Origin of the sequence: Rheinheimera soli (assembly GCF_031457405.1) — a bacterium.
GTDB classification, from domain to species: domain Bacteria; phylum Pseudomonadota; class Gammaproteobacteria; order Enterobacterales; family Alteromonadaceae; genus Pararheinheimera; species Pararheinheimera soli_A.
Map to the genome: position 1 here is coordinate 57,672 of NZ_JAVDWR010000005.1, position 114,174 is coordinate 171,845.

Sequence of the window (114,174 nt, forward strand, 5' to 3'; positions counted from 1 at the left end):
AAGCCGACACCGACCTGCGTATTTTTGGCAAACCCGAAGTGCAAGGCGAACGCCGTATGGGCGTGGCTTTGGCTTTAGGCGACAACATAGATCACGCCAAACAAAAAGCACTGGATGTAATAGCAAAAATCAAGGTGGATGTGCTTTAGGTTTTTACCCTTTCAAATGTTCACTGATCAAAAAATGGGCCTGCAGGCCCATTTTTTATTACTATGAGGAATTAAGCTCTTGAGTACGTTTTTCTACTCTGGTATTTGGCAGAGTGATGTAACTATTTTCCCCGCACTGCAACAAAGGCTCAGAGTTTTAATCTTTTTTAAACTCTTCCAGCTTCGGATATTGCCTTAATACATCACAAGCTCTGGTCATGGCGTCGCCAAATAAGGCCGGATGAAAATCACCGTTTTGGCAATAGTCGCGGCGAAACTGCAGTAAATTATCTATAGTGCGCGCTGCTTTGGCTAAGGCTTCCTGCTGGCCTGTGCCGTAATCCTGACCTATAGCGTAAAAGGCTTTCTGAATTTTACGGGTGATCATTGAATCGGATTGAGCGCCGGGCAACGAGATGTGTTCAGCTAACCAGTCCAGCACAGGTTCAGAGTAAGGCAGCATGCGTGGATGGTCATAAAAGGTCAGGGTGCTGACAATAAGCAAACACAACAGCAAAAAATTGCGCATAACCTGTTACTCCATTTGTATCTTGATTGGTTATAACACAGTGACAGCGGCTTGCCACTGTAAACCTGACAGCCAAAACTGCCTTCACTGTCAACAAAGTTGACACCTCAATACTGGGCTGAAGATAAAAACCTAATATGGATCATGGTGTTATATAATTGCGGTCTTTGGTTCGATTATTGCATTCTCTATTACAGAGAATCACTCTGGTGGCAACATAAAGCAGTACAGGTCAGGCTTTAGCACGCTTGCTCACAATGCCGGAATGCAGACAGGCACTGTGAGCAATGGTTCGTAAGAACAAGGCTGGGCTTGTCCTGCATCAACAAGCTGCACTAAACAGCCTGCTACACTGAATACAGGGTAGCAGCACGAGGTATGGGCGTGGATAACAAGATAGATATCAAAAATATCCCGGTGGAGGTGCATAAACCCGATCCGGCTAAAAAAGCCAACTACAACCCAAGAGACCGCATTTACATTCGGGCTGTGAAGGGTTTGCATCAAAGTTTAAGGCGTAATATCGGTTTTGTGTTTATGGGCCTGTTTATGCTGCTGCCATGGCTGGAATTTAACGGCCAGCAGGCTATTTTGCTCGATATTGTTGAGCAAAAATTTTATATCTTCGGTATGACCTTGTGGCCGCAGGATTTCACTATTCTGGCCTGGATTTTTGTCATCAGCGCTTTTGCGCTGTTTTTTGTTACCACCTTTTATGGCCGGGTCTGGTGTGGTTATCTTTGCCCACAAACCGTCTGGACCTTTATTTTTATGTGGTTTGAAGAAAAAATTCAGGGCACCCGTAATCAGCGCATGAAACTGGATCAGGATCCCTGGAGCTTCAGTAAAGTATTCAAAAAAGCCTTAACTCACTTTAGCTGGCTGGCGTTTTCTGTGTTAACAGCCCTGATTTTTGTTGGCTACTTTACGCCTGTCGACCAATTGTTTATCCAGTTTTTTACCTTTGAAGCCAGCTTTTGGGCTGCGGTTTCGGTCTGGTTTTTTGCCTTTTGTACTTACGGCAATGCAGGCTGGATGCGCGAAATTATGTGTACTCACATTTGCCCTTACGCCCGTTTCCAGTCGGCCATGTTTGATAAAGACACTTTTACTGTGACTTACGATGCGAAACGGGGAGAAAACCGTGGCCCACGAGCCCGTAAAGACACAGACTACAAAGCCAAAGGCTTAGGCGATTGTATCGACTGTAATTTATGTGTGCATGTATGCCCTACCGGCATAGATATTCGTAATGGCCTGCAGTACGAGTGCATTAACTGTGGCGCCTGTATCGATGCTTGTGACGACACTATGGATAAAATGGGTTATGCCAAAGGTTTAATCAGCTACACCACAGAACATAGTCTGGAAGGCAAAACCACCAAAGTAGTGCGTGGCAAGTTAGTGGGTTATTTTATGGTGCTGGTGGCTGTTTGTGCGGCTTTTGCCTGGACCTTAGTAGTGCGTAAACCTGTGGTGATGGACATAGTGCGTGACCGTGGCGCCTTGTACCGTGAAACCGACGAAGGTTTAATTGAAAATACCTACACCTTAAAAGTCATTAATAAATCTCAGCTGGAACAAACCTACCACTTATCGGTTGAAGGTTTGGATCAAGCGCAGTGGTTAGGCAGCAAAGAGCTGACTATTAAAGGTGGTGAAACGGCGAACCTGCCGATCAGCTTATCGTTAGACCCTGTGGATGCGAAAAAGCCTGTGCTGGATATTGAGTTTGTATTGCAGGACAGCGACGAGCCTGACATTCGCTTAACTCAGGGCAGTAAGTTCTTTTCCGCCCGTTAAATCAGTAAAAGCGTTAGACTAGGGAGCTTCGGCTCCCTATTTTTTTTGGGAGTAGTATTTTTGGTACTGTACCGACCAAATGGAATTCCATGAGCACTTTTGATTTTTCTACTTTAAGTCCGGATTTAATGCTGGATGCCTTATTTCATTATGGCTTTGATGTCAGTTCGGGTTTATTGCAACTCAACAGTTTTGAAAACAGGGTCTGCCAATTCAGAGATGACGATCGCAAAAGCTGGGTAGTGAAATTTTACCGGCCAGAACGCTGGAGCTTGGATCAGCTGAATGAAGAACATCAGTTTGTTGCAGAACTGGCAGAAATTGAAGTGCCGGTTGCCGAAGCTGTAGCGCGGGATGGTCAGCAGGTCTTGTCTTATGGCGGCTTTTATTTATCTGTGTTTCCCAGCCGTGGTGGCCGTACTTTAGAACCGGATAACGACAACCAAATGCTGCAACTGGGCCGTTTTTTAGGCATGGTGCATCAGGTTGGTGCGGCGCGGCCTTTTGTACACAGACCAACCATTAACCATCAGACTTTTTTGCTCGATAGCCAGCAAAGCCTGCTGCAGTCGGGCTTGATTCCGCCTTCGCTGCAAAAAGATTATCAGGCCATGATGCAACAGTTATGCGATAAGGTCGGTCCTTTATATAAGCCGGAAAAAATCCGCCGGGTACATGGCGACTGCCATATTGGTAATTTGTTGTGGCACGACGACAGACCCCTATTGCTGGATTTTGACGACAGCCGTAACGGCCCTGCGGTACAGGATTTGTGGTTATTGCTGAACGGTGACAGAGCAGAGCAAACTTATCAGTTGTCGTTGTTGCTGGAAGAGTATGAGCAATATTGCGATTTTGACCATAAAGAGCTGCGTTTAATTGAGCCTTTACGCGCCATGCGCATCTTGTCTTATATGGCCTGGATCGCAAAAAGATGGAGCGATCCGGCGTTTCCGAAGAACTTTCCATGGTTCAGTACAGACCAATACTGGCAGCAACAATTAAGGGCGCTGGATGAACAGCTTAAATTCTGTGACCAGAGCCCACTTTCTTTGATGCCTCAGTGGTAAGTTTTTGTTAGAGTAGTGGCAGTTTTATTCCAAGGAACATTCGAATAATGAAAAAGTTAACAGCGTTGTTAGTAGGTGCTTTGTTATTACCAGTTGCAGTTTTTGCTGCTCAGTTTGAAGCAGGTAAACACTACGAAGTCATTTCTGAACAGGCCACAGCCAAACCTGAAGTGAAAGAGTACTTCTCCTACTATTGTCCTGCTTGTTTTAGTTTTGAGCCAAAAGTACAAGCCTTAGCCAAACAGTTGCCAGCAGGCGCTGAACTGAAAAAGGTGCACGTCGATTTTTTACAACAAGCTAAACCTGAAATTCAGGCCACTTTAGCCAAAGCTTATCTGGTAGGTAAAAACCTGGGTAAAGGCGACGAGATCTCCGGCGCATTTTTTAAACATATTCATGTGGATCGTAAAACTTTTGCCAGCGACGACGACATTAAAGCTGTTGTGGTTGCCAACGGTGTGGACGCTGAAACCTACGATAAAGCCATCAAAAGCTTTACTGTAGCCGGTGCTGCCAAACAAATGAAAAAAGAGCAGGATGCTTTGTCTGCCCGCCGGGTGTTAACAAGTGTGCCAACCTTTATCGTCAACGGTAAATACAAAGTTCTGACTCAGGGCCTGAGCCGCGATAATCAGGATGAAGAGTTTAAGCAACTGGTTAATTTTTTACTGACTCAATCTTAATAGAAGGCATTCTTTATGTTGAAAAAATTATTGGCCGCTTTGTTGTTTGCCCCTGTAGTGGCTTTTGCTTCTGCAGCTTCCCCAGTGCAATATCAGCAAGGTGTGCATTACGAAGTGGTTGCAGAAAAAGCGACTGAAACGCCAGAAGTACTGGAGTTTTTTTCGTTTTATTGTGGGCATTGCAAGGCTTTCGAACCTTTTGCTCAGGCTCTGAATAAAAACCTGCCAACAGGTATCAGCCTGACCAAACATCATGTCGATTTTTTACGGGTTGCTCCGCCGGAATTACAGCAGTCTTTAGCTAAGGCTTATGTGGTGGCAAAAAATTCCGGTCAGGGTGACCGTATTTCGAACGCTATTTTTGATTACTTACACAATCAGCGCGGCAGTTTTACGACTGAACAGGATATTCGTAGCTTATTGGTCGCAAACGATATTCCTGCCATGTTAGTAGACTCAGGTATGGTGAATACGGCAGTTATGGACGAAGTGGCTGCAATGAAACAGAGTCAGGATCACTACTCTGCAGCAAAAATACTGCAAGGTGTGCCTACATTGCTGGTCAATGGCAAATATCAGGTGAAGTTTTCTGGTTTAAGTCAGGAAAATTTTCAGCAGGATTTAAATGCTCTGGTCGCTTATTTGCTGGCGAAAAAAGACTGATCAAGTCCATTGAATACGACATAAAAAAACCGGCTCAAGACAGCCGGTTTTTTACTTTTTCAGCTCTGGATCAAAAGCTACATTTATTCACGCCAGCATTGGCTATCACATGGGCTTTTACTTCGTTAGTGGGTAACAAAGCGAAGCTGTATGGCAGGTTTAATACCGCATTCGGCTGTACATTGGGTCCTGCAATCACACCTTCGGATGGCATGGCTTGCCAGCTGGTATTGCTGAACTGATTGCCTCTGGTATCCCAGTAACCCAAAGCGCTGGAATAAAACGACACTATAGGGTTAGTTGTGTTTTCAAACACATTGTTTTCAATGCGGATCACCGCGCCCATTCTGCTGTTAATGCCGGTGTCCTGCACTTCTGTATAGTAGTTGTTGTAAATATGACCCTGACCAAAACGGAATAGTGGCAGGCGTGAATTGACTCTTTGCCAGTAGTTGTGGTGAAAGGTAATACGACGGTTGAAGTTGTCAGAATCGCTGTTGCCCCATAAAGAAGTTTTCCAGCTGTCGTGCAGATAGTTGTATGAAATAGTCACTTTATCAACGTCTTTTTTGCCGCTGACTAACTCGTCGTAATAGTCTTTCCCTACATCCAGGCTGTTGTAAATTTCGTTGTGATCGATCCAGATATTGCTGGCAGGGCCTTCCAGCGTAATAGCGTCTTTATCACCCGTATTGACATAACGCAGCCTTAAATTACGCAGAATGACGTTATTGGCGCGGAAGACTTTAATGCCTATGCCATCAAATAAGGCGTTGTTGCCCACCCCAATAATACTGACGTTATTCATATCTTTAATATCAAACTTACTGACACCCCCTGAGTTGGCTGTGGTAATAGTGCCATTGACTCTGATGGTTAAAGGGCGGTTTAAATCTCTGTTGGCTAAAGCGGCCTGAATCTCTGCACCAGTGGTTGCTGTGACTGTCACCGCATTGGCTCCTGCGCCTCCTGTGGTGCCTCCATCCAGCGAAGCAAAGCCTTGTGGGTTGGTACTGCAGGCCGTGACTTCACCTGTTGGCGGCGGGTCAGTCGGGTCAACTGGATCTGTTGGGGCCGGATCTGTGCCGCCTTCTGTATTCAGATAGACTTCAAATTCGGCTATACGGGGTGCAGAGCTGGCGCTGATAATTTCCAGGTTCAGTTTTTTGCTGCTGATGGTGCTTAAATTCAGCACTTTATTGCTGCCAATACTGCTGCCGCTGGCCAGCTCAGCACCATTGTCGTTATTGACCAGACGCCAGCTGGTGACTGCGGAACCAGATTCTTTCAGCACTACCTGATTTAATTGAATGGCCGAGCTCCATTTCACTGAAACCCGTTGATTTGAGTTACTGGATGGTTGCCAGTAGCTTTGTAAGTTGTTGTCTCTGACATCTGAATAACTGATACCGCTGGCTTTGCTGGATCCATCAGCTCCGGCTCCAGGGCCAGTGATCGCAAGATTATTGGCATGCACCGCAGCACTGACAGCGCAGCTTAAAGCCAGAAGTGGGAATAGCAGATTTTTATGTTGCATCTATTTGTCCTCAAATTGCTGTTAGTTTTTTTATAAGTAGCCCGGCCCTGATTCAGGTCCTGACCGGCACGGCAGAGTGTGGACTAACATTTCAGGGACAGCTATTTCACATCTGGAATTACAGTCTGATTCTGGATTTGACAAATTTCATCGGCATTGTTGCGAACCATTCGCAATTGAAATAGTCTAGATGACATCAATTCTCAATTGGAGCATCGGCATGGATAATTGGCAACAGATCATTGCTCAGGGCAATCAGGCGTTTACCGAAAGGCATTTAGCGGTGGCGGCCAGTTTTTATCGCCAGGCTATTTCTGATGTCTGGCCTGTCTGGTATCACTGTGCTTTTGTTTGCTGTCCGCCGGAGCTGAGCCGGGAAGAGGCTTCATTACCCACTTTCTGTTTGTCGATTTCCATTCAGAATCTGGCAGAAACTTATGCACAGCAGCAAAGATGGCGGCGTTGTCAGACGACGCTGAGGCACGGTTTAAACTGGTTTGAACAAATGCTGCAGCGTTTAGATGGCGACCATCCGGCCAGTGTTGCGGTGTTACAGGAATCCGCCAAACTAAGAGCCGAATACAAGGCGGTTTGTCAAAGGTACAAAATCTGGCAGTTATCGCGTTTACCAGCCAGCCGCCAGTATTTGCACTAAAACGAAAGGGGGCTACAGCAGTTGCCATGTGCCTTGTTGCAGTTCCAGGCTCTGAAGTTTTTGTTCTTCCTCGCCATTGTGATGATGCAGCCGGATAAATTCAGCTTTCTCCGGACTCACCCAGCGCACGTCCAATGGGTTCCAGGGTTGTATTCTGTTGTCGTCACCGCTGAGCACCAGTTCGGCATACAGCTTGTGATTACGGATCCGGTAAATCACCACCAGATTGGCGTTTTCTTTATCTGACAGGCCTTCGGAATACACCAATAAACGTTTGTTGTCCGGAGATAACAAAGGAAAGCCATTCACCTGAGTTTGTAAACCGGTTCTGGTATTGACCAGATACACACTGCGGCCACAGTATTCAAAAACCCAAATCACAGCCAGCTGCACTGCGTCTAAGTAAGACACCAGATAAGGTTGGGTGTCTTCGTCGGTTCTTTCTTTAAACACAGGAAAAGACAAAGCTCCGGCCTGAGTTTGCAGATGCAAAAAATTGCTGTTGCGCTGCACCTGAAATGGTACTTTGGGCAACAAGTCTTCCTCCAGCTCTTCTGCGCAAGAGCGTTTAAGTTTCACTTCAAACTCACATGCCATTGCAGTCGTCGCAATAGCACTGCAAAACAACCAAAACAGGAACGACAGTGTTGCTTTTTGCAGTAAGCTGATGTTGGGCATCAGAGGTTTTCCTCGCCTGAGTGGGGTCTTCGGGATGTCATCCGGCTTAGTGTAGGTAAATTTGCACTGCGCCTGGTAGTATTTCATCTGAAAATGCGAATAAAGCAGGGTAAATAAAGTTATCAGGGAGCGGAATATGACTCAGCAACAAAAAACAGTGCTGATCACAGGGGCAAACCGGGGTATAGGTTTTGCTATTGCTAAAAGCCTGATCCAGCAAGGTGGTTTTCAACTGCTGTTAGCTGCCCGCCAGCTCAAAGATGCAGAAGGAGCAGTCTCTTTGTTAGGGGCTGGCATAGCGCTACGTTTGGATTTAACAGACCCTTTATTACTGGAACAAAAAGCGCTGCAAATTGAGCATCAATATGGCCCTGTGGATGTGCTGATCAATAACGCCGCCATGCTGCATTCGACAGATGTACCCCAGACTCAGGCTGAAGATTTACTTCATAGTTTGTCCGTCAATACTGTGGCGCCTTTTGTGCTTTGCAAAGTCTTTGGCCAATTGATGAAACAAAGGGGTTATGGCCGTATTGTGAATCTATCCTCCGGTTGGGGCAGTTTTTCTGAAGGTTTGGAAGGGCCTGCTTGTTATGCCATCAGTAAAGCCGCGCTGAATGCCGTTACAGTCAGTTGTGCCCGTGAATTCATGCCGGAAGTGAAGGTGAATGCCGTTTGTCCTGGTTGGGTTCGTACCCGTATGGGTGGAGAAGCCGCCGATTTAAGTCCGGAGCAAGGGGCAGAAACACCAGTCTGGCTGGCCACTTTAGCGGACGATGGCCCGACCGGTGCATTTTTCCGCAATAAAACTCAGATTGACTGGTAGCTGGTGGTGCAGCTTTAGAAGTCCTGCACAGTAGGGCGCAGCACTATTTCGTTAATATCTACATCCTTTGGTTGTTCTATCGCGTAGGCCACAGCCCGTGCTACTGAATCTGCAGGAATAGCGATTTGATAGAAGTTACCAACAAATTCTGCGCTTTGCTGGTGGCTACTGCCGTGCTTCAGTTCTGAATCTACTGCACCTGGCAATATAGTAGTGGTACGTATTGCACCTCCTACCTCATGGCGCAGACCTTCACTGATGGCTCGTACCGCAAACTTAGTACCGCTGTACACTGTGCCGCCCGGGCTGAATACTTTAAAACCAGCCACAGACGAGATATTAATAAAATGACCGGATTGTTGTTGTTCAAACACCGGTAGCGCTGCTGCTATGCCGTACAACACACCTTTGATATTAATATCGATCATCCGATCCCATTCATCAGTTTTTAATTCACTGATAGGGGCAATAGACATCAGGCCTGCGTTATTAATAATCACATCCAACTTGCCAAAACGACTGACAGCCAGATCGACCAGGGCTTTTACCTCATTGGCTTTAGTCACGTCTGTCACCAGATATGCTGCTTGCCCGCCTTTAGCTTCGATAGTCGCAGCTATCTGTTGCAGCTTGTCCTCACGGCGCGCACCTAATACTACATTGGCGCCTAAGCTGGCCAGATGGTAAGCCGTGGCTTCACCTAAACCGCTGCTGGCACCTGTAATGACTACCGTTTTTCCTGCAATATTCTGACTCATAGCTATATTCCCGCTCAGGTTGAACAAAGTTAATTTCGACCTGTTCAGTATGAAGTGATAGACAAATCCAAAAAATGGAAATATTTTGATTTTTTAATTCCAGGAATTGGAATAGTTAATGCTCAACAAAGTTGAATTATTGCGAATTTTTTGTACTGCGGCAGAAAGTGACAGTTTTAAAGCTGCTGCGGTAAGGTTGGGCATTTCACCTCAGGCTGTGACTCGCGCTGTGCAGCAATTGGAGCAAAGCACGGGTGAGGTATTGTTCCATCGCAGTACCCGTCATATCCGGCTAACCCGTTTCGCTGAAGGTTTTGCGATTCAGGCGAAACATAGTCTGCAGCAATTGGATGCTTTATTTCAGCAGCATCAGGCTGTTTCAAATAACACTATTGCCGGATTAGTGCGGTTGGCCGCTCCGAGAGTGATTCGGCCTATACTGATGCCTGTGCTGAGTGCTCTGGCACAGCAACATCCGGCTTTGCAGCTCGATTTACGTTTGTCGGATCAGATTGCGGATGTAGTGGATGAACAAATTGATGTAGGAGTGCGGATTGGACTGATCCGGGACAACGGTTTTATTGCTCGTAAAGTATCTTCTGTGGGTCTGTTTCTGGCAGCCAGCCCGTTGTTGCTGTCAAAATACGGGGTCCCGCTGGACTTAGAGCAACTGGCCGAGCTGCCGACAACAGCCTTGATGGACAAAGCCACTGGCCGGGCCTGGCACTGGTATTTTCAAGAAGGCCAGCTGTGGTCTCCGAAAAAAATCAGTTTTGTCGCAGATGATTCCGAAACGGAAGCCGATGCAACTTTGGCAGGCCTTGGCGTATCGCAACTGGCATCTTGTATGGCGATTCCTCATCTGCGTTCTGGTGCCTTAGTTCGTTTGCTGTCTGAACTTGATCCCAAACCCTGGCCTTTGTCTGTTTACAGACCCCAACGTGGCCCTGTACCTGATCGGGTCAGGTTGGTATTTGATACGCTGATTACAGCATTAAGTGACAAAGAGATATTTCCTGAATCGCCTTAATGTTAAAGCAAGATGCCTTGAGTTTACTCGGGCACATGAATTCGTGCCTTCACGTACTTCAGCTGCGCCACTATAGTGAAGGTCATAATCACCAGCAAAGACCAGGAACTCCATTTGCCGACATGCACCACAGACCAGGCGCCCAGCTGATTTGGGTAACTCCATAAACCCATAAAAGTGCTGATGTTTTCTGCCAGCCAGATAAAAAATCCAACCAACACAAAACCAAGTAGCAAGGGCATTTGCCGTTCCTTATCCAGTGGATGGTAGAACACCATAGTTCTGGCATACAAACCTAAGGTAATAGCAGCCAGATACCAGCGGTAATCACCAATATAATGATGACTGAAAAAGTTAAGATAAATCAGAGACGCAATCAAAGCGGCCATCCAATAAGGCGGATGATGCCTGACCCTTAATTCCATCAGCCGCCAGATTTGAATAATGTAACTGCCGACAGCCGCATACATAAAACCAGCAAAAAGTGGTACGCCGAACACTTTGCTGAACGCCGGATCCGGGTAGCTCCAGGACTGAATAGCGCCAGAGGTTTTAAAGACCTCCAGCGCAAAACCAACAATATGAAACAAGCTGATGGCTTTGGCTTCATCCCAGGTTTCCAGTTTGGCCCAGACCATCCAGATTTGGATCAGCAAAGCCAGCAGCAACAGCAGATCATAACGACTGATACCCGCTATGCCTTCACGCGGCACTAACAACACAGACAGAAAAAACAAGCCAACAAATAAGCAGGCGCGGGCCTGTTTAATGCCAAAAAATAAAAACTCCCAGCAAAAACGCTGTAAAGCTGAGCTGTCTGCAGGCGCTTTAACAGACATAAGCCATTGATCGAATAAATTAAGTTGCAGAGCCATCGGATAAACAGTCCTTTGATGAGGGCATATATGAAAAATGAGATTCGGGGCTCACTTGTAACATTGCTTTTGTTTTAGCTCAATTCTGTGACTGATAAATTTTAAGTTCCGACAGCAAGTTAACCTGAGTTGGTCGCTTAAAATGTTCAATTTAACCGGATTTAGCTTGTTGTTCGTCTCTGCTTTGGTCACTCTCTGCTGCACTACAATTAAAAAGGAAACTCCCCTATGAAAACAGTGATGACCAGTCTTGCCATCTTGCTCTTGTCGTACTCTGCTGTAGCTGCAGTTCCGGCTATTGAGATGAACCAGAAAGCTGAACTGGATGCCGACACACTGGTGCTGCTGGTTAGCCCGGAGCAACTGGCTCAATCTTCTTCTGCGGTGTTGCAACACAAAGCCATACAACACGCTATTAAAACCGCAGAATTTAAAGCCAAAAAAGCCGCTCAGCTGGATGTTCTGGCTGAAGTGGCGGGTTACAACAGAGTGGTTCTGCTAGGTACAGGCGAGCCTAAAGATCTGACGGCCGCCACAAGTAATAACCTGGGGGCAGACATTGCTGCCTGGATAAAAAAAAACAAAGCTAACTCTTTTACGGTAGATGCAACAGCAGTGCAGGCCGGTTTAAGCAATGCTGATTTTGCCGCTCAGCTGGCGCATGGTATCGAATTACGTTCTTACAGCTTTGACCGTTATTTCACAAAAAACAAAGCAGAAAAAGCCAAAAAGCTGGAAATACTGGTGACAGATGAAAAAGCAGCACAACGCCAGTTCAGCAAGCTGCAAGCTGTGACTCAGGGCGTATTTTTAGCCAGGGATTTGGTGAATGAACCTGCTGCAGCGTTAACACCTGAAACCTTCGCTGCCGAAGCCAAAAAGCTAGAGAAAATAGGTGTGAAAGTTCGGATACTGGATGTGCCAGCCATGGAAAAACTCGGTATGGGCGCGATCTTAGCTGTAGGAAAAGGCAGTCAAAGACCACCCCGTTTAGTGGTTGCCCACTGGCAGGGTAGTGAGCAAAAGCCGCTGGCTATTGTCGGTAAAGGTATTACTTTTGATACTGGCGGTTACAACATCAAAACAGATTCAGACTCTATATTGCGTATGACCAGCGATATGGCAGGTGCAGCAGCGGCTTTAGGCACTATCAAAGCGCTGGCGCTGCAAAAAGCCCCTGTCAATGTGGTGGCTGTGATGGCAATGGCTGAAAATATGGTATCGGACAAAGCCATGTTGCCGGGTGACATACTGAAATCTGCTGCGGGTTTAACTATTCAGGTCACCAATACAGATGCGGAAGGCCGTTTAGTGCTGGCTGATGCCTTGTGGTATGCCAATAAAGAATTCCAGCCGCGCGCTATGGTGGATATTGCTACCTTAACAGGCGCCAAAGTGGGGGCTGTAGGTACTTATTATGCGGGTTTGTTTTCAGAGCAACAGTCGCTGGTGGATCAACTGACCTTAGCGGGTGAAAAAGTAGATGAGCCAGTCTGGCGTTTGCCTTTAGGTTCACAGTTTGCCGATGAAATCGAAAGTGATATTGCTGATATGAAAAACACCGGCAGCAGCACTGGTGCTTCCACCGCAGCCTGGTTCTTAAAACAATTTACCGGTGAAACACCCTGGGCTCATCTGGATATAGCAGGCAATGCGTTAAGCAGAAAAGATAACGAAGTGAATACCAAAGGTGCTTCGGGTTTTGGTGTGCGTTTACTGACAGAGTGGGCTTTACAGCAGCCATAAGGGTTTTGTGATCAGCAATTCAGTATTGTTTGTCATAAACGCAGGAACATGGTCCTGTCTGTTTGCTGGCTGAGGCAGAACCCCAGCCAGCTGCGTTTGACGGCTGATCCCTGCTGTGGGAATGCCGTACACTAAAAACATCTTGGTATGCAGGTTTAGAAATTAACTGATGACTTTGTTTTTAAGACTCTTTTTCTCTGCTGTATTACTGCTGCTGGCGACAGGCTTTGTTCAGGCTCAAACCAGTGGTTGGGTCAGGGCCAGTCATCTGAAAGCAGAGCTGGTCAGCGATCATCAGGACCTCAAGCCTGGGCAGAGATTTAAGCTGGCACTGCATTTTATTCCGGATGAGCATTGGCATACCTACTGGCAAAACCCTGGCGATTCAGGCCTGGCCACCAGTATTGACTGGATTTTGCCTGATGGCGTGACTGCAGGCGCTATCCAGTGGCCGGCTCCTATGGCTATAGCTGTACCTCCGCTGGTCAATTATGGTTTTGAAGGCCCTACTATTTTAGTGTCGGAGTTAACAGTCCCGGCCACTTATAAAAACTCCCAACTGGTGATCAAAGCCAAAGTGGACTGGCTGGTGTGCAAAGAGGTTTGTATTCCGGCAGAGGCCAGTTTTGAGCTGAATTTGCCTGTCACACAAACTGCTATTGAAGCGCGTGACTACAAAAAACTCTTCGAGCAAGCCAGCCAGAAGCAAGCCAGGCCTGTGTCGCTGCAAGGCCGCTATGATGTGCAAAACCAGAAGTTCTCGGCTGTAGTGCAGATGCCGGAAGACTTAAAAGTATCAGCTTTTTTTGTCGCTGCTGCAGAGCTGGTGGATCATGCCGCACCGCAGGAAATTGAATGGGTTGACGGCGAATTGTTATTACGTCAGCAGAAAAACACCTATTTCAGTCAGGCACCGGCCCGGTTTGAGTTGGTGCTGAATACGCTTGCAGGCCCTGTATTGCTGCAACTGCAGCATGAGGGGGTGCCACTGGCGCCTGAACTTAGTCTGGCTGATTTTAGTCTGCTGGATTGGTTAGGCATGTTGGTATTGGCTGCAGTTGGCGGACTGATCCTCAATCTGATGCCCTGTGTTTTTCCGGTCTTGTCATTAAAAGCCTTAAGTCTGGTCAATAGCAAAAATTCAGCTCAAAACACCAAAGCTGAAGCTTTATGGTACAGCGCTGGTGTCATCATTAGTTTTGTCTTGTTAGCTGCGGTATTACTGATATTCAGAGCAGTGGGTCAGGCTGCTGGCTGGGGGTTTCAGTTACAGAATCCATTGATCGTAGGCCTGTTGGCTTATCTGTTGTTTGTATTAGGTTTAAGTTTATCCGGTGTGATGCAACTGGGCATTGGCTGGATGAGTTCAGGTCAGCAATTCACACAGCAGCAAGGTCATAAAGGTTCGTTTTTTACTGGTGTCTTGGCCGTGGTTGTCGCCAGCCCTTGCACTGCGCCTTTTATGGGCACGGCTTTAGGGTACGCTGCCACTCAGCCTGCTTTGGCGGCTTTGGCTATTTTTGCTGCTTTAGGTTTTGGGATGGCGTTGCCTTTCCTGCTGTTGGCCTGGTGGCCGGGTTTTGCTGCTATGCTGCCTAAACCCGGGCTCTGGATGGAAAAACTGAAGCAATGGCTGGCTTATCCGCTGTATTTAAGTGCGGTCTGGCTGCTGTGGGTTTATGGTCGCCAACAAGGCTTAGATGCGATGGCTTTGGCTTTAGTTGGGCTGGTATTGCTGGGTGTTGCTTGTTGGTTATGGGGGCAGCAACAGCTACAGCAAGCAGGTCAAGTCAGTCGCCTGATAGCCCTGTTGTTTGTGGCCGGCTCAGTGGCTTTACTCTGGTATCCACAGTCTGCAGCTCAGAACCTGACACAAACTGATCATGCTGAAGTCTGGTCAGAGCAACGTTTAAAGCAACTGGTACAGGATGGCCAGCCAGTACTGGTCAATATGACAGCCGACTGGTGTATTACCTGTTTAGTCAATGAACGTGTGGCACTCAACACCGACAGCAGTAAAGCAGCTATGGCTTTATATAAGCTGAAATACCTCAAAGGCGACTGGACCAACAAAGACCCTGCCATCAGTTCCTATTTACGCCAGTTTCAGCGTGATGGTGTGCCTTTGTATGTGTTGTATTGGCCAGGACAGCCGCCGGAAATTTTACCCCAAATTTTAACGCCGGATTCATTGCGTCAGGCGTTAGAGCAATTGAGCAGTAAACAACCTTTAATTACCAGTCAATAGCCACAGGAGTTAAACCATGAAACTCAAGTTTGCTTTAAGTTTATCGGCGTTATTTTTTGCCGGCACTTTGTTTGCCGCCCCGCAAGTAGGCCAAAAGGCGCCAGCCTTCAACCTGACAGACAGCAAAGGCCAAAGTCATTCGTTAGCCGACTTTGCTGGTAAAACAGTGGTGCTGGAATGGACCAATCACGATTGTCCTTTTGTGGTAAAACACTACAGCGGCAATATGCAGGGCTTACAAAAACAATTTGGTACTGATGATGTGGTCTGGTTGACTGTGATTTCATCAGCTCCTGGCAAACAAGGCCATGTGACTTCTGCGAAAGCAGATGAGCTGACCAGCAGTCGTAATGCGATGCCAGACGCTATATTGTTTGATGAAACAGGTGTCACAGGCAAAGCCTATGATGCCAAAACCACACCTCATATGTATGTGATTGATCAAAAAGGTGTCTTGCAATATATGGGTGGTATCGACAGCATTCCGTCGGCCAAAGTGGACGACATAGCCAAAGCCACGCCCTATTTTTCCAACGCCTTAACAGCAGTACTGGCGGGGAATCCGGCTGATCCGGCAGTAACTAAGCCTTATGGTTGCAGCATTAAGTACTGATTGAACTTTCCCTCTGAAAAGCCGCCTTAACCAGCGGCTCTTTCTTTGCCTTGATAAAAAATCGGATTTACTCTTTTACCCCTGCCTTAAACAAGGTATAAGTGCGCAATGAAAACTCCAAAACGCATTCAACCCCTGATCGACGAAGGTCTGGTGGATGAAGTACTCAGGCCACTGATGAGTGGCAAAGAAGCCTCCGTATACGTGGTACGTTGCGGTGACGATATTCGCTGCGCCAAAGTTTATAAAGATGCCAGTCAGCGCAGCTTTAAAAAAGCTGTGCAGTATCAGGAAGGCCGCAAAGTACGCAGCTCCAGGCGAGCCCGAGCTATGGAAAAAGGTTCTGGCTTTGGTCGTGAGCAAGCTGAAGAAAGCTGGCAAAACGCTGAAGTAGATGCTTTGTACAAACTGGCCGATGCCGGTGTGCGGGTGCCTGTACCTTATGGCTGTTTTGACGGCATTTTGCTGATGGAACTGATTTTAGACGCAGAAGGTGATGTTGCCCCACGTTTAAATGATATTGAGCTGACTGCAGAGCAAGCCCGTCGCGACCACAAAACTATGATGCAGGACGTACTACGTATGTTGTCTGTGGGTTTAGTACATGGCGACTTATCCGAATTTAACGTATTGCAGGACCCACAAGGGCCGGTGATCATCGATTTACCTCAGGCTGTTGACGCCGCGGCCAATAATAACGCCCGTTGGATGCTGGAAAGAGACGTAAATAACATGACCCGTTATTACGCCCAGTTTGCACCTGAGCTGGCGGCCACCAAATACGCCAAAGAGATCTGGGCTTTATTTGAAGCTGGGAATTTAAATCCAAATACAGAACTGACAGGCGAATTCGCTGAGTCAGAAGTTGCGGCTGATGTGAACGCTGTGCTGGACGAAATCAACGCCGCTTTTGCTGAAATGCAGGAGCATAAAGAACGGCAACAGGCCGCCAATGAACCGGATTAACGGAGAGTACATCATGTTAGTCAAGCAGATGGATAGCCTGGTATTGCTGATTGATATGCAGGAAAAACTGGCTCCTGTGATCGATCAAGGCAAAGAAGTAGAACAAGCAGCGGCCTGGGTTTTACAAATTGCCGTGCAACTTGGTGTGCCTATTCTTGCCACAGAACAATATCCACAAGGTTTAGGTGTCACTTTACCTGCTTTGGCCGAGTTAGTGCCTGAAGACCATGTGATGGAAAAAATCCATTTTAGTGCCTTGCGTGAACCTCTGATCGCTGAACGTGTAAAGCTAAGTGGCAAAACCCAACTGGTGATCATAGGTACCGAAACCCATGTTTGTGTGCTGCAAAGCGCCATGGATGCATTAGCTGCCGGTTATCAGGTATTTATTGTGGAAGAAGCTGTCGGTTCCCGTACCGAACAAAACCGTCAACTGGCGTTATTACGTTTGCAGCAGGCTGGCGCCCAAATCATCAGTAAAGAAATGCTGGCCTTTGAGTGGCTGGATAAAGCAGGTACAGATAACTTCCGTACTATCAGCAAAGGCTGGATCCGATAAATAGGAAAAAAAAAGCGGTAAAGTTGTGATGTTAAAGCTGCTGACAGTTTCCTGCTGGCGTTTTCTCGCTGGTATCAGTTTGTTATTGGGCTTAATAGGCGTAGTTTTGCCTGGTTTGCCCACAGTGCCTTTTTTGCTGCTTTCTGCCTGGTCTGCTGGTAAAGGCTGGCCCCGTTTAGAAATTTGGTTATTAGCACATCCCAGCTTTGGTCCGCCCCTTAAACGCTGGCGTGAGCATGGCGCTGTGCCCCGTAAAGCCAAATATATGGCGGCAGGTATGATGTCGTTGTCTGTTGTTATGTTACTGCTATCCCCTGCTCCTTTTTTGCTCAAACTGCTGTTGCCGCCTTTTCTCTGTTGTGTTGCCATTTGGTTGTGGCGTCGACCGGAACTATAAGTTGTTCCTTTTAAATCAACACTTTAAATTTGACACTTGCCATTTTGCACTCTAATTTGTTTACATAATTTTAAACAAGGAAAGCTGAATGGAACTTACGTTAAGCCAGCTTAGACAAGATTTTGAACAACGCAGTAACAAGTCGATGTCTATGCCGCTGGCAGGCACAGTGTTTTGGTCTGTGGTACTAGTGCTTAGTCTACTGCTGCCTTTTAAAACTGTATTGCTGGTGATGTTGTTTGGTTCAGGTGCTATTTTTCCGCTGGCGCTGCTTTTTGCCAAATGGCGTGGCGAAGATCTTTTTATGAAAGCTAATGTCTTGGGTAAGCTGATGGGGGTGGGCGTGATTATGGCCAACTCGCTGTGGGCTTTGCATATCCCTTTGTTATTCGCTAAACCTGAACTGGTGCCTTTTAGTCTGGCTTTAGCTTTAGCAATTCACTGGCCTTTATACGGCTGGATCATTCAACATAAACTTGGTTTACAGCACTTATTAATGCGAGCCTTTGGTCTCTTTGCTGCTTTTTTATGGTTGCCGATCAATTCCATTACTGCAGCAGCTTTGGTCACTGTGATTTGTTACCTGGTTACCCTGCTGCAAATGCACCGCCGTGTGGCGGATGCTGGAAACACTGCCTAGTCATGGCTGCGGGCGACCCGTAAAGGAAAATTTTGATGGAAAAAACCTAGGGGCGGGCCTTGTGCCCGCCCATCTATCCGATAATGCTTTAAAACTCAGGCTGAAAATGAAAGGCCACTGCGATACGGTTCCAGCTGTTGATGGTGATAATTAACGCCGTCAGGTTCAAAATTTCCTGCCCTGAATATTCAGCTGCAACAGTAGCATAGTCCTGATCAGGCACACCTCTGGCTGCCACTAAAGTTAAAGCTTCAGTCCAGATCAAAGCTGCCTGCTCACGGGCTGTAAAAGCTGATTTCACTTCCTGCCATGACGGCAATATATCCAAACGATGTTGTTGTTCACCATCCTTTCTCGCTTCATTGGCATGCATATGTTGGCAAAAAGCACAGCCGTTTAACTGAGAAGCACGAATTTTTATTAAGTGGATCAGGCTTTTATCCAAACCAGAATCTTCGGCCGCTTTGGCAAGCCCCACCAGATGCTGCACCATAGCAGGCTGACCTTTATACACCGCAGTACGACTGATACGTTCTGACATAAACACCTCCGTTAGTTGAGGTGTTCAGTGTACGGGCCAGCTATCAGGCAGAATTGGACAATTGCGACATCTTACGTTTTTTATACTGGCCCGGGGTTTGGCCTGTGATGCGGACAAAATGCTGATGCATATGAGCCTGATCATAAAAACCAGCTTGTTGTGCCACACTGACTAACTCAATGATTGGGTTGTTACTGATTAAAAATCTCGCCAGTTTTACTTTAAACAGCAGTTGTAATTGCGCAGGTGATAAACCTGTTTCCAGCTTAAATAAGCGTTCAAATTGTCTGCGGCTTTTTGGTAACTGGCTGTACAAGTGCTGCAAATCGGTGGCTGGTTGTTTTAATAGCGTCAGGCTTTTTTGCACCAAAGTTGTATTTGATACCCTCTGTTCGGCTAAATGTAATAACCAACATTCAATAGCCGTAAGCCGGGCTGGCAGAGTGGGGCTGTTCGTCAGTTGATCCAATAACCAGTCCAGTCCCACCAGATTGCATAGCCGAATATCCAATGCTGCTTTTGTCAGTTCTGCAGGACTAATACCCAATAACTGAAAAGTTCCTGTGGCAAGGAAACGCACACTCAGCAGATGCTGGCCTGGCAAAAATGAACTTTGGTTTAATTGTTGGCTGTAGTGGATATAGGCCGAGGGTAGCTGGTTTGGCAGGAATTCAAAGGTCAGATTACTGCCACCATCCGGATATTGTGGATAAGGTTGTGTGGTATCCGCTTGCTCTGGAACCTGTATGGTCCAGTACTGCTGCACCCAGGGTTTTAGCTGCTCAGATGGCTGATGCTGGCTAAAACCCAAAGCAGTCAAGCTGCTGTTGGGCTGAAAATACAACTCTTGAGTGCTCATCTTTGTTCCGGGCGACCATAAAGGTCGTCCCTACAATTGTTAATCTGCAATCTCAACAGCTACAGGCACCAGTTGATACAAAGTGATGGCTTCAGTGACGCTTTGCGGATCAAAGGTTTCGCCTTGTTCTTCGGCTTTATGCGCCAGATATTCACGGCTGGATTCTAAATCCATTTCGATAGGGTCCAGCTTGCCACTGGCATAAGCAGTTTTGCCTTTGGCGCTAACCGGAAACACCATATCGCCGTCTTTTACTTTAATGCGAAAAGTCGGCTGATTTTTCCCTGCTGACAACTGCATCCAGCAGCCTTTTTTTTGGCAGACCGCTTCCACAGTACCTTTCACCGTCACCTGTTGCTGCAGGTAACTTTGTGGTTTCGCCAGAATATCAGCGACCTCCACCAGCCTGGTTTTATCGACAGCAGCACCAAAAGTGGTGGCTGAGGTGCTAAAGGCAGCGAAAGTCAGTGCTGTAGTCAGCAACATTTGTTTAACCAATTTCATAGTGCTCTCCTGTGCTCTTTATTCAAGGTTCAAAGCATTATGCGCTGACTGCACAAGCCTGTCATCAGCCCGGTGTGTATGGCCCATTACCCGGTAATAACTTTACCAAAGCGCGACTTATCATCGAAGGAAACACTGATAAATGGTCTTCGTCGGCAATAATCTGGCTTTGGATCTGTAAGCCTGGGTACTTGCGGCTTTTCAGGTTTTTTTCAAACAACAGCGTATCGTCCACTATGCTCACTCTTCTTGCATAACGTGGCCCTGGTTTTATCTGTTCAAATTTAGCGGCATACAGCAGAACTTTAGCTTTTAAATCTTTGTGTTTGGTCGCGTACTGCTGTTCCAGCTTGAACATGGTTTTATCGTCAAACCATAAAGATGGGCTGCTTAAAATATAGGTATCAAAAGTATCGGGCTGGGTCAGCAAGATTTGTGCGCCTAATAAGCCACCATACGAATGACCAACAAACAGCTTACGTTTTGGGTCTATCTGATAGTTGTTCAGCACAAAAGGGATCACTTGTTGTCGCAGATACTCTGCATATAAAGCCGCGCCGCCATAAGCTTTAGCTGTTAAATGTTTGCTCCGTTTTTTACCATTCGCCAGCACATTGGTTGGGGTGTAATCCAGGCTACGACTGTCAGTTGGATTATCTTCTTTGGCGTAAGACAAACCTACAATGATAAAGTCTTCAATATTCTGGCCACCAGCACCTAAGCGGTTACGAATACTGCGGATCAGTGGAAAGGCATAATTGGCATCAGAGACAAAAAGTACCGGAAGCTTCTTCTCTGTTTTGCCATAAGACGGAGGCAGCTCAACCCATACTTCATAATGGCGGCCATTGCTTAAAGCTGGTAACTGATGCACTTGTGTATTGGGTAATTCCCAGGCCGGAAATTGTTCTTCTGCCGATAAGTTCAGGCTGAACAATGCACACAGAACTATAAACAATCTCATATCGAATCCTTCTGGATGGTTAAGAGTTAAGTACTTAACACCTGTTGCCAGAACCATTTAGCTAAATGGCCGGTAATGTCAGCTTCGGCATTGGTCAGCAGCACTAAACCTATGTCTTGATCTGGTGAATAAGCGATATAAGGCCGGAAACCATCTACCACACCGCCGTGATAAAACAGTTTGTTTTCATCGTATTGGATCACACGCCAGCCACGGCCATACCAGTTGGATACTTGCTTAAACTGCTGCCAGACGGGCCAGCGAGGGTTGCTGCGTAATTTCACCATAGGTTGTTGCAACTGCGCTAAAGCTTCATCGCTGAAGACGCCGGGTTTATGCCCTAACATGGCAATCAGGTATTTGGCCATATCATTGACGCTGGCATTGACACCAGCGGCCGGATTGACCCAATAAAAGTTCGGATCTACTTTGACTGGCCGCCAGCTGTCGCCCCCTCTTTTATGAGGCATGGCTTTGTTTTCAGTGGCTAAAAATGGTGCGTAACCCACAGAAGCCGTACTCATCTGCAGTGGTTTAAAAATACGTTCTGGCAGCAGTTCTTCGTACGTTTTTCCTGTACCACGGCTTAGTACCTGATCTAACAAGGAAAACACAATGTTCTGGTAGCTGTAACAGGTGCCCGGTTTGCAGCCAGGATCAAGTTGTTGAAATTTAGGCAGAATTTGAGCAGGAGTTTGTTTATCTTCCAGCAGGTTTTCATAAGCATGAGGCATTAACCCCGTGCTTTGGCTTAATACCTGATCCACTTTGATCTGACGGGTTGCCGCAGCTGTTTTTAATTTAAATTCAGGTACGTAGTTAATCAGCGGTAAATCTAAATTGACTTTGCCCTGCTGCGACGCCAATACACTGATGCCACCGGTAAAGGTTTTCGACACGGAAGCCAGCCGGAAGACGGTGTCGGCATCAATTTTTTCCGGTTTACCCATCACCCGAACCCCATAACTGCCGGTGGCAATAATTTGGTTGCCACGCACTACGGCATAAGCGCCACCCGGCACTTTGGCTTGGTTCAACTGCACACGGAATTGCAAATCCAGCCCTTGCAGCAGTTCGGTTTGTTGCCACTGTGCTGAGCTTGAAAATGTGCAGAACAAGAGGCTACATAAGGTGGTTTTTATAAATAATTTCATCAGGTTGCCTTTCTACAACTTTAAGTAAGGAGTTGGGTCTTGCTGCTTGCCGTCGACCAATAATTCAAAATGTAAATGTGGCCCGGTCACCCGGCCTGTGGCCCCAACTTTGCCTATAGGCTGACCGGGTTCCACAGTCTGTCCTGCTTTAATATAAAAATCATCCAGATGAGCGTACAAGGTTTGATAACCATGACCATGGTCGATCAACACAGTTTTGCCATATCTGTCATGTAAGCTTTTGTCGTCGGCAATCAGTACTTTGCCTTTTTGCGCTGCTTTTACTGTAGCACCACGTTTGGCACCAAAATCCAGCCCCTGATGAGGACGATTCTGGCGGAAGGGGTGTTTTACACCATAAAAAGAGGTGATAGGCACTTTGCCAACAGGCAGTAGCCATTCTTGTGGCGGCGGGCTGAAGCTCAGCTGAGCGCAACCCACATTCAGCAGTAAAGCCGTGCTGCATAAAACTGCGGTAGTGCGCGATCTTTGCCTGTATGACAATTCAGGTGCTGGCTGAAATAACTGCTGCAAACGTTGCTGATAAAAACTTTGGCTTGCATTGCTTTGAATAAAGCCCGGCATCAGCGCTGGCATCTGCTCTGCCTGACTTTGCTTTAAGCTGTAAAGCAAGGTTTGACCATACAACAGCGCTTGCTCTGGCTGCTTTTGCAATACAGCTTTATCCACCGCCAATTCCATACTGCGGATAAAGGCTTGTTCAATCAGCCGCAGCACAGGGTTAAACCAACATAAAGCCACCAGAATTCGCAGCAGTAAAAGCTGTTGTGGGTCGCGTCGTTGCAAATGAACCAGTTCGTGTTCTATCAATAACTGGCGCTGTTGTTCAGACATTGTCTCTACATAAGCAGGCAACACCAACACCATATGCTTCCAGCCGCTAATAAAAGGTGAGACAGCAACCTGGGTTTGGCGGATTTCAAAGCTGGGAGGTAAGAGTGCAAGCTGTGCCTGGCTTAACAATAACTTTGTATCTACCTGTTCTGCCTGAGCGATCAGTTGCTGTACCTGCTGCCATTGTTTCACTAAGCGCCATAATAGTAACAGGCTGACAATAGATACAAAACTCAAGGTTATATACCAATAAAACCCGGTATTCACCGCTGGTTTCACTAAAGCAGGGTGTTGCGGTTGAGCAGCTAAGGCTTGCACTGAAGTCACAGTATCTTGTAGCAGTACAGACGGAATACTCCAGTGTTGATAAAGCTCCGGCATAGGCAGCAGAGGTAAAAAACTTAACATCAGTAAGCACCAATACAAAGTTGGCCACTGCTGTAAAGCGCTGAATTTTTTCAGTAAAGGCTGAGTCGCAAACCAAAGCAATCCAGACCAAAGGCTACAGAGCAGCAATGAAAACAACAATTGTTCTGCCATCTTAAGCCCCGCCGCTTTTGTTTGATGCATTGTGCTGCTGGGCTAAATCGGCCAGCAGTTTTTCTAAGTCAGCTATTTCATCCGCATTCACCAGTTTGCTATTGGCAAACATAGCCACAGGCAAAGGACCATTGAGTTCAAATACCCTGCGGCCAAAATCTTGTGCAAAAGCCGCCAGCGTCGGCATTTTATCCAGTAGCGCTTTGTAGCTGTTTTTATTGCCCAAAGTTTCACAAGCAACAAAACCTTTTTCGCCCATCCGCTCCAGAGTTTTACGGGTAGAGGAATAACCCCAGCCCAACACAGACTCCAGCTCGTCATGCAATTCACGGGCGGTAAGAGGTTGTTTTAACCAAAGTAACTTCAGAATTTCCAGCTCAGGAGCAGTAGGTTGGTGCATAAAAATAAGTGCGTTAATCAACAATGCCCCTAGAGTGCGACAGATGTCACACTAAGGTCAAGTAAAATCTGCGACATTTGTCGCGGTGGTGGGATATTTGTTTCGGGTTGGGATGTAGGGCGCGACCTTTATGGTCGCCCGTGCTTGCCAATTAATACCTAAAGATTGTACTTTTTAAATCGCTGTATAAATAGTTGAGCGGCAGACTTCTGATTATGTAGTGAGATTAAAGCGAGTGTTCAAATTTAAGGAAGGTATATGGATCAACGTTTGTTATTTTTCTGGCTCGTTTTTTCTCTGATGTTGATCGCTGGGATAGCAGGATCTTACTGTAGTTATCAATGGAGGCCAGATAGCGGCATGATGAGAGTGATTCGGGTAATTGCTATAGTGACTGGCTTATTTTCATCTACTTTAGCTCTTTATATTTTCTTCCAATACCCACAAACCATAGTGGACTAACAAATAATTTGTTGGTCAGTAATAAAACTAGAAATTAAAAAAATGAATTAGGACGTTGTATTTGGTATCTGCAGTACGACCTTGACAATGTAACCTCATAGGTTACAATTTTGACATGATTAAGAACTTTAAACATAAAGGTCTTGAGCGCTTCTACAAAACAGGCAGTACAGCTGGCATACAAGCCAAACATCAGAATCGCCTGAGACTTATCCTGTCAAACCTTGATCAGGCACAAGCCATAGATGATATGGATCTGCCAGGCCTTCGGCTGCATGAGCTTTCTGGTGATCGAAAAGGTATTTGGTCCGTTACTGTGAATGGAAATTGGCGTGTCACATTTAAATTTATTGGCCGGGATGCTGAAGTTGTTAACTACGAGGACTATCACTAATGAGTATGCATAACCCGGCTCACCCTGGTGAGATTCTAAAGGAGCTGATTATTGAGCCTTTGGCGTTAACTGTGACTGATGTTTCGGCACATTTAAACATCAGCCGTAAAACCTTATCCAAAGTACTGAATGCCAGAGGTGCTATTACGCCGGAAATGGCGCTTCGTTTGGAACTGGCTTTTAGTAAACCTTCAGCTGAGCATTGGCTTCGGTTACAGAATGCCTATGATCTGTGGCTGGTGCGTGAGCAACAATCTGAGTTAAAGGTTTTGCCTTATCAGTTGGAATTTGCCTGACACCAGACATAGCAGCGGGTGACCATAAAGGACACCCCTACAATTAATCTTCAAACCCTGTTTTCTCCCAAGTTCAAATAGGTCGATACCATCGACATATCAAGAAGTCATGTTTAAAAAACCGTATTTTTTCGACACGTTCTTGCGTCATGTTTATGTCATCGACATCAGTGGGCTGTATTAAACCTATTTTGGCGTTATGCTGGTGGTGCTGAGCGGGTTATATCTGTAACTAGCCCAAAGATTTTTAGCATTGAGCAAGGACAACTCCATGTTACCTAACGAGCTTTTTATTCATCCTTTGCGCCAGTTAGCCTTGTTGCTGCAGAAAATTCAGCAGCATGATATCGATTTGCTGGATGCGGTTTTAACTGATGAGCAGTTTCCGCTGTGGCAGCAAGCGCAGACTGCTATTGGTTTTTCATTGCGCGCTTGTTGTGCTTTATGTGAAAAAGAAGTGCCAACTTTTACTAAACCTATGCCAGTTTGGCTGGATCTACAGCAACAAATTCAGTTGAGTCTGGATTATTTAACTTTGCTTACTGCAAAAGATTTTGATGGTTGGCAGCAAAAACCTATAGCAACCACAGCGGGTTTTGCTGAGCTGGAGCTGGCGGGTGAGCAGTTTGTGTATTTGTATGCCTTACCGAATTTTTACTTTCATTACAGCATGGTATACGCCATAGCCCGCGCTCAGCAGGTGCCTTTAAGCAAGGCTGATTTTGATGGCTGGCATCAGTATCCGGCAGGGTTTTCTTTTCTGAGATAGAACTCGGTTTTTTCTGCCGCTTTTCAATGACAGCGGGCCATACAAGCCCGCCCGTCTGAGATATTAAACCGCGGCTTCAGCTGCTTTGATCATCATAAATAAATCATCTTTTAAATGCAGGCGCTGTACTTTTTGCTGCTCCAGATAATCGTCGCTGCATACCTCTGACCCTTGCTCAATGCGATGTATTTCGTGGTCAATTTCATGGTAACGGCTAAACAACAGGGCAAAGTGGTTATTGTGTTGTTTTAACTGATGAATTTGTTCTTTGTATTCCGGAAACTCAGAATGTAAATCGTGTTTATCTGGCATAGTTTTTCCCCGTTGGTTTATGGTGCGCTGGGCTGGCAAAACATGTTCCAGTTCAGCATTACAGCTTTATGATGCGTTGTTACAGTTGTGCTGTCTGTGCTATATCCATCATGCTACGCTTTTGTTCTGACAGTTTTTTGATCCAGCACAAGTATAGTGAATATAACAAGTAGTTTACATTTTTGATGTGTTTTGGGTTGTTTACAGGTACTTTTATTTCAGTGGGCAAGGACCGGGCACTGCAATAATGCAGTACCCGGTCGGAGTTATTTCAGCAGGCTATGTTGTAGTGTCTTTGTTGCTCCTTGTTTTATTTCTAAAACAGTAACCTGCAGAGGGTCAAGCCGGCAGCTGTGGCAAAGTAACAGCGCAAGCGCTGCTATACGCCAACTGATGCGGTCTTTGTTTAATGCGTCTTTGCTCACAACCCAGCGTGACAATGCTGTGCTCATCTCCTTGCTGATCTGCTGAAGCTGTTCATAACTTAAGCCTGCTGGCGTCTGAAAACTTTGCCGTACTATTTTCAGTTGCTGCAGATAGTTTTGCCAGCCGTCAGCACCACGGGCCACTTGCCAGATCAGCCTTTCATAGTCCCGCACTGTTATGCCTCCTGAGTCAGGCCCTATAAAGTTGGGAGCAGTGTTGGACTTCGCAAGCTGGCGCAAAGCTGCAAGGTTTTGTGTCCAGTCGGAGTATTTTTCGTAGTACTTTCCATTTTTCCACCATGGCACTATCAGTTCTGCCACTTCAAACTGAATAGCGCAGGCGGTTGCAAATACTTGATCCGGGTTTTGCTCCGTCAGACTAAAAAGTTGAGCTGTGGACAGCTGCAACGCCAAATTTAACGACACATTACGCCAGCTGTTTTGTTGTCGTGCTGAACCTGAGTCTAACAAAGCCAAGGCTCTTGAATTTAACCCCTGGCTGGCTAAACCCGCTGCTACCAGGCTGTTGAAAAACTCTGTTGCATCATCCGCTTTAAGTTTTTCTTCGCTATAGCTGTAACTTAAGGTCAGGCTACCTTGAAGTCGGGGCGCTGATTGGGCATCTATCAGCTCTTCTATGCTGGTTAAACTGGCCTCTCGTTGCTCGCCCAGAAACTTAAAGCGGGCACTGATATCAGCAGTGCTTTTGGCTGCTACTACATGCCCATGCATGTCGACCGCAAATACAGCACCGTAACTGACTACTTTTTGCCAGCTTAATTCAAAGCCAAACAGATCAAAGGTTAAGCCTGTGGTAGAGGTCTGATTGAATTGTTGTTTAAACAGGTATTCAACCTGACTGATGCTGCCCTCAGCAATTGCCCCCTTAAGTAATTCCGGTAAGGATTTAAGCTGCCCTGTCAGGCAGGACTTAAACAAAGCCCGGCTTATGGCGGAACTTTGACTGACAACAAAACTACATAAGGTCTGGCTCTGGTTATTTTGTTGTACTGAGGCCATAAAACTTAACCCCAGCTGGCGCTCGGACGCTTGGGTGATAGCCTCTGCCAAAGCCTGACGTTTTTGGCCATACGAAGTTAACCAGTTTTGGCTGCGCTTTAAAACGGCTTGCAAAGGTGCGGGTAAAGTCACCAGATCTTGCAATTTCAGGCCAGCTGCATCCAGTTTTTTTAATAATTGCGATTGTTCAATAACCTGCTGTGCCCATTGCTCCAACTGTTGTTGTAGGGTTTGCCGAACCTCAGTGGTCAGTTTATTCAGTTCAGGGGTCAGTAAGGTGCTGAGTTTTTGTTGCAGTTCAGGCTGAGCCGTCAAGGATGCCACCAGCTTGTTGATCAGTTGAGGTGAATCAGCCTGCCATGGATCAAAATGTTTGCTCAGCAGATCAGTGATTTGTAACTGCAGGTAATTTTGCAGCTCTGCATTCACATCTTCTGGTTCAGTTAAATTAAACAGCAAAGCGCTCAGTTGAACCAGCAGCGGGTTCTCTGCTGTACTCAGGCTGGTTTTAACTTTTTCCTGCAACAGCGCATAAGGGTTTGCCAGTTGTTTTAGCTGCTCTAGCAATGGCTCCGGATCTGTGGTTTCGGTCAGTAATTTTTCGGCCAGCTGTTCAGCACCTGTTACTTGAAGGCTTCCACCTAAAGTTAAACCCGCTTGTTTTTCGTGTGCCTTGGTTCTGGTTAATTTTACTTCTAATTCTGTCGCATTGAGTCTGGTCAGGATCAGTTCAAAAGCCCCGGACAATAACAAACTACTGCTCAGTGTGGCCGCTACGTTGAGCTGAACACCGGGAGCATTTGCATCAGCACCTGCTTTAGCAAAATTGCGGATCAACTGCTGGCCTACACTGAGTTCAGTTTTAGCTTCTACGCTGCCAGCCAGCGTCAGGCTAATCCTCTGCGGTGCATAAGGCTCGTTTAACTGCTGCAGCGCCGAATCCAGATCTGCCCATGTGGGCAATGCACTGATAGCTTTGGGCAGAACCTGAATTAAATCCTCCTGCTCAGGTGCGGCAAAAAACAGATCATAACTGGCCTTTTTCTCACTTTTTGCGCTGAGGCCCCAACTACCATTGGCAAGAGGTACCGTGCCTGTACCAAAGTTTGTGCTGAGCACTCCATCCAGCCCCAATCGGACCAATGCCTGACTAAGGCGGATCTCTAACTGATGATCAGTGGCCGCATCCGCTTTGTTGTACACATCAAGTTCGGCCTGCACTGTGGCCTGGCCACTAAAGCTTAAAGGTACTGCTGCGTCTGTTTCCAGTGCTGTATCTTTTGTCAGCAGTTCCGTTTGATATTCCCATTCTGGCGTGAAATCTTTCAGAGGTTTCGAGAAATCCAGCAGCAAGTTCAGTAGTTTGTTTTCGTCTTGTGCTGTTAATTGTTTGCTGAGTAGCTGGTAACTGTTGTCGTATTCGGTCAGGTAAGCAGGCCAGTTGTCTGTGGCTGCGTAACTGATCAGGTGCCTTAATGCGGTCAAAGTGGAGTGATCAGGATGCTGCTGTTTTTCAGCTTTGATCACCTCGTCCAGTGTCAGGGCAAAAAACAGCCATTCTTTGGTTTGATCCATAGTGGACAGGGTTTGCGGCATGATTGCTCTCCTTTTGTCATGTGATAACCCCAAATTTTGAGTACAGCAGAGGGCAGCATAAAGCTGGGTTTAGTGTGTGTCTTTTTTGGGGATTGTCAAGTTGGGTACAATAAAGCCGGACAACTTTTGCTTAGTTTAAAAATCCTGCTTTACTGATTGTTGTCAAAATAAAGACAAGGACCAACGTCATGCCAGATCCGCTTGATATTCCCACTATTCAGACCACAGAAACTGAAGCTGTTTTCCATCTCGGACTCACCATGGCTGGCGCCATTTCTGCCGGCGCTTATACGGCAGGCGTATTTGATTGTCTGATCGCTGCTCTGGAGTTGTGGCGGCAAAAAGGTGGGCAAGCCAATGTGCCCAAACACAAAGTGGTGATCTCAGTGATGTCGGGGGCTTCGGCTGGCAGCATAGTAGGTGCAGTAGGGGTAGCTGCAGCTGCAGACAGTAAAACCGGGTTACAGCATGCACAAGTGCCGCAGGTTGGGCAGGTCAGTTACACCTTACCCATGCTGTATCAGGCCTGGGTTAGTTTGCCCGCATTTTTATCAGAAACGCAGCAGGCATTATTGGGCCTTGACGATTTAATGGCTAAGGCTCCTTTGGTATCAGTACTGAATTCAGCTGCACTGGCTGGTATTGTTGAGCAGTGTTTTGCCAATTATCAAAAAACGGCTGAGCTTAAAACGTATTTCAGTCAGTCGCTGCATTTGTTTTTTACCCACTCTAACTTGCGTGGTGTGGGTTATTCAGTGCCATTTACAACAGGTGGTCAACTCAAAACGGGTTATGCCATGACAAATCATGCCGACCGCACACACTTTGTTGTTACCGACCTGGGGTCTGCTGATGTGACTAGTGCATGGGCTGATCCTGACCCTGCCATTTTAATGCAATTGCAGTGGTTACAAACTGAAAAAATAACGGCCAAAGCTATCCTTGATCCCCGTCAGGATTATAAAGCCGGACCCTGGACCAAATTCGCCGGTGCGGCTTTGGCATCCGGGTCTTTTCCTGCGGTGCTGGCAGCCCGTTATGTCAGCGTCAATACCTTAGGCCATTATGTGGCCCGGCAGTGGCCTTTGCAGTTTCCCGATCCGTACAGGGCGAAGTATAACTTCCGTTTAATGCCACAGCTGTCATCGCAGGTGATCAGTCCGGCAAAACTGACAGAGCTTTTTACTGAAAAAAATACCGCCATTCTGATGGCCGATCCGGCCGCTGCTGTCACTTTGCCTTACATAGCGGTAGACGGTGGTATGTTTAATAACGAACCTTTTGAATTAACCCGCTTTAGTTTGATGAAAAACCCGCCAAAGCCAAACCCAAGGGATGAAGAATCAGCGGCTTTAGTCGACAGGGCTGTCGTGATGATTGACCCTTTCCCACCACAACATGCACAAGACGCGAAAGAGGCGATTGATGGGGCACCCAACGAGCCTTTTGCAGATACTTTGCTGCTGAAGGTCATCATGGCATTAGTGCCAGCCTTTCTGAATCAATCCAGATGTAAATTTGATGAACTGGTGGCCGCTTATGACGAACAGGTGTACAGCCGTTATCTGATTGCTCCTGTGCGTAAAAATGCCGCTGAACAAGATGAGAAGTATGCTTTGGCTTCAGGTTTAGTGGGCGGTTTTGGTGGTTTTTTAGCAGAGGCCTTTCGCGCTCATGATTATCAGTTGGGGCGGCTGAATTGTTATCGCTTTTTAAAGCATCACTTTAGTTTGCCTGCAGATTATCAGGTGGTTCGTAAAGGGTACGCTCAATGCGGCGGAGAGGGGTTTTACACTGATCTAACCGAAAAAGAACTGCAGATTATCCCCATCTTTAGTGACTTTCCTGAACCTAGGCAGCCGGACTGGCCTTTAGCTGGGCCAACTGAACTCAATGTGCTGGTTGATGCTGCGGCAAAAAGAGCTGACTTACTGATACCCGCTTTGACGAAAGAGTTGGATTTGAACTGGCGTCAGAAACTAGCCGCTACTTTGGCCTGGAAATTCTGGGGTAAGAAAAAATTAAAAACAGCTCTGTATAAGCTGTTAGAAACCGATCTGAAAAAGAGAAAGCAGTGGAGATCGTCTTCATCAGGTTGACTGGCAAAAGCTTTGACGCCCTTTTCACTTTTGTTTTGTCAGGCTATTCAAAATTGCATGACAACGGAGTAACAAAAGATGAAATCAACACCATGTAGAAACAGGCTCTGGCTGCTGGCCGTTATATCGCTATTTGGTGCAGTTCAGGCTGAAGAGCTTGTACAGAAACCTAAAGTGTTATTAGTGGCCAGCAGTTATGGCGTGGCTGATGACCCGAAAAAGCCAGGGTTGGAGTTTGATGAATATGCCATGGCTTACCAACTGCTAAGCCCACAAGTTCAGCTTGAACTTGCCAGCCCCAAAGGCGGCAAAGTGGAAGTAGGTAAATACAACAAATCTAAAGTTTACAACACCGCAGTACAGGCTGATCCAACAGCTATGCAGTGGTTGGCTGGCAGTAAAAAAATAACGGAAGTGAAAGCTGAAGACTATCAGGCTGTGCTGGTGCTGGGGGGCAAAGGCGCCATGTTTGATTTAGCCGATCATCTGCCTCTACAGCAATTACTGGCGGATATGGCGGTGCAGCAGAAGGTGATAGCTGCAGTGTGTCATGGCCCTGCGGCTTTAATTCATGTGAAGAACAAAGATGGTTCGCTGTTGCTGCAAGGCAAAAAAGTAGCGGGTTTCAGCAACCAGGAAGAAAGCATGTTTGCCAAAGAAATGCTGCCGCTTTATCCGTTTTTATTGCAGGATGGTTTAACCAAAGCCGGAGCTTTATATCAACAAGCTGGCCCTATGCTGCCGTTAACTGTGCAGGATGGCAAACTGATCACAGGCCAGAACCCCTACTCAACTCCGGCTCTGATTGATGCGATATTAACTCAGTTAGCACTGAAAACGGCACAGCGTCAGTCTTATCCGGATGAACGGGCTGTTAGTTTAATTCAGCAGTTTTTAGCAGGTCAGCCTGTACCACAACCACTGGATGAAAAGCGGGTAGATATTCCGTTGATGGCGGCTTGGGGTTATTACGCTCTGCAATTTGCCACAGCCGAACCAGAGCGTCAGCAAGCAGTGCAAGTGATGGAAATGGTGAGCGGCCGCTTTACTGATCCGCAGTTTTTAATGGCATTGGCACAAGGTCAGCTACAATTGGGCAATACAACCCGAGCTGTTGAACTGGCAAAAGCTGTGCTAAAACAGCAGCCAGACTCCAAAGCAGCAGAAGAGTTGCTGATCAAAACGAAGGGATAAGTTGAAAAACCATAGCCAACCAGGCCTGCGTATTCTGCTGGTGGAAGATCAGCAGGCGTTGGCCTGCAATATCATCGATTATCTGACTTCGGCCGGGCACCATCTGGATTATGCCGCTACTGGCGCTTTGGCCTTGCAGCTGGCGAAACAGCATAGCTACGATTTAGTGCTGTTGGATCTGATGTTGCCGGATGTGGATGGCAGGCAGCTGTGTGTGCAGTTACGGCAGTTCTGGCTAAAAGCTGTGCCCGTACTGATGCTGACCGCTTTGGATAGTCTGGATGATAAGTTGCAGGGTTTTGCTGCCGGTGCTGACGATTACCTGACCAAACCTTTTGAGCTGGCTGAATTGGCGGTGCGTTGTTTGGCTTTAAGCCGTCGTCATTTATTAAGCGTCGACCCGCAATTACAGCTGGGGCCTTTAGTGATAGACAGATCGCAACAACAAGCCAGCCGTGCAGGACTGCATCTGGATTTACATCCGCTGGGTTACCGTATTTTAGTAGTGCTGGCTGAAGCTTATCCGGCTTTGGTCAGCCGCTCTGATTTAAGTTATCAGCTATGGGGCGATGAACCGCCAGACTCTGATGCACTGCGGGCCCATATCTACTTGCTGCGCCAGCAACTGGATAAACCTTTTGCGGACAGTATGTTGCATACAGTCTATGGCATAGGTTTTAAGCTGGTCGTGCCGCAGGGGCCTCATCAATGAATAAACCAGCCCGGAGTTTAGGTCAGCGTATTATTTGGGCTTTTGTTATTCTGGCTCTGCTTTGTGCCTCTTTATTCAGCTTTTTTAATGTGGTTTTTGTTTATACGGTGGAAGACCAGTTTTTTCGTCATCAGTTAATGGACGAAGAAAAGTACCAGCTGCAACAGCCGCATTTATCAGCACCACAATCTCCGGCTATTCAAATTTACCTTCAAACTAAGGATTTACCTGCAGACCTGCTGCAGGCACTTGAACCCGCCACTCAACGCACTGAATACAGTGGTTTGGATGGTCGGCATTATCACCTCCGTCGTGTCGTTCATCCTGCAGCAAAAGAGCCAGTCTGGCTGGTGGCGGAAGTCAGTCAGCAACTGGTAGTGCGGCCTATTCGTGATGAAATGTTTTTATTTTATGGCATCAGCACTTTAGTGATGTTACTGCTGGCCGCTGCTTTGGGTTTTGTTTTAGCGCGCCGTGCAACACGGCCTTTAACTCAACTGGCAGAGCTGGTGCAAAACGATCAGTTGAGCCCGGGTTTTTCTAAAGTTTTTCCGGCCAATGAAATAGGCGTATTGGCGGAAGCTTTAGAGCAAAACTGGCAAAGAGTGCAGGCCTTTATTGCACGGGAACAAGCCTTTAGCCGCGATGCCAGCCACGAACTGCGTACCCCACTGGCGGTGATCCAAAGCAGTTGTGAGTTGTTGCTTGCTCAGATGTCCACACAAGCATGGCCAGCAGAGCAGCAACAGCGACTGGAACAAATTCAGCACAGCAGCAGGCAAATGAACCAGCTGATCAGCACCTTGCTGGCTATGTCACGCGAGCAGCATCTGGGGAAAATGGAAAGCATCAAACTGGCCGCTTTGCTGGAGCAACTGGTTTTAAACTTATCACCCCTGCTGGACGGTAAACACATCGAACTTGAGCTGCAGGTGGAACCTGATTTGCAGCTGCAGCTAAACCCTGTACTGCTGCAGATGGTGCTGACCAACTTATTGCAGAATGCTTTTTTACATGGTGCCCCCGGTACTGTGCATATCAGCGCCGACTCGCTGGGTTTGGTTATCAGTAACCCGTTGCAAGCCGAAGATGCGCCCACTGAGTTAACCGCTTTATTTGCCAAAGGCCGCCAAAGTAGCGGCTATGGCTTGGGGCTGGGCATAGTGCAACGGCTCTGTCAGCAAACAGGGCTGGAGCTGCAGTTAAACCGTTCAGAGCAACAACTGATAGTTAGGCTAATTTGGCCGCAACTTTGACGCCCCCTTCACACTTCTTCCGACATGATACTGGGAGTTCATTAACCGGATCTTTCTTATGTATCGACTATTTTATCTGCTCAAACAAACTGCATTTACCTTGTTCGCTGTGCTGTCATTGTGCTCCCTGGTATTGGTTGGTTGTGTCAGCTGGCCTTTGCCAGAAGCACCAGGCCCCGCCAGCATAGCTCCGTTGCTGCTGGATAATGTCAGTATTGTGGATGTAGAAACAGGCCAAATTCATCCACATCAGGCGGTATGGATTGATAAAGGCAGAATTAGCAAAATTACGGCTTCAGATGGCATGGAAACAGAGAACAGCGCGGCGGTTCGTACTGAATTTATGGCCGATGGGCGGCTTAAAGTGCATGCAGCAGGGCGTTTTTTAATGCCAGGCCTGACCGATATGCACACCCATTCCTTACAGATTTCTCCTCAACTGCATCATCCGTTATGGATAGCAGCTGGTGTCACTGCAGTGCGGGATTTATCAGGTTGTATGCTGGAGCCAGATAGTTTTCAGGCCTGTACAGCAGACCGAAAACGCTGGCAAAAACAAGTGATAGCAGGGCACAGAACCAGCCCGAACTATTGGTTACACAGCAGTTATCAGCTTAATGGTGGCCCGGAAGTACCGGCTGATTATCCTGCTTTTTTTAAGCTGCAATCTGCTGTCGATGCCAAAGCTTTGGTTGAATATTATCAGGCGCAAGGCACTGATTTTATAAAAGTGTATGAACAACTCAGTGTTCAGCAATACCAGTGGTTAGTTGCTGCAGCCAAAGATACTGGTATGGCGCTGGCAGGGCATCAACCCTGGTTGGTGCCTTTTCAGCACATGTTAGATGCAAATCAAGGTAGCGTAGAGCATGGCCGGGTCTTTATTTTTGAATGTGCCGATGCCATTAAAGCCTATAAACAACAGCCACTCACCCAGAGTTTTCAGCCAGAGCAATGGCGTGAACTGCTGCAAAGCCAAAACCCGGAGTTGTGCCAGCAACTGATGCAACAAATGGCGTTATCCAACACCTGGTGGAGCCCTACCTTATTAACCCTGCAATTGGGTGCTAAAGCAGGTGATACCGAATTTCGTCAGGACAGCAGACTGAAGTTTGTGCCTTATTTACTGCAATTACTCTGGCAGGGCGATGCAGATGGCATGTTGGAAAAAGCCCACGACAACAAAGGACTGAATGTGCATAAAGACCTGCTGTCTTTGGCGCAGCAGCAATTAAAACAAGCGCAGCAAGCAGGCGTAAAGATTCTGGCTGGCACAGATACCCCAGACTCTTTTGTCTTTGCAGGCTCAGGCTTACACGACGAGCTGGCGTTGTACCAGCAGGCAGGTTTAACCCCTTTAGAAGCCATTCAAACCGCTACTATTAATCCCGCCATTTTTGCTGGCATGGCAGCACAAACAGGTTCAATTGCTGTGGGTAAAACCGCCGATTTGATATTGCTGAATCATAACCCTTTGCTGAATTTAGCCAGTATGCGCCAACCTGAAGCCGTAGTGCTGGCAGGGCACTGGTATCCAAAGGTTTTGCTGCTGCAACTAGAAGGTTTTGCTGAAGATCAGGCGAACAGCATCAGGCTAAACCTGCATTTGCTGTGGGACGCACTGATGAGTGCACCTATGCGTCAGCAATTTGCGGATTAGGCTATTCAAAGGTCCTGCATAAAGCGGGGCCTGATTCCTGCCTAACCGATAAGATAGTTTGCTTGCCCACCTTCGGTCGAGGTAAAAAAACCTGTCACGCCCACCCACTCTGGATGGGTGGCGCTACTGACAATCCCAAACTGGCTTTTTGCGATACCTTTTTCAAAGGTACCATCGTGTTTTAGCGTTAACTTACAAGGCGTATCGCCAATAGTGCCGCTAATAAATTCGAAGCCGTTAAAGCAGGCATCGCCTGTCGTTTCATAGCTCAGTTGGTATTGTACTTCGCTGCTGCCGGTTATATCGCCGCTGTACGTCTGGCTGACCAGCGCTTTGCTCAGTTTTGCTCCGTCATCAAAGGATTTGTTGATTGATTCTTTCCAGTCGGTAATTTGAAATGAGCCCTTGAGTTGCTTCACTTTCTGTTCCTGTCTTGCTGAATAAAAGTGATTTAACAGTATCATGCTGCTGATCTGCGGTATTGTAAAAACACGTCATTCAGACAGGTTAATGCGGACAGGGTGTTGAAAAGTAATCACAATAAAATCTCCGGTGTGCTTCACCAACGCCAAAGTGCTGAGCGCTATCAGCTACGCCGATATTTTCCAGATGCGGCGCTGGCTGAATTAATTGAACAGTTTTGGTTGGTTGATTGGGACTTGCGTGGTCAAGCTGCTCATGTGCAACAAAACTTACCCGACCCTAATTTCCACCTCTTTGTCAGCAACGGCAAGGTCACCATGCTTGGGCCTGTCAGCAAAAGTTATAGCTATGAAATGCAGGGCAAAGGGCAAATTATTGGCGTTAAATTTGTGTTGGGCGCATTAGCAGAAAAGCTGAATTTCAAGCCTGCCGACTTCATAGATCGACAAGTTGATGTACAGCAGATGTTTAATCTGGATACCAGCAGGCTGCTGTCGGAGTTATCTGCGGCGAACTCAGACCCACAAATAGTGGCCATACTTCACTCCTGCTTTCAGCCCTTTGCTATTCAACCTTCTTTGCAACGAACAAGAGTACGGCAACTGGTGGATATGATTAAACAGCAATCTGATATTACCCGTGTTGAGTTGTTGTCTGAGCGCAGCGAAATTCCGATTCGGGCCATACAGCGTTGTTTCCGCCAGTATTTAGGCATAAACCCAAAATGGCTGATCCGGAAATACCGTTTGCATCAGGCGTTGGAGCTATTGGAGCAGCAGTCAGTGGAGATTGCTGATCTGGTAGAGGCTTTGGGTTATACCGATCAGTCGCATTTAATTCGAGACTTTAAAGAGTTTCTGGGTGTGACTCCAACAGCCTATAAGTTGCATCCCTGAAGCTGCAGGCAAAACAGATAAAATCCGCTACCATAACGGCAGTTTTTACCGGATGAGACAACAAAGTGATTGGATTAGGGGATCAAAACGCCAGCTTTCGGGTTTATGTGGAAAACAGACCCAAAATGCCACAGTACCAGCAGTTATTTGACTGCGAAGCGATGCAAGCAGGCGATATCAACCTGATTTATCAGCACTGCGGTAATGGCTGGCGCAAGCTGTTTAATGTCTACGCCAAACTGCTGTGCGCTTTGGACCCGAAGTTATTTACCTTCCCGACTCAGGCGGCCAGCTGGCAGTTGTATCGGGATCAGTTTTTGCTGCAACAAGCTTCAGACACAGCCCTGTTATTCGATATGCCACAGCTAAACCCTGCCGAGAACATCATTCATTTAATAGCAGGCCGCACCCATGCGAAGCAATTGATTGAGCGTGGTTTAGCTTGTCAGTTGCATTGGCTGAATGAAGAGTTTGCGATAGACCCCATAAACAAAGTGTTGGTGACGCCTTATTTTGATTACCGTCAGTTGAGCAATGAAAAAATTAAGTTTACGGCCGGATTGCTACATTCATTGCGAACATAATCAGCTTGCCACTGTCATAAAACGCTGAATTTCTGCTGGGTAACAACACTGTTGCCACGTTATGATGGTGCATAACATATTGTCATGACTTCTTTTAATTCTCAGGATTGTTGTATGAGCTCAGCTGTTTCTTTGCCCACTGATTTAGTCCCTGCTGAACTGGCCGTATTGGCTGTCACTGCTTTGTGGGACAACTACATCAGCCAAACCCAGTTACTGCAAATTCTGATTTTAACGGGCACCAAAGCTCAGGATGGCATGGCTTTTTCGCAGCCTAAAATAAAAATGCTGCTGAACCAACTGCTGCACAGGGATTTGATCATGCATCCTGAAGGCCGGGGTTATGCGCTAAACGACTTAAAAATGCCTGACTTGCGATGGCTAATCATTCAGCAATTGGATCAGCAACATCAGTTGCAGCTGTTTATTCAGAGTACCAGGCAGTATCTGACTAAGTTAGGTGAATACCGCACCTGGGGTTTTCATGCTGCTGCTTTTTGTCGCAGAGAAATCTTTTTTGCAGCCTTAACAGGCAATCAACAAGACTTGCTGTACTGGCAGGAAAAATACCACAGCACCGATAGCTCCGACGCCGAGACTGTGGCGGCAGCATTTTTTCAAGATCCCATTGGTGCCGTATTTTTTGCCCGCATTGACCCTATAGTGCAGCAAATGCTATTGCATGAAGAATTAGCACACAACAACCTGTTTCTGACCGATTGCTCTGCTTTGTATCAGTACTGCTGCGCTTTGCAGGACTCCGCTGGTCAGGTGGCTTTCCTTGCACCACATTTAGCTATTCAGGCTTTGTTGCGGGGCGACTTTGTCCGGGTGATGCTGTTGCTGAATATGCACCCGGATCTCTGTTTACCTGCCCGTTTTGCCATGGCGGCAATGGAAGGCAACTTTGATGCGGCCATGCTGATTGCTGAGCAGCATCTGAAAAATGTAAAGAAACAGCTCAGCAAACGCAAAGTCTTTATGCATGGCTTTTCCGGTTTGATCTACCTGCTGTTATTGCTGGGCAAAAACTCTGCAGCAAGCCTGAAGCTGGCTCGTGAACATCTGGACATGGGTGTGCAGGATGGTTATTACCTGAGTTATCCACTGTTATTGCCTTTGGTTGAGCATCTGACCACTGGTACACCTTTAATGCCAGCAGAAGAAGCGCCTTATCATTTGCTGCAATTTGATATGGATTTGTTATTTACCGCTTATGGCCTGTATTGGCGCGATGCTCCGGCGACCGACATATTGCAGGAACATTTAATGCAGATGCGCCAGCAGATGCAAGACTATGGTTACCTTTGGTTGGTGGCCGAGCTGGATCAGTTACTGACGAAGCAATTTGATGCAGAGCCGCTGCTACCCGGCTGGCATAAGAAGCATAAGATGATACCGCTGCTGGATGCGATGAAACGGGAAGAAAGCTGGATGGTGGCGTTAAAAGCCTTAATGCAGCTGAATTCGGCAACAGCAACAGTGACTAAAGGCAAAGAAGAGCGTATTGCCTGGTGTTTTACTGAAACAGGGCAAAGTTTAAAAATTGAACCTAAAGAACAAAAACTCAGTGCGGCAGGGCGTTGGAGTAAAGGCAAGCCTATCGCCTTAAAGCGCCTGATGCGGGAGCAGGAAAGCGTATCGGCTTTAACCCCCCAGGATAAACAAGTGGCCGCCTGTATCCGGCGTTATGAGCAATATTACGGCGGCAGCACTTATGAACTGGATATGGCTTCAGCTTTGGTCGCTTTAATTGGTCATCCTGCTTTGTGCTGGGCTGATGCCCCGGACAGCAAACTGGAGGTTGCCAAAGGCGACGTAGTGCTGCAGTTAAAAGAAAAAGCCGGGCAAATCAATTTGCAGCTGGAACCTAAGGTCCGTTCCGATCAATCCGTGGTTTGGCGTAAAGAAACGCCGACTAAAATTACCGTCTACAGTCTGACACCTGCAGTTAAACAAGTGGCGGCTATAGTGGCGAACGGTTTAAAAGTTCCAGTGAAAGCAAAGGCTCAACTGGTTGAGGCTATTTCGGCTATAGCACCAGTGCTGAGCGTGCACTCTGATTTACCCGAACTCTCCGCGGCTTTACCTGAAGTGCCAGCCGACAGTTGTTTATACGCCCATTTATTGCCTTACAGTCAGGGCTTACGGCTGCAAATTTCAGTGCGGCCTCTGGCCGATGGCAGCTGGTTTACTCCGGGCCAGGGCAGTGCCACTTTAGTCGGCGAATACAATGGCAAAGCTGTGCAGACCAGCCGTAACTTAAAGCAGGAAAAAGCCAGTTTTAAGAAGTTACTGCAGGCTTGCACTGCTATTGAAACGGCAGAGCAGGACGGTGAACAGTGGTTATTTGCCGAACCAGAACATAGCCTGGAGCTGTTAACTCAGTTAAAAGCTTTGCCTGAAACCGACCTGCAAATGGTATGGCCTGAAGGCGAAAAATTCCGTGTTAAAGCCAGCAGAACCCTGAAAGAATTCAGCTTAAGCATTAAAAAACAAGGCGACTGGTTTATTGCCGATGGTGAAATTCAGCTGGATGACAACAAAGTGATAGCGCTGAAAGAACTGCTGCAGATGGTGGCTACCACATCAGGCCGTTTTTTGAAGTTGTCCGACACTGACTATCTGGCCTTAACCGACAGTTTGCGTAAACGCCTGGCTGAACTTGGGGCTTTAGGTGAACAAAGCAAAACCGGTTTACGTTTTAATCACCTGACCTTGCCCGCTTTAAGCGAACTGACAGCGGAAGTGGGCAACTTAAAAACCGACAAAGCCTGGAAAGAACAGCTGAATAAGTTTGAAGCTTTGGGCGATTTTGAGCCAGCTTTGCCTTCCACCTTGCAAACTGAATTACGGGATTATCAGCTACAGGGCTATCAATGGCTGGCCCGTTTAGCTCAGTGGGGCGTAGGTGCTTGTCTGGCTGACGATATGGGCCTGGGGAAAACAGTACAAACTCTGGCGCTGTTGTTACAACGGGCGCCACAAGGCCCGGCTTTAGTGGTGGCTCCGGTTTCCGTGGCGATGAACTGGCAGGCTGAAGTATTACGTTTTGCGCCTACGCTGAATGTGCGCTTGTATCAGCAAAACCGTTCGCTGCAAGATTTAGGCGCTTTTGATCTGGTGATCGCCAGTTATGGCATGTTGCAGTCGGATTCTGAGTTGTTTCAGGCGCAGCTTTGGCATACGCTGGTGCTGGACGAAGCTCAGGCCATTAAAAACGAACAAACCAAACGTAGTCAGGCCGCTATGGCGTTGCAGGCTGATTTTCGCATGATAGCCACTGGTACTCCGGTGGAGAACCACTTAGGCGAATTATGGAATTTATTCCGTTTTATCAACCCTGGCCTGTTGGGCTCTAAAGATCAGTTTAACCAGCGTTTTAGCAGCCCGATAGAAAATGGCGACAAAGCAGCCCGGCTGCATCTGAAAAAACTAATCCAGCCTTTTATCTTACGCCGCACCAAAACTCAGGTGCTGAGCGAACTGCCGTCCCGTACTGAAATTACTCTGCAAGTGGAGTTAAGCGACGACGAACGGCATTATTACGAAGCCTTGCGCCAACAAGCTATTGAAAATGTAGAGCTGGTGGCGGCTGATAAAGGCAATGCCATGCAGGTACTGGCAGAAATTACCAAACTGCGGCGTTTCTGTTGCCATCCGCAGCTGGTAGCACCCAACAGCGGCATGACAGGCAGCAAGCTGGCGGTGTTCACCGACACTGTGGAAGAGCTGTTAGACAACAAACATAAGGTGCTGGTGTTCAGCCAGTTTGTGGATCACCTTGCGATAGTACGCACTGTGCTTGAGCAAAAACAGATTAGTTACCAGTATCTGGATGGCAGCACCCCGGCGCTTGAGCGCAAAAAGCGGGTAGATGCTTTTCAGGCGGGCGAAGGCGATGTGTTTTTAATCAGTCTGAAAGCCGGTGGAACAGGTTTAAACCTGACAGCAGCAGACTATGTGATCCATCTTGACCCATGGTGGAACCCGGCAGTGGAAGATCAGGCCTCAGACCGCGCCCACCGTATGGGTCAAACCCGGCCTGTCACTATTTATCGGTTAGTGACGCAAAATACCATTGAAGAGAAAATCATTGCCTTACATGGCCAAAAACGTGATTTAGCTAATAGTTTGCTCGAAGGCGGTGACGTAGCGGCACGACTGGATACAGCGGCGCTATTGAAGTTATTAAAAGAACTGGATTGATAGCCCCGATAGCTGGAGTAAGCTTTGAACAGACGACGTTTTTTATATAGCCTGGCGGCAGTGCCTGTGGTGGTAGTGGCAGGTGTGGAACTGGCCAGCCGCCGTTTTACGCCGGAGCCCGATCTGTTACTGGCAAAGCTGCTCTCATTTAAAGGCCAACAGCTACGCAGCAGCGGTAGCTGGAGCCCGACTATGGTATTTCAGCATCTGGCGCAAAGTGTGATGGGATCGGTGACTGGTTATCCTGAACATAAAGCGGCCTGGTTTCGCCACACAGTAGGACCACTGGCGCTCAAAGTATTTAAAACCGCAGGTGCCATGCAGCACCCACTTGACGAAGCCATTCCCGGCATGCCTGAACTGGACGCAAACTTGTCAGTGGAAACCGCTTTAGAGCAACTGATTAGCGCCATTCAGTTATTCCGGCAAAGCACCAGACTGCAACCCCACTTCGCCTACGGCAACTTAAACCACAACGACTTTATGGCCGCCCACCAACTGCATATAGAACAACATTTAACTCAGATTGAGGTGGGGTAAGTTGCCAGCAGAATCATTTGGGTTATGTGAAAAATTTAACGACTCAACACTAAGATTTGTTATGAAAAATGAGTTGAACCTGGCAAAGTAACTTTTATTGGAACATCCAAACAAAGGACTTGTAGCTTGGGAAAGTCAAAACTCTGGGATCGGCAACAGCTATTGGTGGCTTTTGATCTGTATTTTAGATTGCGGTTTGGTCAGTTTGACCATCGCAATTCAACAGTGATTTACTTTGCTAATTTGATTGGGCGGACTCCTTCGGCGCTGGCGATGAAGTTGTCTAATCTCGCTAGTTTAGACCCAGTGATTACTTCATCTGGACGATCAGGTTTAACTGGTGCTTCCACTGCAGATCGTACTATGTGGCTGGAAATGAAAACTGACTGGTTAGCTTTTTCTGAGCAAATGAATGCAGTTGTCTCCACATTAGGTGAGCCGTTACAAGATGTTATGCCAGATGTGCGTGAAGAGCCACTTGTTAGTTATCATGGTATGACTAAAGAGGTGATAACTAAGGTTCGTATCGGTCAGTCGTATTTTAGAACCGCAGTATTAAGTGCCTACAACAACCGTTGTTGTATCAGTGGTTTAGCTGTGCCCAAGTTACTGATAGCAAGTCATATAGTGCCTTGGAGTGAAGACCCTCAGAATCGTTTAAATCCAACCAATGGTTTAGCGTTGTCGGCTTTGCATGATAAAGCTTTTGATTTGGGGCTACTGACTATTGATGAAAGTTATCGTGTGGTTGTGTCGGGTAAAATCAATCACAAAAATGACCACTTCTTTGATTCGTCTATTAAAAGCTTTCATGGCAAAAGTATTTTTTTACCAGACAAGTCCAGTCCACAGGCCGATTTTTTGGCGATGCATAGAGAAACAATTTTTGAGAAGAGGTTTTAAGGTTAATAGCTAACTTCAGGGGAGTCAGTCTGAAATCATACGATCGATAAGCAATTTTCATTGCGCAGAGTATGACCGACGTACATGTCTAAGCATTCAGGAGTAAAAACATGGCAGCTATTAAAGTCGTTACCTGCAATGCTTGTGCTGATCATTACACAAAGCCGGTTTTTGCGAATTACTCAGAGGTTTTCACATTTTAATGCGCACATAAATGCAAAAGTTAACACTTTTATGCGCATAAAAATGTTTTCACATTTGTTTTTATCCGCATAAAAGTGTAGTGTTGGCACAAAATGACGGCAGTAAGGTGGGGCTATGGAGCGGGATTTATTAACAGCATTAATGAGCTGGAAACAGAAACCTGAGCGTAAGCCTTTGCTGATTGATGGTGCAAGGCAAACGGGTAAAACCTATTTGCTAAAAGAGTTATTTGGCCAACACTTTGCAAAGGTACTGCGGGTGGATTTTCTTGAGTCGCCGCAAATACAGGATGCCTTTTCCGGCTCGTTAACCCCCGGCGATATACTGAGTAATATCGAGCTGTTAACCGGTCAGCCGTTTAATATGGCAACTGACCTGCTGATCCTCGATGAAATTGGCGAATGCCCGCGAGCGGTGACGGCATTAAAGTACTTTGCCGAGCAAACCCCGCAGGCCTTTATTGCCGCCAGTGGCTCTAACATAGGTTTGCTGAATACCTTTCCGGTCGGCAAGGTTGAGCAATACAACTTAAGGCCGTTAACCTTCCGCGAGTTCTTATTAGCCTCTGGCGAGGCAGCGCTATTAAAAGCCTATGATGCCGGGCAAAACTCCGCTGCAGCACACACTAAACTGTTTGATAAGCTGACAGATTACTACTTTATCGGTGGTATGCCAGAGGCCATTAGCCTCTGGTTTGAACTGGCTGAGCAAAGCATGCTGGAGCGTGTAAAAGCCGTGGCACAGGTACATGCCGATTTGCTGGCCGGTTATGTGCGGGATTTTGGTAAATACTCCGGCAAGGTGGATGCCGGTTTAATCGAAGCTGTGTTCACTGCCGTACCGGCTCAGCTTGCGGCAGTATTGGATGAATCTGTTAAGCGCTTTAAGTTTAAACAGGTGCATGAGCGTAAATCCCGTTATCAGGAGTTAGAAAGCGGCATCATGTGGCTGGAGAAGTGCCGGCTGATCTTAAAAAACTATCCTGTAGAAGGCACACCACAAAGCCCGTTAGCTGCTTACAAAAAAGACAATATGGTCAAGCTGTTTCTGTTTGATGTTGGCTTACTTAACCATATGCTGGGTGTCAGCTATCTGGAAATAAAGCAGCAGAATTATGACTACAAGGGTTACATTGCAGAAAACTTTGTGCAGCAGGAGTTAGCTGCACTGGGCATCGATCCAACCTTTTCCTGGGGTGATGCCCGGGCGGAAATAGAGTTTATTCTGGCCGATAGCGCCGGCAATGTGATACCGCTGGAAGTAAAAAGTGGTAAACGCACCAGAGCCAGGTCACTGCAGTCTTATATTGAAAAATGTAATCCGGTCAAAACCATTAAACTGACCGGTACTCAGGGCTCATCGCCGCTGGAGCAGCAGCATATGGTTTATCCGCTTTACTACACAGCTAAGGCTGTGCGCAAACATCTGTTGTCGTAAAAATAAGGCGCGTTTAGCAGCCGCTGCATCAGCGGTTTAGTTGTGCCATGCCGCTATGGGAAAACTGGCTTGTGGCAAATGCAGCTTTTGTCTCAAATCGACAATGTCCTGAGCAGTAGTTCTGCAACTTGAAGCTACTTGGGTATAAATGGCAAAGATCCAAAATTGTTTGTTGCGGCTAAGCCAGTAATAAATCACCCTCAAACCGCTGGGTGTACGTTTTTACTGGTCTTATTGCATTAATCAAAAGCTAGGCGAGCGGAGCCAGCTTTTTGTTCAGTAGTTCCATACCTGCAAAAATGCTTGAAGCTACCGATGCGGGAAACAGGCCATTCAGTTGGTTATGAATATCGTCTTTTGCCTGCTCAATTGCCTGAGGTGTCTGATGGTAAACTTCCTGTAGTATCCCGCAGCTGTGCTCCTCTGTTAATCCGAGGTACTTACCAAAGGTGATCCAGTGGCGCAGCACAATTTGAAATATGTGGTAATGGTTGTTCTGTGACACCACAGCTATGGCTAATTTAGCGTCCTGTTTAGCCATTTGGTCTGCTTTCCTGCCAATAATGGGATGAGCTGACAAGATGTCGTAAAGGGGAGCTAACGAATAATTTCCGCCTTTCAGATGCTGTATTGAAAAGTTTTTTGCATGGCCATCTGTTGCTGCCATAATCCAAAAAATAACCAGTGTTTTGAAGAAAGTCCGACAATCTTCCGCTGCGTTTGCTCCTGCCCTTAAAAGCTCCATAATCTGCAGCGCAGATGGGCCACCATCCGCTTGATACTTTAACAATGAGTTCATTCCCAGAGCCTGGCACATATCTTCTTGTGGCAGACGGATAAGAGTTCCAGCTTGTTCTGAATAGATGCGATCAAAGCGCTCAACAACCAAGGCTTTTACTTCGCCATTTTTCTTGCCGAAAAACATTGGGAAACAATGCGCCACCGGAATGCCATAGGCGTTAACAATGCGAGAGCATAACCACTCATTTTCTACAGAAGATGACATGTCCGCACGCATATTTCCGACCAGACCAAGAGGCAGTTTAAGGATCCGGGTTGTTGGTGTTGAGCCTGTTGGCAACCACCACTGATTATCAAAGTACAGGAGCGCATTTTTCTCCTGCGCACCGGCTATCGACAAACGAAGTTCACCACCTGCTTGTTGTATATTCATTGCTGTTGACGACGTGGTATTTCTTAATATTTGAGCAATATCTTCGTCATCAAGTAACAGGCCTTCAATGGCAGGTAATCCGGCAGATGTTTCACCTTCAGGAAGTAATTGGATTGCCCCCACGCAATCACGTCCAACAGCAGCCAATAGTTCAGGCGCTGTGGTTCCGGTTGCTTGAAACTTTGTAGCTAAGCGCCTGCGAATGGTGTCAGCATCGGGTAGCAAATTATCGAAATAATTAAGGACCCTATCTCCTTTTAATACAGGATTTCCAGGTGACATTGGCAGTGATAAAGACAGTGCTCTGGCAAATTCATTTTCATACCAGCTTTCGTCGTATTGAAAAGAGTTCTTAGCAGGATGCCAGTGCCCTACCAGTTCACCATTCATCCACACGCCTAAGTTTGCAACCTGTCTTTTAGCCATTTACCACTCTCCCTTTTTGCCGGTAGGAGTTTTGATCAGGGTGGGCGTTTTTTCCTTTGAGTGCGGGTTGGGTGATTGAAGATCTGTATCTGCAGTTTTACTTGCCCGAGGATTTGGCTTGTACAGGTTTTCCGATCCTGATAATTCTCTGATTTGTGATTTTGATTCTGGTTTTTTATTTTCCCGGACAACCAAAGAGGCATTAAAGACCTGGAGAATTTTCATCATTCTCTCAACACTGACGATTTCCGGGGAAGCTTCCAGTCGCTGATAACCTTGCTGAGTTAAGCCAAGCAATTCCCCTGCGGCTTTTTGTGTTAAACCTGCACTTTTACGCAGGCCTATGATGTACTGCCTTAATTGCTGAATGGTTTGTACTTGATAGTCCATAGGGTCAGGCTCACAACGAAAACATTGTAAAATTATAGTACAACGATTGTGTTGTTAACTGCAATAACACCATTTTCGTTGTTTTTATTATGGTGGAAGCAAAAAAACGCCCGCACTTTGAGGGCAGGCGTTTCTGGAGTTGAACAGCAGTTGGGAATTTACATCCCCAACAGTGGCTTCAAATAATGCCCTGTATAGGACTTCTCATAAGCAGCCACTTGTTCTGGTGTGCCTGCGATAAGGATTTCACCGCCGCCGCTGCCGCCTTCCGGGCCTAAGTCGACTACCCAGTCTGCGGTTTTGATCACGTCGAGGTTGTGTTCAATCACCACTATGGTGTTGCCAGCGTCGCGAAGTTTATGCAGTACGTTCAGCAGTTGCTGAATATCAAAGAAGTGCAGGCCTGTGGTGGGCTCGTCGAGTATATACAGGGTTTTGCCTGTATCTCGTTTACTTAGTTCGCGTGCCAGTTTTACCCGCTGGGCTTCACCACCCGACAAGGTAGTGGCTGACTGACCGAGGCGGATATAAGTTAAACCTACGTCCATCAGGGTGCGTAATTTACGGGCTATGGCCGGAATGCTTTCGAAAAATTCGTGAGCGTCTTCCACTGTCATTTCCAGCACTTCGTGAATGTTTTTGCCTTTGTATTTTACTTCCAGCGTTTCGCGGTTGTAGCGTTTGCCTTTACAGACATCACATGGCACGTACACATCTGGCAGGAAGTGCATTTCTACCTTGATCATGCCGTCGCCCTGACAAGCTTCACAGCGGCCGCCTTTGACGTTAAAGCTAAAGCGGCCGACCTGATAACCACGGGAACGCGATTCCTGAGTACCGGCGAATAAATCCCGCACTGCAGTGAAAATACCCGTATAGGTGGCGGGGTTCGAGCGTGGTGTGCGGCCTATCGGGCTTTGGTCTATATCGACACATTTGTCAAAATGTTCCATGCCTTCAATAGCTTTGTGCGCTGCAGGTTCGTTGCCTTCACCTTTGTTCAGCACACGGTGGGCTACCCGGAACAAGGTGTCGTTAATTAAAGTGGATTTACCAGAACCCGATACCCCTGTGATACAGGTCATCACGCCAAATGGAATTTCTAAATCGACGTTTTTCAGGTTATTGCCTGTGGCGCCTAACACCCGCAATTCTTTGCCTTTTTTACCTTCGTGGCGCTTATCTGGCACAGCTATTTTACGCACGCCGGACAAATACTGGCCTGTTAACGACTCTGGGGTATTTTTAATATCTTCCAGGCTGCCTTGCGCCACAATATAACCACCATGCACACCGGCACCAGGACCAATGTCGATAATATGGTCGGCGGCGCGCACTGCGTCTTCGTCGTGTTCTACCACTATGACGGTGTTACCTAAGTCACGTAAATGCGTCAGGGTGCCTAATAAACGGTCGTTATCGCGTTGGTGTAACCCTATCGAGGGTTCGTCCAGCACATACATCACACCTACTAAACCTGCGCCAATCTGGCTGGCTAAACGAATGCGCTGAGCTTCGCCACCGGATAAGGTTTCGGCACTGCGTGACAGATTCAGGTAGTTCAGGCCCACGTTAACTAAAAACATCAGCCGGTCCTGAATTTCTTTCAGAATTTTTTCAGCGATCTGAGCTTTCTGGCCCATTAAGGTGAGCTGGCGGAAAAACTCTAAACAGTCCCCAATCGACAGTTCCACTACTTCTGGCAACGTGGTTTTGCCAATAAAGACATGGCGGGCTTCTTCGCGTAAACGTGAGCCATCACAACTTGGGCAACACTGCGAGGCTAAATACTTGGCCAGCTCTTCCCGTACTGCATTGGATTCGGTTTCGTGATAACGCCGCTCCATATTTGGCAAAATACCTTCAAACGGATGCTTACGTTTAATGATATCGCCACGGTCGTTCAGGTATTTAAACTCAATATCTGTTTTGCCTGTGCCGTTTAAAATCACCTGTTGATGCTGTTTGCTTAAGCTGGCAAAAGGTACTTCCAGCTCAAAACCATAATGGTCGGCTAAGGATTTCAGCATCTGGAAATAATAGAAGTTACGTTTATCCCAGCCACGAATAGCGCCGCCGGATAAACTCAGCTCGTCGCTGACTATCACTTTGTGGGCATCAAAATACTGTTTTACGCCCAAGCCATCACAGCTTTGGCAGGCACCTGCCGGGTTGTTAAAGGAAAACAACCGTGGTTCCAGCTCGGCCATTGAATAACCACAGGTTGGGCAGGCAAAGTTGGCAGAGAAAATCAGCTCAGGCGCTTTTTCATCATCCATAGACGCGACTTTGGCGATACCACCGGACAGCTCAAGCGCGGTTTCAAAACTTTCGGCTAATCGCTGTTTAATATCGTCACGCACTTTAATCCGGTCGATCACCACTTCAATGGTGTGTTTTTTGTGTAAATCCAGCTTGGGTGGATCCGACAAATCACAAATTTCACCATTAATACGGGCGCGGATATAACCCTGAGCGGCCAAGGTTTCCAGCGTTTTAACGTGTTCACCTTTACGTTCCTGCACCACAGGCGCTAAAACCATCAGCTTGGTGCCTTCAGGAAAGGCCACTACTTTATCCACCATTTCACTGACCGTCTGGGCAGTTAAAGGTAAATCGTGGGTAGGGCAACGGGGTTCGCCAACACGGGCAAATAATAAACGCAGGTAGTCGTAAATTTCAGTGATAGTGCCCACAGTGGAACGTGGGTTATGCGAAGTCGACTTTTGTTCAATAGAAATAGCCGGGGATAAACCTTCGATATGATCCACATCGGGTTTTTCCATCAGGCTTAAAAACTGCCGCGCATAGGCCGACAAAGACTCAACATAACGGCGCTGACCTTCAGCGTACAGCGTATCAAAGGCCAAAGAGGATTTACCTGAACCGGATAAACCAGTGATCACCACCAGTTTGTCGCGTGGAATTTCCAGTGAAATATTTTTCAGGTTGTGGGTGCGGGCACCCCGAATATCTATTTTATCCATACTATTGGGTCTCTTGCCTATTGATGCAGACTTCGGAAAACGAAATGTACCTTTGTCACATATGCAGTGCCCTGTGGGCGACTGCATCCTACGTCTCGTGCCTGTTGAGGTCGGCTTGGGAAAAACGAATTATACCCTTGTTAGCTATGTCAGGTGTCAGGTTAAAGCTTTATGTGGCAAAGCCATAACCGGATCAGCCGGGCAATAATTCAATTGGCGATACTGTATATAAATACATGCTTTATAGCAAGGTCAGCCGCTTAGAAAAACAGCAAAGAAATAGGCTGCTATTTAACTGTTTTTGAACCAGATTTGCGGATTGGATCAGTTAAAGCTAAGTTGAAAGTGTCCACTTGTGGTTAAGACGTATTATGACCTCAGAACAACTCTACTGCTTTGCGATGATCCAGGTGTTGCTGGTGTTTTTACTGGCCAGTTTTCGCTTGCGTGCAACAGATCAAAACAGCAAAGCTTTACCTCTGCTGCAAGGTGCCATAGCTGCTGAATTATTAAGCTGGTTATTCTACTTTTGGCCAGCTCCTGGACCAAGTTTAGTGCTGTCTTTAAGTTTCTCGGCGCTGAATATGAGTTTACTGACGGCTTTTTGTTTTAAGCGCTCAGGTCAGACTGTTCCCTGGCTGTGGATAGTGCCTGTAGGTTTGGCACTGGCTGTTTCTTATAGTTATTTTTCGTACCATCAACAGCAAAATGTCAGCTTGCATCTGATGACTTTGTTTGCATTTTTACTGATAGGCCCTTGTTTCTGGTGTTTCCGCTATTTAAAACCCAATCCTACTTTGTCCGATTTGATGATGGCTGCTGTTTTTGCCGCCTGGCTGCTGATTTGCCTGCTCCGCTCTTTTATGCTGCTGATAGCGCCTGAGTGGTTATTGTCGGGTTTGTTGATTTCTCAGTCTTTTTGGCCAGCTGTTTCTGCGGGTTACTGCATTTTTGCTTTGACAGGTTATATGGAGGAAACCCAGCAAAAATTTAAAAATGAAGCCTTGCATGACCCTTTAACGGGCCTGCTGAACCGCCGTGGTTTAGTCAACGCTATTCAGGGATGCTTAGCTTATTTACAACGTCAGCAGCATAGCGCCGCACTTTTTATGATTGATCTGGACCATTTTAAACAAATTAACGACAAAATTGGTCATGAGGGCGGTGATGAGGTGTTGATTGCTGTGGCCGAAGTGTTGCAAAAACAATTACGTCAAAGTGATGTGTTGGCACGTTATGGCGGCGAGGAGTTTATTGTGTTTTTACCTCAAACCGACAGCGATTCAGCCCAGCTAGCGGCTGAACGTTTATTACTGGCGGTGCGTCATCTGCAACTGCCTCAACTCGGTGGCCAGAATGGCCTGAGTATCAGCGTAGGTATAGCTGTATTTAACGCCGACTTTGATTTTGATTGCCAGCTGCGCCGCGCTGATCATGCTTTATATCAGGCCAAAGCCAGGGGCCGTGATCGTATCGAATTTGCGACAGACACTCTTTAGTTCGGTGATGGCAGGCGATGGTAGCTGTGCTACAATCGCCGCCCGCTTTAACCCGGAGATAGAGTCGCAGATGTCCCATCTGAATCCACTGGAAAAACGTGCCGCATGGTCTCTGGCACTGGTATTTGCTTTCCGGATGCTTGGTTTATTTATGCTGATCCCTGTGTTTGCCATTTTTGGCAAAGACCTGATTGGCTTTTCGCCTTTGTGGATAGGCTTAGCTATTGGCGCTTATGGTTTAACTCAGGCACTGTTACAAATTCCTATGGGCTGGCTGTCTGACAAATGGGGCAGAAAGCCTGTGATGTTGCTGGGCCTTAGCTTTTTTGTGCTGGGTTCAGTGGTCGCTGCTTTAGCCGATTCTGTCTATATGGTGACTTTTGGCCGGGTGCTGCAGGGCATGGGCGCTATTTCAGGGGCTGTGATGGCGCTGGCCTCTGATATTACCCGCGAAGAACAACGACCTAAAGTGATGGCCATTATTGGCATGACTATAGGTTTGTCTTTCACTTTGGCTATGGTGGCAGGCCCGGCTATAGCTGCGGCCAGCGGTTTGAGTGGTATTTTCTGGTGTACAGCTTTAATGGCGGTGATAGGTGTATTGCTGGTGTGGAAAGTGGTGCCTGTGGCTGTCAGCAAGGCGCCGGCCTCTGAAACTCTGGCGACTAAAGGCCAAATCACAGCGCTGTTTCGTCACCCTGAATTATTAAGACTGAACTTTGGTGTGCTGGTACTGCACTTACTATTGACGGCTATTTTTGTGGTATTGCCAACAATGTTGCTGCAGCAACGTTTTGTCTCAGAGCAGCACTGGCAGTTGTATCTGCCTGTTTTAATTGCAGCTTTTATTCTGATGCTGCCACTGATGATTTTGGCCAGTCGCAAGCAGCAGGAAAAAGGTTATTTATTACTGGCAATAAGCCTGCTTATTGTTAGTTTTGTGTTAATTTTAATCAATCAGCAGTTGTGGTCGATCGCCCTGGCGCTGTTGTTGTTTTTTGTTGGCTTTAACTATTTAGAAGCCAGCATGCCTGCTTTATTGTCGCGTATTGCTCCTGCTGGTCTGAAAGGTACTGCTATGGGTACTTACGCCAGTGCTCAATTTTTTGGTGCCTTTTTAGGCGGTATTTTAGGCGGTGCTGTGGCTAGTTTCAGCAGTGGTGAATCGTTGTTTGCTGTCGCTGCCCTGATTGGTTTACTATGGTTGGCTTATGCCAGCAGCATGACAATGCCAGCACGATCGCAACGGCTGTCATTGCCTGTCGAAGTGGCCGATGAAGCCGCCGCAGCCCAATTGGCGCAGCGCCTGACCCAACTCCATGGAGTTTTGGAAGTCACAGTGGTGGTTGCGGAACAACGTTTGTATTTAAAAGTCGGCCAGCAACATTTTGATTTGGCAGAAGCACAGTCTTTGGTTGAAAGCAGCCAAAAAAGTTAAGGAGAAGTCGCATGGCTCGTGGAATTAATAAAGTAATTTTGATTGGTAATCTGGGCAATGACCCCGAAGTCCGTTATATGCCAACAGGTGGCGCAGTGGCCAACCTGACTATTGCAACCAGCGAAAGCTGGACGGACAAAACCACCAATGAAAAGAAAGAAAATACCGAATGGCACCGCGTTGTCATTTATCAGCGTTTGGCTGAAATTGCCGGTGAATACCTGCGTAAAGGCAGCAAGGTCTATATCGAAGGTCGTTTACGTACCCGTAAGTGGCAGGATCAGCAAGGTGTTGAGCGTTACACCACTGAAATCATTGCCAACGAACTGCAAATGTTAGATGGCCGTGGTGAAGGTCAGGGCGCTGGTCAGGCTCCTGCTATGGGCGGTGCTCCAATGGGCAATCAGGGCGGTTATCAACAACCTGCTGCAGCACCACAACAACGTATGCCACAAGCGGCTCCGGCTCAGGGCGGTTACGCTCCACAAGCTCCAGCTGCTGCAGCACCAGCACAAGGTGGTTACCAGCAACGTCCAGCTCAGGGCGGCTTCCAGCCTCAGGGCAATTTTAACCAGCCACAAGGCGGTTTTAATCAGGCAGCACCACAACAACGTGGCCCAATGGAACCACCAATAGACTTTGATGACGATATTCCATTCTGATTAGTAAGTTTAATTGCTATGAATTTAAGCCTCTGATATCAGAGGCTTTTTTTATGTCCATCGAGGGACTGTATGTCGAAAATGCAGGAGCATATTTTCGACGATGAAAAATCCAGATGAGTTAACCGCCGCTTCTTTTCCTGAACTGCGCTGCCTTATGTCTGTTGCCACACAAAGCCATACTGCACCAACGGCGTTTGTGTGCTTTGGTTCGGTCGTAAAACCATAAAATGCAGTCGGGATGCTCGCATTGTTTAACCAAATCGAAGTTGCCTTCAACCAGTAGTTTAGCTACAGCCTCTGCGACTGGGCCTAATAAAGAACCAATCATTTCACTGCGTGAAACACGGTTTAATACCAGTTGGCCGTTATGATCCCTTTCGAGAGTGGGGACAGTAAGAAAAGAGTGCAAATACTGATTTAACTGACCGATCTCCGGTGATTTTTCCTCTTTAAACTCAGTGATGAGCTGCCGCGCCAGCGCTCGTAATGCTTTGGCCTGAGTGAGTAGTTCACCAGGAGCAAGAGTCTTACCCTCTGTTGTTGGCGCTATGTCGTAGCGAGCCAGCCATTGCAGCACATCTTCATCACTGTTCCAGAATTCAACAGCTTTGCCATCGTCGCGAGCTTCTGTATTGAGTAAGTCCATCGCCAAATGATCACCCAGCATAGGCGCACCAGCTGGCATTTCTTTGTGCAGAATTTCTGAAACAACCATAAGTAACCTCTAAAAATTAATTTGACAGGTTACTTTGTGTGGTTCAGACTAACCTCAAGTAACCGATTAATGGTGATTATATGGGTTACTAAGTGATATTGCCAACCCTAACTTCACGGAGTAACTATGAATACGAAAAAAATACTGCTCGCAGCTACCGCCTTAGCTGCCTCTCTTTCTGCCACAGCTGCAGAAGATAAAACGCTGGTGCGTTATCAAAGCCTGGATGTGCAGGGGGTTAACGTGTTTTACCGCGAGGCGGGTTCGCCAAAGGCTCCGACAGTTTTGCTGTTGCATGGCTTTGGTGCTTCGTCTTATATGTTCAGAGATTTGATGCCAAAACTGGCAGAGAAGTATCATGTGGTCGCGCCGGACTTGCCAGGTTTTGGTCAAACCACAATCAAGCCCGGCGTACAATTTAACTACAGCTTCGATAATCTGGCTTCTGTGATGGATGCTTTTACTGTGGTTAAAGGCTTAGAGCGTTATGCGATCTATGTATTTGATTATGGCGCTCCGGTGGGCTGGCGTCTGGCGGTGAAGAACCCGGAAAAGATCACGGCCATCGTGACTCAAAATGGTAATGGCTATGAGGAAGGACTGAGTGAAGGTTGGGCTGATATGCGTAAAGCCTGGGCTAACCCAACAGCCGAAAACCGCGAAGCCTTAGGTAAGTTCAATACGCCAGAGATGCTGAAGTGGCAATACACTGAAGGTGTTGAAGATACTTCAGTGATTGCACCTGAAACCTATCAGTTAGCTTATGCAGCTATTGAACGCCATGGTGTTGATGCGCAGATGGATTTATTGCTGGACTACGGCAGCAACGTGAAACAATACAGCCAGTTGCATCAGTTTTTCCGCAGCAAGCAGCCACCTTTATTGGCTATTTGGGGTGACAAAGATCCATTTTTTCTTCCGGCAGGAGCCAAGGCATTCCAGCGTGATAATCCAAAAGCAGAAGTGCAGTTTGTAAATAGTGGCCACTTTGCTATTGAAACACACGGTAATCAAATAGCGGCAGCTATGCTGGAGTTTTTAGACCGTAGCATCAAACCTTAATGTTCTTCAGTACAAAGATGGCGGGCACATAGCCCGCCTTATTCATGTTAGGCCAGCATCTTTGCTGCTATTTACCCTTATGTTCGGCATGCTCCGTTAAACCTTTGTGTCCTGTGATTGCCCGAATAAGCGCAGTGCTTTATGGTAACAGCAGAAGCAGATAAAAATGATGGATAAAAGATGCTGAATATCATTGTTAAACCGCTGGTCAAACTGGTGGAACGTTACTTGCCTGACCCTTATATTTTTGTGTTGTTGCTTAGTGTGCTGGTGTTTGTGGCTGCTATGGTGTTTGAGCAACAAAGCCCTTTGGTGGTGGCGCAGCAATGGGGTGATGGCTTCTGGGGTTTGCTGAGCTTTTCGATGCAAATGCTGTTAGTGCTGGTGACAGGTTTTATGCTGGCCAGTACGCCTTTAGTCAGCAAACTGCTGGACAGGCTGGCGACGCTGGCTTCCAGTGCAGGTCAGGCCATAGTGCTGGTGACGCTGGTGTCTTTAGCCGCAAGCTGGCTGAACTGGGGTTTTGGTTTAGTAGTGGGGGCTTTGTTTGCTAAAGCTTTGGCGCGGCGGGTACAAGTAGATTATCCCTTACTGGTTGCCAGTGCCTATTCAGGTTTTGTGATCTGGCATGGGGGCTTGTCGGGTTCTGTGCCTTTAACTATCGCCACCTCTGGCCATTTTTCCGAAGCTCAAATTGGCATTATTCCCACCTCCGACACTATCTTTTCGTGGTTTAATCTGGTGCTGGTGGCCGCTTTATTTATTGCTGTGCCTTTGCTGAATTACCTGATGCGGCCCAAAGCTGAAGATTCGGTGTATATAGACCCAGCTAAGTTAGTGCCTGAACCCCTGCCTGATTTAACCACAGCACGACCTGCTGATAAGCTGGAAAACAGCTTTGTGATCACTGCATTGATAGCGCTGGCCGCTGCGGCTTATTTGTTGCAGTATTTTGCCAAAGCTGGTGGGCTGAATCTGAACATAGTGAACTTCTTGTTTTTATTTCTGGCAATTTTGCTGCATGGCACCCCAAGGCGTTTGTTACATTGTTTGCAGCAGGCCATACAAGGTGGGGCTGGCATTATTCTGCAGTTTCCGTTTTATGCCGGCATTATGGCGGTGATGATACAGTCGGGTTTAGCTCAGTCGTTGTCACAATGGTTTGTCAGTTTTGCTACTGCAGAAAGCATGGCATTCTGGACTTTTTTAAGCGCTGGTTTAGTGAATATCTTTATTCCGTCCGGCGGTGGTCAGTGGGCAGTGCAGGCGCCTGTGATGCTACCCGCAGCTTTGGAGTTAGGGGCTGAAGTGAACCGTATCGCCATGGCCGTGGCATGGGGCGATGCCTGGACTAACCTGATCCAACCCTTCTGGGCTTTGCCTGTTTTGGCGATAGCTGGTCTTAAAGCCAAAGATGTAATGGGTTATTGCCTGCTGCAGTTACTAGTCACAGGTATCATCATCAGTCTGGTGTTAAGTTTTATCTGAGGCGGTTTTAACCCGCCTGAAAACGAGCCCTGAATTCGTCTTTAAAACGCCTGGACAAATTCAGGCGCTCGCCGCTGTTGAGTAAAATTTCACCATCGCCGCTGGGGTCGTAACTGATGCTGTGAATGGCATGATGGTTGACGGCCAAACTGCGGTGAATACGGCTGAATCCTTTGTGTTGCAGGGTTTCAACTGTTTTGGCAAGGGTTGCACGCAGCGGGTAAATCCGGCCTTTGCTATGTAAATTGACATAGTTACCGGATGATTCCAGCCAGTCGATGTCGGCCACTTTCACCAGAAATTCCTTATCCAGTTTACGCACCAGAAAATGTTCGGGTGAGGTGTTGCTTTGACTGGCTGCTGTGCTGTCTTCGTTTTGCTCGGTGCCAATCAGCATGGCGTCACCTTTTAAACGGCGATAGATAAAGTCAGCAATATGGTAAACCGAAAGCAAAAACAGATAACCCCAGACATCTTTGCGGTATTCATAAAAAAACTCACGGGCTAAAGGCCCAAAGTCATAGCCTCTGCCTAAAAACCAGTACACCAGCTTCCGCAGCGCTACCATCAGGCTGACATGGCCAATACAAAACAACAAACTGGCGAAAAAATGCTGCAACACTTGCCAGCGTAGCGCACTAAAGCGGGGCGGTACCCGTCTGAAAAACCAGACTAAAACTGGCACCATCATTAAAGTACCGGCAGCGCTGCTGTATTCCCACAGCAATGGCTCCCACCATTGCAGGGTAGAAAGGGCATCCCTCTGGTGTTCCATCCAGACTGAGCTGGCGTTAATGCCGTTATTTAATAGCAGGTAGAAGGCAAAAGCCAGATAGCTATACAGCACTTTGTGTTGGTCAAAACGTTCAAACCAGTTTTTTGCCACAGCGTTGGTCCCCACAAGCCACCTCTTATCCCTCAAATCCACCACCAACCCATCCAGTGCTGTTTGTCAGAGTTCACAGCAGACAAACTAAGCCGAACCAAAACAACATTACAACACAAAATCATCCTAAGTAATTGATGTTGCAGAGAGGCGACAAGAGCTTGAGACCCCAGGAGCATAGTTCACCTATGTGACTGGGGCGAGAGCACGTAGGCAACAAAGCTGCAGCTTCAAGTACGACGGGTGAAGGAGGTTTAGCATGACACGAACACTAACCGCTCGTCGATATGAACTCGACTGGCTCCGCACCCTGGCTTTTGCGTTGCTGATTTTGTACCACATTGGTATGTATTATGTCGCCGACTGGGGCTGGCATATCAAAAGTGAGCAAACTTTTAAGGGCTTGCAGGAGCTGATGATTTTGACCAACCCATGGCGTATGTCTTTGTTGTTTTTACTGGCAGGTATGGCACTGAGTTTAGTTTTGCCGCAGATCAGCAGGTTAAAACTTTTAGGGCTGCGCTCTAAACGTTTATTGATCCCCTTGTTGTTTACCATGTTTGTGGTGGTGGTGCCTCAGGTGTATTACGAAGCCTTAAGCCAGCAACTGATCCAGCCGGGTTATCTGCAATTCTGGTGGCAGTATGTCAATCCTGTCACCGACTTGTTGCCCGATCATCATAGCCCTATTGGCTTATTGACCTGGAACCATGCCTGGTTTATTCCGTATTTATGGTGTTACAGCCTGCTGGTGTTGTTGTGTTATCCGATCCTGCATAGGGTTTCACACTCCTCCTTGTTGCAGCAGTTGCCGGGTCGTTACGCTTTGGCACTGGTTTTTTGCTTGATGTTTTGGGCCTGGTGGACTTTACGGGCTGATTTTCCCAGCACTCATGCCTTAGTGGATGACTGGTATAACCATGCTAAATATTTTCTGGTGTTTATTGCTGGTTTTTTATTGGCCCGGCAGGATTTATGGTGGCAACAACTGGTCTCCGGCAGAAGGCTATGGCTGGTGTTAGCTCTGTGTTGTTACTGCCTTATTGTTGCTGAACGCAATGATGTTTTTGATTACTACACTGGCCCTGTTTACAATAAAGTGACGGAAAAATTGTTGTTTGGTTTTGTTCTTGTGCTTAATTACTGGAGTTGGTTACTGGCAGTATTGGGCTATGCCGGAGCTTATCTGGCAAAAACAAATAGCCCGTTGTTAAGGTATTGCAATGACGCCGTATTGCCCTGGTATATTTTGCATCAAACGCTGATTATTTTATGTGCGGCCTGGTTAAAACCTTTGGCTATGCCTGTAGCTATAGAATTCCCACTGGTGTTGGCTGGGACTGTAGCAGGCTGCTGGCTGGGTTATGAGGTGATAAGACGATCTGCAGTATTAAGCTGGTGTTTTGGGTTGGGCAGCAAAAAGACGGTAAAACCCCAAGCCGCTCTGTCCGCTGTCGCTTTATAGCTTCAGGGAACAATAACTATTCTTTACAGCAATCTTTGGCGACTCCGATACTCTGGCTATGCTTAAAAACGTCAGACAGAGGATCAGGAGTTGTTATGCGGGCAGGTTTTAGATTATTTCTTGTGGTTCTGTGTTGTTCGGGGACAGGATTAAAAGCTCAAAGCATAGTACTGGAAGGGGTTAATCTGATCCCTATGACCAGTGAGACTGTGTTGTACAACCAGAGAGTCAGGGTTGAACAGGGCAAAATCACTGCAATAGGACCCATGGATGAAAAGCCGGTGCAGCCAGCTGAGCTGCATATTGATGCCAAAGGCAAATACCTGATCCCGGCTTTCTCAGATACTCATTTTCATCAGCACCGTAATGATATCGCAGACACAGAGTTACTCTTTAAATTGTTAATTGCGAACGGCGTGACCAGCGTTCGTAGCATGGCGCAATGGAATCAACAGGATACAGTGGCCATTCGACAGCTGGCGGCCAAACCAGAAGTGATAGCCCCTTATTATTATGCCTCTGGCCCACAAGTGAATGCGGATAATGTGAAAAATGTTGCTGAGGCTTTGGCTATGGCAGATCTGCATCATCAGCGTGGTTATGACTTTATAAAAGTTCACGGTAATCTGGATCAACAAGCCTATCTGGCGTTGCTGGAAAGAGCGGCCTTGCATGGTATTCCGGTGACAGGCCATGCTCAGCGTCATTTGCCTTTGCACTACAGTTTACGTATGCATTCGCTGGCCCATATCGAAGAGCTGGTGGTGCTGTTGGCCGGGCAACAGTTACAAATCCCCAAAGTAACACCGCTGCAGTTAAGCCAAATGGTCGAGCAGATTAAACAAAGTGGTATTACTGTCAGCCCCACCTTAAGTATTTTGGCGTTGATCCCAGACTACACAGACGAAAAACGTTATCAGCTGTTACAACAAAGATACGAGTCGCAGTTTATTGCTTATGGTGAATACCAATGGTTTACCAATCCGGAGAACAGATCCTATCAACATCAGTTTTTTAAAACGCCACAGATGAAAAAATACATCGCCGATTTGATCCAGACAGCACAATTGCTGACCAAAGCTCTGTCTGATGCCGGTGTACCTTTGCTGGTGGGCAGCGATAATCTGGGTTTTCATATTGCAGGTTTTTCTCTGCATGAGGAAATGCAACAGATGCAGAATGCCGGCATGACAGCTTATCAGGTGCTAAAAGCAGCCACTTCAGACAGCGCGCGGTATTTAGGACGGCAGGCTGTGGCTGGTACTCTGGAAGTAGGAAAAAATGCTGAGTTTGTATTGCTGAGTGCAAACCCGTTGCAGCAGATCAGTAATACAAAACGTATTGAAGCTGTGATGCACAAAGGGCGCTGGTTCGACAGAGCGACGCTGGATCAATTACTGGCTGAGGCTCTTGCAGCACGAAAAGCAGAAAAATCCTTAGCAGAGCAAGTGACTCAGTAAAGCGGCTTAACCCAATGGCATATCCGGGTAGCTGGTTTTGTTTTGCATGCCGAGCAGGTTTTGCATCAACTGGCGCTGCTGGGCCAGCAATTCACCATTTTTCTGATTCAGCTGCTGGCAGAGTTCAGTATGGCGTTGTACTTTGTCGAGCAGTTGCTGACTGGCACTGCGGATTTTTTCCGGCAGTATCGACAGCAAGCGGTCGAAACCCTGATCTGTGGGTTGCAGTTGCAAAGATGCCATGGCGCTGTGGCGTTCAGCCGCATTTTGTTGCAGCAGCTCAAGCAGAGCTGAAGCTTGTTGATTCAGCTGTTCCAGCTCAGCACTTTTGCGCAAATTCATCAGCACATATTGTTTTTGCAATAGCGGGCTAAGTTGCAGCAAGAGTTCAGCGTCCTGTTGCAGTGTACTGATGATTTGTTTCAGCGCTGTCTGGTTCATTTTTTATGAAAATCCAGCATAGCCTGAACTAAGACATCGTCGTCCAGCTGTAATGAGCCTTCAGACAACGCCAGTTTAATTTTGGCGACTTTGTCTAAATCCACTTCACTTTGCTGCTGTAACTGCTCAAAAGCTTGTTGCACTGCTTGTGTGGTGCTGCTGATCGAGGCCTGAGCTTCAGTTGCCGGAACCACAGTCGTTGTGGTTTTGGTCTGGTTGCTTTGACCGTGCTGATCGGTTTTGATCAGGGGTTGAACCTGACTGTATTGATCAATTTTTACCATGATAGTTACCTGAAATTATGACCCGCACTTTTGCCTCTGATTGATCTAAGCGACTGCATGAGAGGAAAACTTTAATGAGATTTAAAAATACTTTGCACTGTCGCTTCGGCCACCACATCGACTTCCAGCACTGTGCCAGAGCTTAAATTTTGCACTTTAATCCGCTGACCTAACTGACCATTTTCCAAAGCCACTCCTTTGGTACTGGCTTCAAAGCCTTCAGCTTGCACCCGGATCAGTACATGGCTGCCTTTTTCGACCAGCAGTTTGTGTTCCAGCACATGGCGGCTGATCACTTGTCCGGCCTGAATTCGGCGTTTGGTTTGCATACCCACTAAAGCTGCAACTTTAAGTTCAACACTCAGTTTGGATTGGCTGAGTTCAGTCAGGCGGGTGCCCAGCATAGCTTCCGTTAAAACTTCGTCTTTTTGAATAGCCCGATTAGCCACCACTACAGGCAACCAAACTCTGACCCTTGCTGTAGCGCGGCTTTGCCAACTGGCTTTATCTTTACAGTTTAAGCTGTAACTGACCCTGCCCCATGGCGCTTTTTGGCTGTTGCTGCGACTAATGTCCAGTTGGTTACAGCGGCCTTGTTTGTCCAGACCTCCAGGCAAAGTGAGTTCCACTTCTTGTTTGATTTTGCCCTCTGCACCGAGCTGGCGCGCGAAACTTTGTACTTCAGCGCTGATATGAGACTGGATCTGTTGTTCCAGCTGTGTTTTGGCAACAACTGCAGTGGGAACACACAGCAGGAGGAAAAATAACCACTTCCGTAGCGGAAGCAAGGCTTCCGCCTTATGGGCATTTTTTGCAATGTTATTAGTGTAAGTCATTAAATTTAATAGCCTTTTAATGATGGCATAAAGCTTGTACTTCCCACCTCACTACTGCTGCATTCACAGGGTACTCAGATGGAATTTTTTAACAAAGCTTTAGGTGTACATCCGTTTTCACTGCAACTTCGCCTCGACAGAGCTGAGATTATCTCAGGCAATCTGGCCAATGTCGACACGCCGGGTTTTAAGGCGAGGGACCTGGATTACCAAAGTATTTTGCAAACTATCGAATCCGATTTAACCAGCCCTTATGGCGCCAGTATGAACTCAGCTGATGTGCGTGCAGAGCTGAAATACCGTTTGCCGTTTCAGCCTTCAGCTGACGGCAATACTGCTGAGTTAAGTGTAGAGCAGGCAAATTTTGCCGCCAACAGTATGGATTTTCAAACCAGCCTGACTTTTCTGAATATGAAAATCAGCGGCTTACACAAAGCCATTAAGGGAGAATAAGCATGTCTTTTTCCGCTATTTATGACATAGGCGGCAGTGCAATGCGGGCTCAGGTGATGCGTCTGGACACTGTGGCTTCTAATCTGGCCAACGCCGATACCGCAGCGTCTAGCGAAGCCGAAGCCTACCGTGCGACTAAGCCAGTGTTCTCCGCTTTATACACTCAGGATTTTGATAACAGATCCATGTCGGCTCAGGTGCAAACTTTAGGTGTGGTGAAATCAGACCGTACTGTAGAGCAACGTTATGAACCAAACAGCCCGCTGGCGAACGCCAATGGCATGGTGTTTTACTCCAACGTCAACCCTGTCGCTGAAATGGCCGACATGATGTCTGCTTCCCGTGCTTTCCAGACCTCTGTGGAAGTGATGAATCGGGTCTCCAGCATGCAGCAGAGTTTGCTGAAGCTGGGCCAATAAGGAATTGACTATGTCTGCAGTGGATAACAACTCACCCATACGCAACACAACACAAAGCGACCAAATCGCCAGCAATGGCAAAACCGATGCTGCGGGTTTATCCAGCATGTTTCTGCAGCTTTTGGTGGCGCAAATTAGTCACCAAAACCCGCTAAACCCTATGGACGGTACTCAGTATGTCAGCCAGCTGGCGGAATTCAGCAGCGTCGAAAGCTTAGAAAATCTCAATATTCAGTCCGGCCAGCAAATCAAATATATGCAAAGCATGCAGGCGATGGAAGCCACCAGTCTGGTGGGCCAAAAAGTGGATGTAAAAGCCGACACTATATCGCTGGAACAACCAGAGCAAGTGCAAGGTGCCATTAACCTTGGAGCCAAAGTAGACAGTGTGGTGGTGCGTTTGTATGACAGCAAAGGTGCTCTGGTGGATGAAATCACACTGCAAGATCCTGCCATTGGCACAGTACGTTTTGCTTTCCCGCAGCAGGAAGCCGGCGCTTACACAGTGCAGGCAGAAGTTCAGCTGGATACCAGAAAACAGCAGGTAGCCACTTATTTAAGTAACGATGTAGAGCGGGTATCTGTGGGCACTGGCCCGGATGACATTATCCTGCAGGTCAACGGCTTAGGTAATCATTACCTTTTTGATATCAACCAGTTGTCTAAAGCAACTCAGAGTTAAGGAACAGAGTAATGTCGATGTTTAGTATTGGCCTGAGTGGCTTAAGTTCGACCCAAAAAGCACTGGAAGTGACATCAAACAATATAGCGAACGCTGGTACCGCAGGTTACAAAACCACCAGCACTGAGTTCTCTGCTTTGTACAGTGGTGGCCAGCACAGTGGTGTTAATGTGTCGGCCACCAGTGAAAACTTTGAAAAAGCAGGCAATCTGGTGGGTACAGGTCAAAGCCTGGATTTAGCCATTACGGGCAAAGGTTTTTTTATCATCTCTGAAAATGGTCGCTTGGCTTATACCCAGGCTGGTCAGTTTAAAATGGATGGCAGCGACCGCAGTATTGTCACCAATAATGGCGATAAGCTGCAGGGTTATGGCATTGATGATCAGGGTAATTTAGTTCCCGGCATTTTAACCGACCTGAAAGTGGAAGCAGGTAATATCCCTGCCAAAGCCACAACCAATATTAACTTTTCACTGAACCTGAATTCAGGTACTGATACGATTAATCACAAATTAACTTATGCGGTTTTGCCCGCAACTCCCCCTACTGCAGCACAGTCTTTTGACCCAAAAGATGGTTCCTCATTTAATTATTCTCAGTCCAGTGAAGTATTTGATTCTTTAGGTAATAGCCATACTTTAACCCAGTACTTTAATCATGCTGGTGGCAATCAATGGGATGTTGTTTATTACATGGACGGCAAGCCTATGTTGTCGACTGCTCTGGGCTTACCTGAAAACACAGCTGTTACAAATCTAACTTCGGCACTGGATGACACTGGGGCTGTAGTACATAACGTTGGTGTAGTGCGTATGAGCTTTGGCACCAATGGCCAACTGTCGCCTTTAGTCACTCCAGCTACTGTTCCGGCAGAAGATAACAATGTCGCTGATCCTGCCGGATTAAGAGAAATTACCCTTGCCTTCAACCCAACGGGCGCTAATGGCATGTCCATCAAACTGGATTTAGTTAAAACCACTCAGTTTGGTTCAGCTTTTGGTTTGTACCAGAACAAAGCTGATGGTTATACCTCAGGTGAATTCAGTGGTGTGGCTGTGGCTGAAGATGGTGGTGTATACGCTACCTTCTCCAACGGTGAAGTGAAATTACAGGGTCAGATCGCTTTGGCTAACTTTGCCAACCCACAAGGTTTAGAAACCGCCAATAACACCACCTGGTATGCCAGTCAGAAATCCGGTGAAGCTTTAATTGGTACTCCATCCGCTGGTAGTTTTGGTGCCATTCTGGCCGGCTCATATATGGGATCGAATGTCGATATCAGCAAACAACTGGTTGATTTGATGTCCTTCCAGCAAAGTTATCAGGCCAATGCGAAAACCATCAGTACTGCAGATGAAATGATGCAGGTTCTGTTTAACGCAGTGTAAGGACTAAAGCATGGAACGTTTGATCCACACCGCAGTTTCAGGGGCTGAATTAGCCCAAACCGCGCTTCGTATTACGGCGAATAACCTGGCGAACGTCAACACCGTTGGTTTTAAAGCCGATATGGAGCAAGCCAAATCACTGCAAATCATGGGCGAAGGCTACCGCACCCGTTTTCAGGCGCAGTTAATGCCTGTTGTCACTGATCTGCAAGCTGGCGCCATGATGGAAACCGGTCGGGATCTGGATGTGGCCGTCAGCGATAAAGGTTTTATTGCTGTGCTGGATGCCAATGGCAATGAAGCTTATACCCGATCCGGTGAATTGCAGGTCGGGGCCAATGGTGAATTAACTGTCAGTGGTTTTGCTGTGATGGGAGCCGGCGCTGCTATTCAGTTACCTGAATTTGGTGACATCGACATCAGCCCTGACGGTACTTTAAACCTGTTGCCTGTGGGCGGCGGTGTGATAGAGCAACAAGAGCGTATCAAGCTGGTCGATGCTGACAATGTGGTGATGATGAAAGGCGCCGATGGTTTATTCCGTGCTCTGGACGGTGAGCCTTTGGATCAGGCTGAAAACATCAGTTTACGTTCTGGTGTATTGGAAGGCTCTAACGTCAATGCGGTCGAAGAGATGGTCAGTACTATGAATATCAGCCGTCAGTTTGAGCTCAATCTGAAGATGATGAAAACAGCAGACGAACTGGCCGTATCCGGCAACAAACTGATTAGCGGTTAACAGGGGAACAACAATGAATTCAGCGTTATGGGTCAGCAAAACAGGTTTAGCAGCGCAGGATATGCGTATGACCACCATTTCCAACAACCTGGCCAACGTCAATACTGTCGGCTTTAAAAAAGACCGGGTGGTGTTTGAAGATTTGTTTTATCAGGTGCAGCGTCAACCCGGTACTCAGGCTGATGAATTGAATCAGGTGCCATCCGGCATTCAGGTCGGTACCGGTGTGCGGGTAAATGGCACTCAGAAAATTTTCACCGAAGGCAGTGCAGAAACCACCGGCAATCAGATGGATTTGGCTATTGATGGTCAGGGCTTTTTTCAGATTGAAAACACAGATGGTGAATTGCTGTACTCCCGGAATGGCCAGTTTCATCTGAATTCAGATGGCTTAATGACCAACGGCAATGGTTTACCTTTGGCGCAAAACATTGTGATCCCTCCGGATGCCACTAAGGTCACTATAGGCACAGACGGCACTGTAACGGCAAAAATTGCTGGTCAGGATGAAGTGCAGGAGCTGGGCCAGATTTTAACAGTCAACTTTGTTAATCCGGCCGGATTAGAAGTACTGGGTGGCAATTTATATCGTGCTACTGCAGCTTCTGGTGAAGCGGTTGAAGGCATTCCTGGCGAAGAAGCTTTAGGTAAGTTGCAGCAGTACACGCTCGAAGGCTCCAACGTCAGCGTGGTTGACGAAATGGTGAATATGATCGCCGTACAGCGGGCTTATGAAATGAACGCCAAAGTGGTGTCTGCTGCCGACGATATGCTGAACTTTATCAGCCAAAGCATGTAAGGAGCTGACTATGCTGCGTTTTCTTCTGCTGTTTGTGCTGTGTAGTCTGACGGCTTGCAGCGCTAAACCTGACAGTCCTCTGGCAGATGACGCTGACTGGGAACGTGGCGCGGCTAATCCTATGGTCAGCCAACAGGCAGTGTCTGCCAGTGCAGGCAGCTTGTATACAGACTCTTATATGTTCACTTTATTTGAAGATAAAAGAGCCTACAGAGTTGGGGATATTCTGACGGTAGAACTGAACGAGCGGACTCAATCCAGTAAAAGTGCCGACAGTGCTGTTGATCGCAGCACCAATATCAACATGGGAGTGCCTTTGCTTGGCAATGCCACAGTGTCTGATTTAGCCATGCAGTTGCGTAATGGTCAGAACTTTGAGGGTGAAAGCAGTGCCAGCCAGCAGAACTTTTTGCGGGGAGCTATCACAGTGCGGGTCACCGAAGTTTTACCCAATGGCTCTTTAACTATTCGTGGTGAGAAGTGGATCAAACTGAATCAGGGTGATGAATACATCCGTTTGCAGGGCATAGTAAGACCCGATGATATTGACGTCACCAACCGAATTTCCTCACAGCGTATTGCCGATGCGCGTATCACTTATGCCGGTAAAGGCAGTATGGCTGATGCGGCTGAACCTGGCTGGATCACCAGGCTGTTTTCTTCTTACCTGAATTTATTCTGACGGGTGACTTATGCGTTTGTTTTGTTTGATTTTACCTGGGCTGTTATTACTGCTGAGCCAGCAGAGTCAGGCTGCTGCGCGGCCTTTATTGGATATTGTGGATATTCAGGGAGTTCGGGACAATCAGTTGGTTGGCTATGGGTTAGTGGTAGGTTTACCCGGCTCAGGTGACAAAGCCCAGATCAAATTTGCTGCCCAGTCGCTGAATAATATGTTGAAGCAATTTGGAGTGCAACTGGACGAAGCCTCGTTACCTAAATCGAAAAACGTAGCAGCTGTGGCAGTGCAAGCCACTTTGCCGCCTATGGCAAGTCCAGGCCAGGCGATAGACGTCACTATTATGTCCCTGGGTGACGCCAAAAGTTTACACGGCGGCAGCCTGATGCTGACGCCTCTGCGGGGCGTAGACGGCAAAGTTTATGCGCTGGCGCAAGGTAACTTAGTAGTTGGAGGCATTAAGGCTGAAGGTTTAAACGGCTCCTCAGTCACAGTGAACGTGCCAACAGCCGGCATTATTCCTGGCGGCGCTATTATTGAGCGCAGTATTGGAAATTTGCAGCAGGACGGCGATTTAGTGCTGAACCTGAAAAAGCCCAATTACAAAACCGCCCGCAATGTAGTGACTGCTATTAACGATATGTTTGGTCCTTCGGTGGCGCGGGCTGAAAACTGGTCAAAACTGGTGATTAGCGCACCTAAAGACGCCGACAACCGCACTACCTTTATGGCCATGTTGCAGGATCTAACAGTAGAAGAAGGCTCACAGCGGCCCAGGGTAGTATTTAACAGTAGAACTGGCACTGTGGTGATCAGCAATGAAGTTCGGGTGAAGCGTGCAGCCGTCAGCCATGGCAGCTTAACTATTACCATCAGTGAGCAGGAAGGGGCCAGTCAGCCTATGCCATTCAGCAGGGGTGAAACTTTACCTTTGCAAAACAGCAGTGTGGATGTAACCCAGCAAAACGCCAATATGATGGTCTGGCCTGAAGGCACTTCGCTCGACACTATAGTGCAGGCGGTTAATAGTTTGGGCGCAACACCTACCGAGCTGATGTCTATTTTGCTGGCGCTGGATAAAGCCGGGGCTCTGGATGCTGATGTGGTGGTGATTTAACGATGAAGATAGATGCAATGAGTCAGAAATTGGCCTTTGACCCTCAATTTGGCCTGCAGATCGACAAAAACCAATCACAAAGCGAGTCTTTACAGCAAGTTGCTGAACAGTTTGAAACCTTATTTTTGCAAATGGTACTGAAAAATATGCGTTCCGCCAGTGATGCCCTGACTGGCGATGAAGGCATGTTCAGCAGCAATGAACAACTGATGTTCCGTGATATGTACGACAGTCAGATGGCACAGTCTATGGCCAACAACAGTAAAACAGGTTTAGCTGAGCAAATAGTGCGGCAATTTTCGGGCAGTACAGAAAATTCTGAAAATAAATTTAAGCCAGAGACGGATTTAGTCGCTGAGTCTTTGTATCAGGATTATGGTGCCCCGGCTTTAACTCAGCCGCTTCAGGTGCCTGTACGTCAGAGCGAGCCCACTGAATGAGTATGTTATCGAACGGAGTCTCAGGACTTAACGCGGCCAACGCCGGATTAAATGCCGTCAGTCAGAACGTGTCTAACGCTGCGGTGAAAGGCTATAGCCGTCAGACCGTAGTGTTGCAAACCAATGATGGTGCACTGAATGGCGTGAAAGTAACCAAGTTTGAACGTGTGGTGGATAACTTCCTCAATGCAGATATCTGGCGTACTCAGTCGGATTTAAATTACTACGAAAGTTATCAGGATTATCTGGGCTATCTGGAAGAAGTATTAGGCACAGATTCATTAAACCTGAATGACGCTGTGGCTGACTTGAGTGCGGCATTCAATGCCGCCTTATCCTCACCTGAATCACCAGCTTATCGCCAACAAGTGATCTCCTCGGCCAACGCTATGGTGCAGGATTTGCAACAGCTGGATGGCGCTTTAACAGGTCTGGTGCGCAAGCTTGAATTTGAAATGAAAGCTGTGACAGATAACGTCAACTCAGTGTTACAGGAATTGGCAGACTTAAACCAAAAAATCAGCAAAGAAATAGCCTTGGGCCGTGATGCCGGCACTTTACTGGATACACGTGAGCAAGCGGTGAATCGCTTGTCTGCTTTTATGCAGGTCGACGTGATGCAGGAAGACAATGGCAGCATAAACATTTCTGCTTTAAACGGTGCCCCGCTGGTGATGTCTGGCAAAGCCGCAGTTCTGTCTGTGGCTGGCACACAAGTTACAGCAACTTTTAATACCCAGCAGTTTTCAATTTCAGGCTCGGCCGGGGGCAGTTTGGGTGGCTTGTTGCGGGTTAAATCTGAAGTGCTGGACCCGGCCCGCGCTGAATTAAATAATTTAGTCACAGGCATTGCCGACAAGGTGAATGCCGCACTGACGAATGGGTTTGATTTAAATGGTGATCTGGGATTGCCCTTGTTTACCTACAATGCGGCTGACCCGCTAGGCAGTATTCTGGTAAACCCTGCTATGACCCAGGACAAACTGGCTTTTCGTGGTAATGCGGGAGGAGTGCCTGCAGGTGGTGTCGGGGACAACAGTAATCTGGTCAAAGTGATCGACTCGATGAAAGGTGTCGCTTCGGGTTACGATGGTCTGATCGGTAAACTGGCTATTCAGAGTAAACAAGTGCAGGCCAGCGTAAAAACAGCTCAGGTGCTGAATGATAAAGCCGTTGCATCCCGTGAAAGCATCAGTGGTGTCAACCGTGACGAAGAGGCTGCCAATTTGTTGTATTACCAGCAACTGTATCAAGCAAATGCCAAGGTGATCAGTACGGCCGGGCAGATGTTTGACACCCTGATGACGATGTTCTGAGGAGAAGAAGATGCGGATAAGCAGTAGCCAGTATCACGAAACGGCGATACGGAACATCCAGACCAGCAGTCAGAAGTACAGTCAGCTGTCAGTGCAGATGGCAACCAATCAGCGTATCACTAAACCTTCGGATGACCCGCTGGGCAGCGTGTTGGTGTTGCGGCTTGATTCTGAGCTGACTTCGCTGGAGCAATACGGTAAAAATATGAAACTGGTGACTTACACTTTAAGTCAGCAGGAAACGCAGTTAAGCAGTATGAATAACTTACTGTTGTCTGTGCAGTCTTTAGTCACAGCGGCGGCAGATGCGTCGTACGGTGCAGATGAACTGAAAGCTATGGCGAATGAGCTTGCCGTGCTGATGCCTGGTATTGTCGATTTACTCAATGCCAAAGACGGCAATGGCAACTACTTCTTTGCTGGCAGTGAAATCGATCAGCCACCTTTTGTCAAAGACGGCACCGGCCAATATGTTTATCAGGGGGATGCTTTAGTACGTAAAGTTTCAGTGTCACCTAACACTTTAGTGGATGCCAATATAGTGGGTTCAGATTTGGTGCCTGGTGCAGCTTTCCTCAATGACTTACAGGATTACGTTGCTTTAATGTTGACTCCACCGGCAACTGGTGTGGGTGCAGAGTCACGAGTTATGCTGGATAAGCTCAGTACTACTCTTGGCAATACCACCTCTGCTATCACAAAAATAGGTGGTATTATCAGCTCTTTGGAAACACTGGAGTTTACCAATACAGATATAGCTCTGTTTACCGAAAACCTGCGGGATGATTTAACAGCTGTGCATTACCCTTCCGCTTATATTGAAATGAACAATGCTTTGGCATCTTACGAGTCCACTTTAAAAGTCTACAGTTCAGTGTCAAAACTGAGCTTGTTTAGTCAACTCTAAGTTGGGATCTCTCTCATGTTAATCGATAGCCTGAAACAACTGACCAGTAGCACAGCGGCGCTTAATACCGCCAGCAAAGCGGCTCAACCTCAGGCTGTCGAAACGAAGACAACAAAAACCGGCACCAGCCGCGGTGGTTCCTTACAACAGCAACTGGACACTTTAAGCCGCTGGAGTGTCAGTGCTGACGTGTCACGCCAGTTAGCAAAAAACCAGCAGGCTGAACAACAGATCCGCCAGTTGTATCAGCAGCTTGAACAGTTAAAAAAACAGCTGGATTTGCCACAGTCTGCCGGGCAAAAACAGCAAATCAGTCAGCAGCTGCAGCAACTGGAAAGTCAGTTAAAGCATAAAAATACTGCTCTGACCCCAGCCTTGCAGCTCAGTAGTCAGCCGGCAGGTCAAAGCCAATGGCAACTGAATAGTAAAATTGACTTACTAAGTCCACGCAAACAAGCCGAATTGCTGACTATTGGTTTGGCTGAAGGACGACAAGTTCAGCTGAGTTTTCCTGCAGGCCAGTCGGCGGATGCCAGTCTGGCGATGATGCAGCAGGAGTTTGCCAAACATCAGATTGAACTGAAATCACAAGGTTCAGTACTGATATTTAGCGCAGCAGCGGGCCAGAGCCATCTGCTAAGCCAGCCCTGGCAAATGCAGGGGGAAGGCATACGCATTGCAGCTGGCAATCCGGTGCAACTACGACTACAAAAACCTGAAGGTCAGTTGAGTGTGCTGGCGCAGCAGGCCCAGCAGATGGACAATCAGCAGAGTTATCAGGCTGAACTGGCTCAGGTGCAACAAAAGCTGCAGCAGATGTTAAGGCAAGTGCAGTCGGAACGTCAGGTGCTGGTGGCTAAACTGAATGCATTGCGGATGGCTGATAGTCAGCAAAGTGAACAGCAGGTTTCTGCGGTCAGTCAGGAGCTGAAAGTACAAATGCAGCAAGGTGCTGCCTCCTCTTTATCCGCCATTATGGCGCAAGGCAATGTCACCCGCAGTTTAGTGGAGTTCGCATTAGCTGATTGATATCTTTCCTGTAGTTGGGCGCTGCACAGGCAACAGTTCAGCGCCATTTTTTTTCAAAGCGGTTTTAAAAATTATTAAAAAAAAATTTTAGTTCCGGCTATGAGGTGTCGCTTTATAGTTTTGAGCAACATGCATAGGAGCAAACTCAAATGGCTTTATCAATTCAATCAAACGCAGCTGCAACCACAATCCGTAACCAGTTAAACCGCACTAACGAAGGTTTGTCTGTAGCTTTAGAACGTTTAGGTACAGGTTTCCGTATCAACTCAGCAAAAGATGACGCTGCAGGTTTACAAATCGCTACTCGTCTGAGTGCGCAGCTGGTGGGGCAGGAAACTGCGATGAGCAACGCTGCAAACGCCAGCTCAATGTTGCAAACCGCTGAAGGCGCCTTTGATGAGATGACTAACATTGCTTTCCGTATGAAAGAATTGGCAACTCAGGGTGCGAACGGTACCAACTCAGATGATGAATACACTGCTTTGGGTGGTGAGTTTGACGCTTTAAAAGCAGAGTTAGAGAACATCATGACGAATACTTCGTTTGGTGCTGGTACTGCACTTTTGAGTGGCGGCAAGTTAGCTACAGCAGTAACTTTCCAGATTGGCGCATCAGCTGCTGAAACTCTGGAAGTTGACATTGAGCAGGAAATTACAGATGTAGATGACGCGATTGCCGCCTTCACTGGCTTGGGTGATCAGGCTGACTCGTCTACATCAATGGCTGAAGTGGATGACCTGCTGACTGCTATTGGTGCAGCCCGCGCTAACCTGGGTGCTTCAATGAATCGCCTTGATCACACGATCAACAACTTATCTAATATGGCAGAAAACACCAGTGCTGCGAAAAGCCAGCTGATGGATGCTGATTTTGCTAAAGAAACTTCTAACATGACTAAGCAGCAACTGTTACTGAACTCAGGTATTTCTGTACTGAGCACAGCCAACACCACCACTCAGATGGTGAGTCAGCTGTTACGTTAATCGAGCCCGGGGCTAAGGATAGCTCCAACCGCACCCCATTAAGTTTCGGCTTAATGGGGTTTTTCCCGAATTGAATTTAGCAGGAAAGCGTTATGGCATTTTCCAGTATAGATCCCGCCTATCTGGCTCAGCAGTACACTCAAATTGAGCGTGCGAGCAAAGATAACGTGTTAAAAGCGCAGCAGAACAGATTCTCCACATTACTTTCTTCTTACAAAAAACTGGAAACATCGCTGAGCAGTATGCAGGACCTGCTAAAAAGCTTCACCAAAGATAAAGAATTATTAGCCAATACAGCCACGACCAATCAGGATTCTGTGTTGGGTGTAAAAGTTGGCGGCAATGCAGTCGCTGGCGATTATGAAATTTTTGTGCAACAGATAGCTCAGCACCATCAAATGTCTTTAGCCTTTAACAGCACAGATACCCTGCCCGCCGATGGTCAGTTTCAACTGACGGTCGCAGGTGAGTCTTTTTCGGTTGATTTATCCACGTTATCTCCGGGTGCCGGCTTAACTGGCCTGGCTACAGCCATCAATAAAGCTGCAGATAACAGCGGTGTGCAAGCCACAGTTGTGCGCAGTGGAACACAGTCTTATCTGGTGCTGACCAGCAAAGAATCTGGCGCAGCCAATGCTATTAGTATGAATTTTGTGCCAGGAGCCGATACCTCAGGTGCCGATATTGGTGCAGCAGTGGCTGGAGCCACCCAATTAAAGGCAGCACAGGATGCTATTGTGAAGTTAGGCGCTGAAAATGCCATTACCGTGACTTCAGCCAGCAACCAGCTGGAGAATGTGATTGCAGGGGTGACTATTGATCTGAAAAAAGCTCAACTGGGCACGGATCAACCTGTACAAATAAAAGTGGAACAGGATCCGAAAGCTGTAGAAGAAAAACTGAAAAAGTTTGTCGATGGCTACAATGCGCTGATCAAACAAATCAGCTCTGATTCCAGTTTGAACTCGGATACTATGGCACGGAGTATCAGCAACCAGATGCGCCAATCCTTTCAAAAACTATATGAAGGCACTCCCTTAAGTAGTATAGGTATAGCCTTTGATCGTAACGGTGTTTTATCTGTAGACAGTAAAAAACTGTCATCGGCTTTGTCTGAGAATCCAACGAAAATTGAAGATATGCTGGTAGGCAATTCAGGCTTGTTCAGTGGCTTGCAGGCCTCATTAGAACCTTTTACCAAGCGCTCAGGCATGATGAAAAGTAAGCAACAAACTATTCAGGCTAGTCTGGATATGGTGACAGAAAAACAAAAACGGCACGATTATTCCATGGATATGGTTTACAAACGTTATGTCGCGCAGTTTACCCAAATGCAGGTGACTATGGCGCAGCTGGAAAGCTCAATGTCGCAGTTTTAAGAGGTTAGCTTATGTTAGATTTTGCTCAGGGTTATCAGGCCTACCAAAATACCAGTGTTAATGTAAAAGCCTCTGGCGCAGATATCCACAGTTTAGTCCTGATGTTATTTGATGGCTTTTTGGATGAACTGGCACGGGTTGAAGGCCATATTCAGGCCAAAAGGTTTGATAAAAAGGCCGCTGGTGTCGAGAAGTTATTAAAAATTCTCGGTGGTCTGGATGCCTCATTGGATCAGGACAAGGGCGGCGAAGTCGCGGCCAATATGCATAATTTATACCAACATTGTGGCCACAGTATTTTGCGCGCCAGTATGAAAAACAATGTTGCTGAGCTGGAGCATGTGCGGGAAGTGATGACCAATCTGCAGGAAGGCTGGCAAGGTTTACTGAATAAGGCCTAAACTGGTTTTTTGCTACCAGGCAGGGGCAGAGTAAAGTTTTACTCTGCCCCTGCGCCTTTTTAAGGAGGAACTATTTTTTTATCAGGTTCCGCCCAGCGGAAGTTTTACTTCCTCCCTCTGCTTTATATCCATAACAAACCCTTATAAATCATATAGATATTTTGTGGCGTGCTTTTTGCTGAATCAGTTGGTTATCCGATAATTTGGTGAGTCTGATGTCTGTCTATGTTGCGAAGTCCAACCCTGCCCTGATGCAGATCCAACAGCTGTTGTTGCAGATGCAGCAGGCTATGGTGGCGGGTAAGTGGTTGCAGGTGCAGGACTACGATCGCCAAATCAGCGCCTTGGTACTGCAGATTAAACAAGGTAAAGATCGTCAGGAGTTGCAGCATGAATTACAGCTGGTGAAACAGCGTTATCAGGCCTTACTGCAGCTGGCTAAACGTCAGCAACAAATGTTAGAGCAAAAAATGCAGCGGTTTCAGGACACTAAAACTGCCGTGGTGGCTTATCAACTCACCACTGAAGCAACACTGGAGCATAACAGCTGATGACCATGCCGGTTTTTGCCTTATTAACACCTGTTGTAGTACCGCCGCCATTAACTCAGAGCCAACCTGCGCTGATGGACTATTCCGATAGCCAGCAACAGTCCTATTCTGACGATCTGGCAACCTTGCTGGCCGGTATGGAAGCTGCACTGACTGAGCTTGATACTGAACTGCAGCAATTGCCGGAAGCTACTGATGCCACAGGCCCTGCTCTGGTGCAGAGTATGTTACCTCAGCCATTGTTATTTGCTCTGGTGCCTGAAACCGAAATGGCGGCACAACCGACAGAACCAGCCATGCCTGCTACCGCCGGGGATTCTGCTGAGTTATTGACTAAAGCATCAGAACAGCCAGCGCTGCCAATCGCAGTTTTGCCATTGCCTCCAGAGCGGAAAACAGCAGCAACAACACAGAGGCAGTTGCCGCCGCAGCAGAGCAGCACTGAGTTACCAGCTTCGGGAGCTTGGCCAGTCTCCCGACATGTTGCGGATCTCAGACTACAAAATACGTCGTCTTTGATGTCAGCATTAAATCCAAATCTGACCAGTCAGTTTAATAGCCTTGCCCCTGTGAACCCACAGCTGTTGAACACAGAGCTTTTTACTCCAGTCGCAGCAACAACTGCTGGTCATCTCGCGGCAACAGCGAGTTTACCTGTCTGGCAAGCGGATCCTATGCCGGCACAAAGCCAGCACTGGGGGCAACGTCTGGTGCAGATGCTGGCAGATAAAGTCGATTTACAACTGGGTTTAAACGTCAACAAAGCTTTGATCCGGCTGGACCCTCCGTCATTGGGCAGCATTGAGCTGTCGGTGCAACTGGATGGGGATCGCCTGACGGTACAGATGCACAGCAGTAATGCACAACTGCGCGAAGCTATGGGGCAAGGGCTGGAGCAGTTAAGAGCCAGTTTGCAACAAAAGTTAGGCTCTGATGTGCAGATCGAACTGCGAATGGGAACAGAGAGCTCATCCCAGCAGCAACAGCAGCAGGCTCAGCCACAGCTGACACAGCAGGCAGAAGCCAACTTTTATGCCGAGCCTGATGCTGAGCAGCCAACAGCATCCAGAGCCAGCGCACAGAATTTAATGAATCAACTGGTTTAAAACGGACAAAAGGAAAAAGAACCAATGAATAAGATGGTGGTGTTACTTGGAGTTTTATTGGTTGGCGCTTTGGGCACAGCTGGTTTTTTTTGGTTTCAGGCCGGGCAAAGCAAAGCTGCAGTGCAGGAAGTGAGCATAAAACCACTGTTTTTCCCTATGGAAAAGTTTGTGATGAGTGTGAACAGCGACCCGAATTCGCGTTATCTGGTGCTGGAACTGACCTTAGTGACCCATAAGCCGGACACCATCACCGCCTTAAAAGAAGCCACGCCATTATTACGTAACGCTATGGTGGAGCATTTTGCCAAAAGCAGTCATCTGGAAGTCAAGCTGGCGATGCAACAAATAGAAGAAGTACAGAAACTGCTGTTAGGCCGCTTTAACCAGACACTTGCAGACAACAAGTTCGATGATCAGCTGGATAACGTGCTGATCACTAACATTTTTATTCAGTAGGTACCAGCATGCTGGCAGAAAGTCTCTGGTCAGATACCGAAACCCAAAGCTCATCTGCTTTGGCCGTCAGCAATGAAAACCAGTTGTTGGCTCAGTACAGTTTCCTGGTGAAAAGAGCGGCAGGTCATTTGCGCTCTTTATTGGGACCTGTGGTTGACTCAGACGATTTACAGCAAATAGGTTTGTTGGGGTTGTTATCGGCACTGCGGCGTTATGGCAAGAGCCCGGACGAGTTTTTTGAAGCCTATGCCTTTAAACGTATTCGCGGCTCCATGCTGGACGAGTTTCGTCGTGCTGACTGGCGGCCACGGCAGTTGCGTCAGCAAGCGCATCAGTTCCGTGATGCCAGCCGTGAATTAACCAAAACTTTAGGCCGGGTGCCGAGCCATGACGAATTGGGTAAGCACTTAAAAATTGATGCAGCTCAGCTGTCAGAGCTGATGTACCTGACACAGGCTGAATCGATGGAAAGCCTGGACCAATTGCTGGAGCAACAACAACACGAACAGTTAGGTGAAACCAGTCTGTCAGCGCTGGAATTAAAACTGTCGTTAAAAAAAGCCATGGCGTCATTACCTGAGCGCTGCAGATTGCTGCTGCATCTGTATTACAGCCATGAACTGAATATGAAAGAAATAGCGCTGGTACTGGAGCTGACGGAATCCAGAGTTTGTCAGTTGCATAAGCACTCTATTGATTTACTGAATAAAAAACTGGCTCAGTGGTAAAAGGACGGAACAAAAACAATGCAAAGACTAATGGGTTTTCTGGTTGTACTTGCTGCGGTAATTGGCGGCTTTATGATGGCTGGTGGTAACGTGGCTATGCTTTGGCAACCTACTGAGTTTGTGATTATTTTAGGTGCCGGTGTTGGTGCTTTGATCATAGGCAACAGCAGCTATGTGCTTAAAGAGATGATGGGTCAATTAAAAGCACAGTTTGTGAAACAGCCGGATCAAAGCCAGTTGTACAAAGAGCTGTTGATGCTGATGTATCAGTTGCTGGAAACCATTCGCAGTAAAGGCTTTCGTGAACTGGAAGATCATGTCGAAAGTCCGCAAACCAGCTCTATTTTTATCTCTTACCCTGCAGTATTAGACAACCCGGAATTACTGGTGTTTGTTTGCGACAACGTGCGTTTGCTCAGCATGGGAAAAATTAATGCTTATGATCTGGACGCGTTGCTGGAGCAGGAAATTCAGACCATAGAACAGCAAAAACTCAAACCATCTTCAGCTTTACACGGTATAGCCGAAGCCATGCCTGGTTTTGGTATTTTGGCCGCTGTGGGTGGCATCATTATCACTATGCAGCATCTTGATGGCTCTTTAAGCGAAATCGGTTATCACGTCGCTGCGGCTCTGGTTGGTACTTTTATTGGTATTTTTGCCTGTTATTGCTTATTTGAACCCCTAAGTTCGGCAATGGATGCTTATGTCCGAAAACAAACAGCCTTGTTTGAATGTGTGCGAGCTGTGCTGGTGGCTCATGCCAAAGGTCATGTGGCTGTGGTCGCTACGGATTCTGGCCGCAAGCTCATTACCGAAGATCTGAAACCGTCTTTCACTGAAATGGAAGACTGGATCAATAACAAGGCGGCCTGATGAACGACTCAGTTCCGGTGATCATCAGACGCAGCAGACCAACTAAAGGCGGCGTAAAAAAAAGCAATGGCGCCTGGAAAGTGGCTTTTGCTGATTTTACGCTGGCGATGATGGCGTTTTTTATGGTGCTGTGGATTTTAGAAGTCTCCAGTGTCAAAGAGCGTACAAAAGTGGCGTCTTATATGCGCACTCAGTCCATTTTAGGCGGCAACAGTCATCCTTTTGATGCGATGAATAGCCCCTATCCTGTGGATTTAGGCGGTACTCCTTCCCCCATCGAAATGGCGGTATCTGTGCATGAACCTCAACAAAGTTTTGTCGCGGGCATGTCGGCTCATTTGCAAATTCCTGAAGGTAAAAAGGAGCCTTCAGCAGGTGTGGGTGAAAAACTTAATTCGCTGATCAGTGGCCAATACGATTCACCACCGGATTTAAGTTTGTTAGCTCAGGCGTTTCAGAATTTTGCACAAGTGAATCAGGCCGAAGCCAATCTGGTGATTGAAGCTATGCCAGCCGGACTGCGTGTGGTTATCCGCGACAGTGAAAACCGTCAGATGTTTCAGCGCGGTCAGGTACAAATGACGCCTTATTTTGAAGACTTACTATTAAAGCTGGCACCGGTGTTTTCCCGCATCCACAACAGATTATTAATTTCGGGCCACACAGACGGCACTGCCTTTAACAGCAGCCAATACAGTAACTGGGAATTGTCGGGCGACAGAGCCCTGCAGGCACGTCAGGTTTTGGCTGCTGGTGGTATGCCGGTGCAGCGTGTGGCTCAGGTCAGCGCTTTTGCTGAAACCATGTTACTGAACAGAGCCAGACCCGGGGCCAGTGAAAACCGCCGCATAGAAATTCTGATCCTGACAAGCAAAGCAGAGCAGCAGTTAAAAGACATGTTCTCCAGCGACAACCAGCAGAACGAGCTGAATAAAGCAGCCGATGCTGCCCGTCAGAATCAGCCTGTTTTACGCACAGATTATCAGGATTGATATGCCGTATTTACGCCAGCAACCAGGTCGCAGTTTCTACCGTTGGTATTTTTATGACCCACAGCAGTCTCTGCAAACCCAGACCAAGGGCATAGCGGTGAAGTTAAAACGTCCAGGCTGGTTTGGTGGTGAGATTGGCAGTGCTGTGGTGAAAGACATGAGTATGGGCGGTGCTGGTTTACTGGCTCCGCTGAAAGATAAAGTGCCGGATGAGTTTTGGGTGCTGTATGACAAAAGCACCCAAGTCAAAGCCAGAGTCTGTTACCGCAAAGCCATTAACGACAAGCTGGAATTTTTGGGCCTGGAATGGCAAGGCAAAGACAGAGCTGTACGCCTGACTCTGTTACGCAAACTCAGACGGCGTGCTTTTACATTAAAGCAGGACAATTTTCGATTGGTTGAAGTCAGCCAACAGCAGAACTTAGGGTAGCGGATGATTCTTACAGAGACTGAACAAAAGTTGTTAAGCGGGGATTTGGCTTTGGTCGCGACACCTTATGCCTTAACCCGGCAACAACGTAGTTTTGAGGCTGCCAGCCAAAGATGCAAAAGCCGTCTGGCTGATCTGAGTAAAGCCTTACAGGCTGAATTAGGCCGGATGCTGACCGATGTGGTGTTTGATCTGGACCTTAATTTATGCAGTGGTGTTGGGCTGGACAACTGGCTGGCAGAGCCAGGTATTTTACTGTTGGATGCAGGTTTGCCATTGGACAAAGACCGCTCTTGTTATATGTCGATTGATCATTTGGCAGTGCATAACATGGCAGATTTATGTCTGGGTGGGCAACTGACAGACAAAACACAAATTCAGGAAAAAGTGGAATTCAGCAGTTCGGAAAACCGTATTTGCTGTCGTTTATTGCAAAAGCAAGCGCAGGCATTGATGCAGTTGTTGTTTAACCAGCATCTGCCGCTGGCCGCACATTTGTACAAACAAAAACTACAGCTGCCCGCTTTTAGTTACCTGCCGCTGAAAGTTCGTTTAATTCTGGAGAAAGAGGCCGTCAGTTGGTTTTTATGGCTGCCTATAGAACTGTTTTTACAGGACAACGATGAGTTGTTCAGCAACACAGAACAAGAAGCCTGCCCGCTGCAACTGGAGTGGCAGCAGGTTCCGGTGCGTTGCACAGTCGAAATGGCCCGTAAACAAGTCACAGTCAAGCAATTGCAAGGCTGGTTACAGGGAGAAGTATTGGCCATTGAGCTCTTTAGCTCTATGCGTTTCCAATTGGGTAAACAGGTGCTGTTTCACGGCACTGTGGCCGAAGAAGGTCAGGTTTTAATGTTTCAGGTCACTCAAAAACAGGAGAAATGATGATGAGCGAAGTGCAAAGCAATACAGACAGCATGATGGATGACATCAGTATGTTGGATATGGGTGAGTTGTTTGGCGAAGATAAAACAGCAAAATCCGTGGGTGGCATGGGTATGGATATGTTCCGTGACGTGCCTTTAACTGTGACCTTAGAAGTGTCGAGCACAGAAGTCACCTTAGGTGAGCTGAGTAGTGCTGAAGCAGGTGACGTGTTGCCACTGGATAAGCCTATTGGTGAACCTCTGGATGTGAAAGTCAACGGTGTGTTATTTGCCAAAGCCGAAGTAGTGATGGTGAATGGTAAATACGGCCTGAAGTTTGTATCGACTCAACAGAGCCAGACCCGTCATGCCTAAGCTGTTTTTGGCTTTGCTCAGCTTGATGTTGCCATTGGGATTATCAGCTCAGGATATGACCTTGTTGTCTGTGACTGACAGTGCAACAGGGCAGGATTACAGCGTCAAGCTGCAAATTCTGCTGCTGATGACGGTGTTGAGCCTGATCCCTGGCATAGTGCTGATGATGACCTCTTTTACCCGCATTATTATAGTGTTGGCGATTTTACGTCAGGCACTGGGTTTAGCTCAAAGTCCGCCCAACCGGATTTTAATTGGCATAGCCTTAATGCTCAGCCTGCTGATTATGAAACCTGTATGGCAGGATATTTATCAAAATGCCTTTAAGCCTTATCAGGCGCAAAGCATGACGCTGGAACAGGCCATAGCGCGGGCTGAACAGCCGGTGCGGCAATTTATGCTGGCGCAAATTCGTGAAAACGAATTGCATCAGGTATTAAAAATTGCCAATGAGCCCACCACCAAAGCAGCTGCAGATCTGACTTTTGATGTGCTGTTACCGGCTTTTGTGTTGAGTGAGCTGACCACAGCTTTTCAGATCGGTTTTATGTTGTTTATCCCGTTTTTAATTATTGATCTGGTGGTTGCCAGCGTACTGATGTCTATGGGCATGATGATGTTGTCTCCGCTGATTATCAGCTTGCCTTTTAAGCTGATGATTTTTGTACTGGCTGATGGCTGGTCTATGGTAGCTGGTACTTTAGCTGCAACTTTCGGAGCAGCTCCATGAATACGGGCATGGCGACACAGCTGATCAGCGACGCCATTTTTACCATTATCGAAATTTTACTGGTGCTGATAGTGCCAGGCCTGCTGCTGGGCATTGCGGTCGCTGTATTTCAGGCTGCTACTTCCATTCAGGAGCAAACCCTGACCTTTTTACCCCGTATGCTGCTGACGCTGTTAATGGTGGTATTTGCCGGCCATTGGCTGATCCAGAAGTTGCTGGACTGGTTTGCCAATTTAAGTCAGATGATCCCGGCCATGTTGGGATGATAGCCGGATGAGTTCGTTATTAAGTCTTACAACGGATCAACTGATGGTGTGGTTTGGCACCTTGTGGTGGCCTTTTGTCCGGTTGGCTGCATTTTTTTGGGCTTTGCCTGTCTTCGATAACCCCGCAGTGATGCCCAGAGCCCGCATTATTCTCGCACTGTTTTTAAGCTTTTTATTGGCGCCTTCTATCGAAGTCAAAGCCATAGACCCTTTTTCGCTGGAAGGCGCAGTGGTGACGCTGGAACAGGTGATTTTTGCCGTCATTATGGCGGGTGCAGTGCGGATGTTATTTGAAGTGCTGGCGCTGGTTGGCTTGATGGTGTCTATGCAAATGGGCTTGTCGATGGCGATGATGAACGATCCGGCCAGCGGTGACTCAGTCTCAGTGCTCAGCCAGTTGTTTTGGGTGATGACAGCTTTATTGTTTTTTGCCTTAAACGGCCATTTGATCAGTCTGCAAATTATGGTCGACAGTTTTAGCTTATGGCCAGTCGGTGCCAGTTTGTATCAGCTGGATTTGATGTTGTTGGTGAACTTGTTTGGCTGGATGTTTGGTGCTGCTTTGATGGTGGCATTGCCTGTCATTATTGCCATGCTGCTGGTGAATTTAACTTTTGGTATCGCCAGCCGTTCTGCCCCCAGTATGAACCTATTTTCTTTAGGTTTTCCAATGACGCTGCTGTTAGGTTTTGTCTGTGTATTTTTAACCTTAAGCCAAATGGGTAATCACTTTTCTGTTCTGGCTGAGCATGTGCTTGGTGTGATGCAATTGATGATGAGCTAAGGGTTCAGCATGTCAGAAAATACCGGCCAGAACAAAACCGAACAACCTACGGAGCAGCGGCTTAAGAAATCCCGCAAAGAGGGGCAGGTCGCGCGCTCGAAAGAACTGAATACAGCCTTGTTATTGTTACTCGGCAGCGCGTCTTTATTCTGGTTTGCTGACTTGTTTATGCAGCTGTTTTATCAGTTAGTACAAAGTAGCTGGCAACTGGATAAAGACTCGCTCAAACAGGGTGATTTAATGACAGGCGCTATAGCAGAGGCCTTGTTGGCCATGCTGGGGGCCAGTCTGCCCTTTTTACTGACGTTATTTATAGCCAGTTGGATAGCTGGCATCTTGCCGGGAGGCGCCATTTTTTCCGGTAAATTGCTGGGGCCAAAATTCAGTAATATGAATCCGATTTCAGGTTTGAAGCGGATGTTTGGCAGCGAGAGTTTGGTCGAGTTAGCAAAGTCTATTTTGAAAGTGCTGTTGCTGGGGGGCTGTTTGTGGGGATTGATGAGTCACCTGGCGACCCGCTTACTATTTTTGCAGCGTATGGATTTAGCCACTGCAGCTAAAGATGGTTTGCAGGTACTGTCATTCAGTCTGATGATGCTGGCTTTAGTGTTGTTGATAGTGGCCGTGATCGACGTGCCTTTTCAGCAGCACAAAGTGGCCAGCAAACTAAAAATGACCAAACAGGAAGTGAAAGACGAACGCAAATCAACAGACGGCAATCCAGAAATTAAAGGCAGGATCCGGCAAATTCAATACCAGATCGCTAACAGGCGTATTGAGGATAGGGTGCCGACAGCGGATGTGATTATTACCAACCCCACTCATTATGCGGTGGCACTGAAGTACTCAGAACAAAAAGCCAAAGCGCCTTATGTGGTGGCAAAAGGGGTGGATCAGATGGCATTGCGTATTCGTGAACTGGCCGCCACTCATCAACTGGAAGTGATTGAATTACCGCCTTTAGCCCGTGCTATTTATTTTTCGACCCGGGTTGATCAGGAAGTGCCTAAAGGTCTTTATACCGCAGTGGCTTATGTACTGACCTATGTGATGCAACTCAAAGCTTATAAACAGGGGCGGGGTCAGAAACCTGCACCTATACCCGATATTTTTATTCCGTCCAGCCTGCAAAAACAGGCCAATGAGCGAGGAAGTACATTGTGAACTGGCGTTCTTTTACTCAACCCTACACCGCAATTCCTGTGTTATTGCTGGCCGTGTTGGCCATGGTGGTGTTGCCTTTGCCTGCCTGGCTGCTGGATGTGTTATTCACCTTTAACATAGTGTTGTCGATCATAGTTCTGCTGGTGGCCGTGTCCAGCCAAAAGCCGCTGGATTTTTCGGTATTCCCAACCGTTTTGCTGGTGGCGACTTTGATGCGTCTGACACTAAACGTGGCATCGACCCGGGTGGTGTTACTGAATGGTCATGAGGGGACCCATGTAGCGGGTAATGTAGTACAAGCCTTTGGTGAAGTGGTCATCGGCGGCAACTATGTTGTGGGTATGGTGGTTTTTATCATTCTGATGATTATCAACTTTGTGGTGATCACCAAAGGGGGCGAGCGTATCTCTGAAGTGGCAGCCCGTTTTACCCTGGACGCCATGCCGGGCAAACAAATGGCGATAGACGCCGACTTAAATGCAGGTTTAATAGCGCCTGAGCAAGCCAAAGAACGGCGTCAGACCATAGCCAAAGAAGCCGACTTTTATGGTTCTATGGACGGTGCGTCCAAGTTTGTCCGGGGTGATGCTATAGCGGGTTTAATAATCTTAGTGATTAACCTCTTGGGTGGTGTGGCTATAGGCGTCTTTATGCACGGCCTGGGTATGGGGGAGTCTTTTCAGCGTTTTGCCTTATTAACCATAGGTGATGGTTTAGTGGCACAGGTGCCGTCATTACTGATGTCGGTCGCCGCAGCTATTATTGTCACCCGGATGAATGACGAAGGCGAAATGTCAGACGAAGTAGGCCGTCAGTTGCTGGCGTCCCCTCGGGTGTTGCTGACTGCCGCCTTCATTATGACAGTACTGGGTTTAGTGCCTGGCATGCCCACAGCCGCCTTTTTAATTTTTGCCGCCCCTTTGTATTTTGCTGCCTGGCGTTTGCAGCAAAAAGCCGATGGCCGCAGTTACACTGAAGTGGAAGCTCTGACTGAAAAAATCAGTCAGGAACCTGCAGCTTTGGTCTGGGATGATTTGCCTTTTATCGACCGTATTTCGGTAGAACTGGGGTTTCGCCTGGTGTATCTGGCGGATAAAGAACAAGGCGAAAGCCTGCTGCAAACCTTAAGAGGTGTGCGCAAAACCTTGTCGGAACAATCCGGCTTTTTATTGCCTGAAGTAAGAGTGCGCGACAGCTTAAAACAGAATCCACAAGAGTACCGTATTAAGCTGGCGGGGGTACCGCTGGCCTCAGGCAAATTACAGCCACAAAAGCTGTTGGCACTGAACACCGGCGATATTTATGGCCAGATGGATGGTGAGCTGACCGTTGATCCGGCTTATGGTTTAGAAGCGGTCTGGATAGAACCGGAACAAAAAGCCAAAGCGCTGAATTTAGGTTATTCAGTGGTAGATGCCGCCACAGTCATAGCTACTCATGTTGGCAAAGTGATTAAAGAAAATCTGGCTGACTTGTTTTTGTTTGAGGATATTAAGCAATTTAATAAACGTCTGGCTGTAGTTGCTCCGACTCTGGCTGAAAGTTTAGAAAAAGCGCTGACGCCAAATCTGCAGTTAAAAGTGTACCGTTTACTGCTTAAAGAGCAGGTCAGTGTAGGTGATGTAGTGACTATAGCCACAGCTTTGGTCGACAGTGCTGAAGTAACCAAAGATCCAATTTTACTGACCAGCGATGTGCGCTGCGCTTTGCAAAGAGTGCTGGTAAAACAAGTGCTGGGAGAGCGGGAAGAACTGGCGGCCTATAGCCTTGATGAAAAACTGGAGCAAACCTTACAAAGTGCATTAAATCAGGCCATGCAGGCCGGGAAAGTGGCACTGGATAGTTTTCCGGTGGCGCCTAATTTATTGAGCCAGTTCCAGCGTGCTATGCCACAGGTGAAAGAACAAATGCAACGCCAAGGCTATCAGCCGGTATTGGTTGTTTTGCCACAATTAAGACCTTTGCTGGCCCGTTATGCCCGTACTTTTACCCAAGGATCGCTGGTTGTGTTGTCTTATAACGAAATTCCGGAGCAAATTCGGGTCAATGTGTTAGGTACTTTGGGCTAAAGGCGACTAAAAAACGACAAAAAAAGATCTCCACTTAAACCGCTCATCGCGTAAAAGAGTGGATTTAGCGTAATTCAGGCTGAATTCATAGTTGGCTTTTACTTTGTCACCAAAAGGTCATGTATTATAGTTAACATATGTATGTTATTGAACTTTAATGGTTTTTAACTTAATTCTAAAGAAAAATCTGTGTTTTTGCTGGAAAGTGTTTTTTTGGTTAAATAATTGAAAACCATAAAATAAAGCTTGCAGCCAGTTTTTTTTTGTTTATTGTAGATCATTAAGTGAGAGTTCATTTTTGTTCAGAACCTCATTTTTCTAACAAGCTTAGAAATTAAAAGGCAAACTGGCTTAAAGGTCAGGACGCAAAGCCTCCGGTCTAAGGATCTGAAAGGATCTATGATAGCGGGGTTGCATTAGCAAGCGGTCACTCAAAAGGTGAACCTGAAGGTTGGTCATTGATGATCAGGCTTTGGTTTTGCCTGCTCAGGTGAATACAAAACAGATCCGTTCCGGCTTTGGTTTTTTGTGTGCCTGTCTGCTTTTTTTGCCTTTTAATACCTTTGGTTTGTAGTTGGCGTTGTTGTCGATTGCGGTTTTACGGGTTAAAAGGACATATCAGTTTGATGACTTCTTTGTCAGGTCTTTGGCTAACATTGGCATTGCTTGCTGCGTCGCCGCAGTACACGCCAGCTATGGATCAATCACAGTGGCAGATCAGCGGTGATCAGTTTCAGTGTCAGATGCAGCAGAATTTGGGTGCTATGGGAACTTTGGCCTTTAGCAAAAAACCTGCCCGGGCTATTGAAATGCAACTGACCCTGCACGCGGCTCATCTGGAGTTGCAGGATGTGCAGGGGCAAGTCGTCTCTGCGGGCTGGCAACCTGAACAGATGGCGCCTGCAGTGCAATTTTCTCCTACTTTTATCAACGCTAAGGTGGCCCGTTTTATCGAGCAGGTGCCCTTGGTGATGCAACAACTGCAGCAGGGTTATTGGCTGCAACTGATGCTGGATATGCCTGGTCAGGAAGTTACGCTGACAGTACCCAACCTTAAATCCAGTCAGGCACTGGCTGAATTTCAAAGCTGCATCGATGGCTTATTGCCTTTGTCCTGGGCTCAGGCCCGCGAATTCCAACTGTTTTACCCCATAAATAAACGCCAGCCTTCCGCTGATGATGCCGCTTATCTGAAAACTCTGGCTCTTTATATTCAACAAGACAAAGCAGTGAAAAAAGTACTGATAGACGGCTATACCGACGATATGGGCAGCAGCATCGCCAACAGAGTGATGTCTGAAGAGCGTGCTGATGAAGTGGCGTCACATTTAATTGAATTTGGGGTCAATAAAAACAAACTGGAAATCCGTGCCCATGGCAACAGGTATCCGGCTGCAACTGGCGACCAGACAGAATCGCACAACAGGAGAGTACTGATCCGTTTGATCCGTACTCAAAGCTGAAAGACAAGAGTGAAGCTATGACGATGAAACATTTACTTTGGATTGAACAATGCCGGCCGGGACAGGACCTGATGCTTTGTGTCAAAGCTGAAGGTTTTCAGTTACACCACGCCGCCAATCTGAGTGCGGTGCTGAACTCTTGTTCTTTGCAACAACCCGATATTGTGGTGATGGCCGCCGAACTGGCTGAAATGCGCACTTTAGACTTGCTGGTGCTGCTGAAAAAACAGCATCCGTCCTGTCAGATCATCGTATTGGTGGAAAAAGATCAACATGAGGTTGCAGCTGAAAGCCTGAATTACGGCGCTATTGACTATCTGTTGAAACCTTTTAACCAGCAGCAATTACAAAATACCATTCGTAACGCCTCCTCCCTTAGCCGTGGTTTAAAAGATTTAGTCGCCGTGTCTTTGGGCAGTCGGCAGGTACTGCAGTTAGCCAATCGCGCAGCTCAAACCGATGCTACTGTGCTTTTGCATGGTGAATCCGGTACGGGAAAAGAACGTTTAGCCCGTTATATTCACAATGTGTCAGCGCGTCGGGATCAGACTTATGTAGCGGTGAACTGTGCCGCCATTCCAGACAATATGTTGGAAGCCATGTTGTTTGGTTACAACAAAGGCGCTTTTACCGGTGCAGTCAGTCAACAAATTGGTAAGTTTGAATCCGCCAATGGTGGCACTTTACTACTGGATGAAATTTCTGAGTTGCCATTGCCATTGCAAGCCAAATTGCTACGGGTACTGCAGGAGCGTGAGTTAGAGCGTTTAGGCAGCAACAGCAAAATTAAACTGGATGTGCGGGTGATAGCCGCCAGTAACAAAGACTTACGTCAGTTGGTTGACCAGGGCTTGTTCCGCCAGGATTTGTTTTACCGTCTGGATGTGTTGCCACTGAGCTGGCCTGCTTTACGTGAACGCAAAGAAGACATTATCCCGCTGGCCGAGTTTTTTGTGCAGAAGTATGCCGATGGCAAATATGTGTTGAGCAAAGAAGCCAAAGCGGCTTTATGTCAGTACAGCTGGCCCGGCAATGTGCGTGAACTGGAAAACGTGGTGCAGCGTGCCTTGGTAATGGCGCGGGGTATTGAAGTGCAGGCACTGGATCTGAACTTACCAGTGTCTGCGGTCACAGTGCCTGTAGCTGCCAGTATTAACCATCTGAAACTCAACAAAAAGAATGCCGAATTTGATTACATTCTGGGTGTACTGAACCAATTTAATGGTCACAGAACCCGGGCTGCCGAGGCTTTGGGTGTCAGCACCAGGGCCTTACGCTACAAACTGGCCGCTATGCGTGAGCATGGCGTTGATATTGATGCAATAGCTTAACAGCAGGAAGAACCAGCTATGATTTCTCCGTTAAATACCCAAGATGTTTTACTCAGCCAGTTTAACCAGTTACAGCAAATTGCCAGCAACGAGCAGGTGATGCCGGGCAACAATGACAGTTCAGTGTCAGGTGATTTTGCTTCTGCTTTACGCTCCATTAATGCGCAGCAAAATCTGTCGTCTGACATGATGGCCGCTGTAGACGCAGGTCGCAGCGATGATGTGGTGGGTGCTATGGTCGCCAGTCAAAAAGCTGACTTAAGTTTTTCGATGTTGCTGCAAATCCGCAACAAAGTGATGAATGGTGTTGATGACATCATGCGTATGTCTCTGTAAGGCGGACTCCAGATGAAAACTGAATTGGCAAAAAACCTGCCTGTAGCCGCATCCGATAACAGATTGCGGGAAAAGGTTATTAATTTATCCAGTAAAATTAACTGGTTACCTGCAGGTGATAAAAGCCTGGCCTCCATTGCATTACTGGCTACATTAGTCGCTGCCACCATAGTGGTGATCCTGTGGACTTCAGCGAAAAACTTCGTACCTTTATATGGCAGTCAGGAGCATTACGACAAAGCCGGCATAGTTGAAATTCTGGACAAAGAGAAGTTTCCGTTTCGTATTGATACCGACAGTGGCAACATTATGGTGCCTCAGGAAAGGTTAGCTGATGCCCGCATCACGCTGGCGGCCCGTGGTATTAAAGCCGCTATGCCTGAAGGTTTGTCCGCGATGCAGGACAAAGTGACCATGGGCACCAGTCAGTTTATGGAGTCGATGCAATACCAGCACGCACTGGAAGGTGAACTTGCCCGTACCATCATTACTATGGATGGGGTACGTAATGCTCGCGTGCATCTGGCCATTCCTAAACGGAATTTGTTTGTTGGCCGACAGGAAGAAAAATCTGCGGCTTCTGTGATGGTAGATTTAGCTCCGGGCTACAACCTGAAGCCTGAACAAGTGGAAGCTATTGTCAGCCTGGTGTCAGGCAGTATTCCAGGCCTGGATAGCCGTAAGATTTCCGTGGTGGATCAGCGTGGCAAGTTAGTCAGCGGTGATTTATTTGACAGCACACCTGTGGGCAAAGAAACCGATAAAAAACTCGCCTTTATTGAAAAAGTAGAACGCTCAGTCGAAGAGCGGGCTTCTATTATGCTGTTGCCAATTTTAGGGGATGGTAACTACCGGATCCAGGTATCGGCCGATGTCGACTTTAACGTGGTGGAAGAAACCCGCGAAGCGCTGGATAAAGAAGGTGTGCTAAAAAGCGAAAACAGCAAAACCGATTCAATGCTGGATCAACTGGCGATGGGGATCCCCGGCGCTTTAGCGAATCAGCCGCCAGTACCAGTGCAACAAGGTGCTGATGCTACACCAGGAAATAATGAACGCACCTCACAACGCAACGAAATGCGCCGTGAATTTGATACAGGTAAAGCCATTACTCATACCCGTTATGAAATTGGCCGGGTACGGAGTCAAAGTGTCTCTGTGCTGGTGAATGAAGCTGTAGCGGGCGACGCTGGCTGGACGCCAGAGCGTTTAGCTCAGTTGGGGGAAATGATCAAAACTGCCACAGGGCATCAGGCCGAACGTGGTGATCAATTTAATATCACCAGTTTTGGCTTTGTCCAGAATGATATTGCGGCTCAGATGGAAGGTATGGCCTGGTGGCAAATACCGGAAATGAAAGAGTACTTACGTTATTTAATAGGCGCCATTATTGGTTTGGCTTTGGTGATTTTTGGCGTTCGTCCGCTGGTTAATCATCTGGTCAGCCGCAAGCACAAAGAACACAACTCCGCTGTCGGTTTTCAGGGCATGGATAGTAGCCATGCTATGTCACAGATGCAGGCTGCAGATCTGGCCAAAGGTCCTGCTGTTTTGGATGCGACCGCAGATGCTGCTTTACCTGATAATCAGGCAACCGGGCCACAACATAGCATTCATTTGCCCGAAGTGGGCTCTGAGTTTGCACAGCAAATCAGTCACCTGCAATTGCTGGCCAATCGTGAGTCTGATCGGGTGACCGCTGTGATCAAATACTGGATAGAACGAGGAGTCAGCATTGAATCCGTTAAGAGCTGAGCAAACGAAACAGATCTCCGATCTGGACAGAGCCGCTATCCTGCTGCTGAGTATGGGTGAAGAAAACGCGGCCTGTATTATCAAGAAGTTAGGCCGCAATGAAGTGCGGGCTTTGTCAGAACGTATGGCAAAAATTGCCAATGTCACTCAGGACGATGTCGCTACTATTCTGACCGACTTTTTTGACCAGTATCGCACTGAAAGTGGCGTCAGCGGCGCTTCACGTTTATATCTGGAGCGGGCTTTGGATAAAGCGGTCGGCCGCAAGTTAGCCCGTGGCATGCTGGATGATATTTATGGCGGCGCTTTGGCTGATGATGTGCGTCGTCTGGAGTGGGTTCCTGCTGAGCTCTTGGTGCGTTTTATGGAGCAGGAACATATTCAGATGCAGGCGCTTATTCTGGCTTTTTTACCTGCAGAACAAGCCAGCACTATTTTGAGTTTATTCCCGTCGAAAAAACACGATGATATTTTATTCCGCATCGCCAATATGCGTGAAGTCAGCGAACACGTGATTGAAGATTTACGTTATACGCTGGAGCGCTGCATTGAGTATGTCGGCGAGCAGGTGGGTGCCCGAATTAATGGGGTGCAGCAAGTGGCTGACATTATGAACAGATACAGTGGTAACAAAGCCGAAGTGATGGATCTGCTGAAAATGCATGACATCACTATGGCTGACGCCATTGAAGATAAAATGTATGACTTCTATAGCTTAAGCCGCCAAAGCGAAGATGTGCTTAATCAACTGCTGACTGATATTCCGGATGAACTCTGGGTTACGGCACTCAAAGGCGCAGATGTGACCTTAACCGACAACATTCTGGCTGTATTGCCTAAACGTTTAGCTCAGGTGTATCGCCAGCAAATTGAGACGATGAAACCTCAGCCTGTACGTAAAGTCGAAGCCGCCCGGGCTGAGATTATGGCCATAGTAAAGCAGATGATGGCAGCTGGCCGTCTGGAATACCGTCTCTACCCTGAAGAAACGGTAGGTTGATATGAGTGCAGTGTTGCAACAGGACCAACAATTTCGCTTTCCTGCTTTGCAGCGTAAAGATGGCAATGCCACAGCACAGCAACTCAGCGAGCAGTTTTATCAGCAAGGCTTTCAGGCTGGTGTTGATGCAACGGAGCAGGATGCTTATCAACGAGGCATGGCAGAGGGTCAACAGCAGTTGCAGCAGTTCTGGCAAAAAGAGTTGGAAAAACAACAAAGTGAACTGGAGCAAAAGCAGCAGCGCGCTCTGGATTTTTTAACCGAACAATTTAATCAGCAACTTTTGCATAAAGAACAGCAATTGGGTCAGGAGTTGTTAGCGCTGGTGCAGCAACTGGCCAGCACTGTATTGCAAACTGAGCTGGTGTTGCAGCCGTCACTATTACAACTGGCGATCGATCAGTTACTGCCGCAATTGGGAGCAACTGATCCTCTGCAGTCTATTCAGCTGTCTCAGGCTGATGCGCCACTTTTTAACGGCATTCGTCATATTCAGCACATTCCGTTGCAGTTTGATGCAGCTTTGCCTTCTGGTCGGGTGCAGTTTAATGGCCGCCAGCAATTGCATCAGTTGGATTTTCAGCAACGTTTAGAACAAGCCATGTTGCCTGTGCGCCGCCTGTTGTTGGGCGACGATGCGTAAGTCATTTAGCGAAAGCCTGAGTCTGGCCAGAACCCAAATTCAGCCACCGGACTGGGTACACAGTTATGGCCGTTTGTTGCGGGTCAACGGTATGATTTTATCTGCCGCCGGTCACAGTTTTACTTTAGGTCAGCGTTGTCAGATTGAAAGTGAAGATGGCCACTGGTTTGACGCAGAAGTGGTAGGTTTTGACACCGATCAGGCGTTTTTAATGCCATTGACAGCTGTGGATGGCTTAAGAGCAGGAGCCAGGGTTCGTACAGTAGCAACAGCCAACCAATTGCTGGTTTCCACCGAATTATTAGGTCGAGTGCTGGACGGTTTAATGTGTCCGCTCGATGGCAAAGCAGCCATTAAAACCGGCGATCGTATCAGTGCAGCTTTGCCAGCAGTCAACCCTTTGCAGAAAAAGGGCGTCAGTGCGCCTTTGGATGTGGGTATTCGCGCTATTAACTCGCTGTTTACTGTAGGCCAGGGCCAGCGCATGGGCTTGTTTGCAGGTTCTGGTGTAGGTAAAAGCAAGTTGCTGGGCATGATGACCCGTTATACCCAGGCCGATGTAGTCATTGTCGGTTTGATTGGGGAACGGGGCTGGGAAGTGAAAGATTTTATTGAACATAGTCTGGGCCCTGAAGGCTTAAAAAAAGCCATTGTGATTGCAGCTCCTGCCGATCAGTCGCCTTTGCTGCGGTTAAAAGCGGCAGAGCTAAGTCATCGACTGGCGGCCTATTATCGCGATTTAGGTTTTAACGTGTTGCTGCTGGTGGATTCACTCACCCGTTATGCCCAGGCACAACGTGAAATAGCCTTGTCTGTCGGTGAACCTCCGGCGACCAAAGGCTACCCACCTTCGGTATTCAGCAAACTGACGCAACTGGTTGAAAAAGCAGGTAACAGTGCCGATAGCAAAGGCAGTATGACCGCTATTTATACCGTATTGGCTGAAGGCGATGACCAGCAGGATCCGATAGCGGATGCAGCGCGGGCTATTTTGGATGGTCATGTGGTATTAAGCCGCACTCTGGCCGAGCGGGGGCATTATCCGGCTATCGACATTGGCGCTTCCATCAGCAGGGTGATGCCGCAAATAGTACCGGAGCAACAGCTGAAACATGCTTATGCGCTAAAGCGATTGTATTCACGTTATTTACAGGTGCAGGAACTGATCCCTTTAGGGGCTTACCAGACGGGTAAAGATCAGGAGCTCGACAGAGCAGTGCAACTGTACCCGGCCATCGAACATTTTTTATGTCAGGCTTTGCAGCAAAGCGCTGATTTTCAGCAATCCCAAGCCGAATTAACTAAATTGTTGAGTTAAACCTATGTTGAAAAAATATCTGGAACAACAGCAAGCCAATTTAAAACAGATGGGACAACGCCAGCAGCAGCTGAATCAGCAGGCCGCCAATGAAGAGCGACGTTTGCAGTTGTTGACTGAACATATCTCCGGTATGGAGCGCAGTTACCAGATGAAATCGGCTTTAGGTTTACAAAACCTGGCGTCGATGAAAACTGTATTGCTGGATATGCAGCAGCAACAGCAGGATAAAACTCAGGCCGCCTATGCTGAATTACAGCAGCAGCAGCAGGTCTGTCAAAAGCAGGTGGCGTATAGCAAAGGCATAGAAGCTGTGATCCATAACAGGGAATTCAGTGCACTGCAAAAGCAACAAAAAGCTGAGCAGCAGCAGGCCGACGAAATTGCGATGCAGCTGTTTCAACTCAAGTTAAAAAAGCCGGCCTGAACCATAGTCTAAGTTAAGCCACTCTTTTCTAAATCAAAATCTTCAGGCTACACTGGGGGAAGGCTGAGTTTAGCCTTTACAACCAAAAGAGTCCTCAACCAAAAGAGAGTCGCTATGAAACTTATAAAAATAATACTAATTGGTTTTTTATTGGCAGTGGCCGCGCTGTTGCTGGCTGCTTTGGTGTTGCCTTCGTCTTATCAGGTGGAACGTAGTGTCAGCATCAATAAAGCCAAAGAGCAGGTGTTCAGTTATCTGGTGCTGTTAAAAAATCAGGATAACTTCAGTGTCTGGATGGCTTTGGATCCTAATGTGAAAAAAACTTATAACGGCGAAGATGGCACTGTAGGTTTTGTTTCGGCATGGCAGAGTGAAAAAGATGAGGTAGGCTCAGGCGAGCAGGAAATTACCGCTATTAAGCCAGGTGAGCGTATTGATTACGAGCTGCGTTTTATCGCGCCTTTTGCTTCAGTTTCTCCGGCTTATATCCTGACTGAACAACAAGCCGCAGACCAAACCAAAGTCACCTGGGGTTTTAAAGGTGAGATGCCTTATCCAATGAACCTGTTGTTGCTGGCAATGGATATGGAACAAATGATAGGTGACGACCTGCAACAAGGTCTGGATAAGCTCAAAGTACTGTTAGAGCAATAACCCCACTGCAATTGCGATCAAGGGGGAGTTGTGCCCCCTTCATTTTAGTGAAGCGCCGTATCAGGCGCTGATACCAAACTGACGCTACTCTGAGACTGACCTTTTTTTTGAATCGGATATGCTGTTCGTACCCAAAACATTTAGCCAGCAGGGCTGAAATTTTGGGATTGATAGCAACTCACTTCACGATGAAAAAGGAATGATCATGTCTCTTATCAATATTCTTGTCGCAGTTAACGCCACTGAGCTGGCTGAGCGTTTAAACGATGGTTCAATGAAACCAGGTTCTGTAGGCAGCCCAACTAATTTAGGCGCCTGGGGTGGTTCTGATGTGTTTGTGTCAATGATTACACAAAACAGCTATATCGCCAGCAATCAGGGTGGTTCTGAACTGGAAGTCAAAGCGAACTCAGGCGACACAGTGCGCTGGGCTGTCAGCACTTTTGACGGTGATACAGACTACACAGCCTTTTTATACAATGGCAGCTTTAACCCTTCTTCCGGCATTACGGCTTTAAGTTATTTTAATATGCATACCAGTGTGTATCTGCCAGCAGGTTCAGACCCGGTCAATGGCACTCCAGCTTTGTTCCATAACAATGCCTATGCCACTCAGGGTACTGTGATTGAAGCAGGTCAGAAAATTCAGTACACCTTAAGCTTCAAACTGGTGAACAACAGTACTGGTGCTGTTATTGGTTACTTTAGCTGGGATCCGTTTATCAGCATCGCTAACTAAGATAATTCTTCACCCGAAACAGGCCTGAAATTCAGGCCTGTTTTTTTAGTCTCTATTTAGTGTCAGTTTGGTGTCAGGTTAACCATTTGTAAATTTCACACTGGACTAAAAAGACTGTCGCGTTCATAATTTTGTCTCTTTTTTGAAAACAAAGCCTTTTACACTGAAGTCTGGCTTTGGTTCTGCTATTTCTCTTTTCTGGTCAATGGAGTGAACGCCTTATGCAAGAAGCTCTGGTATTAAAAGTTGAGTTACTTAAGTCATTGAGACAACAACGATTTTTAAGTCAGGAGGATTTGTTTAATGCTTGCCAGCAGCGATCATTGCGGGTGTCGCTGGCAACCATCAAAAGAGCGGAGACAGGTAAAAAAGTAAGTTATCGTACTGTGCGGGAATTATCTGCCTTTTATGCAGTGCCTGCTGCTTCTTTGGTGATGCCGGAGTCGTAAAACTCCGGTTTTTAGCGCAAGGAGTTGGTAGCTATTTTTCAGGAAAACGCTGTTTCTCTGCCATACATTTTGCTTTGGTCAGCATAAAAACCTGACCTGATTTATTGTGTCTTAACTGGCATTGCCCCTGGTCAATTTGCAGCACAAAGAGGTTGGCTAAATCCATATGACGGCCGTCCAGTGGGCGGCCTTTGTCATCTTTTAGTACCACGGATTCAATCCAGATTTGGCTTTCAAACAAGTAAGCGTTATCGGCCAGCCGCACTAAGGGCCCACCTATGGCTTTTTGGATCTGTTGTTGTAACTCCAGCTTTACCTCTGGCGATGTCTCCGTCAGCACAGCAGGTTCGGCAACCGCCTGAACCTGCTGACAGGCGCTGATCCCCAGCAACAGACAACTTAATGTGATGTACTTGAAAAACATCAATTTGTTCATTCTTGTTGGTCCTTCAGGGGTAAACGAATACTGTTGGTTAAAGGTTTTTCTGCTGGATTTTTCACTGCAGGGCCAGAGCCTGTAGTGGCGCCAGACAAGGCAGCACCCATACCAGACAAAGATCCGACAGCACTACTGACTCCTGAACCTGCTAAGCTCAGACAACTGTCCGTTTCGATGTAATGCAAGGCTGTCTCCAGCATTCCTTCTTCAGGATCGCCAAGCAGTTTAGAGAAGTCGTCTGCTGCTGCACAGCCTTTGATATCGGCTGCAAAAACAGGGTTAGTGGTGGGTTTAAAACCATCAGCGTAATCACCAAAACCTTTGGAATTAATACCGCTGAACTGAATGGTAAAGTAGGTGGTGCCGCAGTTATCTGTTGGATAAAAACCATAAGGTTTACCACAGGTTTTGCCACCTATCTGTATCACTTCAACATCTATACCCCGCAGGCCATTCATAAAAGCTTCACTGGCAGAGCAGGTGTTTTCTGTCGTCAGAACATAGATACGGCTTAAATTCAGATTAGGTAATACTGTACTGGTTAAGGTACCAGTTTCGTAATTTATTTCACGGTTATAAAAAGGCGTTGGGCTTAAACTGGCGCCTGTGACGGGGTTGGTATTGGGGTATTTATCATTAAACTGCAAGCGTTCAAAAAACCTGTTCTGAATAATATCAGGGCCTGTCACCATATAACCCAGCTGACCAGCTAACGCCAGCAAGCCCCCACCGTTATAACGCAAATCCACTACCAATTCAGAGATGGCTGCATCGCGGAATAGTTTAACTGCATCAATCAACTGACGCTGTGCCGGCACTATATAGCTATTAAACTGGAAATAACCTACAGGGCCTGAGTCGGTATTCAGTACCCTGGCATTTTGCACCGGACTTGAGGCTACATCTGCAGAGCGGAGCTGATAGCTGACTTCAGTGTTTTCCACTGTGCGGAATTTAAAACTATGCTGCTCCCCTGTATTGGCCGGGAATATGCCTGCATTGATAGTGTTGACCCCTGAGCTGCTGCTGTCATTGACAAAATCAACACCATTCACCTCAAGTAAAAAGTCACCTCTTTTGACTCCGGCCAAAGCCGCTGGCGAGTTTGGTTCTGTGTAGGCCACAATAAAAGAACGGGGAGCCCTGGTCGAACCTACGGACCAATTGATGCCATAACCTGAACTGACGCCGGATTGAGACTGTTGCAGATAATCCGCAGTATTTTGGGTGAAATGAAATTGATCTTTGGCTACGCCTGAATCTGTGACAGCTGTCGTTTTTAGCAAATTAAAGTATGCCGGGATGCCATAGCTGGCAGGGTCCAGATCAGGGACTTCCCTGTACCATAAGTAAGTTCTGTTATTCCAGGAGCGCAACCACATCTTTTCATGCATGGCAGTACCGGCTTTATCCGGATAAACGCCGCCATTAAAGGGGTCTGCACCAGTGCGGGGAGACACGCAAAAATTTTTAAATTGAGCTTCGTCACTGAATTGGCCTGCAGTCCAGCTTGGTGCTGCCGGAACACCACCACCTGATCCACCAGTACCGCCAGTGCCGGAATTACCACCGCCTCCGCCACCACAAGCTGTCATGAGGATAAGGCCAGATAGGAGGCATAAGGTTGACTTTAAGTTCAGTTGCATCGCGTCTCTCCATTGTACTGCATTGCCAGTGTCAGCCTGACAGGCCAGATTGCTTAAAAATTGCGGGGCAGTTTACCCGAATATGTTTTGAAAAACGTCATCCAACATAACTTTAAATTACATTTAAAGTGCTTTTTAGCAATGCCAGTTCAGCAAATATTGGTGAAAAATTAACATTTTGAGCCAGCCAAAACACTACTTAGAGCTGAACATTTACCTTCTGACAGCATAGCTCAAGACGAGGGTTAAGATTCAGTGTTTGAGTATTCACTTCTGGTGGCCGATGCCAAAACAAAGTCAGCGTTCTGAACCAGGGTACTTGCGTTTGGCGGCGCAAACAAAAGCAAAGTTTCCCGGCATGACTAATTCAGGGTGGCGGATTTTATTAAACAAAGCCCAACCGCCTTTATAACGACCTGGTTCAATACGATGCATATACTGCCCGCCTTTTTGGCCGTCCAGCATGGCAATCACTCTGTTGCCTTCCACCACAAAACCATCGCCAAAACTATCGACAAAGTGTCCTTTGGTCAGCAAGACTCTGTCGTTACACAATTGAGCAGTAAACTGCAGCCTGCGTTGTTGGTCCCGTATTTTTAACGTATTGACTTCATAGCTGTATTCCCATTGATCCGGACTACGCTGAAGTTCACCTTTTTCTACCCGGATCAGCACTTGCCCTGTGGTATCGGACAATATAAAAGAAAAACATAACCAGCCCGATTCAGAATGCAGCGTAAACAATTCCTGTCCATTAACCCAAATGCAATATTGTTCGCCACCGCTGGGCACAAAGTCGGCGTAGACAGTATTCATCCCCACCGACACTTGCACTCTGCGGTTTGGATCAAAACTAAAACCTGGCTTATTAACACGTTGCTGGTTAAAAGGTTGATTGATCCGTTCAACTAAAGTGCTGGCACTCAGCAGAGTACTGCGCAGTTGTTTGGTATGCAGCGGGCAAATCAGCACGGCAGACAGGCTGTCTGGCGGAAAGTAGTAGCGAAAAACCGGAGATCCACAAAACACACAGCCATAAAAACACTGCTGACGTGCCTCTAATTTTTGCTGATCGGTCAGATCTGTGGCAAGAGTTAAGTCTGGTTTATGTGCCTCAATTGGCTGCATATCGATAAAACCTGCATAAATGCGCTGTAAATCCGAAGTCTCTAAATTAACTGAGGAACACAGGCTTTCACAATGGTAAAAATCGAAAAAATGAAAAAAGTCCGACCAGTGCTTGCTCTGTTTGTTTCTGATGGCCGGCTCACGTATAGCAACAACTTGTGTTGCAGGAATTAAAACGAGGTATCAAACACCTGATTATAAAGCAGTGTCAGTTGTTCTCTGTCGGCTGCATCTACCCAGGCTAAATGAGCTTCAAGGTAGCTTTTTTGTTGCGACAGGCTTTGCAGGCGTTGTTGAAAAAACTCAGTTAATTGCTGCCCTTCAGGTGTTTTTGCACAGAGGATATACCCCAACATGTAAGGTTCTGCCTCCTGAATGCTAAAACTGGTCAATTGAGTGTCCGTGCTCTGTTGCGCCAAATAATGCTGCATCACGTTTGGGTACTCGATCAGCAGGTCGACTCTGCCTTGTACCAGCATATCAATCAGACCGGCCGACATATCCACAGAGCGGCGTTGCCAGAATTTATGCTGCCATTGGGGTTGTTTCAGCAGTGTGTCCAGTTGTTCACCGTAAGAGCGACCACCCCCTACGGCAAACTGCAGCTTCTGATCGCTTTCAAGTAGGTGTTGCAGGCTCAGCTGTTGTTGATCATTCAGTTGTTGTTTGAGCCATGCCGTGGTTTTGGATGAGCTTTTGCTGTAGAGCCTTAATCCCGGAAACACAGTGTGAGGAATAGCAGTGGCGTAACTGAAGGTTAAACGTTCAGCGTTTTTTAACCTGTTGCCAGCGCAAGCTGAAGCTTCAGTTTTCAGCATAGCCATGGCGCGTTCTGTTGTGGTTTGGACAGGTTCAGCCTGGAAGTCTGAAATCCCCTGCATCAATAGACCTAAGGTCACACCATTCACATCAAGTGCCTGACGGTATTGTTGTGGCTGTTGATCTGGACTGCTGTCAGTCAGCCAGATAAATTTTTGTTTCGCGGCGCAAGGTAAAGCCAGTGATAATCCAAACCATATAACAATCAAGGATTTAAACATGCGCATCTGGTCCTGCTGCGTATCTTCTGAACTTCAGCATAGAGCAGTAGCATCAGGAATCAAAAGCTAATTTATGTAACCATCTCTGGTGCCGGTGTTTTCCGGGCTGTCAGGCTGCTGCCTAAAGAGGCTGCAATCACCGCAAAAATAGCCAGCCATTGCAATAAACTAAGTTGCTCGGCCAGAAGAATTAAAGCGGCTAAAGCAGCTATAGCTGGCTCTAAACTCATCAGTATGCTGAAGCTCTGAGCGGGTAAACGTTTTAATGCCACCATCTCAAGGCTATAAGGGATGGCGCTGGATAACAGGGCCACCGCAAAAGCAAAAGGTAATACAGTCCAGCTAAACAAACTGCTGCCCGCTGAGGCTAAACCTATAGGAAATAAAAACAAAGCAGCTACTGCCATGCCCAAAGCTACAGCAGTACCGCCGTGCACAGCGCTGCCTGTTTTTTGGCCAAAAATAATATAGCCAGCCCAGCAGGCACCTGCGCCCAAAGCCAAAGCTATGCCTACAGGGTCTAAAGCTGTTGCTTCGGTTTGCCATGGTAATAACAAAGCTATTCCTGTCATAGCCAACACAACCCAAAGCAAGTCCAGCTTACGTTTGGACGATAATAGGGCGACAGCCAAAGGACCTGTGAATTCCAGCGCCACAGCTATGCCCAGAGGAATACGTTCAATCGCCAGATAAAACATCAGGTTCATACCACCTAAGCAGATGCCATAAAACCACAAGGCTTTTTGGTCTTGTTTGGCGGGCCATTTTTTCCAGGGCTGAAAGACGAAAGATAAAATTAAAGCCGAAAAACCAACCCGCAATGCTGTAGTGCCTTCAGGCCCAATGATAGGGAACAAAGTTTTGGCTAACGAAGCACCGGACTGGATCGCCATCATGGCTACTAGTACGGAGGCGATGGCCCACCAAAACGAGGCATTCCGGCTTTGTGGCATACAATTCTCACAACAGAACAAAAGAAACCCTATTTTACCACTCAAATTCAGTGCCGGGCGACAGGATATATCGGATCTTTCAGTGCCTTTGTCTGGTGAGCTGATGCAGTTTGCGCTAGTCTGCTGCATTATTTGCATAGCTTGTCAGGATTTTTATGAAGTTATTCCGTATTCCACTGTGGCTTTGGTTGCTATTGATTGTTGCAGGTCTTGGTTATGCTTTTCATCCTTATCTGCTGGAACAGCTGAATCAATTGGAGCAAAAGCGTTTGTTGTCTCAACCCTTGCCCCAGGTCAGTGAGATGCCACAACGACTGGATTTTCAGCGGCAAATGGCGGATTTAACTTACCTGGCCTCTGAAGAGCTGGCGGGTCGTGGTACAGGCCAGCCAGGGGGCTTAAAAGCTCAGCAATGGTTGGTGACTCAGTTCACTGCTATTGGTTTGGCTACAGCAGGTACAGAAGGTTATTTGCAGCCTTATCAGCCGACTTCAGGCAAAGCCCAGTTAATGAAAGGCGCTGCTAATGTGCTGGGCCGGATTGAAGGCTCGGATCCCGCCTTACCTTTGCTGGTGCTGACAGCACATTATGATCATTTAGGTTTACATCAGGGCAAAATTTATTATGGGGCCGACGATAATGCGTCTGGTGTGGCAGCTTTGCTGGCCATAGCGCGTTATTTTAAACAACATCCACCTCGTCATCCTGTGCTGTTTGCTGCTTTGGATAACGAAGAAAGCGGTATGTGGGGCGCTCGTATGCTGTTTGAGCAAGAGCTGCTGAAGCCTGAACAAATAAAGCTAAATATCAATATGGATATGCTCAGTCATGATACGAACAAACAACTCATAGCGGTTGGCTCTTATCATTATCCCCAGTTGGGGCAACCTCTGCTGCAACTGCAGCAACAAAGCTCTGTGCGCTTGTTGCTGGGATATGACAGACCAGCATGGCGGGTCGGCACTCATCAGGACTGGACCTTAAGTTCAGACCATAGGGAATTCCATAAACGACAGGTGCCTTTTGTGTATTTTGGTGTACCGGATCATGCGCATTATCACCAGCCAACAGATACCATAGACAATGTTGATCAGGAGTTTTATCGTGAAGTCAGTGAAACAGTGTTGGATGCAGTGCTGTTATTTGACGCCAGTTGATACCAGCTTCTGAGCAACTTATGAAAGAGATCACCCTGTGCTATGCTGGCCTTATTCCGGCATAGCGCAGCGTATCCAGGTTTTTATGCGTATTCTTCATAGCTCCGACTGGCATTTAGGCCAGCATTTTATTGGCAAAAGCAGAGCAGACGAGCACAAAGCCCTGTTTGGCTGGCTAAAGCAACAAATTGAATTGCATCAGGTGGATGCATTGATAGTAGCGGGCGATATTTTTGATACCGCCACTCCCGCCAGTTATGCCCGCGAGTTGTATCATCAGCTGATTGTCAACTTGCAACCCACTGGCTGTCAGTTGGTGATGCTGGGTGGAAATCACGATTCAGTCGCTGTATTGCAGGAAAGCAAAGAGTTATTGGCTTGTTTGCATACCCAGGTAGTGCCTGGCTGGCTGGGCGCTGCAGAATCTCATCTTCTGGTTCTAAATAATAAAGCCGGCAAAGCTGGTGCTATTCTGGCGGCTTTGCCTTTTTTGCGTTCCCGCGATGTATTGCAAAGCCTTGGTGGTCAGCAGGCCAGTGATAAACAGCAGCAATTGCAGCAAGCCATAGCCGACTGTTATCAGCAATGTTTTAGCCAGGCAGTGGCGCTGCGCTCTGAGTTGGAGCTTGAGTTGCCTTTGCTCGCGACAGGGCATCTGACCACAGTAGGAGCCAGCAGCAGCGAGTCGGTACGGGAAATTTATATCGGCTCTTTGGAAGCCTTTCCGGCCAGTGCTTTTCCGGGCTTTGACTACATAGCTTTGGGCCATATCCACCAGCCTCAACTGGTTGCAGGTAAAGAACATATCCGTTACAGCGGCTCGCCTATTCCTTTAAGTTTTGATGAAGCAAAACAGCAAAAATCCATGGTCTTGCTGGATTTCAGCCGCCCTGAAGCCAAGATTGAGCTGCTGCCCATTCCTTGTTTCCAACCCTTGTTAAGCCTGAAATGCAGCTTAACTGAACTCCATACTTTATTGCAGCAGCCACTGGCGATGCTACAACCTGGACAAAAACTCTGGCTGGAGCTGGTACTCACCGGCAGTGATGGTTATCTGAGTGATTTGCAAAGCCAGGTGCAACAACATCTCGAGGCTTTACCTGTCGAACTGTTAAAACTGCGGCGGGCACGGCAGGCCGCTGTTGGTGTTCTGCAGGCTGATCAGCAAGAGTCTTTGCATGAAATGACTCCGGATTTGGTATTGCAGCGACGGCTTGCCACTGAAGAATTAACCGACAGCGAAAAAGCAGAATTTCAGCAGATGTTGCAGCAAGTGCTGACACAGCTGCAGCAACCAGAACCGCAGGTGTTGCCATGAAAATTCTGTCGGTGCGGCTGCAAAACTTAAACTCGCTGAAAGGCGAGTGGAAAATAGATTTTACTCAGCCGCCTTTTGATCAAAGTAACCTTTTTGCTATTACAGGCCCGACTGGTGCAGGCAAAAGCACTATTTTGGATGCCATTTGTTTAGCTTTGTATCACCAGACACCTCGCTTAAAACTCTTGTCGCAAAGCAGCAACGAGCTGATGACCCGCCATACCAGTGAGTGCCTGGCCGAAGTCGAGTTTCAGGTACGCGACCAGCGGTATCGTGCTTTCTGGAGTCAACGTCGTTCCCGTGGTTCCGTGGACGGTAATTTGCAGGCTGCCAAAGTAGAGCTGGCCAAAGCAGATGGCGAAATACTGACAGACAAAAGTAACGAAAAGCTAAAGCTGACGGAGCAGATCACAGGTTTAGATTTTGGCCGTTTCACCAAGTCGATGCTGCTGGCTCAGGGTGGTTTTGCTGCCTTTTTAAATGCACCTGCTAACGAGCGGGCTGAACTGCTGGAAGAGCTGACGGGTACTGAAATTTATGGTCAGATTTCGATGCAGGTGTATGAGCAAAACCGCCAGCACAAAACGGCGTTGGAATTATTACAGGCCAAAGCATCAGGTGTGGTGTTGCTGGGTTTAGAGCAGCGCCAGTTGTTACAGCAGCAGTTAACTGATTTGGAACAGCAACAGCAGCAACTGAAAACAAAACAGCAGCAACAAGCGCCATTATTAGCCTGGCGTCAGCAGCAACAGCAGGCAGCGGTGCAGCTGCACCACGCAGAGCTGAAGCAGCAACAATTTGAGCAAGAGCAGGCCATGCAACAAAGTGCGTTGGTCAAATTGCAAAGTTATCAAAAAGCCGCAGTGTTGTTGCCATTGTACAAAGAGCTGCAGCAGCAACGTTCGGCAGTGACTGAAACACAAGAACAGCAGCAACTTCAGTCCCGTCAGTTGCATGATTTAAACTATCAGCAACAGCTGCAGTTGCAGCAAGGTCAAAGCTTAGCCTTGCAAATACAACAGCAGGTGCAGCAACAGGTTCAGCAACTGCAACAACAGGGGCAGACCTTAACAGCGCGACTGGCACAGCAACCTCAGGGTGCAGATCTGGCAGCAGCAGTCGCAGGCTGGAAACCTTTATTACAGCAACGTCAGCAGGGGTTAGATCAACAAAAAGTCCTGCGAAACCAGCTTGCTCAGGCTGACACTCAGCAAGTAGAGCAGCAGTTGCAGCAGATAAGCGTCGAATTACAGCAACTGGATCTTCAATTACAACAGAGCACTCCTGCCTCCTCCATTGAACTGTCACAATTGCAACAGCAAGTACAAGATTGCAAAAATCAGCTGCACACTTATCCGTTATTGCTGAGGGTTGCCGCCGGGTTACAACAAAAACAGCAACAACAGCAAAAAGAACAGCAGGAACTGCAACAAAAACAAAGCGATAGTCAGCAGTTGCAGCAACAAGTCGCGGCTTTACGTGAGCAGTTCAGGTTGTATAGCGACAGAGTGACTGATAAACAAAAACTGGTGCAGCAAGAGCGGCTGATTGCCGAGCTCAGCAGTCACAGAGCCAAGCTGCAACCAGGCGATGAATGCCCACTGTGTGGCAGCACCACACACCCTGCTATTAGCAGTTATCAGGCGCTGGATTTAAGCCAGACCGAAACAGAGCTGGCGGCCTTAACAGCTGAATTGAAACAAGTCGAAGAGCAGGGCAAAGCCGTACGTGAGAAGCAACTACAACTGGAAGAGCAACAAAAAGCCCGGCACTATCAGTTAGAACAGCTGGCCGCAGATATTAAGCAGCAAAGTGAACAATGGACTGACTTGTTGCACAACCTGCCGGAGACAGAGCAGCAGCAATTGCAACAGGCCAGCTTAAAAAAAGCCTTATTGCAGCAGTTCCAGCAGCAGGCTCAACAGGGACTGGAGCAACAGCTGCAGACAGAGCAACAGCTGCTGCAACGTCAACTCTGGCAACAGCAGCAGCATGAACTGACGCACCAGCAGCAACTGTTGCAACAACAACTGACGCAGCAACAACAGCAACAGCAGCAGTTCACTGCAGCGCTGCGGCAAAATCAGCAGCAGTTACAGCAACTGGAACGGCAGTGGCAGCAAGAGTTGCAACCTTTTGGTTTTGCTCTGCCAGCTTCAGAGCAACAACAGCAGATCTGGCAGCAGTGGGCAGAGCAAGCGCAGCAATGGCAGCAGTGGCAACAAGAGTTGCAACGACAGAGTCAGCAACTGGATAAAGCGCTGATGCAGCAGCAACAGGCCGAGCAGCAGTACCAAAGCTGGTTAGATAAATTGCAACAAGCGGATTTAGCGCACCTATCTGCCAGTCAGAGTGCAACACCACAGCAAGAACTTGAAGTTGTGTTGCAACGGCTCAGTGGATTAAGCAATGAACTGCAGCAAAAAACCGGGCAGCAGCAACAAAGTGAAACTCAGCTACAGCAATTGCAAGTGAAGTTAACGGCATTGCAGCAAAACTGGCAAAAGCAACTGGAACAACAGCAGTTTGGCAGCGAAACCAGCTTCTTAGCCATGTTACTGACAGAGCAACAGGTGCAGCAACTGACAGAGCTGAAAGAAAAGCTGGCAGCAGAGCGCATTCGTTGTCAAAGCCAGTTAGAGCAAGTGCAGCAGCAAATCAACGACTTGGAAAAGCAGCAACTGACAGAACAAAGTCTGGAACAATTGCAGCAGCAAAGCACAGAGCTGGAACAGCAGTTATTTGCTGTACTGGAACAGGCGGGTCAATGCCGACAGCAGCTGCACAGCGATCAGCAGCATCAGCAGCAGCAACAAGAGCTGTACAGTCAGATTGAACAACAGCAACAGCTGGTGCAGCAATGGCATAAATTCAACAGCTTAATAGGATCAGCCGACGGTGCTAAATTCCGTCGTTTTGCGCAGGGTTTAACTTTATTGCAGCTGGTGGGGCTGGCCAATCAGCAACTGGATAAACTGCATAGCCGTTACCAACTGGCACGTAAAGCAGATGCTGAACTGGAGCTGCAAGTGCTCGACAGTTGGCAGGCTGATACCGCCAGAGATACCAAAACCTTGTCTGGAGGCGAAAGCTTTTTAGTCAGCCTGGCGTTGGCGTTAGCACTGTCGGATTTAGTCAGCCATAAAACCCGCATTGAGTCTTTATTTCTCGATGAAGGTTTTGGCACCCTGGATCCAGACACGCTGGAAACCGCGTTAGCCGCTTTGGATCAACTCAATGCCAGTGGCAAGATGATAGGTATTATCAGCCATGTTGAAGCCTTAAAAGAGCGTATTCCGGTGCAAATTAAGCTGCAAAAACAGCAGGGCTTAGGCTATAGCAGTTTAAGTTATGGATGACAAAAGTCATGCTTAAGTCATGACTTTTGTGCCTGATGTTTTTTTATTGATCCTCCGATACTGATTTCACACAAATAAGGTGAAACAGCAAAGGACTATCAAGATGAAAACTTTACTCATTGCTTTAAGCACTTTAACTTTTACCCTGGCTCAGGCTGCCACTATTGAACAAATTGATACTGCGTCTAACAGCATGGATGTAAAACAATTGGTTGTTTACGCTGCTGAAAATCCGGCAGATTACAATAAAGCGTATGCCAACTACCGTTTGTCTATTGTAGCGGGCTTAACAGGTCAAAAAGATCAGGCAGAACAAGCCTTAGACTTAGCCCAGTCTGTGTTGGAGCGGTTAACTACAGCACAGCCACAAGCTGATCATCTGGCTTTGTTATCCAGTGTTTATGGTATGCAGATTGGCAACAACCCGGTAAAAGGTGCCTTGTACGGTCCCAAAGCTGGTAAAACAATTCAGCAAGCAACAGAACTGGACCCTGCGAATCCGCGCGTATCTTTGATTAAGGCCATCACCGCCTACAATACGCCAGCGGCTTTTGGTGGCAGCAAACAAAGTGCAGTGGAGCTGAGCAGCAAAGCCATAGAGCTTTATGCTTTACCTTGTCAGCAGATTTGCTGGGGTCATGCAGAAGCTTACACCTGGCGCGGTTTAGCAAAGCAGGAACTGGGTGATAAAGCTGGTGCTATTGCCGACTGGACTAAAGCTATGGAGCTGGACCCTTCCTACGGCTGGGCTAAGTTCCTGCTGGATCAGCAACAAAGTTACAGTCAGAATCGTTAATAATCTTATGACTTGGGGCTCTTTGGATCCCCTGTTGCTGCTGAGGAGCAGGTGATGTTAGAGCTGGAAAAACGTCTGTCCTGGGTGTATCTGGTTAATCTGGTGTTTTATATAGCGCCGTTTTTTTACATCGACTACAGCCCGATCGACTATTTGTGGATGATGTTAGCTTTAGTGGCATTTGTGGGCTGTTACTACTGGATTGGCCGCACTGATACCACTCACATGTTGTTGCCTATACTGCTGATGGCTCTGATTGCAAGCTGCATTACGCCGTTGAATTATGGCTCTATTTCGATGTTTGCTTATGTCAGCTTTTTTATCGGCTTTTCTTATAATTTCCGTCAGTTTTTAGCAGGAGTTGTAGCGCTGGTCGCCTTACTGGTGTTGCTGAACCACTTCTTTATCAAAGGCGCGCCTTATTTCCTGTTGTATGGTTCAGCTCTGGTGCTGGCGATAGGTGTGCTCGGAGTGCTCGACCGGGTCCGACGCTTAACTATGCTGAAAGAGCAGCGTAGTGCCGAAGAAATTAAACAGCTGGCGACTATGGTAGAACGAGAGCGTATAGCGCGGGATCTGCACGATATTATGGGCATAGTTTATCGGGTATAGCGCTTAAAGCTGATCTGGCTGACAAGTTGATGCAACAACAGCAGTATGAGTTAGCTGCTCAGCATTTAAAAGAACTAGCACAGATAGCCCGTGAAAGTTTAAGTCAGGTACGGCAGACAGTGTCTGGCTACAAACATAAGGGCTTGGCCGGTGAAGTACAGCTGTTAAGCGGCAAACTGCGTGATGCGGGTTTTGCTGTGGATGTTCAGGGGGAAGTGCCAGCTCTTTCCGCCCGCGAAGAAACTGCCGTAGTTTTGATCCTGACTGCACTGGTGACCAATGTGCTAAAACATAGTCATGGGGATCAGGTGCAAATCCATTTTGGTGAGACTGAGCATGGGCACCAGGTTAAGGTATCGGACAATGGTAAAGTCAGCGAGCTGAAACAAGGCAATGGTCTGACAGGTATCCAGGAGCGTTTAGCTGCATTGAACACTAAGCTGGAATGGCAACTGTCACCCAGTAGTTTTAGTTTCATTTTGCCAAAGGAGGCCTGATGCGTATTTTATTGGCAGAAGATCAGGCTATGGTGCGTGGCGCTTTGGCTGCGCTGCTGGGTTTAAGTGGCGATTTTGATATCACCCAGGCGGCAGACGTCGAGCAGGCATTGCAGCTGTTAAAACAGCAAGACTTTGATTTATTGCTGACAGATATTGAGATGCCGGGCCGCAGTGGACTGGAATTAGCGCTTTATCTGCAACAGCAACAAAGCAAAATCAAGGTCATAGTGATCACCACCTTTGGCCGGGCTGGTTATATTCAACGTGCTATCGCCGCCGGTGTTCAGGGGTTTTTATTAAAAGATGCTCCATCTGAACAACTGGTGCAGGCTATTTATCAGGTGATGGCCGGCAAAAGAGTCATAGATGCTGAACTGGCATTATCAGCTTTAGGTGAACATGACCCTTTAAGTGACAAAGAACGTCGTGCTTTGCGATTAGCTTCTGAAGGGAAAAGCACTGCAGATATTGCAGCAGCACTTTATATTGCTGAAGGTACAGCCAGGAATTATTTGTCGGAAGCCATCAGCAAACTCAATGCGGCCAACAGGGTAGATGCTGCCAGAATAGCCCGACAAAAAGGCTGGTTATGACTACCCGTTGTACTTGAAGCATTAGGGGCGCTGCAGGGGCGCAGGTAAACCGCGCCCCTGCAGGGTTAAAAAAAGGCTGATTAAAACGAATACACAAAAGTTAAAGAGGTTTGGGTATCGGTTTTCTTTTTACCTACTGGTACTTTGGAGTCGTTTTGTACTAAAAATGCGGCTTTCATTTGCATCCGGCCGTTAATTTTGGCGGTTAACGAGGACTCCGCAATAGAACGTCTGTTGTCTTCACCGTACTCCAGGCTGACGGTTTGTTTAAAACGGGCAGATTCACTGATCTGCCAGCGATAGGTGGCAGCACTACGTATGATCATGCCGTTTTTAGTTTCTTCCAGATCCTTTTCGCCTCTGTAATAACCAGGACCCACTTCACCCTCCAGCGACATAGTCTCGGTTTTAAACAGTTCATCGCCATAACCTACAGCCACTGTAGTGTATTCGGTATAAGCACCAAAACGGTCGCTCACATGGGAGCCGTAGACAAATAATCGGGCAGAGTCTTTATCCAGCTTATAACCGCCTTTGGCGGAAGCCGCGTATTTTTCAGCCGAGGTTTCCACCAGCGTCTGACCATCGTCTGCTGTAGTTTCATCACGCTTAAAAAAAGCACTGAAGGTATAGTCGTTAGACCACTGTTCCAACTCTTGTTTCGCGTCTATTTTTCCTGTGATAGAAGTACCTTTGGTGTTACCAGAGGTTGTAATAGCACCTAGTTCCGCAGAGGTACTCCAGCCCAACTTTGCTGTATTGGAGGTACTGGAGGTACTTTCTTCGGCCTGTACTGTCAAAAGACCACTCAAAATCAACATGCTGCCCAGAGCGGTTAAAAAGCCCAGAGTTGACAGGGAGCAGAGAGTTTTTTTCATACCTTACTTTTCCTTTTTGAGGTGCAGGTCCATTTGTGGAAAGGGGATCACAATCTGATGTTCATCAAAGGTCAGCTTGATTTGTTCCAGAGTGCCCCAGTACACAGGCCAATAATCGGCTGCATTTACCCATGGACGTACTAAAATATTGACTGAACTGTCGGCTAATGCACCAACAGCAATAACCGGGGCTGGTTCAGCGAGAATACGACTGTCAGCTTTGAGTATTTGTTCAAGCAACTCTTTGGCTTTTTTTAGATCTGAGTCGTAACTTATACCAACTACTAAATCTACCCTGCGGGTTTTTTCGGCAGAGTAATTCACTATGGCTGAGCCGGTAATTTGAGAGTTGGGCACAATAATACGTTTGTTATCGGCACTTCTCAGCACTGTCTGGAAAATCTCAATTTTTTCCACCACGCCAGAAACTCCGGCCGCATCGACAAAATCACCAGCCCGGAAAGGCCGGAATAAAATGATCAATACACCTGAAGCAAAGTTCGACAAAGAACCCTGCAAGGCCAAAGCTATAGCTAAACCGGCAGCACCTAAAATGGCGATAAAAGAGGCAGTCTGAATACCTACTTGCGATAAGGCAATCAGAACAGTGGCCACCATAATAGCGGCCTGAATAATGCCACTTAAAAAAGAGACAACAGCTCTGTCTACTTTTTTGTGAAGTAAGGCTCTTTCCAGCATGCGGGTCAGGCTTTTAGCCAGCCAACGGCCCAGATATAAAATGACTAAAGCAACCAGTACTTTGACGCTGTAACTTAAAATCAATTGCTGATTTTTTTCCAAAAAATCCAGAAATTGTTGCATATCTTTCTCCATTTTCGAGGCACTGCTTAGATAGCTGTCAGCTGGTCTGACGGCCATACCCTAGCACAGCCAGTGGCCCGACCCAAGCCAAACACGGCTTAGGGCTTTGTTTTGTAAAAATAGCTTTGCTTCGACCAGGAATTTAGCTAGAATTCGCGCCGCTTGTGGTGACTGTAGCTCAGTTGGTAGAGTCCCGGATTGTGATTCCGGTTGTCGTGGGTTCGAGCCCCATCAGTCACCCCAATTTTCCACTTTCCTCTGGAATCTCGGGTTCGAGCCTCGTCAGTAGTCACCCCAATTTCCTCTATAATGTTAATTCTGAGTTCGGGTTCGAGCTTCATCAGTAGTCACTCCAATTTCCCCCAATTTTTCCTAAGCACCTCTGGTTCTGGCTTCGTTAGTCACTCTGGTTTCCTCTGGCGTCATTCTGTTGTTATGCTTTGTGTTGTCTTTCCTTTTTTATGTGCACCATCATGGATTTAAAACAACTACAGTTGTCTTTACAAAGCCCTTATTTAGCCCCTATCGAGCTTTGGGATCCAGCTTTTTGCGGCGATATCCCTATTCGTATCGATCGGCATGGTGGTTGGTTCTATCTGGATTCCAAAATCCAGCGGCCTGAACTGGTGCAGCTTTTTGCTTCAGTGTTAACCCGGCAACAGCAAGAGTACTTTCTGTTGACTCCGGTCGAAAAAGTTCGTATTCAGGTTGAAGATGCTGCTTTTGTCATAGTGGCTATAGAGCAAAAAACGGGTGAAACGCCCACCCTTGTTGCGACCACTAATTTAGCTGACCAAGTATTAATTACGGCTGAATATCCATTGTTTTTGCAGCCTCAGCCAGACGGTCAGCTCTTGCCATACCTGCGGCTGTGGCGTGGCTTAACGGCTAAATTCAGCAGAGCGGCTTATTATCAGCTGGTTGATTTGGCTTTGCCTATACAGAACAAAGGGAAAACTACGCTGCACATTTATTCTGCCGGGGAAAATTTTGAACTTGGGTCTCTGGACTAACCGTTAATCCCGGATCTAAGGCTCTGTATCGCATTCATTTTTTCAGCTCTTGCTGCTTTAGCATTCCTGTTTCATAGTCGTTGCACAGCAGCTGGAAAAAGCTGTGTTTATCCAACAGGAGCTTAAATGAAATTCCAATTGACCCTCATCGCCAGCGCTTTATTTGTCGCCGGAACGGCCCAAAGCGCCACATTAATCCATGCCGGCAAACTGATCACAGCGGATACAGACAAAGTATTGAGTGAACAGACCGTTGTTGTCGAAAACGACAAAATTATCGCTGTGGAGTCTGGCTATAAAACACCTGCTGAAGGTGATCAGGTTATTGATTTAAAAGGTCATACGCTGATGCCGGGTTTAATGGATATGCATACCCATTTCTCGACTCAGATGAGCCCTGCTACTTACACTGAAGCCTTTTTGATGAATGAAGCTGACGTCGCTTTGCGTGGTGCAACTTTTGCCGAGAAAACTTTATTGTCAGGCTTTACCACAGTGCGCGAGCTGGGTACCAGCCATCACACCAGTACAGCTCTGCGCAAAGCCATAACTTCAGGTTATGTTAAAGGACCACGTATTTATACCGCGGGTAAATCTATTGCCACCACCGGAGGGCATGCTGATCCGACCAACGGTGTTGCTTATGAGTTAATGGGGGATCCAGGTCCAAAAGATGGCGTTATTAATGGGGCTGACGAAGCACGTAAAGCGGTACGGCAGCGCTACAAAGAAGGCGCAGACCTGATTAAAATCACAGCCACTGGTGGTGTGCTGAGTGTGGCCAAAAGTGGTTCGAATCCACAATTTAGTAAAGAAGAGCTAAAAGCTATTG

General features: G+C 47.3%; 115 protein-coding genes, 1 tRNA gene and 1 riboswitch (2 of these 117 running past the window's edge). Of the genes, 86 read left to right on the top strand and 30 right to left on the bottom strand.

Features of this window, described 5'->3' with window-relative positions:
• Positions 1-149: the end of a formate-dependent phosphoribosylglycinamide formyltransferase gene (purT, locus tag J2W69_RS09770; RefSeq protein ID WP_310277441.1), read on the top strand. Its footprint begins 1,036 nt before the window's first position; 149 of the gene's 1,185 nt are visible here — the last part of the coding sequence; its start codon lies beyond the left edge, outside the window; the stop codon is at positions 147-149.
• Positions 150-306: 157 nt separating this feature from the next.
• Here purT and J2W69_RS09775 read toward each other — a convergent pair whose 3' ends face one another.
• Entirely contained in the window at positions 307-678 is a 372-nt protein-coding gene (locus tag J2W69_RS09775; RefSeq protein WP_310277444.1) for a hypothetical protein, read from the bottom strand.
• A 378-nt stretch (positions 679-1,056) separates the two neighbouring features.
• Here J2W69_RS09775 and ccoG point away from each other — a divergent pair, with 378 nt between their 5' ends.
• From ccoG to J2W69_RS09795, 4 genes are all read left to right on the top strand, one after another.
• Positions 1,057-2,481, top strand: coding sequence for a cytochrome c oxidase accessory protein CcoG (gene ccoG / locus J2W69_RS09780; protein ID WP_310277447.1), 1,425 nt, complete (start codon positions 1,057-1,059; stop codon positions 2,479-2,481).
• Between the two features lie 89 nt (positions 2,482-2,570).
• Positions 2,571-3,551 carry a serine/threonine protein kinase gene (locus J2W69_RS09785; protein ID WP_310277450.1) on the top strand — a complete coding sequence of 327 codons (981 nt, stop codon included), beginning with the start codon at positions 2,571-2,573 and terminating at the stop codon, positions 3,549-3,551.
• Positions 3,552-3,598: 47 nt separating this feature from the next.
• Positions 3,599-4,234 (top strand): thiol:disulfide interchange protein DsbA/DsbL, encoded by a 636-nt coding sequence (locus J2W69_RS09790; protein ID WP_310277453.1) that lies wholly within the window; start codon positions 3,599-3,601, stop codon positions 4,232-4,234.
• Positions 4,235-4,249: 15 nt separating this feature from the next.
• Positions 4,250-4,897 carry a thiol:disulfide interchange protein DsbA/DsbL gene (locus tag J2W69_RS09795; protein WP_310277456.1) on the top strand — a complete coding sequence of 216 codons (648 nt, stop codon included), beginning with the start codon at positions 4,250-4,252 and terminating at the stop codon, positions 4,895-4,897.
• Between the two features lie 70 nt (positions 4,898-4,967).
• On the opposite strand, the gene J2W69_RS09800 is transcribed toward J2W69_RS09795, so the two are convergent.
• Positions 4,968-6,434 (bottom strand): pectate lyase family protein, encoded by a 1,467-nt coding sequence (locus J2W69_RS09800; protein WP_310277460.1) that lies wholly within the window; start codon positions 6,432-6,434, stop codon positions 4,968-4,970.
• Positions 6,435-6,654: 220 nt separating this feature from the next.
• Here J2W69_RS09800 and J2W69_RS09805 point away from each other — a divergent pair, with 220 nt between their 5' ends.
• The gene (locus tag J2W69_RS09805) at positions 6,655-7,089 is read left to right on the top strand and encodes a hypothetical protein (protein ID WP_310277463.1); all 435 of its coding nucleotides are present in this window, start codon (positions 6,655-6,657) and stop codon (positions 7,087-7,089) included.
• A 12-nt stretch (positions 7,090-7,101) separates the two neighbouring features.
• On the opposite strand, the gene J2W69_RS09810 is transcribed toward J2W69_RS09805, so the two are convergent.
• Positions 7,102-7,767, bottom strand: coding sequence for a hypothetical protein (locus tag J2W69_RS09810; RefSeq protein WP_310277468.1), 666 nt, complete (start codon positions 7,765-7,767; stop codon positions 7,102-7,104).
• A 136-nt stretch (positions 7,768-7,903) separates the two neighbouring features.
• Between J2W69_RS09810 and J2W69_RS09815 the strand changes: the two genes are divergently transcribed.
• A complete protein-coding gene (locus tag J2W69_RS09815) occupies positions 7,904-8,593 on the top strand; it encodes an SDR family NAD(P)-dependent oxidoreductase (RefSeq protein ID WP_310277471.1) in 690 nt (229 codons plus the stop codon).
• 14 nt (positions 8,594-8,607) lie between these two features.
• Here the strand turns inward: J2W69_RS09815 and J2W69_RS09820 are convergent, their stop codons facing one another.
• A complete protein-coding gene (locus tag J2W69_RS09820) occupies positions 8,608-9,351 on the bottom strand; it encodes an SDR family oxidoreductase (protein ID WP_310277474.1) in 744 nt (247 codons plus the stop codon).
• Between the two features lie 118 nt (positions 9,352-9,469).
• Between J2W69_RS09820 and J2W69_RS09825 the strand changes: the two genes are divergently transcribed.
• The gene (locus tag J2W69_RS09825) at positions 9,470-10,381 is read left to right on the top strand and encodes a LysR family transcriptional regulator (RefSeq protein ID WP_310277478.1); all 912 of its coding nucleotides are present in this window, start codon (positions 9,470-9,472) and stop codon (positions 10,379-10,381) included.
• A 23-nt stretch (positions 10,382-10,404) separates the two neighbouring features.
• Here J2W69_RS09825 and J2W69_RS09830 read toward each other — a convergent pair whose 3' ends face one another.
• Positions 10,405-11,256: a DUF817 domain-containing protein gene (locus J2W69_RS09830; RefSeq protein ID WP_310277480.1), complete on the bottom strand. Its 852-nt coding sequence runs from the start codon at positions 11,254-11,256 to the stop codon at positions 10,405-10,407.
• 228 nt (positions 11,257-11,484) lie between these two features.
• Here J2W69_RS09830 and J2W69_RS09835 point away from each other — a divergent pair, with 228 nt between their 5' ends.
• The 7 genes from J2W69_RS09835 to J2W69_RS09865 all read left to right on the top strand — a co-directional run bounded on the left by J2W69_RS09835 (position 11,485) and on the right by J2W69_RS09865 (position 18,425).
• The gene (locus J2W69_RS09835; protein ID WP_310277483.1) at positions 11,485-13,002 is read left to right on the top strand and encodes a leucyl aminopeptidase; all 1,518 of its coding nucleotides are present in this window, start codon (positions 11,485-11,487) and stop codon (positions 13,000-13,002) included.
• A 169-nt stretch (positions 13,003-13,171) separates the two neighbouring features.
• Positions 13,172-15,250 carry a protein-disulfide reductase DsbD family protein gene (locus tag J2W69_RS09840; protein ID WP_310277486.1) on the top strand — a complete coding sequence of 693 codons (2,079 nt, stop codon included), beginning with the start codon at positions 13,172-13,174 and terminating at the stop codon, positions 15,248-15,250.
• 16 nt (positions 15,251-15,266) lie between these two features.
• Positions 15,267-15,863, top strand: a complete 597-nt coding sequence (locus tag J2W69_RS09845) for a thioredoxin family protein (RefSeq protein ID WP_310277488.1) — start codon at positions 15,267-15,269, stop codon at positions 15,861-15,863.
• Positions 15,864-15,971: 108 nt separating this feature from the next.
• Positions 15,972-16,829, top strand: a complete 858-nt coding sequence (locus J2W69_RS09850; protein ID WP_310277492.1) for a PA4780 family RIO1-like protein kinase — start codon at positions 15,972-15,974, stop codon at positions 16,827-16,829.
• A 13-nt stretch (positions 16,830-16,842) separates the two neighbouring features.
• Positions 16,843-17,388, top strand: a complete 546-nt coding sequence (locus tag J2W69_RS09855; RefSeq protein WP_310277495.1) for a hydrolase — start codon at positions 16,843-16,845, stop codon at positions 17,386-17,388.
• A gap of 28 nt (positions 17,389-17,416) precedes the next feature.
• Positions 17,417-17,785 (top strand): YbaN family protein, encoded by a 369-nt coding sequence (locus J2W69_RS09860; RefSeq protein ID WP_310277869.1) that lies wholly within the window; start codon positions 17,417-17,419, stop codon positions 17,783-17,785.
• An 88-nt stretch (positions 17,786-17,873) separates the two neighbouring features.
• Positions 17,874-18,425 (top strand): DUF7010 family protein, encoded by a 552-nt coding sequence (locus J2W69_RS09865; RefSeq protein ID WP_310277498.1) that lies wholly within the window; start codon positions 17,874-17,876, stop codon positions 18,423-18,425.
• Positions 18,426-18,513: 88 nt separating this feature from the next.
• On the opposite strand, the gene J2W69_RS09870 is transcribed toward J2W69_RS09865, so the two are convergent.
• The 7 genes from J2W69_RS09870 to J2W69_RS09900 form a co-directional block, all read right to left on the bottom strand.
• Positions 18,514-18,966, bottom strand: a complete 453-nt coding sequence (locus tag J2W69_RS09870) for a carboxymuconolactone decarboxylase family protein (protein ID WP_310277501.1) — start codon at positions 18,964-18,966, stop codon at positions 18,514-18,516.
• Between the two features lie 43 nt (positions 18,967-19,009).
• A complete protein-coding gene (locus J2W69_RS09875) occupies positions 19,010-19,825 on the bottom strand; it encodes a helix-turn-helix domain-containing protein (RefSeq protein ID WP_310277504.1) in 816 nt (271 codons plus the stop codon).
• Positions 19,826-19,864: 39 nt separating this feature from the next.
• Positions 19,865-20,329 (bottom strand): DUF4920 domain-containing protein, encoded by a 465-nt coding sequence (locus tag J2W69_RS09880; protein WP_310277507.1) that lies wholly within the window; start codon positions 20,327-20,329, stop codon positions 19,865-19,867.
• A gap of 64 nt (positions 20,330-20,393) precedes the next feature.
• A complete protein-coding gene (locus tag J2W69_RS09885; protein WP_310277509.1) occupies positions 20,394-21,293 on the bottom strand; it encodes an alpha/beta hydrolase in 900 nt (299 codons plus the stop codon).
• 26 nt (positions 21,294-21,319) lie between these two features.
• On the bottom strand, positions 21,320-22,447 hold the full coding sequence (locus tag J2W69_RS09890; protein WP_310277511.1) for a serine hydrolase domain-containing protein: 1,128 nt from the start codon (positions 22,445-22,447) through the stop codon (positions 21,320-21,322).
• A gap of 12 nt (positions 22,448-22,459) precedes the next feature.
• Positions 22,460-23,842, bottom strand: a complete 1,383-nt coding sequence (locus J2W69_RS09895) for a peptidoglycan DD-metalloendopeptidase family protein (protein WP_310277514.1) — start codon at positions 23,840-23,842, stop codon at positions 22,460-22,462.
• A gap of 1 nt (position 23,843) precedes the next feature.
• Positions 23,844-24,263, bottom strand: a complete 420-nt coding sequence (locus tag J2W69_RS09900; RefSeq protein ID WP_310277517.1) for a BlaI/MecI/CopY family transcriptional regulator — start codon at positions 24,261-24,263, stop codon at positions 23,844-23,846.
• A gap of 556 nt (positions 24,264-24,819) precedes the next feature.
• Here J2W69_RS09900 and J2W69_RS09905 point away from each other — a divergent pair.
• The 3 genes from J2W69_RS09905 to J2W69_RS09915 all read left to right on the top strand — a co-directional run bounded on the left by J2W69_RS09905 (position 24,820) and on the right by J2W69_RS09915 (position 26,163).
• On the top strand, positions 24,820-25,098 hold the full coding sequence (locus J2W69_RS09905; protein ID WP_310277520.1) for a type II toxin-antitoxin system RelE/ParE family toxin: 279 nt from the start codon (positions 24,820-24,822) through the stop codon (positions 25,096-25,098).
• The gene (locus tag J2W69_RS09910) at positions 25,098-25,394 is read left to right on the top strand and encodes a HigA family addiction module antitoxin (RefSeq protein WP_310277523.1); all 297 of its coding nucleotides are present in this window, start codon (positions 25,098-25,100) and stop codon (positions 25,392-25,394) included. Before J2W69_RS09905 ends, J2W69_RS09910 begins: the two co-directional genes overlap by 1 nt.
• A gap of 271 nt (positions 25,395-25,665) precedes the next feature.
• Positions 25,666-26,163 carry a DUF1993 family protein gene (locus J2W69_RS09915; RefSeq protein ID WP_310277526.1) on the top strand — a complete coding sequence of 166 codons (498 nt, stop codon included), beginning with the start codon at positions 25,666-25,668 and terminating at the stop codon, positions 26,161-26,163.
• 63 nt (positions 26,164-26,226) lie between these two features.
• Here the strand turns inward: J2W69_RS09915 and J2W69_RS09920 are convergent, their stop codons facing one another.
• Together J2W69_RS09920 and J2W69_RS09925 are read right to left on the bottom strand one after the other, a co-directional pair.
• On the bottom strand, positions 26,227-26,475 hold the full coding sequence (locus J2W69_RS09920; RefSeq protein ID WP_310277529.1) for an HP1242/YdcH family protein: 249 nt from the start codon (positions 26,473-26,475) through the stop codon (positions 26,227-26,229).
• 266 nt (positions 26,476-26,741) lie between these two features.
• Positions 26,742-29,516 (bottom strand): hypothetical protein, encoded by a 2,775-nt coding sequence (locus J2W69_RS09925; protein WP_310277532.1) that lies wholly within the window; start codon positions 29,514-29,516, stop codon positions 26,742-26,744.
• Positions 29,517-29,704: 188 nt separating this feature from the next.
• On the opposite strand from J2W69_RS09925, the gene J2W69_RS09930 reads away from it, so the two are divergent.
• The 5 genes from J2W69_RS09930 to J2W69_RS09950 all read left to right on the top strand — a co-directional run bounded on the left by J2W69_RS09930 (position 29,705) and on the right by J2W69_RS09950 (position 36,437).
• A complete protein-coding gene (locus J2W69_RS09930) occupies positions 29,705-31,615 on the top strand; it encodes a hypothetical protein (protein WP_310277535.1) in 1,911 nt (636 codons plus the stop codon).
• Positions 31,616-31,693: 78 nt separating this feature from the next.
• The gene (locus J2W69_RS09935; RefSeq protein WP_310277538.1) at positions 31,694-32,809 is read left to right on the top strand and encodes a type 1 glutamine amidotransferase domain-containing protein; all 1,116 of its coding nucleotides are present in this window, start codon (positions 31,694-31,696) and stop codon (positions 32,807-32,809) included.
• A 1-nt stretch (position 32,810) separates the two neighbouring features.
• A complete protein-coding gene (locus J2W69_RS09940) occupies positions 32,811-33,521 on the top strand; it encodes a response regulator transcription factor (protein ID WP_310277541.1) in 711 nt (236 codons plus the stop codon).
• Positions 33,518-34,777, top strand: a complete 1,260-nt coding sequence (locus J2W69_RS09945; RefSeq protein ID WP_310277545.1) for a sensor histidine kinase — start codon at positions 33,518-33,520, stop codon at positions 34,775-34,777. Before J2W69_RS09940 ends, J2W69_RS09945 begins: the two co-directional genes overlap by 4 nt.
• Before the next feature lie 58 nt (positions 34,778-34,835).
• Positions 34,836-36,437, top strand: coding sequence for an amidohydrolase family protein (locus tag J2W69_RS09950; RefSeq protein WP_310277548.1), 1,602 nt, complete (start codon positions 34,836-34,838; stop codon positions 36,435-36,437).
• Positions 36,438-36,478: 41 nt separating this feature from the next.
• On the opposite strand, the gene J2W69_RS09955 is transcribed toward J2W69_RS09950, so the two are convergent.
• The gene (locus J2W69_RS09955) at positions 36,479-36,901 is read right to left on the bottom strand and encodes a DUF3224 domain-containing protein (protein WP_310277551.1); all 423 of its coding nucleotides are present in this window, start codon (positions 36,899-36,901) and stop codon (positions 36,479-36,481) included.
• A 60-nt stretch (positions 36,902-36,961) separates the two neighbouring features.
• On the opposite strand from J2W69_RS09955, the gene J2W69_RS09960 reads away from it, so the two are divergent.
• From J2W69_RS09960 to J2W69_RS09985, 6 genes are all read left to right on the top strand, one after another.
• Positions 36,962-37,756, top strand: coding sequence for a helix-turn-helix domain-containing protein (locus J2W69_RS09960; protein ID WP_310277553.1), 795 nt, complete (start codon positions 36,962-36,964; stop codon positions 37,754-37,756).
• Between the two features lie 65 nt (positions 37,757-37,821).
• Entirely contained in the window at positions 37,822-38,340 is a 519-nt protein-coding gene (locus J2W69_RS09965) for a DUF6942 family protein (RefSeq protein ID WP_310277556.1), read from the top strand.
• Between the two features lie 114 nt (positions 38,341-38,454).
• A complete protein-coding gene (locus J2W69_RS09970; RefSeq protein WP_310277560.1) occupies positions 38,455-42,549 on the top strand; it encodes a DEAD/DEAH box helicase in 4,095 nt (1,364 codons plus the stop codon).
• A gap of 24 nt (positions 42,550-42,573) precedes the next feature.
• On the top strand, positions 42,574-43,089 hold the full coding sequence (locus J2W69_RS09975; protein ID WP_310277563.1) for a DUF1569 domain-containing protein: 516 nt from the start codon (positions 42,574-42,576) through the stop codon (positions 43,087-43,089).
• A 126-nt stretch (positions 43,090-43,215) separates the two neighbouring features.
• Positions 43,216-43,992: an HNH endonuclease gene (locus J2W69_RS09980; protein WP_310277566.1), complete on the top strand. Its 777-nt coding sequence runs from the start codon at positions 43,216-43,218 to the stop codon at positions 43,990-43,992.
• A 318-nt stretch (positions 43,993-44,310) separates the two neighbouring features.
• Positions 44,311-45,633: an ATP-binding protein gene (locus J2W69_RS09985; RefSeq protein WP_310277570.1), complete on the top strand. Its 1,323-nt coding sequence runs from the start codon at positions 44,311-44,313 to the stop codon at positions 45,631-45,633.
• A gap of 250 nt (positions 45,634-45,883) precedes the next feature.
• Here the strand turns inward: J2W69_RS09985 and J2W69_RS09990 are convergent, their stop codons facing one another.
• The 3 genes from J2W69_RS09990 to uvrA all read right to left on the bottom strand — a co-directional run bounded on the left by J2W69_RS09990 (position 45,884) and on the right by uvrA (position 50,610).
• Positions 45,884-47,233: a type II toxin-antitoxin system HipA family toxin gene (locus tag J2W69_RS09990; RefSeq protein WP_310277573.1), complete on the bottom strand. Its 1,350-nt coding sequence runs from the start codon at positions 47,231-47,233 to the stop codon at positions 45,884-45,886.
• Entirely contained in the window at positions 47,234-47,623 is a 390-nt protein-coding gene (locus tag J2W69_RS09995) for a helix-turn-helix transcriptional regulator (RefSeq protein WP_310277576.1), read from the bottom strand. It abuts the gene before it with no gap.
• Between the two features lie 158 nt (positions 47,624-47,781).
• Positions 47,782-50,610 (bottom strand): excinuclease ABC subunit UvrA, encoded by a 2,829-nt coding sequence (gene uvrA / locus J2W69_RS10000; RefSeq protein ID WP_310277579.1) that lies wholly within the window; start codon positions 50,608-50,610, stop codon positions 47,782-47,784.
• A gap of 353 nt (positions 50,611-50,963) precedes the next feature.
• Here uvrA and J2W69_RS10005 point away from each other — a divergent pair, with 353 nt between their 5' ends.
• The 3 genes from J2W69_RS10005 to ssb all read left to right on the top strand — a co-directional run bounded on the left by J2W69_RS10005 (position 50,964) and on the right by ssb (position 54,209).
• The gene (locus J2W69_RS10005; RefSeq protein WP_310277580.1) at positions 50,964-52,109 is read left to right on the top strand and encodes a GGDEF domain-containing protein; all 1,146 of its coding nucleotides are present in this window, start codon (positions 50,964-50,966) and stop codon (positions 52,107-52,109) included.
• Positions 52,110-52,179: 70 nt separating this feature from the next.
• Positions 52,180-53,547, top strand: a complete 1,368-nt coding sequence (locus tag J2W69_RS10010) for an MFS transporter (protein WP_310277583.1) — start codon at positions 52,180-52,182, stop codon at positions 53,545-53,547.
• An 11-nt stretch (positions 53,548-53,558) separates the two neighbouring features.
• Positions 53,559-54,209 (top strand): single-stranded DNA-binding protein, encoded by a 651-nt coding sequence (gene ssb, locus J2W69_RS10015; protein ID WP_310277586.1) that lies wholly within the window; start codon positions 53,559-53,561, stop codon positions 54,207-54,209.
• Between the two features lie 121 nt (positions 54,210-54,330).
• On the opposite strand, the gene J2W69_RS10020 is transcribed toward ssb, so the two are convergent.
• The gene (locus tag J2W69_RS10020; RefSeq protein WP_310277589.1) at positions 54,331-54,927 is read right to left on the bottom strand and encodes a CGNR zinc finger domain-containing protein; all 597 of its coding nucleotides are present in this window, start codon (positions 54,925-54,927) and stop codon (positions 54,331-54,333) included.
• Between the two features lie 126 nt (positions 54,928-55,053).
• Between J2W69_RS10020 and J2W69_RS10025 the strand changes: the two genes are divergently transcribed.
• Together J2W69_RS10025 and J2W69_RS10030 are read left to right on the top strand one after the other, a co-directional pair.
• Complete coding sequence (locus J2W69_RS10025) at positions 55,054-55,989, top strand: alpha/beta fold hydrolase (RefSeq protein WP_310277591.1); 936 nt, start codon at positions 55,054-55,056, stop codon at positions 55,987-55,989.
• Between the two features lie 180 nt (positions 55,990-56,169).
• Entirely contained in the window at positions 56,170-57,477 is a 1,308-nt protein-coding gene (locus J2W69_RS10030) for a short-chain fatty acid transporter (RefSeq protein ID WP_310277594.1), read from the top strand.
• A gap of 7 nt (positions 57,478-57,484) precedes the next feature.
• Here the strand turns inward: J2W69_RS10030 and J2W69_RS10035 are convergent, their stop codons facing one another.
• A complete protein-coding gene (locus J2W69_RS10035) occupies positions 57,485-58,363 on the bottom strand; it encodes a LytR/AlgR family response regulator transcription factor (RefSeq protein ID WP_310277597.1) in 879 nt (292 codons plus the stop codon).
• A gap of 259 nt (positions 58,364-58,622) precedes the next feature.
• Between J2W69_RS10035 and J2W69_RS10040 the strand changes: the two genes are divergently transcribed.
• Together J2W69_RS10040 and J2W69_RS10045 are read left to right on the top strand one after the other, a co-directional pair.
• Positions 58,623-59,828 carry an acyltransferase family protein gene (locus J2W69_RS10040; protein WP_310277601.1) on the top strand — a complete coding sequence of 402 codons (1,206 nt, stop codon included), beginning with the start codon at positions 58,623-58,625 and terminating at the stop codon, positions 59,826-59,828.
• 95 nt (positions 59,829-59,923) lie between these two features.
• Positions 59,924-61,288 carry an amidohydrolase family protein gene (locus tag J2W69_RS10045; protein ID WP_310277604.1) on the top strand — a complete coding sequence of 455 codons (1,365 nt, stop codon included), beginning with the start codon at positions 59,924-59,926 and terminating at the stop codon, positions 61,286-61,288.
• Between the two features lie 6 nt (positions 61,289-61,294).
• Here the strand turns inward: J2W69_RS10045 and flgN are convergent, their stop codons facing one another.
• The 3 genes from flgN to flgA form a co-directional block, all read right to left on the bottom strand.
• A complete protein-coding gene (flgN, locus tag J2W69_RS10050) occupies positions 61,295-61,729 on the bottom strand; it encodes a flagellar export chaperone FlgN (protein WP_310277607.1) in 435 nt (144 codons plus the stop codon).
• Positions 61,726-62,013, bottom strand: a complete 288-nt coding sequence (flgM, locus tag J2W69_RS10055; RefSeq protein WP_310277609.1) for a flagellar biosynthesis anti-sigma factor FlgM — start codon at positions 62,011-62,013, stop codon at positions 61,726-61,728. The genes flgN and flgM overlap by 4 nt, the downstream gene beginning before the upstream one ends.
• Before the next feature lie 71 nt (positions 62,014-62,084).
• On the bottom strand, positions 62,085-62,849 hold the full coding sequence (gene flgA / locus J2W69_RS10060) for a flagellar basal body P-ring formation chaperone FlgA (protein WP_310277612.1): 765 nt from the start codon (positions 62,847-62,849) through the stop codon (positions 62,085-62,087).
• A gap of 78 nt (positions 62,850-62,927) precedes the next feature.
• On the opposite strand from flgA, the gene flgB reads away from it, so the two are divergent.
• The 40 genes from flgB to J2W69_RS10260 all read left to right on the top strand — a co-directional run bounded on the left by flgB (position 62,928) and on the right by J2W69_RS10260 (position 97,088).
• Positions 62,928-63,302 carry a flagellar basal body rod protein FlgB gene (gene flgB, locus J2W69_RS10065; RefSeq protein ID WP_310277614.1) on the top strand — a complete coding sequence of 125 codons (375 nt, stop codon included), beginning with the start codon at positions 62,928-62,930 and terminating at the stop codon, positions 63,300-63,302.
• A gap of 2 nt (positions 63,303-63,304) precedes the next feature.
• The gene (gene flgC / locus J2W69_RS10070; RefSeq protein WP_310277617.1) at positions 63,305-63,721 is read left to right on the top strand and encodes a flagellar basal body rod protein FlgC; all 417 of its coding nucleotides are present in this window, start codon (positions 63,305-63,307) and stop codon (positions 63,719-63,721) included.
• 10 nt (positions 63,722-63,731) lie between these two features.
• Positions 63,732-64,403 (top strand): flagellar hook assembly protein FlgD, encoded by a 672-nt coding sequence (locus tag J2W69_RS10075; protein ID WP_310277620.1) that lies wholly within the window; start codon positions 63,732-63,734, stop codon positions 64,401-64,403.
• Between the two features lie 11 nt (positions 64,404-64,414).
• Positions 64,415-65,791 (top strand): flagellar hook-basal body complex protein, encoded by a 1,377-nt coding sequence (locus J2W69_RS10080; RefSeq protein ID WP_310277623.1) that lies wholly within the window; start codon positions 64,415-64,417, stop codon positions 65,789-65,791.
• A 10-nt stretch (positions 65,792-65,801) separates the two neighbouring features.
• Entirely contained in the window at positions 65,802-66,530 is a 729-nt protein-coding gene (locus tag J2W69_RS10085) for a flagellar basal body rod protein FlgF (RefSeq protein ID WP_310277627.1), read from the top strand.
• A gap of 13 nt (positions 66,531-66,543) precedes the next feature.
• Positions 66,544-67,329 (top strand): flagellar basal-body rod protein FlgG, encoded by a 786-nt coding sequence (flgG, locus tag J2W69_RS10090; protein ID WP_310277630.1) that lies wholly within the window; start codon positions 66,544-66,546, stop codon positions 67,327-67,329.
• 10 nt (positions 67,330-67,339) lie between these two features.
• Positions 67,340-68,011, top strand: coding sequence for a flagellar basal body L-ring protein FlgH (gene flgH, locus J2W69_RS10095; RefSeq protein WP_310277634.1), 672 nt, complete (start codon positions 67,340-67,342; stop codon positions 68,009-68,011).
• A gap of 10 nt (positions 68,012-68,021) precedes the next feature.
• Positions 68,022-69,125, top strand: coding sequence for a flagellar basal body P-ring protein FlgI (locus J2W69_RS10100; protein ID WP_310277638.1), 1,104 nt, complete (start codon positions 68,022-68,024; stop codon positions 69,123-69,125).
• A gap of 17 nt (positions 69,126-69,142) precedes the next feature.
• Positions 69,143-69,565, top strand: a complete 423-nt coding sequence (locus tag J2W69_RS10105) for a rod-binding protein (protein WP_310277641.1) — start codon at positions 69,143-69,145, stop codon at positions 69,563-69,565.
• The gene (flgK, locus tag J2W69_RS10110; protein ID WP_310277643.1) at positions 69,562-70,881 is read left to right on the top strand and encodes a flagellar hook-associated protein FlgK; all 1,320 of its coding nucleotides are present in this window, start codon (positions 69,562-69,564) and stop codon (positions 70,879-70,881) included. Before J2W69_RS10105 ends, flgK begins: the two co-directional genes overlap by 4 nt.
• Positions 70,882-70,891: 10 nt before the next feature.
• The gene (flgL, locus tag J2W69_RS10115) at positions 70,892-71,788 is read left to right on the top strand and encodes a flagellar hook-associated protein FlgL (protein WP_310277646.1); all 897 of its coding nucleotides are present in this window, start codon (positions 70,892-70,894) and stop codon (positions 71,786-71,788) included.
• Between the two features lie 15 nt (positions 71,789-71,803).
• Entirely contained in the window at positions 71,804-72,817 is a 1,014-nt protein-coding gene (locus J2W69_RS10120) for a hypothetical protein (RefSeq protein ID WP_310277649.1), read from the top strand.
• Positions 72,818-72,966: 149 nt separating this feature from the next.
• Positions 72,967-73,800 carry a flagellin N-terminal helical domain-containing protein gene (locus J2W69_RS10125; RefSeq protein ID WP_310277652.1) on the top strand — a complete coding sequence of 278 codons (834 nt, stop codon included), beginning with the start codon at positions 72,967-72,969 and terminating at the stop codon, positions 73,798-73,800.
• Between the two features lie 92 nt (positions 73,801-73,892).
• Positions 73,893-75,179 (top strand): flagellar filament capping protein FliD, encoded by a 1,287-nt coding sequence (fliD, locus tag J2W69_RS10130; protein ID WP_310277655.1) that lies wholly within the window; start codon positions 73,893-73,895, stop codon positions 75,177-75,179.
• 11 nt (positions 75,180-75,190) lie between these two features.
• On the top strand, positions 75,191-75,580 hold the full coding sequence (gene fliS, locus J2W69_RS10135; protein WP_264344249.1) for a flagellar export chaperone FliS: 390 nt from the start codon (positions 75,191-75,193) through the stop codon (positions 75,578-75,580).
• A gap of 215 nt (positions 75,581-75,795) precedes the next feature.
• The gene (locus J2W69_RS10140) at positions 75,796-76,131 is read left to right on the top strand and encodes a hypothetical protein (RefSeq protein WP_310277661.1); all 336 of its coding nucleotides are present in this window, start codon (positions 75,796-75,798) and stop codon (positions 76,129-76,131) included.
• Entirely contained in the window at positions 76,131-77,237 is a 1,107-nt protein-coding gene (locus J2W69_RS10145; RefSeq protein ID WP_310277663.1) for a flagellar hook-length control protein FliK, read from the top strand. Before J2W69_RS10140 ends, J2W69_RS10145 begins: the two co-directional genes overlap by 1 nt.
• 24 nt (positions 77,238-77,261) lie before the next feature.
• Positions 77,262-77,693, top strand: coding sequence for a flagellar basal body-associated FliL family protein (locus J2W69_RS10150; RefSeq protein WP_310277666.1), 432 nt, complete (start codon positions 77,262-77,264; stop codon positions 77,691-77,693).
• An 8-nt stretch (positions 77,694-77,701) separates the two neighbouring features.
• Complete coding sequence (locus J2W69_RS10155) at positions 77,702-78,421, top strand: FliA/WhiG family RNA polymerase sigma factor (RefSeq protein ID WP_310277669.1); 720 nt, start codon at positions 77,702-77,704, stop codon at positions 78,419-78,421.
• 18 nt (positions 78,422-78,439) lie between these two features.
• Positions 78,440-79,297, top strand: a complete 858-nt coding sequence (gene motA, locus J2W69_RS10160) for a flagellar motor stator protein MotA (protein WP_310277672.1) — start codon at positions 78,440-78,442, stop codon at positions 79,295-79,297.
• A complete protein-coding gene (locus J2W69_RS10165; protein WP_310277675.1) occupies positions 79,297-80,289 on the top strand; it encodes a flagellar motor protein MotB in 993 nt (330 codons plus the stop codon). The genes motA and J2W69_RS10165 overlap by 1 nt, the downstream gene beginning before the upstream one ends.
• Before the next feature lies 1 nt (position 80,290).
• Positions 80,291-80,719: a PilZ domain-containing protein gene (locus J2W69_RS10170; RefSeq protein ID WP_310277678.1), complete on the top strand. Its 429-nt coding sequence runs from the start codon at positions 80,291-80,293 to the stop codon at positions 80,717-80,719.
• A gap of 3 nt (positions 80,720-80,722) precedes the next feature.
• Positions 80,723-81,604 (top strand): FliM/FliN family flagellar motor switch protein, encoded by an 882-nt coding sequence (locus J2W69_RS10175; protein WP_310277681.1) that lies wholly within the window; start codon positions 80,723-80,725, stop codon positions 81,602-81,604.
• Entirely contained in the window at positions 81,604-81,960 is a 357-nt protein-coding gene (locus J2W69_RS10180) for a FliM/FliN family flagellar motor switch protein (protein WP_310277683.1), read from the top strand. The genes J2W69_RS10175 and J2W69_RS10180 overlap by 1 nt, the downstream gene beginning before the upstream one ends.
• On the top strand, positions 81,953-82,690 hold the full coding sequence (fliP, locus tag J2W69_RS10185; RefSeq protein WP_310277686.1) for a flagellar type III secretion system pore protein FliP: 738 nt from the start codon (positions 81,953-81,955) through the stop codon (positions 82,688-82,690). The genes J2W69_RS10180 and fliP overlap by 8 nt, the downstream gene beginning before the upstream one ends.
• Positions 82,687-82,956, top strand: coding sequence for a flagellar biosynthetic protein FliQ (locus J2W69_RS10190; protein ID WP_310277688.1), 270 nt, complete (start codon positions 82,687-82,689; stop codon positions 82,954-82,956). Before fliP ends, J2W69_RS10190 begins: the two co-directional genes overlap by 4 nt.
• A gap of 7 nt (positions 82,957-82,963) precedes the next feature.
• Entirely contained in the window at positions 82,964-83,740 is a 777-nt protein-coding gene (gene fliR / locus J2W69_RS10195) for a flagellar biosynthetic protein FliR (RefSeq protein ID WP_310277691.1), read from the top strand.
• A 9-nt stretch (positions 83,741-83,749) separates the two neighbouring features.
• A complete protein-coding gene (gene flhB, locus J2W69_RS10200; protein ID WP_310277694.1) occupies positions 83,750-84,904 on the top strand; it encodes a flagellar biosynthesis protein FlhB in 1,155 nt (384 codons plus the stop codon).
• Positions 84,901-86,973: a flagellar biosynthesis protein FlhA gene (gene flhA, locus J2W69_RS10205; RefSeq protein WP_310277697.1), complete on the top strand. Its 2,073-nt coding sequence runs from the start codon at positions 84,901-84,903 to the stop codon at positions 86,971-86,973. The genes flhB and flhA overlap by 4 nt, the downstream gene beginning before the upstream one ends.
• A 330-nt stretch (positions 86,974-87,303) precedes the next feature.
• Positions 87,304-87,392: riboswitch (cyclic di-GMP riboswitch) on the top strand.
• A gap of 207 nt (positions 87,393-87,599) precedes the next feature.
• Entirely contained in the window at positions 87,600-88,436 is an 837-nt protein-coding gene (locus J2W69_RS10210) for an OmpA family protein (protein ID WP_310277872.1), read from the top strand.
• Between the two features lie 17 nt (positions 88,437-88,453).
• A complete protein-coding gene (locus tag J2W69_RS10215; protein ID WP_310277699.1) occupies positions 88,454-89,767 on the top strand; it encodes a sigma-54-dependent transcriptional regulator in 1,314 nt (437 codons plus the stop codon).
• A gap of 18 nt (positions 89,768-89,785) precedes the next feature.
• On the top strand, positions 89,786-90,103 hold the full coding sequence (gene fliE / locus J2W69_RS10220) for a flagellar hook-basal body complex protein FliE (protein WP_310277701.1): 318 nt from the start codon (positions 89,786-89,788) through the stop codon (positions 90,101-90,103).
• A 12-nt stretch (positions 90,104-90,115) separates the two neighbouring features.
• Positions 90,116-91,858: a flagellar basal-body MS-ring/collar protein FliF gene (gene fliF / locus J2W69_RS10225; RefSeq protein WP_310277703.1), complete on the top strand. Its 1,743-nt coding sequence runs from the start codon at positions 90,116-90,118 to the stop codon at positions 91,856-91,858.
• Positions 91,839-92,858, top strand: coding sequence for a FliG C-terminal domain-containing protein (locus J2W69_RS10230; protein WP_310277705.1), 1,020 nt, complete (start codon positions 91,839-91,841; stop codon positions 92,856-92,858). The genes fliF and J2W69_RS10230 overlap by 20 nt, the downstream gene beginning before the upstream one ends.
• 1 nt (position 92,859) lies before the next feature.
• A complete protein-coding gene (locus tag J2W69_RS10235; protein ID WP_310277708.1) occupies positions 92,860-93,501 on the top strand; it encodes a FliH/SctL family protein in 642 nt (213 codons plus the stop codon).
• Complete coding sequence (locus tag J2W69_RS10240) at positions 93,494-94,819, top strand: FliI/YscN family ATPase (RefSeq protein ID WP_310277710.1); 1,326 nt, start codon at positions 93,494-93,496, stop codon at positions 94,817-94,819. Before J2W69_RS10235 ends, J2W69_RS10240 begins: the two co-directional genes overlap by 8 nt.
• A gap of 4 nt (positions 94,820-94,823) precedes the next feature.
• Positions 94,824-95,246 carry a hypothetical protein gene (locus tag J2W69_RS10245; RefSeq protein WP_310277713.1) on the top strand — a complete coding sequence of 141 codons (423 nt, stop codon included), beginning with the start codon at positions 94,824-94,826 and terminating at the stop codon, positions 95,244-95,246.
• 114 nt (positions 95,247-95,360) lie between these two features.
• Positions 95,361-95,900 (top strand): SRPBCC family protein, encoded by a 540-nt coding sequence (locus tag J2W69_RS10250; protein ID WP_310277716.1) that lies wholly within the window; start codon positions 95,361-95,363, stop codon positions 95,898-95,900.
• A gap of 205 nt (positions 95,901-96,105) precedes the next feature.
• Positions 96,106-96,639: an AidA/PixA family protein gene (locus J2W69_RS10255; RefSeq protein ID WP_310277718.1), complete on the top strand. Its 534-nt coding sequence runs from the start codon at positions 96,106-96,108 to the stop codon at positions 96,637-96,639.
• Between the two features lie 221 nt (positions 96,640-96,860).
• Positions 96,861-97,088: a helix-turn-helix domain-containing protein gene (locus J2W69_RS10260; RefSeq protein ID WP_310277721.1), complete on the top strand. Its 228-nt coding sequence runs from the start codon at positions 96,861-96,863 to the stop codon at positions 97,086-97,088.
• Between the two features lie 31 nt (positions 97,089-97,119).
• Here the strand turns inward: J2W69_RS10260 and J2W69_RS10265 are convergent, their stop codons facing one another.
• The 5 genes from J2W69_RS10265 to rhtA all read right to left on the bottom strand — a co-directional run bounded on the left by J2W69_RS10265 (position 97,120) and on the right by rhtA (position 102,294).
• Positions 97,120-97,524 (bottom strand): hypothetical protein, encoded by a 405-nt coding sequence (locus J2W69_RS10265; RefSeq protein ID WP_310277724.1) that lies wholly within the window; start codon positions 97,522-97,524, stop codon positions 97,120-97,122.
• Entirely contained in the window at positions 97,521-99,173 is a 1,653-nt protein-coding gene (locus J2W69_RS10270) for a S41 family peptidase (RefSeq protein WP_310277727.1), read from the bottom strand. The genes J2W69_RS10265 and J2W69_RS10270 overlap by 4 nt, the downstream gene beginning before the upstream one ends.
• Before the next feature lie 297 nt (positions 99,174-99,470).
• The gene (locus tag J2W69_RS10275) at positions 99,471-100,301 is read right to left on the bottom strand and encodes a hypothetical protein (RefSeq protein ID WP_310277729.1); all 831 of its coding nucleotides are present in this window, start codon (positions 100,299-100,301) and stop codon (positions 99,471-99,473) included.
• A gap of 170 nt (positions 100,302-100,471) precedes the next feature.
• The gene (locus J2W69_RS10280; protein WP_310277733.1) at positions 100,472-101,341 is read right to left on the bottom strand and encodes a hypothetical protein; all 870 of its coding nucleotides are present in this window, start codon (positions 101,339-101,341) and stop codon (positions 100,472-100,474) included.
• 71 nt (positions 101,342-101,412) lie between these two features.
• Complete coding sequence (rhtA, locus tag J2W69_RS10285; RefSeq protein WP_310277735.1) at positions 101,413-102,294, bottom strand: threonine/homoserine exporter RhtA; 882 nt, start codon at positions 102,292-102,294, stop codon at positions 101,413-101,415.
• A gap of 155 nt (positions 102,295-102,449) precedes the next feature.
• Between rhtA and J2W69_RS10290 the strand changes: the two genes are divergently transcribed.
• The 7 genes from J2W69_RS10290 (at position 102,450) to J2W69_RS10320 (ending at position 110,629) form a co-directional block, all read left to right on the top strand.
• A complete protein-coding gene (locus tag J2W69_RS10290) occupies positions 102,450-103,451 on the top strand; it encodes a M20/M25/M40 family metallo-hydrolase (RefSeq protein WP_310277738.1) in 1,002 nt (333 codons plus the stop codon).
• A gap of 85 nt (positions 103,452-103,536) precedes the next feature.
• Complete coding sequence (gene sbcD, locus J2W69_RS10295) at positions 103,537-104,769, top strand: exonuclease subunit SbcD (RefSeq protein ID WP_310277741.1); 1,233 nt, start codon at positions 103,537-103,539, stop codon at positions 104,767-104,769.
• A complete protein-coding gene (gene sbcC / locus J2W69_RS10300; protein WP_310277744.1) occupies positions 104,766-108,128 on the top strand; it encodes an exonuclease subunit SbcC in 3,363 nt (1,120 codons plus the stop codon). Before sbcD ends, sbcC begins: the two co-directional genes overlap by 4 nt.
• Before the next feature lie 103 nt (positions 108,129-108,231).
• Complete coding sequence (locus tag J2W69_RS10305) at positions 108,232-108,924, top strand: tetratricopeptide repeat protein (protein WP_310277747.1); 693 nt, start codon at positions 108,232-108,234, stop codon at positions 108,922-108,924.
• Between the two features lie 54 nt (positions 108,925-108,978).
• Positions 108,979-109,536: a sensor histidine kinase gene (locus J2W69_RS10310; protein WP_310277749.1), complete on the top strand. Its 558-nt coding sequence runs from the start codon at positions 108,979-108,981 to the stop codon at positions 109,534-109,536.
• A 29-nt stretch (positions 109,537-109,565) separates the two neighbouring features.
• The gene (locus J2W69_RS10315) at positions 109,566-110,033 is read left to right on the top strand and encodes a sensor histidine kinase (protein ID WP_310277752.1); all 468 of its coding nucleotides are present in this window, start codon (positions 109,566-109,568) and stop codon (positions 110,031-110,033) included.
• A complete protein-coding gene (locus tag J2W69_RS10320) occupies positions 110,033-110,629 on the top strand; it encodes a response regulator (protein WP_310277754.1) in 597 nt (198 codons plus the stop codon). Before J2W69_RS10315 ends, J2W69_RS10320 begins: the two co-directional genes overlap by 1 nt.
• A gap of 80 nt (positions 110,630-110,709) precedes the next feature.
• Here the strand turns inward: J2W69_RS10320 and J2W69_RS10325 are convergent, their stop codons facing one another.
• Entirely contained in the window at positions 110,710-111,507 is a 798-nt protein-coding gene (locus tag J2W69_RS10325) for a DUF481 domain-containing protein (protein ID WP_310277757.1), read from the bottom strand.
• 3 nt (positions 111,508-111,510) lie between these two features.
• Positions 111,511-112,329 carry a mechanosensitive ion channel family protein gene (locus J2W69_RS10330; RefSeq protein ID WP_310277761.1) on the bottom strand — a complete coding sequence of 273 codons (819 nt, stop codon included), beginning with the start codon at positions 112,327-112,329 and terminating at the stop codon, positions 111,511-111,513.
• 167 nt (positions 112,330-112,496) lie between these two features.
• On the opposite strand from J2W69_RS10330, the gene J2W69_RS10335 reads away from it, so the two are divergent.
• From J2W69_RS10335 to J2W69_RS10345, 3 genes are all read left to right on the top strand, one after another.
• Positions 112,497-112,572: transfer RNA gene (locus J2W69_RS10335), tRNA-His, on the top strand.
• Positions 112,573-112,802: 230 nt separating this feature from the next.
• A complete protein-coding gene (locus J2W69_RS10340) occupies positions 112,803-113,342 on the top strand; it encodes a DUF1285 domain-containing protein (RefSeq protein ID WP_310277764.1) in 540 nt (179 codons plus the stop codon).
• A 126-nt stretch (positions 113,343-113,468) separates the two neighbouring features.
• On the top strand, positions 113,469-114,174 hold the 5' portion of the coding sequence (locus J2W69_RS10345) for a metal-dependent hydrolase family protein (RefSeq protein WP_310277767.1). It continues 575 nt past the right edge of the window; only the first 706 of its 1,281 coding nucleotides appear in the window; its start codon is at positions 113,469-113,471; the stop codon falls past the right edge of the window.

Excerpts from the sequence above, each read along its gene's own strand:
- J2W69_RS10040 (WP_310277601.1), top strand. The coding sequence starts at position 58,623 with ATGACACGAACACTAACCGCTCGTCGATATGAACTCGACTGGCTCCGC.
- J2W69_RS09930 (WP_310277535.1), top strand. The coding sequence starts at position 29,705 with ATGCCAGATCCGCTTGATATTCCCACTATTCAGACCACAGAAACTGAA.
- J2W69_RS09815 (WP_310277471.1), top strand. The coding sequence starts at position 7,904 with ATGACTCAGCAACAAAAAACAGTGCTGATCACAGGGGCAAACCGGGGT.
- J2W69_RS10320 (WP_310277754.1), top strand. The coding sequence starts at position 110,033 with ATGCGTATTTTATTGGCAGAAGATCAGGCTATGGTGCGTGGCGCTTTG.
- J2W69_RS09800 (WP_310277460.1), bottom strand. The coding sequence starts at position 6,434 with ATGCAACATAAAAATCTGCTATTCCCACTTCTGGCTTTAAGCTGCGCT.
- J2W69_RS09785 (WP_310277450.1), top strand. The coding sequence starts at position 2,571 with ATGAGCACTTTTGATTTTTCTACTTTAAGTCCGGATTTAATGCTGGAT.
- J2W69_RS09835 (WP_310277483.1), top strand. The coding sequence starts at position 11,485 with ATGAAAACAGTGATGACCAGTCTTGCCATCTTGCTCTTGTCGTACTCT.
- J2W69_RS10145 (WP_310277663.1), top strand. The coding sequence starts at position 76,131 with ATGACCATGCCGGTTTTTGCCTTATTAACACCTGTTGTAGTACCGCCG.
- J2W69_RS10215 (WP_310277699.1), top strand. The coding sequence starts at position 88,454 with ATGACGATGAAACATTTACTTTGGATTGAACAATGCCGGCCGGGACAG.
- J2W69_RS09925 (WP_310277532.1), bottom strand. The coding sequence starts at position 29,516 with ATGCCGCAAACCCTGTCCACTATGGATCAAACCAAAGAATGGCTGTTT.
- J2W69_RS10080 (WP_310277623.1), top strand. The coding sequence starts at position 64,415 with ATGTCGATGTTTAGTATTGGCCTGAGTGGCTTAAGTTCGACCCAAAAA.
- J2W69_RS10235 (WP_310277708.1), top strand. The coding sequence starts at position 92,860 with ATGAGTGCAGTGTTGCAACAGGACCAACAATTTCGCTTTCCTGCTTTG.
- J2W69_RS10105 (WP_310277641.1), top strand. The coding sequence starts at position 69,143 with ATGAGTCAGAAATTGGCCTTTGACCCTCAATTTGGCCTGCAGATCGAC.
- J2W69_RS10250 (WP_310277716.1), top strand. The coding sequence starts at position 95,361 with ATGAAACTTATAAAAATAATACTAATTGGTTTTTTATTGGCAGTGGCC.
- J2W69_RS09890 (WP_310277511.1), bottom strand. The coding sequence starts at position 22,447 with ATGAAATTATTTATAAAAACCACCTTATGTAGCCTCTTGTTCTGCACA.
- J2W69_RS09860 (WP_310277869.1), top strand. The coding sequence starts at position 17,417 with ATGTTAAAGCTGCTGACAGTTTCCTGCTGGCGTTTTCTCGCTGGTATC.
- J2W69_RS09895 (WP_310277514.1), bottom strand. The coding sequence starts at position 23,842 with ATGGCAGAACAATTGTTGTTTTCATTGCTGCTCTGTAGCCTTTGGTCT.
- J2W69_RS10085 (WP_310277627.1), top strand. The coding sequence starts at position 65,802 with ATGGAACGTTTGATCCACACCGCAGTTTCAGGGGCTGAATTAGCCCAA.
- flgL (WP_310277646.1), top strand. The coding sequence starts at position 70,892 with ATGCGGATAAGCAGTAGCCAGTATCACGAAACGGCGATACGGAACATC.
- J2W69_RS10290 (WP_310277738.1), top strand. The coding sequence starts at position 102,450 with ATGAAGTTATTCCGTATTCCACTGTGGCTTTGGTTGCTATTGATTGTT.
- J2W69_RS10075 (WP_310277620.1), top strand. The coding sequence starts at position 63,732 with ATGTCTGCAGTGGATAACAACTCACCCATACGCAACACAACACAAAGC.
- fliF (WP_310277703.1), top strand. The coding sequence starts at position 90,116 with ATGAAAACTGAATTGGCAAAAAACCTGCCTGTAGCCGCATCCGATAAC.
- J2W69_RS09875 (WP_310277504.1), bottom strand. The coding sequence starts at position 19,825 with ATGAGCACTCAAGAGTTGTATTTTCAGCCCAACAGCAGCTTGACTGCT.
- J2W69_RS09955 (WP_310277551.1), bottom strand. The coding sequence starts at position 36,901 with ATGATACTGTTAAATCACTTTTATTCAGCAAGACAGGAACAGAAAGTG.
- ssb (WP_310277586.1), top strand. The coding sequence starts at position 53,559 with ATGGCTCGTGGAATTAATAAAGTAATTTTGATTGGTAATCTGGGCAAT.
- sbcC (WP_310277744.1), top strand. The coding sequence starts at position 104,766 with ATGAAAATTCTGTCGGTGCGGCTGCAAAACTTAAACTCGCTGAAAGGC.
- J2W69_RS10240 (WP_310277710.1), top strand. The coding sequence starts at position 93,494 with ATGCGTAAGTCATTTAGCGAAAGCCTGAGTCTGGCCAGAACCCAAATT.
- J2W69_RS09775 (WP_310277444.1), bottom strand. The coding sequence starts at position 678 with ATGCGCAATTTTTTGCTGTTGTGTTTGCTTATTGTCAGCACCCTGACC.
- J2W69_RS10325 (WP_310277757.1), bottom strand. The coding sequence starts at position 111,507 with ATGAAAAAAACTCTCTGCTCCCTGTCAACTCTGGGCTTTTTAACCGCT.
- J2W69_RS10025 (WP_310277591.1), top strand. The coding sequence starts at position 55,054 with ATGAATACGAAAAAAATACTGCTCGCAGCTACCGCCTTAGCTGCCTCT.
- J2W69_RS10210 (WP_310277872.1), top strand. The coding sequence starts at position 87,600 with ATGACTTCTTTGTCAGGTCTTTGGCTAACATTGGCATTGCTTGCTGCG.
- J2W69_RS09945 (WP_310277545.1), top strand. The coding sequence starts at position 33,518 with ATGAATAAACCAGCCCGGAGTTTAGGTCAGCGTATTATTTGGGCTTTT.
- J2W69_RS09870 (WP_310277501.1), bottom strand. The coding sequence starts at position 18,966 with ATGTCAGAACGTATCAGTCGTACTGCGGTGTATAAAGGTCAGCCTGCT.
- J2W69_RS09885 (WP_310277509.1), bottom strand. The coding sequence starts at position 21,293 with ATGAGATTGTTTATAGTTCTGTGTGCATTGTTCAGCCTGAACTTATCG.
- J2W69_RS10305 (WP_310277747.1), top strand. The coding sequence starts at position 108,232 with ATGAAAACTTTACTCATTGCTTTAAGCACTTTAACTTTTACCCTGGCT.
- fliD (WP_310277655.1), top strand. The coding sequence starts at position 73,893 with ATGGCATTTTCCAGTATAGATCCCGCCTATCTGGCTCAGCAGTACACT.
- J2W69_RS09985 (WP_310277570.1), top strand. The coding sequence starts at position 44,311 with ATGGAGCGGGATTTATTAACAGCATTAATGAGCTGGAAACAGAAACCT.
- J2W69_RS10260 (WP_310277721.1), top strand. The coding sequence starts at position 96,861 with ATGCAAGAAGCTCTGGTATTAAAAGTTGAGTTACTTAAGTCATTGAGA.
- J2W69_RS10170 (WP_310277678.1), top strand. The coding sequence starts at position 80,291 with ATGCCGTATTTACGCCAGCAACCAGGTCGCAGTTTCTACCGTTGGTAT.
- ccoG (WP_310277447.1), top strand. The coding sequence starts at position 1,057 with ATGGGCGTGGATAACAAGATAGATATCAAAAATATCCCGGTGGAGGTG.
- flgB (WP_310277614.1), top strand. The coding sequence starts at position 62,928 with ATGGAATTTTTTAACAAAGCTTTAGGTGTACATCCGTTTTCACTGCAA.
- J2W69_RS10265 (WP_310277724.1), bottom strand. The coding sequence starts at position 97,524 with ATGAACAAATTGATGTTTTTCAAGTACATCACATTAAGTTGTCTGTTG.
- J2W69_RS09845 (WP_310277488.1), top strand. The coding sequence starts at position 15,267 with ATGAAACTCAAGTTTGCTTTAAGTTTATCGGCGTTATTTTTTGCCGGC.
- J2W69_RS09820 (WP_310277474.1), bottom strand. The coding sequence starts at position 9,351 with ATGAGTCAGAATATTGCAGGAAAAACGGTAGTCATTACAGGTGCCAGC.
- flhB (WP_310277694.1), top strand. The coding sequence starts at position 83,750 with ATGTCAGAAAATACCGGCCAGAACAAAACCGAACAACCTACGGAGCAG.
- J2W69_RS10310 (WP_310277749.1), top strand. The coding sequence starts at position 108,979 with ATGTTAGAGCTGGAAAAACGTCTGTCCTGGGTGTATCTGGTTAATCTG.
- J2W69_RS10270 (WP_310277727.1), bottom strand. The coding sequence starts at position 99,173 with ATGCAACTGAACTTAAAGTCAACCTTATGCCTCCTATCTGGCCTTATC.
- J2W69_RS09910 (WP_310277523.1), top strand. The coding sequence starts at position 25,098 with ATGAGTATGCATAACCCGGCTCACCCTGGTGAGATTCTAAAGGAGCTG.
- J2W69_RS09995 (WP_310277576.1), bottom strand. The coding sequence starts at position 47,623 with ATGGACTATCAAGTACAAACCATTCAGCAATTAAGGCAGTACATCATA.
- J2W69_RS10100 (WP_310277638.1), top strand. The coding sequence starts at position 68,022 with ATGCGTTTGTTTTGTTTGATTTTACCTGGGCTGTTATTACTGCTGAGC.
- flgK (WP_310277643.1), top strand. The coding sequence starts at position 69,562 with ATGAGTATGTTATCGAACGGAGTCTCAGGACTTAACGCGGCCAACGCC.
- J2W69_RS10045 (WP_310277604.1), top strand. The coding sequence starts at position 59,924 with ATGCGGGCAGGTTTTAGATTATTTCTTGTGGTTCTGTGTTGTTCGGGG.
- J2W69_RS09855 (WP_310277495.1), top strand. The coding sequence starts at position 16,843 with ATGTTAGTCAAGCAGATGGATAGCCTGGTATTGCTGATTGATATGCAG.
- J2W69_RS09990 (WP_310277573.1), bottom strand. The coding sequence starts at position 47,233 with ATGGCTAAAAGACAGGTTGCAAACTTAGGCGTGTGGATGAATGGTGAA.
- J2W69_RS10165 (WP_310277675.1), top strand. The coding sequence starts at position 79,297 with ATGAACGACTCAGTTCCGGTGATCATCAGACGCAGCAGACCAACTAAA.
- J2W69_RS10190 (WP_310277688.1), top strand. The coding sequence starts at position 82,687 with ATGAATACGGGCATGGCGACACAGCTGATCAGCGACGCCATTTTTACC.
- J2W69_RS10020 (WP_310277589.1), bottom strand. The coding sequence starts at position 54,927 with ATGGTTGTTTCAGAAATTCTGCACAAAGAAATGCCAGCTGGTGCGCCT.
- sbcD (WP_310277741.1), top strand. The coding sequence starts at position 103,537 with ATGCGTATTCTTCATAGCTCCGACTGGCATTTAGGCCAGCATTTTATT.
- J2W69_RS09795 (WP_310277456.1), top strand. The coding sequence starts at position 4,250 with ATGTTGAAAAAATTATTGGCCGCTTTGTTGTTTGCCCCTGTAGTGGCT.
- flgH (WP_310277634.1), top strand. The coding sequence starts at position 67,340 with ATGCTGCGTTTTCTTCTGCTGTTTGTGCTGTGTAGTCTGACGGCTTGC.
- J2W69_RS10275 (WP_310277729.1), bottom strand. The coding sequence starts at position 100,301 with ATGCAGCCAATTGAGGCACATAAACCAGACTTAACTCTTGCCACAGAT.
- J2W69_RS09950 (WP_310277548.1), top strand. The coding sequence starts at position 34,836 with ATGTATCGACTATTTTATCTGCTCAAACAAACTGCATTTACCTTGTTC.
- J2W69_RS10180 (WP_310277683.1), top strand. The coding sequence starts at position 81,604 with ATGATGAGCGAAGTGCAAAGCAATACAGACAGCATGATGGATGACATC.
- J2W69_RS10120 (WP_310277649.1), top strand. The coding sequence starts at position 71,804 with ATGTTAATCGATAGCCTGAAACAACTGACCAGTAGCACAGCGGCGCTT.
- uvrA (WP_310277579.1), bottom strand. The coding sequence starts at position 50,610 with ATGGATAAAATAGATATTCGGGGTGCCCGCACCCACAACCTGAAAAAT.
- flgG (WP_310277630.1), top strand. The coding sequence starts at position 66,544 with ATGAATTCAGCGTTATGGGTCAGCAAAACAGGTTTAGCAGCGCAGGAT.
- rhtA (WP_310277735.1), bottom strand. The coding sequence starts at position 102,294 with ATGCCACAAAGCCGGAATGCCTCGTTTTGGTGGGCCATCGCCTCCGTA.
- J2W69_RS09850 (WP_310277492.1), top strand. The coding sequence starts at position 15,972 with ATGAAAACTCCAAAACGCATTCAACCCCTGATCGACGAAGGTCTGGTG.
- J2W69_RS09825 (WP_310277478.1), top strand. The coding sequence starts at position 9,470 with ATGCTCAACAAAGTTGAATTATTGCGAATTTTTTGTACTGCGGCAGAA.
- J2W69_RS09865 (WP_310277498.1), top strand. The coding sequence starts at position 17,874 with ATGGAACTTACGTTAAGCCAGCTTAGACAAGATTTTGAACAACGCAGT.
- J2W69_RS10030 (WP_310277594.1), top strand. The coding sequence starts at position 56,170 with ATGCTGAATATCATTGTTAAACCGCTGGTCAAACTGGTGGAACGTTAC.
- J2W69_RS09880 (WP_310277507.1), bottom strand. The coding sequence starts at position 20,329 with ATGAAATTGGTTAAACAAATGTTGCTGACTACAGCACTGACTTTCGCT.
- J2W69_RS09905 (WP_310277520.1), top strand. The coding sequence starts at position 24,820 with ATGATTAAGAACTTTAAACATAAAGGTCTTGAGCGCTTCTACAAAACA.
- fliR (WP_310277691.1), top strand. The coding sequence starts at position 82,964 with ATGAGTTCGTTATTAAGTCTTACAACGGATCAACTGATGGTGTGGTTT.
- fliS (WP_264344249.1), top strand. The coding sequence starts at position 75,191 with ATGTTAGATTTTGCTCAGGGTTATCAGGCCTACCAAAATACCAGTGTT.
- J2W69_RS10150 (WP_310277666.1), top strand. The coding sequence starts at position 77,262 with ATGAATAAGATGGTGGTGTTACTTGGAGTTTTATTGGTTGGCGCTTTG.
- J2W69_RS09970 (WP_310277560.1), top strand. The coding sequence starts at position 38,455 with ATGAGCTCAGCTGTTTCTTTGCCCACTGATTTAGTCCCTGCTGAACTG.
- flgM (WP_310277609.1), bottom strand. The coding sequence starts at position 62,013 with ATGGTAAAAATTGATCAATACAGTCAGGTTCAACCCCTGATCAAAACC.
- J2W69_RS10010 (WP_310277583.1), top strand. The coding sequence starts at position 52,180 with ATGTCCCATCTGAATCCACTGGAAAAACGTGCCGCATGGTCTCTGGCA.
- J2W69_RS09810 (WP_310277468.1), bottom strand. The coding sequence starts at position 7,767 with ATGCCCAACATCAGCTTACTGCAAAAAGCAACACTGTCGTTCCTGTTT.
- motA (WP_310277672.1), top strand. The coding sequence starts at position 78,440 with ATGCAAAGACTAATGGGTTTTCTGGTTGTACTTGCTGCGGTAATTGGC.
- fliP (WP_310277686.1), top strand. The coding sequence starts at position 81,953 with ATGCCTAAGCTGTTTTTGGCTTTGCTCAGCTTGATGTTGCCATTGGGA.
- J2W69_RS10245 (WP_310277713.1), top strand. The coding sequence starts at position 94,824 with ATGTTGAAAAAATATCTGGAACAACAGCAAGCCAATTTAAAACAGATG.
- J2W69_RS10155 (WP_310277669.1), top strand. The coding sequence starts at position 77,702 with ATGCTGGCAGAAAGTCTCTGGTCAGATACCGAAACCCAAAGCTCATCT.
- J2W69_RS09915 (WP_310277526.1), top strand. The coding sequence starts at position 25,666 with ATGTTACCTAACGAGCTTTTTATTCATCCTTTGCGCCAGTTAGCCTTG.
- J2W69_RS10175 (WP_310277681.1), top strand. The coding sequence starts at position 80,723 with ATGATTCTTACAGAGACTGAACAAAAGTTGTTAAGCGGGGATTTGGCT.
- J2W69_RS10340 (WP_310277764.1), top strand. The coding sequence starts at position 112,803 with ATGGATTTAAAACAACTACAGTTGTCTTTACAAAGCCCTTATTTAGCC.
- J2W69_RS09790 (WP_310277453.1), top strand. The coding sequence starts at position 3,599 with ATGAAAAAGTTAACAGCGTTGTTAGTAGGTGCTTTGTTATTACCAGTT.
- flgC (WP_310277617.1), top strand. The coding sequence starts at position 63,305 with ATGTCTTTTTCCGCTATTTATGACATAGGCGGCAGTGCAATGCGGGCT.
- J2W69_RS09840 (WP_310277486.1), top strand. The coding sequence starts at position 13,172 with ATGACTTTGTTTTTAAGACTCTTTTTCTCTGCTGTATTACTGCTGCTG.
- J2W69_RS09830 (WP_310277480.1), bottom strand. The coding sequence starts at position 11,256 with ATGGCTCTGCAACTTAATTTATTCGATCAATGGCTTATGTCTGTTAAA.
- J2W69_RS10255 (WP_310277718.1), top strand. The coding sequence starts at position 96,106 with ATGTCTCTTATCAATATTCTTGTCGCAGTTAACGCCACTGAGCTGGCT.
- J2W69_RS10140 (WP_310277661.1), top strand. The coding sequence starts at position 75,796 with ATGTCTGTCTATGTTGCGAAGTCCAACCCTGCCCTGATGCAGATCCAA.
- J2W69_RS10125 (WP_310277652.1), top strand. The coding sequence starts at position 72,967 with ATGGCTTTATCAATTCAATCAAACGCAGCTGCAACCACAATCCGTAAC.
- flgN (WP_310277607.1), bottom strand. The coding sequence starts at position 61,729 with ATGAACCAGACAGCGCTGAAACAAATCATCAGTACACTGCAACAGGAC.
- J2W69_RS10330 (WP_310277761.1), bottom strand. The coding sequence starts at position 112,329 with ATGCAACAATTTCTGGATTTTTTGGAAAAAAATCAGCAATTGATTTTA.
- J2W69_RS10315 (WP_310277752.1), top strand. The coding sequence starts at position 109,566 with ATGCAACAACAGCAGTATGAGTTAGCTGCTCAGCATTTAAAAGAACTA.
- J2W69_RS09805 (WP_310277463.1), top strand. The coding sequence starts at position 6,655 with ATGGATAATTGGCAACAGATCATTGCTCAGGGCAATCAGGCGTTTACC.
- flgA (WP_310277612.1), bottom strand. The coding sequence starts at position 62,849 with ATGACTTACACTAATAACATTGCAAAAAATGCCCATAAGGCGGAAGCC.
- fliE (WP_310277701.1), top strand. The coding sequence starts at position 89,786 with ATGATTTCTCCGTTAAATACCCAAGATGTTTTACTCAGCCAGTTTAAC.
- J2W69_RS09920 (WP_310277529.1), bottom strand. The coding sequence starts at position 26,475 with ATGCCAGATAAACACGATTTACATTCTGAGTTTCCGGAATACAAAGAA.
- J2W69_RS09935 (WP_310277538.1), top strand. The coding sequence starts at position 31,694 with ATGAAATCAACACCATGTAGAAACAGGCTCTGGCTGCTGGCCGTTATA.
- J2W69_RS10280 (WP_310277733.1), bottom strand. The coding sequence starts at position 101,341 with ATGTTTAAATCCTTGATTGTTATATGGTTTGGATTATCACTGGCTTTA.